This is a genomic window from Streptomyces kanamyceticus (assembly GCF_008704495.1).
Lineage (GTDB): Bacteria > Actinomycetota > Actinomycetes > Streptomycetales > Streptomycetaceae > Streptomyces > Streptomyces kanamyceticus.
The window spans coordinates 4,463,664-4,579,006 of the sequence record NZ_CP023699.1 but is presented as its reverse complement, the minus strand read 5'-3'; the positions used below and the strand labels follow the sequence as shown (position 1 = coordinate 4,579,006).

Below are 115,343 nucleotides of genomic sequence, written 5' to 3'. Positions count from 1 at the left end.
CGGCGGCGCGCGACCTGTTCGGCAACGACCCGGGGGTGGTCAGCACGTCCTGGGCGGCGGAACACGCGGGACTCCTCGCGGTGCTGTGGCCCGTGGTGCTCGTGGGGGTATTCCTGCCGTTGGCGGTGCGGAGGTTCGCGGCGCTGAGCAAGTAGACGGCGGCCTCCGTGGGCGGCGGACTTGCACCTCACGTGACGTGATGACAGAGGCTGGGACGCGTACCGAGGAAGAGAGGGCGGAAGCCATGAGCTACTCCGTGGGACAGGTCGCCGGTTTCGCCGGAGTGACGGTGCGCACGCTGCACCACTACGACGAGATCGGCCTGCTCGCCCCCGGCGAGCGAAGCCACGCGGGGCACCGGCGCTACAGCGACGACGACCTGGACCGGCTGCAGCAGATCCTGTTCTACCGGGAGCTCGGCTTCCCCCTCGACGAGGTGGCGGCCCTCCTGGACGACCCGCACACGGACCCGCGGGAACACCTGCGCCGCCAGCACGAGCTGCTGACCGCGCGGATCCACAAGCTCCAGGAGATGGCCGCCGCCGTCGAGACCGCCATGGAGGCGAAGAAGATGGGCACCAACCTCACGCCCGAGGAGAAGTTCGAGGTCTTCGGAGACCACGACCCCGACCAGTACGCGGAGGAGGTCGAGCGGCGCTGGGGCGACACGGACGCCTACAAGGAGTCGCAGCGCAAGACCGCCTCGTACACGAAGGAGGACTGGAAGCGCATCAACGGCGAGATGGACGCGGTGCACGCCCGCATCGGCGAGCTGCTCGCCCGGGGCGTCCCCGCCGACTCCGAAGAGGCGATGGACGCGGCCGAGGCGCACCGGGCTCTCATCACGTCGAGCCACTACCAGTGCTCGCACGAACTGCACACCTGTCTCGGTGAGATGTACGTCGCGGACGAGCGCTTCACCGCGTTCTACGAGGCGGTCAGGCCGGGGCTCGCGGTCTACCTGCGGGACGCGATCATCGCCAACGCGGCCCGGAACGGGTGGGTTTCCGCCGGGGCGTGACGGGACCAGGGCCGGGAAAGCGGCGGCCCGGGGGGACCCGGGTCGTGACAGGGCGGGGCGCCTGGCCGACACTGCGGGTACGCACCGTTCGCACACCCAGGAGGACCCATGTCCGGACTGCTCTCCCGCGTCAGGCGGTTCCTCCGCAGCCCCGAGGGGCAGCGGGCCGTCCGCGAGGCCCAGCGGGCCTCCCGCGACCCCAAGCGCCGCGCCCAGGCGAGGCGGCTCCTGGGGAAGCTGCGGGGCAGGCACTGAGCGCTCCGCGGGAAGTACGGTCCACGTCCGCGGGTGCCTCGTGGCTGGTCGCGCCCACGCGGCGGAGCCGCACATGTCACGGCCCCGCGCCCCTTCGGGGCACAGCCGAACCGCACCGAACTGGCCCGGACGGGCACTCCGTGCCGACCCGCCGGGTCCGTACCGAGGGGAACGGGCGGTCATTGCGCATCCTGTCGCGGTGACCGCACGCCCCTGAGGAACGGAGCCGCTCATGGCACCCCCGCGTCGCCCCGCCCGCGCATTCGCCCCCGCACTCGCCCCCGCCGGGGCCCTGCTGGCCCTCCTCACGGTGGCCGGCTGCGCCGGGAGCGGCGCGAACTTCCCCGGCTCCGCGGTGGAGGGCCCGCGCCGTGACGACAAGGCGTTCGGCTCGGCCTGCCCGGAGGTCGCGCCGGGCGCGGCGAACGCCGCCGCGCTGGGGAAGACCCCGGTCCTCGCGGCGATCGACTCGATGCCGCAGCTCTCCGGGTTCGCGGCGCTCGTGAAGGACGCCAAGGCCGAGGACATGTTCCGGTCCATGCAGAACGTGACGGTCTTCGCCCCCACGGACGCCGCCTTCGGCAAGCTGCCCGCCGAGCGCCGCAAGGCCCTCGCGCGGCCCCGCGAGGCGGGCGACACGGTGCGTTCGCTGATCGTCGCGCAGGATCTGACCAGGGAGGACCTGGTGGCGGGGCAGGCGTATCCGACGCTCAGGGACGGCGTGCGGGTGACGGCCGCCGCGGCCGTGGGCGGTGGCGTGACGGTGGACGGGGCCCGGGTGGTCTGCGGCAGCGTCACCACCAAGGACGCCAGGCTGCACCTCCTGGACGCGCTCCCCGCCGAGGGCTGACGCGGCGCGGGCGGCGGCAGGGCGCGCGGCCAGAGGGGGGCAGAGGTGTGGGCCGGGCGGATGAATTGACGTACTGACGTCATGTCGGATTGTTCGCTCGGCGACCCACCATGGCTTGCTGTGACGGAAAGTAACGATCGAGTGCGTGCGGTGACTCTCCGTCAGCGGCGTGCCCGGCCCGCCACGGAGGCATGCCCGCATGACTCACGCCCGCAGACTGCACGTTCTGGGCTTGGTGCTCGCGCTGCTCGTCGGCCTGCCTTCCTGGGCGCAGGCGGGCAGTTGGGCCGACGCGGCGGCGCGCCGCGAGGCCGCCGTCGCGGGCGAGGGCAAGTATCCGGTGGGCACCGGCGGCATGCCGCTGACGCGCGTGGCCGCGGGCGGGACGTCACGTTGGGTGATCAACCTCCCCGACCTGGCGGCGGGCGATCCGGACCTCGCGCTCACGGACCGCATCGACCACAGGTTGTCGTACGAGCCAGGATCGCTGCGCACCCCGCCGGGTGTGACCGGCCAAGTGACCTCCGGTGGACTGAGTCTGACGGGGCGTTACCCGACGGGCGTCGAAGGGCCCGCCACGGTCGCGGGAGCGCCTTTCGCGGGCGGCGCGGCGAAGGTGGCGGTCGATCCCGGCGCGTTCTACGCCGACGGGCGGGCGGACTCCCTGCACGTACGGGGCTGGCGCGCTGTGCGGGTCGACGGCGCGGCGGGTGGTTCTCGCGCGGTGACGGTGACCGTGCGGGACGCGGCGGGCAGCCCGCTGAAGGGCTTCACCAAGAGGAAGGTGAGGGACGGGCTGCTCGACCTGAGCGGGCTCGGGTATCCGGCGCACCGCGGCCAGGACACGTCGAAGGTGACGGTGGTGGCGCGCGGAGGAGCGGCGGGAGCGGCGGGAGTGCCGGGAGCGGCGGGAACGTCGGGGGCCCGCCTCGTCGTCGCGTTCTCGGGTGACGCCCCGCAGGTCTCGTACCGGGCGAAGGTGACGGGGGGCGGGGACGGGGACGAGGTCCAGGGGAGCGTGGAGACGGCCGGTGGGCGTGCGCTGCGGGCCGCGAAGGTGTGGATCGAGGCGGCGCCTGAGGCCGGGGGGAGCGCGACTCCGGAGACGGGCGGGAGCGCGGCCGCGAGGACGGGCAAGAGTCCGAAGAGTGACGGGAGTTCGGCGCTGAAGGCCGAGCTGAAGGCCGACAAGAGCGCGGCGCCGCCAGGGCCGCGGCGTGAGCGGACCGCCCCGGCGAAGGGATCTGCCTCGGCGAAGGGATCCACCTCGGCGAAGGGGCCCACCTCGGCGAAGGGACCCGCGCCGCGCACCGAGCGCCGCGGCGCCGGACGGGCGGCGGAGAACTGCACGCCCGAGCCGTGGGCGACGGACTGCCGCCGCTTCACGTACTCGGGCGCCGACGAGGCCTTCACGGTGCCGGACGGGGTGACGTCCGTGCAGGCGCGGATGTGGGGCGCGGGCGGTGGCGGCACCAAGACCTCCTACTACACCGGCCAACGGGGCGGCGGTGGCGGCGGGTTCACCCTCGGCACGCTGGCCGTCACGCCCGGCCAGGAGCTGACCATGATGGTCGGCCAGGGCGGCCAGATGGACAGCACGGCCACTCCTTACGGGTACGGGGGCCCCGGCGGCGCGGGGCGGACGGAGGCGAACGGCGCGAGCGGCGGCGGCCTGTCCGCGGTGTGGACCAGGAAGTCCGGCGAATGGGCCATGCCGCTGGTCGCGGGCGGTGGCGGCGGCGCGTCGCCCGGCGCGGACACCCAGACCCCCGTACCGGGCGGTGGCGGCGGCAACAGCGGCGGCGAGGACAACCGGCCCGCGTACTCGGGCCGCGGCGGCACCCAGACCGCGGGCGGCGCGGCCGCGACCCAGGGCGGCTGCGTCACCGCTCCGAAGGCGGGCAGGTCGCGCTGGGGAGGCGACGGCGGCTCCGCCGCGAGCAACGAGGGCGGTGGCGGTGGCGGTGGCGGGTACTTCGGTGGCGGCGGCGGCCGCTGCCAGTTGGCGTCCGGGGCCACCGATCTCAACGGCGCGGGCGGCGGGGGTTCCGGCTTCATCGGCGGCGACGGCGTCACCAACGGCCGTACGGTAGGCGGCGGTTCGAGCGCGGCCAACCAGCAGGGCGGCACGTCCGGCGGCCGTGGCGAGACGTTCTACCGCTCCGGCATCGGCGACGGGGGCGGCCCGACCAACGGCGGCAACGGCGAGATCGTCCTCCAGTGGATCACCGAGGTCGGCCTGAGCGTCACCAAGACCCCGGCGACGGGTTCGTACGTGGCGGGCGAGCCGCTCACCTACACCATCAGGATCGTCAACTCCGGTCCCGCGCCCGCGATCGGCGCCCGCGTGACCGACAGCCTGACAGGACCGCTGAAGGACTTCACCTGGAGCTGCAAGGCGGACGGCGGCGGCACCACCTCGTGCGGCACCACGACCTCGGGCACGGGGCCCATCGACCGGCTCGTCGACATCGCGCCGGGCAGAGCCGTGACGTACACCGTCACGGGGACCGTGCCCGCCGACACGACGGGACAGCTCCAGAACAGCGCGTTCGTGACCCGGCCCGCGGACACGACGGACGCCAACTGCAAGTCCTCGTGCCGCTCCGACTCCAGCCTGAACGCCGACCCCAAGGCGGGGCTGCAGCTCACCAAGGTGCTGACCACCTCGCCCGTCGTACCGGGCAAGGAGGTCACCTGGCGGGTCACACTGAAGAACACAGGACCCTCCGTGGCCCGGAACGTGGTGCTGAAGGACCGCGTTCCGACGGGCGTGACGAACGCGCGCATGAACGGCTCGTCGACCTGCACGCTCGCCGACGGCGAGTTCACCTGCACGGTCGTGGACATCCCGCCGGGCGTCAGCCGCCAGTGGGACCTGAGCGGCATCCTCGACGCGGACGCGACGGCGGCGCCGGAGAACACGGCGACGGTGACGGGCGGCCCGGACCCGAGCGCGGCCACCCGCACGGCGACGGCCTCACCGTCGACTGCCGCGCCCGAGGCGGGACTTGAGGTCACCAAGGTCCTGGTCACCTCGCCGGTCGTGCCGGGCGGGCAGATCGAGTGGCGGGTGTCCGTCAAGAACAGCGGGCCTTCGCGGGCGCGGAACGTGGTGGTCAAGGACACGGTTCCGGATGGGGTGACGGCTACGTCGATGCCGGGCTGCACGCTGGCCTCCGGCGTCTACACGTGTGCTGCCGTGGAGATCGCGGCGGGCGGTACGAAGACGTGGACGCTGAAGGGCACGCTCGACGCGGACGCGACGGCGACGCCCACGAACACGGTGAAGGTCACCGGCGGCCCCGACCCGAGCGCCTCCGAGCGCACGGCAGTCGCCTCGCCCTCCGCCTCGCCCGACGGCCGCGCCTCGCTGACCGTCACCAAGACCCTGGTCACCTCGCCGGTCGTGCCGGGCGAGGAGATCGAGTGGCGGGTGTCCGTCAAGAACGACGGGCCTTCGCGGGCGCGGAACGTGGTGGTCAAGGACACGGTTCCGGATGGTGTGACGGCTACGTCGATGGCGGGCTGCACGCTGGCCTCCGGCGTCTACACGTGTGCTGCCGTGGAGATCGCGGCGGGCGGTACGAAGACGTGGACGTTGAAGGGCACGCTCGACGCGGACGCGACGACGACGCCCACGAACACGGTGAAGGTGACGGGCGGCCCCGACCCGAGCGCCTCCGAGCGCACCGCCACCGCCTCGCCCACCTCAAGTCCCGATGCCCGCGCGGCACTTGAGATCACCAAGGTGCTCCTGACCTCGCCCGTCGTGCCCGGCGAGCAGATCCGGTGGCGGGTGACCGTCAAGAACACCGGCCCCTCCCGCGCCAGGAACGTGGTGGTCAGGGACACGGTGCCGGCGGACGTCTCCCGCCCCCGGATGCGGGCCGAGGCCGACGACACGGACTGCCCCCTCACCGGATCCACCGCCGTCTGCCCGGCCGTCGAACTGGCCCCTGGAGCCTCCGTCTCCTACCTCCTGACGGGCGTACTCGACCCGGGAGCCACCAAGACCCCGGTGAACACCGCGACCGTGACCGGCGGCCCCGACCCGAGCGCGGCCACGCGCACGGCGACGGCGTCCGCCACCGCGTCCCCCGCGGGCCGCGCCTCGCTGACCGTCACCAAGGTCCTTCTGACCTCGCCGGTGGTCGCGGGGCAGACGATCCAGTGGCGGGTGACGGTGCGGAACAGCGGGCCTTCCACGGCGCGCGACATCGTCGTACGGGACCGGATTCCCGCCTCGGTGACCGCCCCGCGCAAGATGGCCGACAGCGACGGTACGGAGTGCCCGATCACGGCGGACGAGGCGGTCTGCCCCGCCTTCGACCTGGCGGTCGGCGCGACGAAGACGTTCACCGTGACCGGCGTGCTCTCCTCGGAGGCGACGAAGACGCCGACGAACACGGTGACGGTGACCGGCGGCCCCGACCCGAGCGCGAGCGAGCACACGGCGGTCGCCTCGCCGAGCGAGTCCCTCACCCGCCGGGCCGATCTGACCCTCTCCAAGACGCTGCTGACCTCGCCCGTGGTGCCGGGCGGGCAGATCCGGTGGCGGGTCACGGTGAAGAACGACGGTCCGTCCAGGGCCCGTGAGGTGCAGGTCAACGACCCGATCCCGGACGGCGTCTCGAAGGCGTCGATGACGGCCGACGACGACGGCACGAGCTGCCCGGTCACCGCGGGCACGGCGAAGTGCCCGGAGGTCGAACTGGCCGTGGACGCCACGAAGTCGTACACCCTGACCGCGACGTTGGACGCGGACGCGACCGCGACGCCCACGAACACGGCGTTCGTGACGGGCGGGCCCGACCCGAGCACCGGGAACAACACGGCGACCGCCGTGCCGAGCCAATCTCCCGACGGCCAGGCGCGCTTGCGGCTGTCGAAGGTGCTGCTGACCTCGCCCGTGGTGCCGGGCGAGCGGATCCAGTGGCGGGTGACGGTCAAGAACGACGGCCCCTCGCGCGCCAGGAACGTGGTGGTCGAGGACCGCGTTCCTGCGTCGGTCGAGGACGCGACCCTGACGGACGACGCCAACAGCGCTGCCTGTCCCATCAGTTCGCGCACGGCCACCTGCCCCGCGATCGAGCTGGCGGTCGGCGCGTCCCGCTCGTACACCCTGAGCGGCACGCTCGCCGAGGACGCCACGAGCGTCCCCGTGAACACGGCTACAGCGACGGGCGGCCCCGACCCGGACGACGCGACGCACACCGCGACGGCCTCCCCTTCCGGCTCGCTCGACCCGCGGGCCCGCATCAGCATCTCCAAGACGCTGATCACCTCGCCCGTGGTGCCGGGCGGCGAGATCGAGTGGCGGGTGACGGTCACCAACAACGGCCCCTCCAGGGCCAGGAACCTCGTCGTACGCGACCGGATCCCGGCCGGTGTGAGCGAGCCGCGCTTCCGCGCCACCACGGACGAGGAGTGCCCGGTCACGGACGACGAGGCCGTCTGCCCGGCCTTCGACCTCGCGGTGGGCGCATCGCGGACGTTCGTCCTGACCGGAACCCTGGCGCCGGGCGAGACATCGGCACCGGAGAACACGGCGACGGTGACGGGCGGCCCCGACCCGAGCGCGGCCACGCGCACGGCGGTGGCCTCGCCCTCCACGGCGACCGGGCGCGCCTCGCTGAGTGTGACGAAGGTGTTGTTGACGTCCCCGGTGGTGCCCGGGGAGCGGATCCAGTGGAAGGTGACGGTCAAGAACGGCGGTCCTTCGAGGGCCCGGGACGTGGTCGTACGGGACCGGGTCCCCACGGACGTCAACTCCCCCTCCATGGACGGGGCGTCGGACTGCACGCTCACCTCGGGGGAATACGTCTGCGCGGCCGTGGACATCGCGCCCGGCGCATCGAAGTCGTGGACGTTGAGCGGCACGCTGGACGCGGACGCGACGGTGGCGCCGGTGAACTCGGTGACGGTGACGGGTGGTCCTGATCCGAGTGCTTCGGAGCGTACGGCGGTGGCGTCGCCGTCGGAGTCGGCGGAGCGGCGTGCTTCGTTGAGTGTGACGAAGGTGTTGTTGACGTCGCCGGTGGTGCCGGGGGAGCGGATCCAGTGGCGGGTGACGGTGAAGAACGGCGGTCCTTCGCGGGCCAGGAACGTCGTCGTGAAGGACACCGTTCCTGACGGGGTGCTGCGGCCTTCGATGACGGGTGATTCGGCCTGTACGCGGTCCGGGGCCGTGTTCACGTGTGATGCCGTGGAGATTCCGGCCGGTGGGTCGAAGTCGTGGACGTTGAGCGGGACGTTGGACGCGGATGCGACGGCGGCGCCGTCGAATTCGGTGACGGTGACGGGTGGTCCTGATCCGAGTGCTTCGGAGCGTACGGCGGTGGCGTCGCCGTCGGAGTCGGTGACCGGGCGGGCGTCGTTGAGTGTGTCCAAAGTGTTGTTGACGTCCCCGGTGGTGCCGGGCGAGCGGATCCAGTGGAAGGTGACCGTCACTAACGACGGGCCTTCGCGGGCACGGGGCGTGGTGGTGCGTGACGCCGTGCCCGACGGGGTCAGCAAGGCTTCTATGAGCGGGAGTTCGGAGTGTGCGCTCGCCTCCGGCGAGTTCACCTGCGCGGCCGTCGACATCGCGGTCGGCGCGTCGAAGTCGTGGACGCTGAGCGGCACGCTCGCCTCGTCGGCCACCAAGGCCCCGGCCAACTCGGCCACGGTGACCGGCGGCCCCGACCCGAACACGCCGACGCACACGGCCGTGGCGTCGCCCACCGGCGAGGTCTCGGGGCGCACCTCGCTCACCATCTCCAAGGTGCTCGTCACCTCGCCGGTGCTGCCCGGCGGCCGGATCGAGTGGCGGATCACGGCCAAGAACGACGGACCGTCCGACGCCCCGGTGGTCAACGTCGTGGAGAAGACGCCCGACGGCGTGACGGACGCGACGATGACCGGCGGCACCGAGCCGTGCACCGCGTTCGGCAGCAACGGCTTCCTCTGCTCGGAGAGCATCGCGGCGGGCGCCAGCGTCACCTGGACGCTGGCCGGGACCCTGGACCGCAAGGCCAAGGAGGCACCGGCGAACACCGTGACGATGATCGAGGGACCCGTCCCGCGCGACACGGTCACCGGCACCACCGCCAGCGCGAGCCCCGTCGCCGCCCAGCGCGTCGAGATCTCCAAGAAGGCCGACCACACCTCGGTCGGGGCGACCGGCACCGTGAAGTACACGGTCACCGTCGCCAACACCGGTGGCAATGACGTCACGGGCGTACGCGTCGTCGACGACCTCACCGACGTCGTCGACGACGCCGCGTACAACGAGGACGCGCGCGCGGCGAGCGGCACGACGTCCTACGCCGAACCCAGGCTGACCTGGACCGGCGACATCGCGCGCGGCGAGAGCGCGACCTTCACCTACAGCGTGACCGTGCCGGAGAAGCTGCTCGCGGGCGGCGACCGGAAGCTGGTCAACACCGTCTCCAGCGACGTTCCTGGCGGCAACTGCCCGGCAGGGTCCCCGGAGGCGGAGTGCACGGTGACGGTCGGCGTCAGCGACCTGTCCCTGAGCAAGTCGGTGAGCCCGCGCCTGCCGAAGCCGGGCGAGCAGGTCACCTACACGGTCGAGGTGCGCAACGGCGGCACCGCGCCCTACCGGGACTACACCCTCAGCGACGACCTCTCCGGAGTGCTCGACGACGCCGAGTGGAACGATGACGCGCGCGCGTCGTCGGGCCCGGCGCCGGTCCTCGACCCCGTGCGCGAGAAGCTGACGTGGACGGGCGACATCGCGGCGGGCGGCACGGTGACCCTCACGTACTCGGTCACCGCCGACCGGCTCCCGCGCGGCGACGCCCGCCTGAAGAACCGCGTCACCTCGCCCGAGCCGGGCGCCAACTGCCCGCCGGGCGCCGCGAAGCCGGGCCCCGAGTGCGGCACGGACAGCGGGCTGCCGAGGCTGCGCGTGGAGCACCACGCGGACCAGACGGCCGCCCGGCGGGGCGACCGGGTCGCGTACGTCGCCACGATCACCAACACCGGGAAGGCGGCGGCCGACAAACCCGTCTTCTTCATCGGCATCGACGACGTCGTCGACGACGCGACCCTCGTGGGTGACCCCGCCGCGGACCGGGGCACGGCACGGGTCGTCGACCGGGTGGAGCGGGCCGGGACCGGGGCCGTGCGAGCCGGGACCGGGGCCGTGCGGGCCGCCGCGCCGCACACGCACGAGAAGCTGATCCGCTGGGAGGACGGCGGCCTCGCCCCCGGCCAGAAGGCCACCGTCCGCTACTCCGCGGAGGTCAAGCGCACGGACCACGGGAACCGGATCCTGACCTCCTACCTGTGGACGCCGTTCGACCCCAGCAACTGCCCGACGGACACGCACGACCGCCAGGAGTGCCTGGTCACCACGCGCGTGTCGCTCCTCGACTTCAAGAAGTCGGTGCTCGGCGGCACGTCCCCCAAGCCGGGGGAGAAGGTGACGTACACCGTCGAGGTCACCAACAAGGGCACGGCCGCCTTCCAGGACGCGGGGTTCACCGACGACCTCTCCGGAGTGCTCGACGACGCCACGTACAACGGCGACGCGAGCGCGAGCGAGGGCCGTGTGTCCTACGCGCCGCCCGTCCTGCGCTGGACGGGCACGCTGCCCGCGGGAGGCCGGGTCACCGTCACGTACTCCTTCACGGTCAAGGCGAAGCCCGGCGACCGCACCCTGGAGAACGGCGTCGTGGCGACCGGCCCCGGCACCAACTGTCCGAAGGGCTCGACCGCCCGGGACTGCCGCGCGGGCACCGTCAAGATCACGCTCCCGCCCGAGCCGCCGGGCCCGAGCCCCAGCCCCACCACGCCGGTGCTGCCGCCCACCGGGACCGACGACCACAGCACGGCCCTCGCCATCGCGGCGGCCCTCGCGGGCCTGCTCGGCCTCGCGCTGGTCCTGCTCGCGAGGAGCCGAGGGACGGCCGTCCGCAGGGGCCGCCGCCACTAGCCTCCGTGTCCCCTGCTCCTGCTACCCCTGCTACTCCTGCGCGATCACGACCGCCGTCCCGTACGCGCAGACCTCCGCGGCCCCGTCCAGCGCCTCGGTGACGTCGAAGCGGAACATCAGGACGGCATTGGCGCCACGCGCGCGTGCCTGCTCGATGAGGCGCTCCATGGCCTGGTTGCGGGTCTCCACGAGCGTCTTGGTGAGCCCCTTGAGCTCGCCGCCGATCATGGACTTCAGACCCGCGCCGATCTGGCTGCCGAGGTGCCTGGACCGCACGGTGAGGCCGAAGACCTCACCGATCACGCGGGTCACCCGGTACCCCGGCACGTCGTTCGTGGTCACGACCAGTACGTCGGACTGGGGATTGAGGCCCCCGCCGAAATCTTCGATACCCATGGCACACAGCTTTGTCCCAGTTGTCGCACAGTGCACCCTGGGAGGGACGGTGGAACCTGGTCGAGTCACCTCACGTTGATAGCTTTGGGCGGCTGCACCCGCCGCCGCACCGCCCCCTCACCCCCAGGAGCCCGGAACCGTGACGACGCTTGCGCTCGGACCAAGCTGGCTGGATCCGGATTACCTGCTGAACCAGTTCGGTCTCTGGGGCCTGCTGGTGATCGTCTTCGCCGAGTCGGGCCTGCTGATCGGCTTCTTCCTGCCGGGCGACTCGCTGCTGTTCACCACGGGCCTGCTGATCACGACGAACAAGCTGGACACCCCGCTGTGGCTGGCCTGCCTGCTGATCTGCCTCGCCGCGATCCTCGGCGACCAGGCGGGCTACCTGTTCGGCAAGAAGGTCGGCCCCTCGCTCTTCAACCGCCCGGACTCCAAGCTCTTCAAGCAGGAGAACGTGGTCAAGGCCCACGAGTTCTTCGAGAAGTACGGCCCGAAGTCCCTGGTCCTGGCCCGCTTCGTGCCGATCGTGCGCACCTTCACGCCGATCATCGCGGGTGTCTCCGGCATGCGGTACCGCTCGTTCATCACGTTCAACGTCATCGGCGGCGTCCTGTGGGGCGCGGGCGTGACGCTGCTCGGCGCCTGGCTGGGGAACATCGAGTTCGTCCACAAGAACATCGAGGCGATCCTCATCCTGATCGTCCTCATCTCGGTGGTCCCGATCGCCATCGAGTTCCTGAGGGCACGCAGCAAGTCCAAGAAGGCGGCGGCGGCGTCGGCCGATGGCGGCCCCCAGGGCACGCCCCCGACGCAGCGCGGCAGGCACGCGAAGCGGTAGCGATTCACCTTCAGCCGGTCCGGAGGAAAATCAGCCCGTCCGGCGTTTGAGGACCGGGGGCCCGGGGGCAGCGCCCCCCCCGAAACCCCGGCCCACAGGGTCAGAACCCCCTGGTCCGCTTAGCCGCACGCCGATTCGCCGCAGAAGCGGCCCCCGGCACCTTCAGGATCAACCGCGACACCTCACTCCCCAGGTTCACGCCGATTGCGATGGCAAGCGCCGTCGCGACGGCCTTGGTGAGCGAGTTGATGCCCGTGTTGAGATCGTTCTGCGCCAGGGCGAGCAGCCCGAAGTACGTCGCGCTACCCGGCAGCAGCGGCCCGATCGCAGCCGTCACGTACGGCAGTGAGGACGCGAATCGATAGCGCGAGAAGAGCTGCCCGAACAGCCCCACGAGTCCGGCCGCGATAGCTGTCGCCGCGACCGGCGAGAGCTTGAGCGGGGTCTGCGCGAGCGCACCGAACATCACCCAGGCGATGCCGCCGTTGAGGGTCACGATCGCCACGGTGTGACGTTCCTGCTGGAGCAGGATCGCGAAGGCGAGGCTCAGCGCCATCGACGCCAGGATCTGGATGACAGGACGCGACGAGGTCACGCCGAACTTCGTCTCCGGAGTCAGGTTCGTCGCGTCCAGCATCACGCCGAGCGACAGCACGAGCAGGACGCCGCAGACGATGCCCACGATGAGGTACATGACCTCCAGGAGGCGCGCGGCGGCGGTGATGTAGTAGCCGGTCAGGCCGTCCTGCACACCGGCCACCAGGGCCCGCCCGGGGATCAGCGCGAAGAGCCCACCGGTGATGACCGCGGAGGCCATCGATGCCTCCGTATGCGTGAAGCTGAGCGCCACACCCATCAGGGCGGGCGGCATCGCGGCGCCCACGAACTGGTAGAACTCCGGCAGCCCGCGCCCCGCGCACAGCCAGGCGAGCCGGTCGCCGAGCATCGCGCCGAAAGCGGCCACTACGAAGACGAGCGCGCCACCGCCGACGAGTACGGAGGCGGACCCCGCGAGCAGCCCGCTGGCCGCCGTGAGCGCCCAGCCGGGGTAGGGGTGGCGGTTACGGCGGATGCCCGCCAGACGGCGGTAGGCCTCCTCCAGGGAGACGTCGATGTCCGGGTCGCTGATGTCGTCCACCAGGTGGAAGACGGCCGCGAGCCGCGTGTAGTCGGTGCCGCGGCGGCGCACCGTCCTGGAGGCCGTGATGGGGTCGTCGACGAGCGAGGGCTGGTGCGAGATCGACAGGAGCGTGAACGTCACGTTCGGCTCGCAGCGGTCCAGGCCGTAGGACCGGCAGACGGCGAACATGGCCGCCTCGACGTCCTCGGCGCCCTCACCGCCCGCGAGCAGCAGCTCCCCGATGCGCAGCGTCAGGTCGAGCACGCGGGGCACGGCGGGCCCGGTCTCGTCCTCCTGCTTCTGCGCGGCCTCCGGAGCGGGCCGCTCGGCGACCGGCATCCGCAGCATCGTGCGCATCTGGTCCTGCCAGGGCACCTCCTTGGTGAGCTTCACCAGGGGGATGCCCTGCGCGGGCGTGAAGGCCTGCGGAGGGTTGCGGGAGCTGTAGGTGTGCGGCGTGGTGAACGCCGACTTCTCCGTCTCCTGCGTCGTCGACGCGGGGGTGGCCAGGCCCGTGGGGATCGCGAACTCCGACGTGGTCTGCGATTCGTCATCGAGCGTCGGTGCCTGCTGCGTCACCCCGCTGGGCTGCACGAAGGCGCTGCGGGCCTCGTCCGACTGCGGTTTGCGGTCCTCGGCCTCCTGCTCGGACACTCCTTGCCTCACTTCTCGTCCGACACGTGCGCACCCTCCGTACGCCAGTATGAGCACAGATCCGTACGTCAGTATGAGCACAGAAACGCGAACGGGCCGCGCGATCCGGAAGTCGGATCACGCGGCCCGTTCGAAGCCGGTGGCGGCCGGTGGCTCAGTGGCCGCCCTGCGCCTCCGCGCGCTTGTACGACTTCTCGATCTCGGCCTCGGCGTCCGCACGGCCGACCCAGTCGGCGCCCTCGACGGACTTGCCGGGCTCCAGGTCCTTGTAGACCTCGAAGAAGTGCTGGATCTCCAGGCGGTCGAACTCGGAGACGTGGTGAATGTCGCGCAGGTGCTCCACGCGGGGGTCCGAGGCCGGGACGCAGAGCAGCTTGTCGTCGCCGCCCGCCTCGTCGGTCATCCGGAACATGCCGATCGCGCGGCACTTGATGAGGCAGCCCGGGAAGGTCGGCTCGTCCAGGATGACGAGGGCGTCCAGCGGGTCACCGTCCTCGCCGAGGGTGTTCTCGACGAATCCGTAGTCCGCGGGGTAGCTGGTCGACGTGAAGAGGCGACGGTCCAGACGGATCCGGCCGGTCTCGTGGTCCACCTCGTACTTGTTCCGCGAACCCTTCGGGATCTCGATGGTGACGTCGAACTCCACGGGTGGCTCCTCCATGATCAGCACATACTTCGGGTGATTAAGTGTCCCTCACGCAGATGTGTGATCGCGAAAGGGGCTGGACGTCGTGCCGGAGCTCAAGCCTTGGCAGCGGCCTCGGCAGCTGTGGAGACAGCTGCCCAAGCCCTCTGCCGTCAAGCTCCCCCGGGTTTCGGGGAAGCTCAAGACCTGGCAGCTCACGGCGGGTGCCGCCACCGTCGGCCTGGCGATCTCGGCCGGGGCGGTGGCCGCGGCCGGCCCTTGGGACTCCTCCGGCCAGCGTACGGCCGAGCGGGACTGGGCCGCTTCCCGGGAAGCCGGGGGTGGCGCAGATCACGGAGGTCGTACGCCCGGACGACCTCCCAGCGCGCCCTCCGTGCTCGCCGGGCTCGGCGCGCCCGCGGGGACGGCGCCCGTGCCGACGGGACGCGCCCTGGCCGACGTCCTCGACCCGATCATGAAGGATCCCGCGCTCGGCCCCGAGAAGGCGGCCGTCGTGGTGGACGCGGCCTCCGGCAAGCGCGTCTACGGCAAGGACGCGGACAAGCTCCTGACGCCCGCCTCCACGATCAAGATCGCCACGGCGGTCGCGGCGCTGGGCTCCGTGGGACCCGATCACCGCATCACCACCAAGACGGTGATCGAGACCGACGCCCCCGGCACCCCCGAGGTCGTCCTGGTCGGCGGCGGCGACCCCACGCTCACCGCCCGCAAGGACGGCCGCTACACCGACACCGCGGCGAACCTGCGCACCCTCGCCGAGGACACCGCCCGCGCCCTGAAGGCCCGCGACGTCGACGAGGTGACCCTCTCGTACGACACCTCGCTGTACTCCGGCCCTGTGCCGCACCCGATCAGCCCGAACGAGAACATCACGCCGGTCAGCCCCCTGATGGTCGACGAGGGCCGCCTCGACGACTCGTCGAGCGGCCCCGCGCCGCGCACCGAGGACCCGGCGGGCGACGCGGTGCGCAAGTTCGAGGGCTTCCTCAAGGACCACGGCATCAAGACGAAGGGGCAGCCAGGACCCTCCAAGGCGTCGGGCCGCGCCGAGTCCCTCGCCAAGACCGAGTCGCCGCCGCTGTCCTTCCTGGTCGAGCGGATGCTGACGCACAGCGACAACGACATCGCCGAGCACCTGGCACGCCAGACGGCGCTCGCCGCCAAGGAGCCCGCCAGCTTCGACGGCGCGGGCGCGGCCACCCGCGCGGCGCTAGACAAGCTCGAACTCCCCGTCGGAGACGCCGTGTTCGCCGACGGCAGCGGCCTGGACCGCGCCGACCGGGCATCGGCCCTGCTGCTCACCGAGCTCCTGGACCGCGCCGCCGACCCCGCCCGCCCCGAACTGCGCTCCGTCCTGACGGGCCTGCCCATCGCGGGCTTCACCGGCACCCTCGTCGACCGCTACCCCAAGGACTCCCCTGGCACCGGCCTGGTCCGCGCCAAGACCGGCACGCTCACCGGCGTGAACACCCTCTCCGGCACGGTCGTGGACGCCGACGGCCGCCTCCTGGTCTTCGCCTTCATGACCACGGGCACCACGGACGCGAAGGCGGCCCAGAAGGCGTTGGACAGCATGGCTTCGACGGTGGCGAACTGCGGCTGCAGGTAACGGGCCCCGTCGGGGGGGCAGGGCCCCGTTAGGGGCGCGGGGCTGTGACATGTGCGGCTCCGGGCCCCGTTAGGGGCGCGGGGAACTGCGCGCTCAGCCCCCTCCGGCCCGCGGATGAAACACCGCCGGGGCCCAGCCCCGGGGCCCCTAGGGGCACGCCCAGGGCCAAGCCCGGGTTCCAACCCCCTCCACGCCGGGGAGGGACCACGTACGGTTGACGCATGACGAGCATCGGTGGTGCCGAGATGGTCGACTGGAATCTCGCGGTGGCGACCGCGACCCGCCTGGTGCGCCCGGGCCCTGAGGTGAGCCGGGACGAGGCACGCGCCGTCGTCGCGGAGCTCCGCAGGCACGCCAAGTCCTCGGAGGAACACGTCCGTTCCTTCACGCGGATGGGCACGGAAGAGATCCACGACACCCCCGTGCTCGTCGTGGACCGCGCAGGCTGGGTCCGGGCGAACGTGGCAGGTTTCCGCGAGCTCCTCAAGCCCCTCCTGGAGAAGATGCAGGACCGGCGGGGAGCGGGCCCCGGCGGCGCCGTGCTCGGCGCGGTCGGCGGCAAGGTGACGGGCGTGGAGCTGGGCATGCTCCTGTCCTTCCTGGCCTCCCGCGTCCTCGGGCAGTACGAGACCTTCGCCCCGGCCACCCGCGAGCTCCCCGCGGGGGCGAACGGCGGCGGCAGGCTCCTGCTCGTCGCACCGAACATCGTGCACGTCGAGCGCGAACTGGACGTGAACCCCCACGACTTCAGGCTCTGGGTCTGCCTCCACGAGGAGACGCACCGCACCCAGTTCTCCGCCGTGCCCTGGCTCCGCGACCACATCGAGGGTGAGATCCAGTCGTTCCTCGGCGAGACCGAGGTCGATCCCATGACGGTCCTGGAGCGCGTCAGGGAGGCCGCCCAGTCGCTGGCTGGCGGGCGCCCCGAGGGCGAGGAGGACGACGGCGGGCGCTCCCTCGTCGAGCTGGTGCAGACCCCCGCCCAGCGCGAGATCCTCGCCCGCCTCACGGCCGTGATGTCCCTCCTGGAGGGCCACGCGGACTTCGTGATGGACGGCGTGGGACCCGCCGTGGTGCCCTCCGTCGCCGAGATCAGGGAGAAGTTCAAGGAGCGGCGGGCTCGCGGGGCGAGCCGCCTGGACCAGGCGCTGCGCAAGCTCCTCGGCCTCGACGCGAAATTGCGCCAATATCGCGACGGCGAGCGCTTTGTGCGCGCGGTCGTGGGCGAGGTCGGCATGGACGGCTTCAACCGCGTCTGGACGTCTCCGAACACGCTGCCCACCAAGGCGGAGATCGCCAAACCGGCGGACTGGGTCGCGAGGGTGCACCGTAAGGGAGAGTGAGGGACCGGATGCGGCCGATGGCAGGAGAACGCCCCCGCAATCACCCGTCCGAGGGACCGTAGGCGCTGGGTAGGCGTGCAATGCTCGGGGAACGGCTCGGCTCTGTCACCATCGACACACTCTGAGTGACCGAACTCAAGGGAAAGCAAGGTCCCCCGAGGGGCCCCGAACTCCCGAGTTGGTCCTGAGTGACTGATTCCGAGGCTCACCCCCCGAACTTCATGAAGGGAACCGGACATGGGTCCCCATCCTGCGGTCGCGGCGATACGCCTGGCGGTCCGCCGCGTACTCCACGACGTACTGACCGACGTACAGCGCAGCACCGAGAACGACCCCCCACTCGCGCGCGAGCAGGCCCAGCCGCTCGTGCTCGTCGCATGCTCCGGCGGCGCCGACTCCATGGCGCTCGCCTCCGCCCTCGCCTTCGAGGCCCCCAAGCTCGGCATCCGCGCCGGCGGCGTCACCGTCGACCACGGCCTGCAGCCGGGCTCGGACCTGCGCGCCGCCGAGGTCGTGGTGCGCATGACCGCGCTCGGCCTGACCCCGGCCGAGTCCGTCGCCGTGGACGTGGGCAGGGACGGCGGCCCCGAAGCCGCCGCCCGTGACGCCCGCTACGCAGCCCTGGATGCCGCCGCCGAACGGCATTCAGCAGCCGCCGTCCTGCTCGGGCACACCCGCGACGACCAGGCGGAGACCGTCCTGCTCGGTCTCGCCCGCGGTTCCGGGATCCGCTCCCTGTCCGGAATGGCCGCGACCTCGGGGGCCGCGGGACGTTACCGGCGCCCCTTCCTGCACATCGACCGGCAGACCGCCCGCAAGGCCTGCATGGTCCAGTCGCTGCCCGTCTGGGACGACCCGCACAACACCGACCCGGCGTACACCCGCTCCCGGCTGCGCCACGAGGGCCTGCCCGCGCTGGAGAAGGCGCTCGGCAAAGGCGTCGTCGAGGCCCTCGCCCGTACGGCGCAGTTGTCCAGGGACGATGCCGACGCGCTCGACAGCTGGGCGGCCCAGGCCGAGACGAGCGTGCGGGACGCCACGGGCCTCCTGGAGTGCGCCAAGCTCTACGCCCTGCCGCCCGCCGTGCGCCGCCGCATCGTGCGCAGGGCCGCCATCGAGGCCGGGGCGCCCGCCGGTTCGCTGTTCGCCCGGCACATCGAAGAGGTCGACCGTCTGATCACCGGCTGGCGCGGCCAGGGGGCCATCAATCTCCCGGGCAAAGTCGTGGCTCAGCGGCAGGGTGGCAGACTGGTGATCCGGCAAGGCTGACGAGAGGGCCACGTTCACCGTGGGCCCCGTGTGGCCGGTGTGACGACCGAAAGTGATGCGGGTGGACGCGAAAGACATGGGCACCGACCTTCAGTCGGTGCTCATCACCAAGGAAGAGATCGACGCGAAGCTGGCTGAGCTGGCCGCGAAGGTCGACGCGGAGTACGCGGGCAAGGACCTGCTGATCGTCGGCGTCCTCAAGGGCGCGGTGATGGTCATGGCGGACCTGGCGCGTGCGCTGTCCACCCCCGTCACGATGGACTGGATGGCCGTCTCGTCGTACGGGGCGGGCACGCAGTCCTCGGGCGTCGTCCGGATCCTCAAGGACCTGGACACCGACATCAAGGGCAAGCACGTCCTGATCGTCGAGGACATCATCGACTCCGGTCTGACGCTGTCCTGGCTGCTCTCCAACCTCGGTTCGCGGGAGCCCGCCTCCCTCGAGGTGTGCACGCTGCTGCGCAAGCCGGAGGCGGCGAAGGTCGCGATCGACGTGAAGTGGATCGGCTTCGACATCCCCAACGAGTTCGTCGTGGGATACGGCCTCGACTTCGCGGAGAAGTACCGCAACCTCCCGTTCGTCGGGACGCTCGCTCCGCACGTCTACGGAGGCTGACGCTCCGTAAGGGCGTACGCGGCGTCGGGGAACCCTCACCCGTTTCCCGCCGTTGGAGCAAGGGAAGGCGGGATTGCCAGCACTCCCGTGCGGCTTCGGGTCACAATGCTGGGGTACCGTCCGAAGAACAGTCTTTATCAAACTCACTATGGCAGGAGGGACGGGGCGTCATCGCTCCGTATGGATGGACGTGAAGCGATACTTCCGTGGGCCAGTCATGTGGATCGTGCTGGCCGTCCTTGCCGTGGTCGTGTTGATGCAGGTCGTCGGCTCGTCCGGTGGCTACAAGACGGTGGACACCGGCCAGGTCGTCCAGGCGATCAACGACAACAAGGTCGAATCAGCCAAGCTCACCACCGGTGACGAGCAGATCATCAAGGTCGAGCTCAAGGACGGCCAGAAGGTCAAGGACAGCAGCAAGATCCAGGCGAGCTACATCGGCGACCAGGGCGTCGACCTCGCCAAGTCCCTGCAGGCCAAGTACGAGAGCAAGGACATCCCGGACGGTTACACCGTCTCCCCGTCGAAGCAGAACCCGTTCGTCGGCATTCTGCTTTCGCTGCTCCCCTTCGTCCTCATCGTCGTCGTCTTCCTGTTCCTGATGAATCAGATGCAGGGCGGCGGCTCCCGGGTCATGCAGTTCGGGAAGTCCAAGGCCAAGCTGATCACCAAGGACACCCCGAAGACGACCTTCTCCGATGTGGCGGGGTCCGACGAGGCGGTCGAGGAGCTCCACGAGATCAAGGAGTTCCTCCAGGAGCCGGCGAAGTTCCAGGCGGTCGGCGCCAAGATCCCCAAGGGCGTGCTCCTCTACGGCCCGCCCGGTACGGGTAAGACGCTGCTCGCGCGCGCCGTCGCCGGTGAGGCCGGGGTGCCGTTCTACTCGATCTCCGGTTCCGACTTCGTCGAGATGTTCGTCGGTGTCGGTGCCTCCCGTGTGCGTGACCTCTTCGAGCAGGCCAAGGCGAACGCCCCGGCGATCGTCTTCGTCGACGAGATCGACGCGGTGGGTCGCCACCGCGGTGCCGGTCTCGGCGGTGGCCACGACGAGCGCGAGCAGACGCTGAACCAGCTGCTCGTCGAGATGGACGGCTTCGACGTGAAGGGCGGCGTCATCCTGATCGCCGCCACGAACCGGCCCGACATCCTCGACCCGGCGCTGCTTCGCCCGGGCCGTTTCGACCGGCAGATCGCCGTCGACCGCCCGGACATGCTGGGCCGTCTGGAGATCCTCAAGGTCCACCAGAAGGGCAAGCCGGTCGCTCCGGACGTCGACCTGGGCGCGGTCGCCAGGCGTACGCCGGGCTTCACGGGCGCCGACCTGTCGAACGTGCTGAACGAAGCGGCGCTCCTCACGGCGCGCAGCGACAAGAAGCTGATCGACAACCACTCCCTCGACGAGGCGATCGACCGCGTCGTGGCGGGCCCGCAGAAGCGGACCCGGATCATGTCCGACAAGGAAAAGAAGATCACCGCGTACCACGAGGGCGGCCACGCCCTGGTAGCGGCGGCCTCTCCGAACGCGGACCCGGTCCACAAGATCACGATCCTGTCCCGCGGCCGTGCCCTGGGTTACACCATGGTCCTGCCCGAAGAGGACAAGTACTCGACCACGCGCAACGAAATGCTCGACACGCTCGCGTACATGATGGGCGGGCGCGCGGCCGAGGAGCTCGTCTTCCACGACCCGACGACGGGCGCCGCGAACGACATCGAGAAGGCCACCAGCACGGCCCGCGCGATGGTCACGCAGTACGGCATGACCGAGCGGCTCGGCGCGATCAAGTTCGGCGGTGACAACAGCGAGCCCTTCCTCGGGCGCGAGATGGGTCACCAGCGGGACTACTCGGAAGAGGTCGCGGCGCTGGTCGACGAAGAGGTCAAGAAGCTCATCGAGACCGCGCACAACGAAGCGTGGGAGATCCTCGTCGAGAACCGCGACATCCTCGACAACATGGTTCTCCAGCTGCTCGAGAAGGAGACCCTCGGCAAGGAGCAGATCGCCGAGATCTTCGCGGGCATCGTGAAGCGCCCGGCCCGCCCGGCGTGGACCGGTTCCTCGCGGCGTACGCCCTCGACCCGCCCGCCGGTGCTCTCCCCCAGGGAGCTGTCACTGACGAACGGTGCGAACGGCGCCACCCCCGCGGTGACCGCGGGCACGGCGGACCAGCCCATCGAGGTCGTCCCGGAGGACCGTCCCGAGAGCTGATCCCGCGAGCCTCAGCAGGCCCGGAATGGATGCCGCGCCCCCCTGGTTTTAGCCTGGGGGGCGCGGCTTATTTCGTACGCCCGCAATTGGCACGCTCACTCCCGCGCACGGCAGGCGCGGGAACGTACAGGAACGAGGCACAGATGACCGACCCCGTGACGCTGGACGGCGAGGGCGCGATCGGTGAGTTCGACGAGAAGCGGGCCGAGAACGCCGTGCGAGAGCTCCTGATCGCCGTGGGGGAGGACCCCGACCGGGAGGGGCTGCGGGAGACCCCGGGGCGCGTCGCACGGGCGTACAAGGAGATATTCGCCGGTCTGTGGCAGAAGCCGGAGGACGTCCTGACGACGACGTTCGATCTCGGCCACGACGAGATGGTCCTGGTGAAGGACATCGAGGTGCAGAGTTCCTGCGAGCACCACCTGGTGCCGTTCCACGGCGTCGCCCACGTCGGCTACATCCCGTCGGCGGACGGCAAGATCACCGGTCTGTCGAAGCTGGCCAGGCTCGTGGACGTGTACGCCCGCAGGCCGCAGGTCCAGGAGCGGCTGACCACCCAGGTCGCCGACTCCCTGATGCAGATCCTGGAGCCGCGCGGCGTGATCGTGGTCGTCGAGTGCGAGCACATGTGCATGTCGATGCGCGGGGTGCGCAAGCCGGGAGCGAAGACCATCACCTCCGCGGTGCGCGGGCAGCTGCGCGATCCCGCGACGCGCAATGAGGCGATGAGCCTGATCATGGCGCGCTGAGGCGGAGCGGTTCCGGCTGATCCACTCAAATCGCCTGCCGGGGACGGCGGTTGTGGCGGAAGTGCGGGACGCGATGCCGCGTTGGCCGAAAGACTGCGTGCATGACACAGACAAGCAAGCAGTCGCTGCCCACCCGCAGGCTCGGCGGCCTTGAGGTCTCCGCGCTGGGATACGGCGCCATGGTGCTCTCCCCCGGGGTGTACGGCGAGGTCGACGACGAGCGCGGCGAGCGGGCGCTGCGGGCGGCCGTCGACGCGGGCGCCACGATCATCGACACCTCCGACGGCTACGGGGCCGACGGGCACAACGAACGGCTCGTCGGCCGCGCTCTTCGGGGGCGCCGCGACCGGGTCGCGATAGCCACCAAGTTCGGCTTCCGGCTGCCGGAGGGCGTCGAGCCGCACCCCTTCCCCATCGGGTACGCCTTCGGGGAGCTCGCGGTCAACGGCGACCCCAAGCACGTGCGCGGCTACGCGGAGGCGAGCCTGCGCGGCCTGGAGACGGACTACATCGACCTGTACTACCCGCACTTCCCCGACCCGCAGGTGCCCTTCGAGGACACTGTCGGCGCGGTCGCCGAGCTGATCGAGGCGGGGCTCGTGCGCCATCTCGGGCTCTCCAACGTGACGGCGGGACAGCTGCGGGCCGCGCACGCCGTGCACCCCGTGGCCGCGGTGCAGATCGAGTGGTCGATGTGGAAGCCCGCCGAGCCGGAACTGCTCGCCGCGGCGCGCGAGCTGGGGGTCGGGCTCGTGCCGTGGTCGCCGCTGGGCGCCGGGTTCCTGACCGGCACGGTCGGCAAGGTCGACGAGGGGGACTTCCGGCAGAACGCGCCGCGCTTCGACGCGGCGAACCTGAAGGCGAACAACGACCGCTTCGCGCCCGTGCGGGGTGTGGCGGCGGAGCTGGGCATCACCCCGGCGCAGCTGGCCCTCGCCTGGCTGCTCCACCAGGACCCGAACGTGGTGCCGATCCCCGGCAGCCGTACGCCCGCGCACATCGAGGAGAACCTCGCCGCGGCGCTGGTGGAGCTGGACGCGGAGGTGCTCACGCGGCTGGCGGGGATCCTCGGCGAGACGGAGGTCGAGGGCGGGACGCTGATGTAGGCGTCCGGGAGATCGCCTGCGGGTGCCTGTGGGCTGCTGGAGGCGCCTGTGAGGGGCGGGGAGCGCGGGTCCGGCGTTACGCCGCCGGGGCCGCCCCCGCGTCCTCGTCGTCGTCCTCAGGGAGCTTGCACACCCGCTCCATGAAGAAGGCCGCCGCTATGACGGCGATGCCCATCAGGACCGAGAGCCCGGCGTAGAGCGCCTGGTCCCGGCGCGCGGGGATGTCGAGGAACTCCAGCATGAACGCGCCCACGCCGCCGTACATCCCCGAGACGAGGGCCGCGACCAGGGCGCTCGCCTGGCCGAAGACCAGGGCGCGCGCGGCCATCATCGGGTCCACGCCCTTGGCGTCGGGGCGTCGCTCGCGCTGGGCGCGCAGCCGGGAGCGCAGCGAGAGCGCCGTCGCAAGGAGGACGACGGCGATCACCGCGAGCACGATGGGCGCGGCCAGCGGAACCCGCGGCAGCGTGCCGACGGAGTCCCACAGGCGGGCGCCCGACCAGGACAGCACTCCGGCCACGAGGAAGAGGCCGGCCAGTGTCCTGATGCGCAGTTGCTTCACGGGTGACCCTTCATCGGCTTGCTTTTCTCGACCGCCTTCTCCAACGACTACTCGGGCAGCCGGAGTTCCAGGTCGGCGCGGGGCAGGACGCCGTCGCGGCCGATGCCTGCGAGCAGCTCGGCCACCGGGCCGCGCCCCGCGACCTGGGCCTCGGGCTCCACGTCGTACCAAGGGGCGAGCACGAAGGCACGTTCATGCGCGCGCGGGTGGGGCAGCGTGAGCGTCGGGTCGTCGGAGACCACGTCGGCGTACGCCACGATGTCCACGTCGATCGTGCGGGGGCCCCAGCGCTCGTCGCGTACGCGGTGGAAGGCCTCCTCGACCGCGTGCGCGCGCTCCAGGAGGGAGGCGGGCGGCAGCGTCGTCTTCACCACGACCACCGCGTTGAAGTACGAGGGCTGGGAGCCGGGGTCGACGCCCCACGGCTCGGTCTCGTACACCGGGGAGACGGCCTTGACGCGCAGCCCCGGGGTGTCCTCCAGGGCGTCGATGGCGCCCTGGAGGGTCTCGAGGCGGTTGCCCAGGTTGCTGCCGAGGGAGATCACGGCGCGCTTGGGGTTGGACAGGGTGGTGTCCGCGGCGTCCACCTGCTCGACCACGGAGGTGGGCACCGGCTGGACGGTCGGGTCGCTCTGACCCGCTTTGAAGGGCGCAGTCATACTCGGCTCCGGGTGATGGTGACGGTCACGTCGTCGAAGGGGACGGTGATCGGGGCGTCCGGCTTGTGCACGCACACCTCGACCTCCAGGACTCCGTCGTGTTTCAGACACGTCTGGGCGATGCGCTCGGAGAGCGTCTCGATGAGGTCGACGGGCTCGCCCTCGACGACGGCCGCGACCTCCTCGGCCACGATTCCGTAGTGCACGGTCTTCGCCAGGTCGTCGTCGGCCGCGGCCGCTCGCGTGTCCAGGCCAAGCACCAGGTCCACGATGAAGGTCTGGCCTTCTTCGCGCTCCCGCGGATAGACACCGTGGTGCCCGCGGGCCTTGAGGCCGCGCAGCGCGACACGATCCACGCGAATCACTCCTGCAATCGTCGGTATCGGCAGGCCTGCACCGAGTGCGGTCGGCACACCAGCCTCGATCGAATCTACCTGCGAGCACCGACAGTGCTCGCCCGCGGGGCCCGTAGGCCGCCACGGTGGACGGGCATCGCGCCGCGATCCGGCCGCGGCGCGTGGCTGGTAGCCGCCCATACCCGGCAGCCCGTGATCCCAACCACTTCTCGGCACCTACCCACTCAGGAGGGTGTCTCGTCGCCTTCTTCGTCGTCGGTTTCGGCCAGCACGGGGGAGGCGTGGTGTGACCAGAGCTTCCAGCCGTCGGGTGTGCGCCGGAACACGTTCGTGGCGACCACGAGCTGACCCACCAGCGGGCCGAGCTCGCCGCCGCCCTCCGGGGGCGGGCCGCCGCTGAGGATGTTCTCGGTGCAGGTCACCAGGGCGGTGTCACCGGCGACGCCGACCTTGAGGTCGGTCAGGAAGAACTGGATGTACTCCGTGTTCGCCATGATCAGCGCGTACGACCTGAGGACCTCGCCGCGGCCGGTGAGCACCGGCCAGCCGGGGTGCACGCAGGAGATCGCCTCGCCGGTCGTGGCCTCGCCGCCGTCCTCGCCGTCCTCGCCGCCTTCGCCGTCCTCCGCGGAGTCCAGCCACAGGTCGGAGACCTCGTCGAAGTCGCCGCGCTCCAGTGCTTCGTAGAAGGCGGTGTTGGCGCGTTCGACCTGTTGGACGTCGGTCTGGGCCCCGGTCACTTGTGGCCGCCCGCGGCGTCCGTCACGGCCTGGGCGACGCGGACCGCGTCGGCGGTGGCCCGCACCTCGTGCACGCGGACCGCCCAGGCGCCCTGGTGGGCGGCGATGGCGGAGACCGCGGCGGTGGCGGCGTCGCGCTCGCGGGCGGGTGGCGGGGCGCCCTCGGGGCCCGCGAGGACCCGGCCGAGGAACCTCTTGCGGGAGGCGGCGACCAGGATCGGGTGGCCGAGCTCGCGGAGCCGGTCGAGGCGGGCCAGGAGCGCCAGGTCGTGCTCGGCGTCCTTGGAGAAGCCGAGGCCCGGGTCGACGACGATGCGCTCGGGGGCGATGCCGCCCTCGATGGCGGCCGCCACGCGCGCGTGGAGCTCGTCGACGACTTCGGAGACCACGTCTTCGTAGTGCGGCTCGGCGTGGATGTCGGTGAGGAAGCCCCGCCAGTGCATGACGACGAAGGGGGCTCCCGCGGCGGCGACCGCCGGGACCATGCGCGGGTCGGCGAGGCCGCCGCTGACGTCGTTGACCAGGACGGCGCCCGCCGCGAGCGCCTGCTCGGCGACGGTGGCGCGCATGGTGTCCACGGAGACCGTGACGCCCTCGGCCGCCAGGCCGCGCACCACGGGGACGACGCGCTTGAGCTCCTCGGCCTCGTCCACGCGCGGTGCGCCGGGGCGGGTGGACTCGCCGCCGACGTCGACCAGGTCGGCGCCCTGCGCGACCAGGTCGATGCCGTGCTTGACGGCGGCCGTGGTGTCGAACCAGCGGCCGCCGTCGGAGAAGGAGTCGGGCGTCACGTTCACGACCCCCATGACCGCACAGCGGTCCCACTCCGGCAGCCCCTGGACCGTTCCCCGCCCGCGCAACGTACTCATGCGTCCAGCCTAGGCCCGGACAAGGCCCGCTTACGCCGCCTGGACCTCGCGCTCGGCGGCCTGGTGCGGGCAGGGACGGCGCTGCGCGGTGCCCCTGCGCAGGAACCGGGGCAGCGCGAGGGTGACGAAGCCCTCGGCCTGCATCGCGGCGAAGCCGATGCGGGGCAGGTCCTTGCTGGAGCGGTAGACCACGAAGCGGGGCTCCCAGCGGGGGCGGAACTTCGCGTTGAACTTGTACAGGGACTCGATCTGGAACCAGCGGGACAGGAAGACGAGCAGTCCGCGCCAGGCGCGGAGCACCGGGCCCGCGCCGATCTTCTCGCCGCGGGCGAGCGCCGCGCGGAACATCGCGAAGTTGAGGGACACGCGCGCGATGCCGAGCTTCGGGGCGGCCTGGAGGGAGGCCACGATGAGCAGCTCGTTCATGCCGGGGTCGGCCGAGCGGTCGCGGCGCATCAGGTCCAGGGAGACGCCGTCCTTGCCCCAGGGGACGAAGTGGAGGACGGCCTTCAGGTCGCCGTAGGGGCCCGCTTCCTCGTCGGTCTTGTGGGCGGTCGCGATCAGACAGTCGCCGTCGCCCGGGTCGCCGATACGGCCGAGCGCCATGGAGAAGCCGCGCTCGGTGTCGGTGCCGCGCCAGTCGTCGGCGGCGCGCTGGATCCTGGCGAGTTCGTTCTCGCCGAGGTCACGGATGCGCCGTACGCGCGTCTCGTACCCATTGCGCTCGATCCGCTTGACCATCTGGCGCACGTTGCGCATCGCACGCCCGGACAGGGAGAAATCCGCGACGTCCACCACCGCCTCGTCGCCCAGTTCGAGGGCGTCGAGGCCGGTCTCGCGGGTCCAGACCTCGCCGCCCGTCTCGGAGCAGCCCATGACGGCGGGCGTCCAGGAGTGGGCCTTCGCCTCGTCCATGAAGCGCTCGATCGCGCCGGGCCAGGCCTCGACGTCGCCGATCGGGTCGCCGCTGGCGAGCATCACTCCGGAGACGACGCGGTAGGTGACGGCGGCCTTGCCGCTGGGGGAGAAGACGACGCCCTTGTCGCGGCGGAGCGCGAAGTGGCCCAGGGAGTCGCGGCCGCCGTGCTTGTCGAGCAGGGCGCGCAGCTTGGTCTCGTCGTCCTCGGTGAGGCGTGCGGCCGGGTGCTCGGGGCGGAAGGCCAGGTAGATGGTGGTGAGCGCGGTCAGCATGCCGAGTGCGCCCAGGGAGAAACCAACTGTCCAGGACGTGCGTCCGTAGTAATCGACGGGGCCTTCGAGACCGAAGAGGCCGTAGAGGACGTGCGCCAGGCGGTCGGTGATGCTCGGGTCCCCGATCACCTTCCCGGGGTGGGCGCTGACGATCACCAGACCGAGGAGGATCGACCCGGCTCCCAGGAGGACGAAGTTGGCCAGTGCCCGCCAGCGGCTGCGCGGGTCGGGCAGCGCCGTGAACTCACTCCGATGGCGCAGCAGGAGCGCCAGCAGCGCGAGCGAGATCACCACACCGATCACGGAGTGGCGGTATGTGAACTGCGCCACGGCGCCCGCGGGCAGCAGCACCACGGCGGCGCGCCAGGCCCGCCGTTTGTGGCGGCGCAGGCCGTGCGCGAGCAGGAGCAGCAAGATGCCCGAGCTGAGCGCGAGCGCGGCCGCGAAGGGGCCGAGCGCACCCGGCAGCACCTCCGCGATGGCGTGCATACGGCTGTGCCGGAAGCGCGGGAACACGCCCGCCGCCACGTTCAGCAGCCCTACGAGCAGGCATGCCCTGGCGACGAGGGTCGGCACTGCCTCCGGGCGCGGACCGCGCAGTATCCGGTGGAGCCGCCCGTCATGATGGTGGTCCCCACTGCTCGGAACCCCACCCGACATTTCCCCATCTATCCTGACAGACATCGCATCCCGTAGTTCTGCGAGAGAGCTTGAATCCGGCGCCAAAGCGGCATCCGGCACTATTGCGCCCTCTAGGACGGTCCTTCCGGGAGACGGGTTCACTCCCGACCGGAAACCCGGAGGAAAAGCTCCGGAAAGAGCCAGTAAGGCCGAGGTCCGGGTTCGGTCACGGTCCGGCAGGCCACGGCAAAGCCGGGCAACGGTAGAAAGTGCAGGCAGGAACACCCCATGGGACTCACGAGCAACAAGGTCCTGACCCTTGCGGTCTTGCTGGCCGTTCTGCTCTTCGTCGGCACTATATGGCTCTGGCCGCGCCTCGCGCGCCAGTCCTGGAAAGCCATCACCGGACGAGTGGGACTGCTGATCGCCACGCAGATCGCGATCTTCGCATCGATCGGCCTCTCCGCGAACCAGGCGTTCGGCTTCTACGCCACCTGGGCCGACCTCTTCGGCCAGGAGACGAGCCCCGGCGTGGTGGTGGACCACGACCCGGCCAAGGGCGAGGGTCCCGTCAAGGTCCTCGACACCCAGCCGGTGAACGTGCCCGGCGGCAGCAGGCCCGCCACCGGCGGCCAGATCCAGAAGGTCGACATCGGCGGCAAGGCATCGAACATAGCCAGCCCCGCCTACGTCTACCTGCCGCCCGAGTACTTCCAGCCGCAGTACAAGAACCGCAAGTTCCCCGCCTCCGTCGTCCTCACCGGCTACCCGGGCACCGCGGAAGCGCTCATCAAGGGCCTGCACTACCCGCAGACCGCCCACCGGCAGGCCGCCAGCGGCAAGATGCAGCCGATGATCCTGATCATGATGCGGCCGACCGTGGCGCCGCCCAGGGACACCGAGTGCGTGGACATCCCCGGCGGTCCGCAGACCGAGACCTTCTTCGCCAAGGACCTGCCCACCGCGATCTCGGGCCACTACAGGGTGGGCACCAAGGCCGACAACTGGGGCATCATCGGCGACTCCACCGGCGGCTACTGCGCCCTGAAGCTGGCCATGCACCACCCCGACAGGTACGCCGCGGGCGCGGGCCTTTCCGCGTACTACAAGGCGCCCATCGACGTCACCACGGGCGATCTCTTCCACGGTGACAAGGAGTTGGAGCAGCGCGCCAACCTCAACTGGTACCTGGAGCACATGCCGCCGCCCAAGACCTCCCTGCTGGTGAGCAGCAGCAAGACGGGCGAGAGCAACTACCACGACACCTTGAAGTTCATCGACAAGGTGAAGGCCCCCACGCGGATCTCGTCGATCACGCTCGACAGCGGCGGCCACAACTTCAACACCTGGCGCCGGGAGATCCCGGCGACCCTGCAGTGGATCAGCGGCCGCCTGAGCGACAACTGAGCGCTGCGCGCCGCCGGGTGAGCTCCCTCACACCTTGGTGACCGTCTCCAGCTGGACCTCGTCGCGCGCGATGGCGCGCGCGTCCGCCGCCGTGGAGCGGCGCAGCGCCTCGTGCAGCCTGGCCGGTGTGAGCACCCCGAGGAAGCGGCCCTCGCTGTCCTTGTCGATGACCGCGATCCAGCCCGCGTCGTGCTGCAGCATCGTCGCGAACGCCTGCTTGAGGCTCGCGCCGACCGGCAGCCAGGCCTCCATGCGCCGCGCGTGCTCGCGGACCGTGCCGCTCTCCACGCGCGCGTGCTCGGCGGAGATCCAGCCGTGCAGGTTGTTCTCGCCGTCCAGGACGACGGCCCAGCGGGCGTCGAGCTCTTTGGGCAGCGGGTCGTCGAGGTGCACCACGGGCGGCTGCTCCAGGTCGCCCTCCTCGATCGGGGTCACGGAGAGCCGCTTGAGGCCGCGGTCCGCGCCCACGAAGTCCGCCACGTAGTCGTTGGCGGGGGCGCCGAGGACGGTCGAGGGGGTGTCGAACTGCTCGATGCGGCCCTGCCCGTAGACGGCGATGCGGTCACCGAGGCGGACCGCCTCCTCGATGTCGTGCGTGACGAAGAGCACGGTCTTGCGCACGGCCTGCTGGAGGCGGAGGAACTCGTTCTGGAGGTGCTCGCGCACCACGGGGTCGACCGCGCCGAACGGCTCGTCCATCAGGAGCACCGGCGGATCGGCCGCCAGGGCGCGGGCCACGCCGACGCGTTGGCGCTGGCCGCCGGAGAGCTGCTCGGGGTAGCGGTCGCCGAAGACGGCGGGGTCGAGGCCGACCAGGTCGAGGAGCTCGGCGGCGCGCTCGCGGGCCTTGCCGCGCTTGACGCCCAGGAGATGGGGGACGGTCGCGGTGTTCTCCAGGACCGTCTTGTGCGGGAAGAGGCCGACCTGCTGGATGACGTAGCCGATGCGGCGCCGGAGTTGGACCGGGTCGATGTCGGATATGTCGTCGCCCTCGACGAGTATCCGGCCCTCGCTCGGCTCGATGAGCCGGTTCACCATCTTCATCGTCGTGGTCTTGCCGCAGCCCGACGGGCCGACGAGCGTGACCAGTTCACCCTCGGCGACCTCGAAGGACAGATCGTCGACGGCCGTGGTGCCGTCCGCGTACCGCTTGGTGACGTGCTCGAACCGGATCATGTTTCCCCATTGTGGCGGGCGGTGACGGGCTTTGCGTGAAGGCCGTGTTTCGGCCCTACAACGAGTCTCGGCGATTGTCAGTGCCTCGCGTTAGGGTCGCCAGACACGGGGGGACGTGTGTACGGCATACGTCCGGGGATTCGGGGGAGGTGGGGCGCGTGGCGCAGCAGAACTGTCTGGTGACGAATGACTGGATCTGCGGGGAGTATCTCCGCACCCGCAGCCAGGAATTGATCGACGCGACCCTCCAGCACGTCGGGATCACGCTCGCCTCGGTCGCGATCGGGCTCGCGATATCCCTGCCGCTCGCACTGCTCGCGCGGCGCTGGCGCTTCCTGGCGGGACCGATCCTCGGCGTGACGACCGTGCTCTACACAGTGCCTTCGCTCGCCATGTTCTCGCTGCTGCTGCCGTTCTTCGGGCTCTCCGTCTCCCTGGTCGTCACGGGCCTCGTCCTGTATTCGCTCACGGTCCTCGTGCGGAACATCCTGGCCGGTCTGCAGGCCGTGCCCGACGAGGCGCGGGACGCGGCCAAGGGCATGGGGTACGGACCGCTGCGCCTCCTGTGGGAGGTGGAGCTGCCGCTCGCGCTGCCCGCCCTGCTCGCCGGTGTCCGCATTACCACGGTCTCCACCGTCGCCCTGACCACCGTCGGCGCCATCGTGGACTACGGCGGCCTCGGCACGCTGATCCTCGACGGCCTCGACACGACCTTCAAGGCCCAGGTGCTCACCGCGTCCGTGCTCTGCGTGCTCCTCGCGATCGTCGCCGACGTGCTGCTGCTCGGCCTGCAGCGCTGGCTGACGCCGTGGACCCGCGTCCACCGAATACGCACGAGCCGTGCCGACCGCGAGGCGGCCGTGGCCAAGGTGGCTGAACCCGCATGAACGAGATCACCGGCGCGTACGACTGGCTGACCACGGGCGCCAACTGGCAGGGCGAGAAGGGGGTGTGGCACCGCCTGGCCGAGCACCTGTACTTCAGCGGGGTCACGCTCGCCGTCGCCTGCGTGATCGCGCTGCCCCTCGCGCTGTACCTCGGCCACATCGGCAAGGGCGGCGCCCTCGCGGTCAACATCTCCAACATCGGCCGCGCGGTGCCCACGCTGGCCCTCCTCATCCTGCTCACGCTCACCCCGCTCGGCGAGCACGGGGACGCGCCGACGCTGATCGCGCTGGTCCTCTTCGCGGTGCCGCCGCTGCTCACCAATGCTTACCTCGGGATGCGCGAGGTGGACCGGGCGGTGGTGGAGGCCGCGCGCGGCATGGGCATGAGCGGCGGCCAGCTGTTCGCCCGGGTCGAGCTGCCGCTGGCGTACCCGCTGATCATGACGGGCGTACGGTCCGCGGGCGTGCAGGTCGTCGCGACGGCCACGCTCGCCGCGATGGCGGGCGAGGGCGGCCTGGGCCGGATCATCACGGCCGGGTTCAACCTGCAGAACACGCCCCAAGTGGTCGCGGGCGCGCTCCTGGTGGCGCTCCTCGCGCTCCTCGTCGAGGGGGTGCTTGTCCTGGTGGGGCGGCTCTTCGACCCGCGCAGGGGGACGCGGGCGAGTGGCGAGGCCGCGCGGTGAGTCCGGCGGTTCGGTTTTCTGATTCCTTTCGAAATGGTGGTTCACCGATGAACAGCACAACGCGTCGCGCGCGACGGATGGCGGGGGCGGCCGCGGCCGTCGTGGCCCTGACCGCTGGGCTCGCCGCGTGCGGCGGGGACAGCCTGGAGAACAAGGACGGGGGATCGGACAAGGCGGGCGGTGACAAGAAGGGCTCGCTGGTGGTGGGTTCGGCGCGGTTCACCGAGCAGAAGGTGCTCGCCGAGCTCTATGTGGGTCTCCTGAAGGACGCGGGATATGACGCGCAGGTCAAGACCGTGCAGAACCGCGAGATCTACAAGCCCGAGCTGAAGAAGGGCTCGATCGACATCGCGCCCGAATACGCGGCCACGCTCGCGGAATTCCTCAACCTCGAGAAGAACGGCCCGAAGGCGAAGCCCGTCGCGTCCAGTGATGCCGACGCCACCGTGGCCGCCCTGAAGAAGCTCGCGGAGCCGCAGGGCCTGAAGGTCCTTCCGGCCGGGGACGCGGTCGACCAGAACGCGTTCGCGGTGTCGGCGGATTACGCCAAGGAGCACAAGCTCAAGACGCTTTCCGATCTCGGCAAGTCGGGCGAGAAGGTCAAGATCGCGGCGAGTGACGAATGCGAGTCCAGGCCGTTCTGCGCGCCTGGGCTCGAGAAGAAGTACGGGATCGATGTCACCGGAATCGACCCCAAGGGCGTCGGCACCACGCAGTCCAAGCAGGCCGTGAAGAACGGCACGGACCAGTTGGTGCTGACCACGACGACCGACGCGACACTGAAGAACTTCGACCTCGTGATCCTCGAGGACGACAAGAAGCTGCAGAACGCGGACAACATCCTGCCCGTGGTGAACGCCAAGGACGCGGGCGACAAGGACATAGCCACCGCGCTCGCGAAGCTGACGAAGACGCTCACGACGGACGACCTCATCGAACTCAACCGGAAGGTCGACGAGGAGCGGCAGAAGGAAGCGGATGTCGCGAAGGACTATCTGGAGTCGAAGGGGCTGATCGGGAAGTCCTGATCGGGGAGTCCTGACCGGGGAGTTCCCGAACCGGAAGTCCTGACCGGGAAGTAAGGAGCTAATCCGGAAGTCGAGGCTCCGATCTCGAAGTTGATCTTGGAATTCCGGAGAAGTTCCGCGGCCGAAGCGGAAGTTGAGCGCTGAAGCAAAGCGGGGGAGGGGCGGGGAGTTGTGGCGAGTTACGGTTGTGGCACCGGCATTTTGGTGGCCGGGGCACCAGACTTCGCCTACGCGCGGTAAGTTTCTGGCCATGCCACGTGGACGTCACCGCCATTCCCCACCCCTGCACAGGCTGCTTCCTCCCTCGACGGTTGCCGGTGTCTCCGTTCTCTGCGCCGGCGGCGCCTGGATGTTCGCGGAACCGGTCGTGCTCCGCGGGCTCGTCGCGGCCGCGGCCGCCGCTGCCGTCGTGGGCTCGGTCGTCATGCGGCGCTGGGACCAGTCGGCAGGCAAACGCGTCGCCGAACTGGGCCGGGCCCGCGCGAGCGAAGAGTGGCGTCATGAGGAACGGATAGCCGAGGCCGAGTCCGACCTCGAGGAGTCCCGCGAGCTGCGGGGCAAGCTGGAGAACAAGCTGCGCGCCAAGCGTGCCGAGCTGGCCGCGCTCCGCAACGAACACGCGGCGCTGCTGCGGCGGTACGCCACCGCGGAGACCGAGCGGGCCAGTGCCCTCGAAGGGCGCAGGCTGCTCGCCATAGAGGCGTCTTCGGCGGCGCCCGCGTTGCCGCGTGCGGGTGGTGCTGACTCCGGTGCCGAGGAGCTCGTTCCGGGTGCGGTCGATCTGGTGCCCGCGGTGCGTGCGGGGGCGCCGGGGACGGGTGGGCGTACGGAGGCCGTTCCGGCGGCGGGTGGTGCCAAGGTCGAGCGGGCCGAGCACGCTTCTGAAAAGGACTCCTCCCCGTCCGCCGTGCGGCCGGGTACGAGCCCGACTCCCTCGCTCTTCCTGCGGGCCAACGCGGCGCTCGACCGGCTGGCTCCGCGTCCGCGCGCCACCGCCGCGCCGGAATCCGCGGGGTCGGAATCCGCGGGGTCCGCCGAAGCGGAAGGCGGCGACGCGCGGGGGAAGTCCGGGGCGGCCGACGGATACGGCGGGCACGAGCGCGCGGTCGCCGTCGCGCCGCCCGTGCAGGCGCGACGTCCGGTGCCGCAGGGCGGCTTCGACTTCTTCGGTACGAAGGGGGCGGCGCCCGCCGCGCTGGAGTCGGTGCAGAACGAGGACCTGGCCGACGTGGTGGGCGAGGAGGCCCTCGCCGTCCACAAGGCCGAGGCCGAGGCGGAGTTCAAGCCCGCGCCCGAGGGTGACGCCGAGCGCGGTGTGGGTCAGGTCATCGACCTGACGGCCCATGACGAGACCGAGCAGATTGACGTGGCGGGGTTGCGGAGCGCGCTGCTGGGTTGAGCGGTTCGGGGTCGGTCCGCACCGGGGTCGCCCCGGGGGCGTGTTGGCCCGTGCCGGGCCTGGCCTCGGGCCTGGTTCGTGGGTTTGGTCGTTGTGGGGCTCTGCGGGGGCGCTGTGGCTGGTCGCGCAGTTCCCCGCGCCCCTTACGGGGCCCGTCGGTGCGGGCGCCCCTTGCGGGGCTCACCGGCCCGTGCTCTCTACGGGGCTCACCGGCACCCGCCCCTCTTGCGGGGCTCGCCGACCCCTGCGGTCCTTGTAGGGCTCACGAGCCCCGCCCTCTTGCGGGGCTCACCGGCCCGTGCTCTCTACGGGGCTCACCGGCACCCGCCCCTCTTGCGGGGCTCGCCGACCCCTGCGGTCCTTGTAGGGCTCACGAGCCCCGCCCCCTTGCGGGGCTCACCGGCCCCGGCGCCTCTTGCGGGGCTCACCGGCCCCCGCCCCTCTTGCGGGGCCCGCCCGGCCCCGCGCCCCCTACGGGCCCCCCGCCCCTACGAAGCCATCCACCGATCCGGAGTCGCTTCTCTGCGGCCCGTGCGGGAGCGGTCTGCCTGGGCGTGGAGGAGTTCTGTTGCCTCTGGGGTCGGGCGTAGGCGGGCTGTGACTGTTTTGCCCGCGCCTGTGTCCACCAGTACGTCGGCAACGCCCTTGTAGCGTTCCCAGGGGCCCTGTGAGAGCCGCACGCTCTGCACCTTCGCGTGGGGGACCAGTGAGAGGCGGCGCTTGAGCAGGCCGTGGCGGGCGGCGAAGACCGCGTCGGTGACGGCCACTCCGTACCCCTTCCACCACAGCGGCAGGCACCACGCCGCGCGCGCGGGCGGACGGCTCAGCTCGTCGGGCTCCGGCACCCGGACGCCCGGCAGGATCCGCCCGATCACCGACTCCGCGAGCTCCCGGGGGGCGACCGGCACCAGGACGCTGTTGTCCGAGCCCGCCACGTCGAGTTCCACGCGCACCCAGCCGAACCGCCGCCACAGCAGCGGCTGCACGATGTGCACCGTCTGCACGCGTCCCGGCGGCACCGTCTCGTGCGCCTTGTCGAGCAGCCCGTGGTCGATGCGCAGGCCGTCCGGGGACTCGCCCACCGTCCAGTCGTACTCCCCGATGAAGCGGCCCGCGCTGCTCGCGAACGCGCCGCCCAGCATGGGCAGTCCGGTCGCGAGGACCGTCCACAGGTTGTGCGTCGCGTACCAGAGGAAGGACGGCACGACGATCGCGGCGACGAGCATCACCCAGGGGGCGCCGGTCAGCAGCAGCGAGATCGCGAGCATCCGCGGCTGCACGTGCAGCAGGCCGCGCACCGGGGCCTCGCCGACCTCGCGGGCCTCCTCGGGGGCGAATCCGGCGGCGCGCGCGAGGAGTTCGGCCCGCAGCTCGGTGGCCTCCTTCTCGCCGAGGTACGCCAGTTCGTCCTTGTCCTCCGTGCCGACGACGTCCAGCTTGAGCTTGGCGACGCCCGCGACGCGGGCGAGCAGCGGCCGCGTCACGTCGACGGCCTGGAGCCGGTCGAGCCGGATGTGGGCGGTGCGCCGGAAGAGCAGCCCGGTGCGGATGCGCAGCTCGGTGTCGGTGACCGCGAAGTGCGTGACCCACCAGCTCAGGACGCCGTAGACGGAGCCGCCGACGAGAACGACGGCGAGGCCCGCGAGCAGTTGCAGCACGGGGAGTTCGGTGACCCGCTGCTGGGTGCCGCTCGGGTCGTGGACCGCCCAGCCGACCACGACGGCGAACGGCGCCCACGCGCGGCGCAGCGGCGTGACGGGGTGCAGCCGCCGCTCCCGCACCGCTTCGGCGGCCGCGGGGCGCTCCTCGTCCGTCGCCTGGCGCACCTCGTTCACAGCCCCGCCGATCGGGCCTCGCCGAGCTCGGTGAGCCGGTCGCGCAGCCGCTCGGCCTCCTCGGGCAGCAGACCGGGGATGCGCGCGTCGGTGGCGGCCGCCGCCGTGTGCAGCTGCACGCCCGCGAGGCCGAAGTACCGCTCCACGGGGCCCGACGTCACCTCGACGAGCTGCATGCGGCCGTACGGCACGATGGTCTCCTCGCGCCACAGCACGCCCCGGCTGATCAGCAGGTCGTCGGCGCGCTCGGCATAGCGCCACGAGCGCCAGTTCCGCCCCAGCATCGGCCAGCCCCACACCACGAGGGCGAGCGGCAGCAGCGCGAAGAGCGCCCAGACCGGGCCCGCGAACAGCCCGAGCAGCACGCCGAGCGCGATCGCCATCGGCACGAGCCAGACCACCAGCAGGAGCCGTCGCATCTTCAGCAGCCCCCGCGGCAGCCCGGTCCACACCGGCTCCGCCCGCGTCTGTGCCGGTCCTGCGGGCCCCACCATCCCCGTTTCCATGCCTCAAGCGTACGTACGGCCGCTGACAGCCGCGTACGACGAAGGGGCCGCCGCGTACGACGAAGGGGCCGCCGCGTACGCGAGCGCGTGCGAGAGACTGTGCGCATGAGTCCCACGACGGAGACCACCACGGAGACCACGCTCGGCATCGGCGGCGCGGCGGAGAGCACCGACATGGTGCTCAACATCGGCCCCCAGCACCCGTCCACGCACGGTGTGCTGCGGCTGCGCCTCGTCCTTGACGGCGAGCGCATCCAGCACGCGGAGCCGGTCATCGGCTACATGCACCGCGGTGCGGAGAAGCTCTTCGAGGCCAGGGACTACCGGCAGATCGTGATGCTGGCCAACCGCCACGACTGGCTGTCGGCGTTCTCGAACGAGCTGGGCGTCGTGCTCGCGGTCGAGCGGATGCTCGGCATGGAGGTGCCCGAGCGCGCGGTCTGGACGCGCACGCTGCTCGCCGAGCTGAACCGGGTGCTCAACCACCTGATGTTCCTCGGCTCCTACCCCCTCGAACTGGGCGGGATCACTCCGGTGTTCCACGCGTTCCGCGAGCGCGAGGAGCTCCAGAACGTGATGGAGGAGGTCTCCGGCGGCCGCATGCACTACATGTTCAACCGCGTCGGCGGCCTCAAGGAGGACCTGCCCGCGGGTTGGACCACCCGCGCGCGCGAAGCCGTCGCGTCGGTGCGCTCGCGCATGGACGTGTACGACCGTCTGGTGCTCGGCAACGAGATCTTCCGCGGCCGCACGCGCGGCGTCGGCGTCCTCACGCCCGAGGCGGTGCACGCCTACGGAGTGAGCGGTCCCATCGCGCGTGCCTCCGGAGTCGACTTCGACCTGCGCCGCGACGAGCCCTACCTCGCGTACGGCGAACTCCAGGACACCCTGAAGGTCGTCACGCGGCAGGAGGGCGACTGTCTGGCCCGCTTCGAGTGCCTCCTGGAGCAGACCCACGTCGCCTTGGACCTCGCGGACGCCTGCCTGGACCGGCTCTTCGACCTGCCGCAGGGCCCGATCAACCAGCGCCTGCCGAAGGTCCTCAAGGCCCCCGAGGGCCACACGTACGCGTGGACCGAGAATCCGCTCGGGATCAACGGCTACTACCTGGTCAGCAAGGGCGAGAAGACCCCGTACCGGCTGAAGCTGCGCTCCGCCTCGTACAACAACATCCAGGCCCTGGCCGAACTGCTCCCCGGCCAGCTGGTCGCGGACATGGTGGCGATCCTGGGATCACTCTTCTTCGTGGTCGGCGACATCGACAAGTAGGGGCGCGTCCGGAGGCAGGTCCACGGGCTGCACCAGCCATCCGAAGTCCCCGAGTCCGCCGGACGCGGTCAGTTCCGCCGCCTCTCCCGCGCGCGTGAGGGCCCTTACGTAGGCCGCGGGGTCGCTGGAGGCCAGGGACAGCGGCGGGCGGGCGCCGCTCACGCCCAGCGCGCCGAGCGCCGCCCGCTGGGTGAGCGGCGCGGCCCCGTCGAGCGCGCACGCGTCCAGCGCCACATGGGCGGTGATGTCGCAGGAGCCGTCCGGCACGGGTGTCGTCCCGCGGCCCGCGGCGAAGCCCGTGAGGGTCCCGAACGGCGGGCGTGCCGCGCGCTGGTGGGCGTAGTCCACGGCCACCGCGACACCGCGCGCGAGGGTCGCCACGGCGGCCGCCCACGCCCGGTCCCTGGGGAGGCCGATCTCCGCGCGAAGCCCGGGCTCGGGCGCCAGCGGCCACCAGCGCGCGAGCCACTCGGCGTCCGCCCCTTCGACGGGCCCGCCCAGCGTCTCGCGGCCCTCGGTGTCGACCAGGACGCGGCGCACCGTGCCGTCGGCGGCCACCTCGACGACGTCCAAGGGGACGTTGTCCAGCCACTCGTTGGCGAAGAGCAGTCCGGTGACGCCGCCCGGGGGAGCGGCCCGCCACTCGATGCGCGGGTCGAGTCCGGCGGGACGCTCCGCGCGCTCCACCGCGTACGCACGCACGCGTGCCGCCACATCGGCGGGCAGCGCGGCGATGACGCCCTCGGTCAGCTCGCCGCGGCCCGCGCCCATGTCGACGAACGCCAACTCGTCCGGGTGGTCGAGCGCGTCGTCCACGCGGCGCAGGAGCAGTGCCACCGCGCCCGCGTAGAGGGGCGAGGCGTGCACGGACGTACGGAAGTGACCCGCGGGCCCCTCGGGGCTCCGATAGAAGCCCTCAGGGCCGTACAGGGCGGTTTCCGTGGCCGTGCGCCAGCCGCCTCGCCGTGCCGTCGGCTCGGGTTCTTTGTCGTTCGTCACATCCCGCAGGCTAAGCGGGCCTCCACCTTGGGGAGTACACGCGCTCGATACGGATCGGACCTTCGGTTGACCCCGGGGTGCCGTGGGCCTGCCTACGCTGGGTTACGTGCAGCGCCTCTACGACTTCCTCCGCAGACACCCCGTGTGGGTCGACGGCTTCTGGGGTCTCGTTCTGTTCGGGATCTCCGGGATCAGTCTGCTCTACATGGTCGAGGGCAGCGGGCGGGCCGAGCCGAACATCGCGGCGATCCCCGTGTGCGTCGGCCTGTCCCTGGTGGTCGCGCTGCGCCGACGGGCGACCGAGCAGATGCTGGTGCTCGCGGCGGTGATCGGCACCGCCCAGCTGATCTTCGACGTCGAGACGCTGCCCGCGAACTTCGCGATGCTCGTGATCATCTACACGGCGGCGGCCGACGGCGAGAAGTGGGCCTCCCGGTTCGCGCTGATCGGCGGCCTGTGCGCGGCGCCGCTGTCGATGATGCGCTGGCCCACGGAGAACATAAGCGCCTTCGGGCACATCCTGTTCACGATGTTCCAGATCGTGCCGTTCGCGCTCGCCTGGGTGCTCGGCGACTCCATCCGCACCCGCCGGGCCTACCTCGCCCAGCTGGAGGAGCGCGCCGACCGCCTGGAGAAGGAGCGCGAGGCGCAGTCCAAGGTCGCGGTGGCGGCCGAGCGGGCCAGGATCGCCCGCGAGCTGCACGACGTCGTCGCGCACAACGTCTCGGTGATGGTGGTGCAGGCCGACGGCGCCGCGTACGTCATGGACACCGCGCCCGACCAGGCGAGGAAGGCCCTGGAGACCATCTCAGGAACCGGCCGCCAGGCCCTCGCCGAGATGCGCCGCCTGCTGGGCGTGCTGCGCACCGGGGAGCACGAGGAGAGCGGCGAGTACGTCCCGCAGCCCGACGTCGAGCAGCTCGACGAGCTCATCGAACAGGTGCGCACGGCGGGCCTGCCCGTCGACTTCAAGGTCGAGGGCACCCCGCGCCCGCTGCCCAGCGGCGTGGAGCTCACCGCGTACCGCATCGTGCAGGAGGCGCTCACCAACACCCGCAAGCACGGCGGCGAGAACGCCGGTGCGAGCGTGCGCCTCGTCTACTTCGACGACGGCCTCGGGCTGCTCGTCGAGGACGACGGCAAGGGCGCCCCGCACGAGCTGTACGAGGACGGCGGCGCCGACGGCAGCGGGCACGGCCTGATCGGCATGCGCGAGCGCGTCGGTATGGTCGGCGGCACGCTGGACGCGGGACCGCGGCCCGGCGGGGGCTTCCGCATCAGCGCCCTGCTGCCGCTCAAGCCCGCACATTGATGACCGCCGATGACACCTGTCACCGGCCCGCTCCCCGAAGGGACCCCCCTTGATGTCGATCCGCGTGATGCTCGTCGACGACCAGGTGCTGCTGCGCACCGGGTTCCGGATGGTGCTCGACGCCCAGCCGGACATGGAGGTCGTCGCGGAGGCGGGCGACGGTGTCGAGGCGCTCGAAGTGCTGCGCGCGACCAAGGTCGACGTGGTCCTGATGGACGTACGCATGCCGAAGCTCGACGGCGTGGAGGCCACCCGGCGCATCTGCCAGGGCCCCAACCCGCCGAAGGTGCTGATCCTGACCACCTTCGACCTGGACGAGTACGCCTTCTCCGGGCTGAAGGCCGGTGCGTCCGGCTTCATGCTCAAGGACGTGCCTCCGGGGGAGCTGCTCACCGCGATCCGCTCGGTGCACAGCGGTGACGCGGTGGTCGCGCCGTCCACGACGCGGCGCCTGCTCGACCGCTTCGCGCCGATGCTGCCGAACGCCGGGGGGCAGCCCCAGCACAAGCAGCTCGAACGCCTGACGGGGCGCGAGCGCGAGGTGATGATCCTGGTCGCGCAGGGCCTGTCGAACGGCGAGATCGCGGGGCGTCTCGTCCTCTCGGAGGCGACCGTGAAGACGCACGTCGGCCGGATCCTGACGAAGCTGGACCTGCGCGACCGCGTGCAGGTGGTCGTCCTCGCGTACGAGACGGGGCTGGTGCGCGCCGGGGGCACGGCCTAAGGCCTGTCCGGACAGGCCTTGGGGCCCGCCCGGCGTCGCGCCGGACGGGCCCTACGGAGACGGTGGTTCAGCTCGCGCACAGGGCCTTGTCCACGACGCGGTCCACGTGCTTCATGACGTTCGCGTCGGACGGCTGGGTGGTCACCGCGACGTTGGCGGCGCGGCCGTCCTCGGTGGCGCCGCCGCGGGTCTCGTATCCGGTCATGCTGCCGCCGTGGCCCCAGTAGACGCCGCCGCAGGACAGCGGCTTGCTGACGAGCCCGAGGCCGTAGCGCGCGCCGGGGCCGAAGTACTCGGCGGAGACGGTGGTCCGCATCTGGGCGAGCTGGGCGTCCGAGAGGAGGCTGCCGTCCAGGATCGCGGCGGCGAACCGGTTCAGGTCGGAGTTGGTGGAGACCATCTGGCCCGCCGACCAGCCCCAGGAGGGGTCGAATTCGGTCACGTCGAGCGGGGCGCCCGAGGCGTCCTTGTCGTAGCCCTTGGGGTGGGCCTCCCGGATCTTCGTCTCACCGGGCGCGGGGAAGTAGGTGTGGCGCAGCCCGAGGGGCTTGATGACGCGCCGCCCGATCTCGTGGGCGACGCTGTGCTTGGTGACCTTCTCGATGAGGAGTCCGGCCAGCACGTAGTTCGTGTTGCTGTACTCCCACTTCTTCCCCGGGTCGAAGTCCTTCTTGTGCTGGAGGGCGCGGTCGAGGAGCTCGCGCGGGGTGTAGGAACGGGGCTCGGGGTCGAGGTACTTGACGTAGTTGGGCAGTCCGCTGGTGTGCTGCAGGAGGTGGCGGATGGTGATGTTATGCCCGTCGATGCCCTCCCCGCGCACGAGGCCCGGCAGATAGTCCTCGATCGGGGCGTCGAGGCGGACCTTCCCCTCGTCGACCAGCTGCAGCACGACCACCGAGGTGAACGTCTTGGTGTTGCTGCCGATCCGCACCTGACCGTCCTTCGGCACCTTCGCACCGGTGGCCAGGTCGCCGACGCCCGCGGTGTACGTACGGGTGTGGCCCTTGTCGTCCTTGACGCTCGCGAGCGCGGCGGGCACGCCGTCCTGGCGCACCAGGGAGTTCAGGCCCTCCTTGACGCTGTCCGGGCGGTGGGCGGCGGATGCCGCGGGCTGTCCCAGGACGCCGATCGCCACGACGCCGACGGCCAGCGCGGTGGCGGCCCGCACGGTGCCGCGCCGGGCACCCCGTCGCCGCCCGGTGGAAAGGGACCTCTGCCATACCTGCTCACGCACGAGCAACTCCTACGGAAATATCGGGAAACCAGCGGCGTCTGCCTGGCTCCAGCATTTCCGTCGGCGATCACCCGGGGCGATCCTGCTGACCGCCGGGTTCCGGGTGGGGCTAACCCCCGGTACTTCCGTAACCCCCGGTACTCCGGTACCTAGCTCCGGTACCGAACTCCCGTACCTAGCGCAGGACGCCCTCGATGAAGTCGCTGCCGAGGCGGGACACCACGCTGATGTCCAACTGGTGCTGCACATAGCGCCCGCGGCGGCGCGTGCTGACCAGGTCCGCCTTCTTCAGGACGCTCAGGTGCCGGGATATCTCCGGAGCCGTCATGCCGTGCGCGTCGGCCAGCTCGCTCGTGGTGTACGCCCCGCGCGCGAGGTGGCGGCACAGGCGCATCCGCACCGGGTGGGCGAGCGCGGCCATGCGGCGGGTCAGCTGCTCCACGGAGGGCGGCGAGGTGAGGCCGGGGGAGCTGATGGGGTACGTGATCGAGGCCTGCCAGCCCTTGCGGTGCAGCACCCACAGGTGCGGCCAGCCGAGGCTGGTCGGGACGATCACCAGGCCTCCCTGGCCCGTGGTGGTGCGGCCCACGCTGATCTTGTCGACGGTGATCAGCCGCCCGCTCTCGTCCAGGGACACCGATCCGGACATGGCCCGCAGCGCCTCCGGAAGGCCCTTGCGCCGCAGCAGCTCGGTCTTGTGCCGGGCGTCCGCGGCCAGTTGATGACTCACCCGGGCCCAGGTGTCGGCGAAGAAGGCCTCCTCGCAGTCCTCCAGAAGCGTGCGGAACCACGCGCGGACGATCGGCGGATCGTCGAGCAGCCGCTTGGTGAAGCGCATCTGGAGCGGGCCGCGGGCGGCGGCCAGGTCAAGGGCGCGCTGCCGCACGGCGGGGTCGGACAGGAGATTGCGGTCCGGCTCCGCGTACGTCGACTGGCAGGTGAACTCCAGGGCCGCGTCCACGAACTGCTCGTCGGACAGCTTGTCCAGCTGGTCGAGCTCCTCGGCGAGCGTGGCTCCGGGCAGCCCGTTCTGCCCGGGGAGTCCCGCGAACGGCGTGAACACGTCCGAGAACGTCGTGCGCCACAGGAAGTCGGCCTCGCACATGCGGTCCGCCAGGCACGGGTCGAGGCGCGTGGAGACGGCTGTCGCCCAGCCCTGGAGCCCCGGGTGGTGACCCGGCTCGGACAGCGCGTGCAGCGCCATGCCGAGCTCGGCCAGGGGCGAGGGCACGACATGGATCCGCTCCAGGGGAAGCCCGGTGATGTCGATGCTCACGCTCATGACCCCATGGTGCACCGCGCCACTGACAGCGCCGCCGTCGATTGACGAGCGCCGTCAATCGACGCGACGGGGGAGGGGGCGCGGGAGCAGGCTGTGGTCATCGGACGGAGCGCGCCAGCGTCGCCGCGGCCCGTCCCGCTCCACCCCTTCCTCACTTCCCCGCGCGTTCCTCGTTCCCCTGCGCCTTCCCCACCCCTCACCCCTCACCCCGTTCCGGCTCCGCTCCGGCACCTGGGGCCAATGAACCCTTCAGTGTCCGTTAAGTACCATTTATTACGAGAGGCGATCCATCATGAGCGTCACCCAGCAGTACCTGCTCGACACCTACCGAGCCGCCCAGCACGGCGAGCCGATGCCGCCCGCACCCGGGCAGCACGACTGGCAGGCCGTCCGCGAGGTCCGCGACTACGGCCGCTTCCGCGCCGTCGTCCAGGAGCGCCCCGCCCGCGGCAGACTGCGCGCCGCCCTGGCCCGGTTCGTCCACGGCGACCGGCTCAGGCAGCGATACGCCGCACGAACTCCGCGACCGCTTCCTTGACGTCGTCGGCCGTCCACTCCAGGCCCGCCTCGGCCACGGTGACCTCCGTGACCGAGAGGCCGGGCGGCCCGTCCGCGAACCAGCGCCCGAAGAGCAGGGTCTTGGTCTCCTCCGCCTGACCGACCGAAGCCTCGTTCAGCACCTCCGGCGCGTACGGCAGCCAGACCTGGAACTGATGCGTGTGCGGCGGGTCGGGGTGCACGCGCGACCACGGCACCACGCTCTCCGCGAGACCCTCGCGCAGCGCCTCGGCGACCACGCGCGCGTGGGTGACGTACTCGGGCAGCCGGGGCAGCGTGCGCCGCAGGCCGAGGAGCGCGGAGACGGCCGTCGGGAACTGCTGGAAGAGCAGGCCCCCGTAGCGGTGGCGCCACACCCTCGCCTCGTCGACGAGCGTGCGCGGACCGGCGAGCGCGGCGCCGCTCAGCCCTCCCAGGGACTTGTAGAACGACACGTACACGCTGTCCGCGAGCCCGGCGATCTCCGCGAGGGAACGGTCGAAGTGCGTCGCGCACTCCCACAGGCGGGCCCCGTCGAAGTGCACGACCGCGTCCCGTTCGCGGGCCGCCGCCACGACCTCCGTCAGCTCCTGCCAGGTCGGCAGGACGAAACCGGCGTCCCGGAGCGGCAGTTCGAGCATCAGCGTCCCGAACGGCTCCCCGTGGTCGCGCACTTCGTCCGCCGTCGGCAGCCGGGGGTCGTGCGTCGGATGCACCGTGCGCAGCCCGCTCACCGTGGGGAAGGCGCCCCCTTCGTGGAGCTCGGGGTGCGACAAGGGGTGCAGGGCGACGGTGGCGTTCCCGGTGCGCCCGGCCCAGCAGCGCAGGGCGACCTGCTGCGCCATCGTGCCGGTCGGGAAGAAGGCGACGGCCTCCTTGCCGAGCAGAGCGGCGACCTCCTCCTCCAGGGTGGCCACGACGCCGTCTCCGTAGACGTCCGTGGGGTCGTCGGGCCCCGTCACCTCGGAGGCCGCGGCCGCCAGGTCCGAGAGGCGCTCGGTGAGGGAGGGGTCCAGGGGCGAGCGGTGCAGGGCCCGGGCGGCGCCCAGCGCGGCGGTACGACGCCGGGCGCGCTGGTCCCGCTCCTGCTCCTGCTCTTGCTCCTGTTCCTGTTCCTGTTCCTGGTCCGGCAGGCTCTGCTCAGGGTCCTCGGAGTGCTCTGGTTCCGCGTCGTTCGCAGTCATTCCCCGAGCATGGCCCGTCCGCTGCCGCCGGTCACATGAATAACCACAGCCTGTGGACAGCGGAAGGCACCGCGCCAAGCAATAGCGTTAGCATGACGAGAAATCGTCCGGTACCCCGAGCGGACTGGAACGGAAGGCGTCATCGCGTGAACGCATCGCATCAGCCAGACCCGCGGGACCGTCCCGCGAGGCTCACCGTCGGCGTCGTGGGAGCGGGCCGCGTGGGCCCCGCGCTCGCCGCGTCGCTGCAGCTCGCGGGGCACCGTCCGGTGGCCGCTTCCGGGGTGTCCGACACCTCCGTACGGCGCGCCGCCGCCCTGCTGCCCGACGTCCCCCTGGTACCGCCCGCCGAGGTGCTCAAGAGGGCCGACCTGGTGCTCCTGACCGTCCCTGACGACGCCCTGCCCGGCCTCGTCGAGGGCCTCGCGGAGACCGGGGCCGTGCGTCCGGGCCAGCTGCTCGTGCACACCTCGGGCAGGTACGGCACCAAGGTCCTCGAACCCGCGCTGCGGGCGGGCGCCCTGCCGCTCGCGCTGCATCCCGCCATGACCTTCACCGGCACCGCCGTCGACGTACAGCGCCTGGCCGGGTGCTCCTTCGGCGTGACCGCGCCCGAGGAGCTGCGGCTCGCCGCAGAGGCCCTGGTCATCGAGATGGGCGGCGAGCCCGAGTGGATCGCCGAGGAGAGCCGCCCGCTCTACCACGCGGCCCTCGCCCTCGGTGCGAACCACCTGGTCACGCTGGTCGCCGAGTCCATGGAGCTGCTCCGCGACGCGGGCGTGGCCGCCCCCGACCGGATGCTCGGCCCGCTGCTCGGCGCCGCCCTCGACAACGCCCTGCGCTCCGGCGACGCCGCGCTCACCGGACCCGTCGCGCGCGGGGACGCGGGCACGGTCGCCGCGCACGTCGCCGAGCTGCGCAAGCACGCCCCGCAGACCGTCGCCGGATATCTGGCGATGGCCCGCGCCACCGCCGACCGCGCCCTCGCACACGGCCTGCTCAAGCCGGAGCTCGCCGAGGACCTCCTCGGCGTACTCGCGAACGGAGCGGGCGGGGCCAACGGCTCCGAAGGGGGAAACCGATGAGCACCACCCTCCTGCACACCGCCGAGTCCTTGCGCACGCGCGCGCGTGCGGGACGCCGGGCCGTCGTCATGACCATGGGCGCCCTGCACGACGGGCACGCCTCGCTGATCCGCGCCGCCCGCCGTGTCGCGGGCCCCGAGGGCGAGGTCGTCGTCACGGTCTTCGTGAACCCCCTCCAGTTCGGCGCGGGCGAGGACCTCGACCGCTACCCGCGCACCCTCGAAGCCGACCTCAAGATCGCCGAGCAGGCGGGCGCGGACGCCGTGTTCGCCCCTGCCGTGGACGAGGTCTACCCGGGCGGCGAGCCCCAGGTCCGCATCGGCGCGGGCCCCATGGGCACGGTCCTCGAAGGCGCCACGCGCCCCGGCCACTTCGACGGCATGCTCACCGTCGTCGCCAAGCTGCTGCACCTCACCCGGCCCGACGCGGCACTGTTCGGGCAGAAGGACGCCCAGCAGCTCGCCCTGATCCGCCGCATGGTGCGCGACCTGAACTTCGACGTGGAGATCGTCGGCGTCCCCACCGTCCGCGAGGACGACGGCCTGGCGCTCTCCAGCCGCAACCGCTACCTGGCCCCCGACGAGCGCCGCACCGCGCTCGCCCTCTCCCAGGCACTCTTCGCGGGCCGTGACCGGCATGCCGCGCAGGAGGCCCTGCGCGCGCGTGCCGCCACCGCGCCCGCCACGCACGCGCGTGCCGTCGCCCTGAGCGCCATCGGCGAGTCCCGCGCCGCCGCCGACGCCCACGCGCTGGCCCGGTCGGGGGCGCCCGCCGCGACCGGCGGGCCCGCGGCCGTCCTCGCCGCGGCCCGGCAGGTCCTCGACGAGGCCGCCCGGCTGCGGCCCCCGCTGCGCCTCGACTACGTGGCGCTCGTCGACCCCGCCGACTTCACCGACGTACGTCCGGGGCACAGCGGTGACGCCGTCCTCGCCGTGGCCGCCAGGGTCGGCTCCACGCGACTGATCGACAACATCCCGCTGACCTTCGGAGCCACCGTATGAGCGCGAATGGAGCCACCGTATGAGTGCCACCGGAATACGGCTGCACGCCCCCGCCCCCGGCTGGTCCATCGAAGCCGACGTCGTGGTCGTCGGCTCCGGAGTGGCCGGTCTCACCACGGCCCTGCGCTGCTCGGCCGCCGGTCTGAAGACGGTCGTGGTGACCAAGGCCCGCCTGGACGACGGCTCCACGCGCTGGGCCCAGGGCGGCGTCGCCGCGGCGCTCGGCGAGGGCGACACCCCCGAACAGCACCTGGACGACACGCTCGTGGCGGGCGCGGGCCTGTGCGACGAGGAGGCCGTGCGCACCCTCGTCACCGAGGGCCCCGACGCCGTGCGCCGCCTCATCGAGACCGGCGCCCACTTCGACAAGGGCCCCGAGGGCGCCATCGCGCTGGGCCGCGAGGGCGGCCACCACCGCCGCCGCATCGCGCACGCGGGCGGCGACGCGACCGGCGCCGAGATCTCCCGCGCCCTCGTCGAAGCGGTCCGCGCCCAGGGCGTACCGACCGTGGAGAACGCCCTGGCGCTCGACCTCCTCACGGACGCCGAAGGCCGCACCGCCGGTGTCTCCCTGCACGTCATGGGCGAGGGTCAGCACGACGGCGTGGGCGCCGTGCACGCCCCCGCGGTGGTCCTCGCCACCGGCGGCATCGGCCAGGTCTTCTCGGCGACCACCAACCCGTCCGTCGCCACCGGCGACGGCGTCGCGCTCGCGCTGCGCGCCGGAGCCGAGGTCTCCGACCTGGAGTTCGTGCAGTTCCACCCCACGGTGCTCTTCCTCGGCGCCGACGCGGAGGGCCAGCAGCCGCTGGTCTCCGAAGCGGTCCGCGGCGAGGGCGCGCACCTGGTGGACGCCGACGGCGTGCGCTTCATGGTCGGCCAGCACGAGCTCGCCGAGCTCGCGCCCCGGGACGTCGTCGCCAAGGGCATCACGCGCCGCATGCAGGAACAGGGCGCCGAGAACATGTACTTGGACGCCAGGCACTTCGGCGCCGACATGTGGGAGAACCGCTTCCCGACGATCCTCGCCGCCTGCCGCGCGCACGGCATCGACCCGGTGACCGAGCCCATCCCGATCGCCCCCGCCGCGCACCACGCCTCCGGCGGCGTCCGCACCGACCCGCACGGCCGCACCACCGTCCCCGGCCTGTACGCCTGCGGCGAGGTGGCCTGCACCGGCGTGCACGGCGCCAACCGTCTGGCCTCCAACTCGCTTCTGGAGGGCCTGGTCTACGCCGAGCGCATCGCCGCCGACATCGCGGCGCGGCACGCGGAGAACGCCCTTCACGCGCGCGTGCCCGCCCCCGTGACCCGGCCGCGGACGCCCGCCCACCCCCTGCTGCCGCCCGAGGCGCGCTTCGCCATCCAGCGCGTCATGACCGAGGGCGCCGGAGTGCTGCGCTCCGGGGCGTCCCTCACCGAGGCGGCGGCCCGCCTCGCCCGCATCCACGCCGAGGCCGCGGGCGCGCTCGCCGACGACGGCAAGACCGCCGAGCCCGGCGTCGACACCTGGGAGGCCACCAACCTCCTGTGCGTCGCCCGCGTCCTGGTCGCCGCCGCCCAGCGCCGCGAGGAGACCCGGGGCTGCCACTGGCGCGAGGACCACGCCGACCGCGACGACGCGGCCTGGCGGCGCCACATCGTCGTACGCCTGAATCCGGACAGGACGCTGGCGGCCCACACGACAGCGACCCCCGACTTCCCGCCGACAAGCCCTAGTCCCAGCCCCAGCCCCATCCCCAGCCCCAGTCCCCAGGAGCAGTGACCGTGAGCACCCCCGACGACCTCCCCCTCGCCCCGACCGGCGGCGGCTGCGGCGATGCCTGCGGCTGCGGCGGTGACGACGCGTACGACCCCATGGAGTGCGGTCTCGACCCCGCCCTTGCCCAGCTCCTGACCGAGGCGGGCCTCGACCCCGTGCAGGTCGAGGACATCGCGCACATGGCGATCGAGGAGGACCTGGCGGGCGGCGTGGACGTCACCACGGTCGCCACCATCCCCGAGGACGCCGTCGCCACCGCCGACTTCGCCGCGCGCGAGGCGGGCACCGTCGCGGGCCTGCGCGTCGCCGAAGCCGTCTTCTCCGTAGTGTGCGAGGACGAGTTCGAGGTCGAGCGGCACGTCGAGGACGGCGACCGCGTCGAGGCGGGCACCGTGCTGCTCAGCGTCACCACCCGCACCCGCGACCTGCTCACCGCCGAGCGCAGCGCGCTCAACATCCTGTGCCGCCTCTCCGGCATCGCGACCGCCACGCGCGCGTGGGCGGACGCCCTGGAGGGCACCAAGTCGCAGGTGCGCGACACCCGCAAGACGACGCCCGGCTACCGCGCCCTGGAGAAGTACGCGGTGCGCATGGGCGGCGGCGTGAACCACCGCATGTCGCTCTCCGACGCGGCCCTGGTCAAGGACAACCACGTGGTCGCGGCCGGTGGCGTCGCGCAGGCGTTCAAGGCCGTGCGCGAGCAGTTCCCCGGCCTGGCCATCGAGGTGGAGGTCGACACCCTCCACCAGCTGCGCGAAGTGCTCGACGCGGGCGCCGACCTGATCCTCCTGGACAACTTCACGCCGGGCGAGACCGCGGAGGCCGTGGCCCTCGTGGGCGGCCGCGCCTTCCTGGAGTCCTCGGGCCGCCTCACCCGGGAGAACGCGCGCGCGTACGCGGAGACGGGCGTCGACTACCTCTCGGTGGGCGCGCTCACCCACTCGTCGCCGATCCTGGACATCGGTCTCGACCTGCGGGAAGCGGTGCGGGACTGATGCTGCTCACGATCGACGTAGGCAATACGCACACCGTCCTCGGCCTCTTCGACGGCGAGGACATCGTCGAGCACTGGCGCATCTCCACCGACGCCCGCCGCACCGCCGACGAACTGGCCGTGCTCCTCAACGGATTGATGGGCATGCACCCGCTGCTCGGCGAGGAGCTGGGCGACGGCATCGACGGCATCGCGATCTGCTCCACCGTCCCCTCGGTCCTGCACGAGCTGCGCGAGGTCACCAGGCGCTACTACGGAGACGTGCCCGCCGTGCTCGTCGAGCCGGGCATCAAGACCGGCGTCCCGATCCTCATGGACAACCCCAAGGAGGTCGGCGCCGACCGCATCATCAACGCGGTCGCGGCGGTCGAGCTCTACGGAGGCCCGGCGATCGTCGTCGACTTCGGCACGGCGACGACCTTCGACGCGGTCTCCGCGCGCGGGGAGTACGCCGGTGGCGTGATCGCCCCCGGCATCGAGATCTCCGTCGAGGCCCTCGGCGTGCGCGGCGCCCAGCTCCGTAAGATCGAGCTGGCCAGGCCGCGCAGCGTCATCGGCAAGAACACCGTGGAGGCCATGCAGGCGGGCATCCTGTACGGCTTCGCGGGCCAGGTCGACGGCGTCGTGAACCGCATGGCGCGCGAACTGGCGGGCCCTGGCGGCGACCCCGAGGACGTGACGGTGATCGCCACGGGCGGCCTCGCCCCGATGGTGCTCGGCGAGGCGGCGGTCATCGACGAGCACGAGCCGTGGCTGACGCTGATCGGACTCCGGCTCGTCTACGAACGGAACGTGGCCCGGGGCTGAACCCGCACCTGCCGCCGGGGCGAAAGGGCGCGTACGCGCCGAAAGACGCCCGAGGCCGGACGGCGCGAACCAGCCGCCGCGGAGTGCGCGCAGGTCGAACGGCTTGCGCACACAACCCTCGTACCTTTACAAGAGTCTGCGCAGGGACGGGACTTGAGTGGGTTCGGACGGGCTGGGGCGAATGAAGCGTAAGGGACGATTGTGGGCTGCCGTGGCGGTCTTGGCGCTGGCGATACCGGCGACCGCCCCGACAGCGGTCGCCGCGCCCGCCGCCGGGGCCCACGAGCCGCACCCCGCCGCCGCGGCCCACGACCGGCACTCCGCCGCCCGCACCGCCGCCCAGGCCCCAGAAGCCCCCTCCGAGCCCTCGGAAGACCCCTCCGAGCCCCCTGAGGACCCCGCCCAGGTCTGGTCCAGGATCTCGGTCCCCCATCTGTCCCTGCCGCGCTCCGGCGAAGCCGTCGCCGTCGACCCCATGATCGAGTTCTACGACGGCGCCAAGTCCCTGCCGGGCCCCCGCGAGGTGCGGCTCGTCATCGACACGAGCGGACTGCGGGGCGTCGCCACCGTGAAGGTCACCGACGGCCTCTGCGCGGCCGAAGGGCCGGTCATCACCTGCGGGTTCGAGAAGTACCTGAGGGGACCCGACAAGCCGATCTCGGTCACCGCCGTCGAAGGCGTCGCGGCGGGCACCTCCGCGACCATCCGCTACGAAGTGACCGGCGAGCGCCTCACCGGCGCGAGGACCACCTCCCGCGTCTCCCTCGGCACGCCCCGGCTCGAAGTCGCCCAACTCCCCGACAAGGAGGGCCTGAAGACAGGCCAGGGCATCGAGGTCCCCGTCGTCCTGCGCAACACCGGCGACCGGGTGACCGAGCGGATCGCCGTCAAGGCCGCGGGCGACTCCGGCATACGACTCGCGCAGCGGCACAGCAACTGCCGCTACCGGCAAGGCGATTACGGCGACCACATCGCGGCAGCGACCTGTTACTTCGACCGGCCCCTCGCCCCCGGCGAGAGGGTCGCCCTCGCCTCGCCGCTGCCCGGTTCGCTCACCGACGACGCCTTCCACACCCAGGTCACGTACTCGGCGGAGGCCGTCCCCGGGGACCAGGACACCACCCAGGGCGGCACCGCGGGAAGCGGCCCCGAGCTGACCCTCGTCCCGGCACCGGGCCAGGGCACCGGCTTCGCCACCGAGCGCCTGGTGCGGTTCGTGGCGAAGAACTCGGCGGACATCCGCGCGATCGGCGACACCCTGAAGCCCGGCAAGAAGGGCACGACCCGAGAGCTCACCTTCGGTCTGCACAACGAAGGCCCCGCGCTGGTCGCCCGGCCCCTGCGCGAACCGGCCGTCTACGTAGAGGTGACCCTGCCCAAGGGCGTGGTGGCGAGCACCGTGCGCGTCGACGAGGAACCGGACGAGAACGCGGACGGCAACTGCTTCACCTACGAGGACGGGAAACGGAAGCCCTTCGCGCCGGGCCACCGCCGCTATCTGTGCCCCGACGCGGGAGTGGAGGCCCCCGGCAGCGGCCAGTCCTATTCCTTCGAAGTCCGCTACTCCGAAGACGTCGCCGCGGCGGAGGGCACCGTCCGGGTGCGCTCCGGAGACACCGACCGCCCCGGAGACGGCGGTTTCGACCTCAACGATCCGGACCCGGCCAACGACGAGGCGTCGATCGTCGTCGGCAAGAAGGCCGCAGGGGCCACGGGAGCCGCGCGGGCCGCGGACGCGCGCCCCATGGCGGAGGCGGGCGCCGGTGTCCTCCCGTGGATCGCGGCCGCGGCCGCCGCGCTGCTCGGCGTCGGAGCGGTCGTCTTCGCCCTGGTCCGTCGCCGCGCCGAGTGACCGCCCGTCGAGTGACCGCCGTCGAGTGACCGCTCGCCGGGTGACCGCCGCCGCGCCATGAAGTGGCGTTAAGCGGATTTTGTCCGTTCCGTGCGTATCGTCGTCCCATGCCCACGCCCTATGGATCCCGCGGCGGCATGGCCTTCAGTGCGGAGGAACTGCGTGTGCTCCGCCGCGCCCTGGCCCTCGCCCTGCACCCCAGCCCCACCAGCGACGAGGACGTCCAGGACTGTCTTCGCCTCGCCGAATCGGTCGACGAGGCCGTACGCGAGGGAGCCAGACTCCGCGCGTTCCTGGTGGCCGACCTCGCCCGCTACCGGGCGGCCCTGCCCGGCACCGCATCCGGCTACCTCGGCCTCCTGGCCGACGCACTCGGCGCCGGGTACCAGCCGGGCGCCGACGACCTCGCCGCGCTGCGCGCACTGCGCGGCAACGCCGTCGCGGCCGCGCTGCTCGACCGGTGCCGGATCCTCGCCGAACAGGCCGTGCGGGCCAGACTCGCGGGCCGCGCCGTCCCGGCCCCCGCCCGCGCCCTCGTTCCCGCGTCGCGCACCAGGCTGCTCGCGCTGCCCGGCGGTCTCGACGCGGCGGACGAACCGGCCGCGCCGAAGCCCGGAACGCCCGGCGCGCCGTCCGAACGCCCGGCCGCCCCGGAACCGCCCCGCCCGGTCCCCACCCCCGCCGAGGTCTTCCCGCCCAAGCGCCGCCCCGAGACCCCCGCGGACCCGCCGCACCAGCTCGTCGCGGGCTAGCTACTCTGGGGGGCATGGACTACGTTTCCGCGCTCGTGCCCCCCGTAGTGATGGCTGTGTTCTTCACCGGTCTCATCGTGACGATCGTGAAGACCCAGGGCGGTGCCAACAAGGCGAAGGAGGACGCGGCAGCCGACGCCATCGTCGCCCGCGCCGAATCCGTCCGTCAGTCTCCCGAGGCCGGCGGCGCCTGATCCGAATCTCATCGCACTTATTGGTGCCGGGTATCCTCGGTATCCCCGGCGTGACCTGCAAAGGTCACCCGGTGTGCCCGGGCGCGCACTACGGCGTACGACTCAAGCGTTTTAGAGTCGTACGCCCTTTTTGTTGCAGAAATTAGGGGTACGCCACGTCCCTCACGCATCACGCCAATAGTGACGTCTCCCACTATTGTTCTGCTGTGCCTCGCCCATTGGGAGAACTCGAAGACTCAGTCATGACGCGGGTGTGGAAGTGGAACCGCCCGGTCACGGTTCGAGAAGTCCTGGAAGACCTTCAGCAGGAACGGTCCATCGCGTACACGACCGTGATGACCGTTTTGGACAATCTCCATCAGAAGGGCTGGGTGCGTCGCGAAGCGGAAGGCCGCGCCTATCGATATGAGGCGGTGTCCACTCGTGCCGCCTACGCTGCCGCACTGATGAACGAAGCGTGGTCGCGCAGTGACAACCCCGCAGCCGCACTCGTCGCCTTCTTCGGCATGATGTCGCCAGAACAGCGGGAAGCCCTGAGTGATGCCATGCGTATCGTCCAAGGCCCGGAGAACCCCGGCTCCCCCGAGCGTGGCGCAGAGCGATAGCGTCCGGTCATGGCAGCAGAGGTACCCGAACTCAGCGAACTCAGTGCAAAAGCGGTCTCCCTCCGCAGGGCGCGAACCGCCGATGTCCCGGCCGTCCGCCGGCTCCTCGACTCCTACGTCGGCGAGCGCATCCTCCTGGACAAAGCGACGGTGACGCTTTACGAGGACATCCAGGAGTTCTGGGTGGCGGAACGCGACGACAACGCGGAGGTGGTCGGCTGCGGCGCTCTGCACGTGATGTGGGAAGACCTCGCGGAAGTGCGCACGCTCGCGGTGAACCCGGAGGTCAAGGGAGCCGGGGTGGGACATCAGTTGCTCGGGAAGTTGCTGCAGACCGCCCGCTGGCTCGGTGTGCGCAAGGTTTTCTGTCTCACCTTCGAAGTCCAGTTCTTCGCCAAGCACGGGTTCGTGGAGATCGGCGAGACTCCGGTCGACGGAGATGTCTACAGCGAGCTCCTGCGTTCCTATGACGAGGGGGTCGCGGAGTTCCTCGGCCTCGAACGAGTGAAACCGAACACCTTGGGCAACAGCCGGATGCTTCTGCATCTGTGATCGCCACCGTGGTATTCCGGACGGCCTCCTGCCCAGGTGGCCTATGTCCGAAACGCGTATGTTTCCAGGCTTCTCGCGGTGCCCGGTCTCTCCCAGGGGTTTGTGTTTTCCCAGCAAAAGCGGTTTGCTTTCCGACGTACTGCAGTACTGCATATAACAGGGGCCGGTGAATCGGCGGCGCACGTCGTGCGAGACGGCCTCGTAGTTATCGATGAAAGGAAATCCGGTGGCACAGAAGGTTCAGGTCCTTCTTGTCGATGACCTCGACGGTGGCGAGGCGGACGAGACCGTGACGTTTGCGTTGGACGGCAAGTCCTACGAGATCGACCTCACCACTGCCAACGCGGACAAGCTCCGTGGGGCTCTTGAGGACTTCGTCAAGGCCGGTCGGCGTACTGGTGGCCGTGGTTCCAGCGGTCGTGGCAAGGCTCGTGCCGCTGCCGCGAGCGGTGGTCAGGACACCGCGGCGATTCGCGCCTGGGCAAAGGACAACGGTTTCGAGGTCAATGACCGCGGCCGCGTTCCCGCGTCCATTCGTGAGGCCTACGAGAAGGCCAACGGCTGACGGCTGCGACGCCGCAACCGGACCCGGTGGCACTGCGTTGCCGCCGTGTCCACAAGTCGTACGAGATCGGAGCCCACGGCGGGGTCGCTGTGGGGCATCGTCCCGCCTCCCCCCACAGTGGGCAGGGACGGAAGTGCCGGCAGCGTCGGCTCCACCTCGCGCCCGGGCTCCGGGGGTCGCAGCCAGACGGCGGCACCCCGCGAGCCGGACCACCCCGGGGGAGTGGGCGCATCGATCCGCCCACCGGCCCCCACCGCGGTGAGACCCAGGGGAATGTCTCCCCATTCGAGCCAGTCGAGCAGCCCCGGCAGCTCGTCCGCGCCTCCCACCGTCACCAGGAGACGCATCGTTTCCCCGCGCAGGGCCACCGGAGCCTTCGGGCCGAGGTGGCGCAGGGCCGCGAAACCGGCCTCCGCCGGCAGTTCGAGGACGTCGAAGCGCAGGCCCGTGAGCAGTCGCACCGGACCCGGTTCCGGCGCGGTCGCCCAGCCGAGTTCGTTCTCGTACCACTGCCGCACCGGGTCGCTCTGCTCGACCGGCGTGCGGGGCTGGGGAACCGTGGGAGCCATATCCGAGCAACAGCCGGAAGACCGCGGGGGTTACGCAGGGTCTCCGGTCGATTGCGTACCGTGTCCGGAAATGGGGCGCAACGGCGTGCTCGGCAGCGCAAGGGTGTTCGCCCGTAGCTGAGGGAACCGGCGCGCGCCGCATGGAGTGTCAGTCCTTACGGGTAAGACATCCCTAGTGGGGAGGGGCGACACGCGGGCTTCGGCGTCTCACGTTCGCCATCGGCGTAGTGATGGTGAGGGTAACTGCTTGGCCTGCGGGAACATCGTCTCGCACCATCGGGTTGGAGCAGTTGTCGGCGTTCGGGGTCAGGAGATCCTCCGAGATGGTGTCCGGGTGTCGGCAGTTGGAATGAGCGGTCCCCGCTTGCGGGACTAAGCTGCGGAAGGACAGGGAGGGGACCGACCCCTCTACTGCCTGACCGCTCTGAGGAGCGATTAACGATGTTCGAGAGGTTCACCGACCGCGCGCGGCGGGTTGTCGTCCTGGCTCAGGAAGAAGCCCGGATGCTCAACCACAACTACATCGGCACCGAGCACATCCTCCTGGGCTTGATCCATGAGGGCGAGGGTGTCGCCGCTAAGGCCCTGGAGAGCCTCGGGATTTCGCTCGAGGCGGTCCGCCAGCAGGTGGAGGAGATCATCGGGCAGGGCCAGCAGGCTCCGTCCGGGCACATTCCCTTCACCCCCCGTGCCAAGAAGGTCCTGGAGCTCTCGCTCCGCGAGGCCCTTCAGCTGGGCCACAACTACATCGGCACGGAGCACATCCTGCTCGGCCTGATCCGCGAGGGCGAGGGCGTCGCCGCCCAGGTCCTGGTCAAGCTGGGCGCCGACCTCAACCGGGTGCGGCAGCAGGTCATCCAGCTGCTCTCCGGTTACCAGGGCAAGGAGACCGCCACCGCAGGCGGTCCTGCGGAGGGCACGCCCTCCACGTCCCTGGTCCTCGACCAGTTCGGCAGGAACCTCACCCAGGCGGCCCGCGAATCCAAGCTCGACCCGGTCATCGGGCGCGAGAAGGAGATCGAGCGGGTCATGCAGGTGCTGTCCCGCCGCACGAAGAACAACCCGGTCCTGATCGGTGAGCCCGGCGTCGGCAAGACCGCCGTCGTCGAGGGCCTCGCGCAGGCCATCGTCAAGGGCGAGGTGCCCGAGACCCTCAAGGACAAGCACCTCTACACCCTCGACCTGGGTGCCCTGGTCGCAGGTTCGCGCTACCGCGGTGACTTCGAGGAGCGCCTGAAGAAGGTCCTCAAGGAGATCCGCACCCGCGGCGACATCATCCTGTTCATCGACGAGCTGCACACGCTCGTGGGTGCGGGTGCCGCCGAGGGCGCCATCGACGCGGCTTCCATCCTGAAGCCGATGCTGGCCCGCGGTGAGCTGCAGACCATCGGTGCCACCACGCTCGACGAGTACCGCAAGCACCTGGAGAAGGACGCCGCTCTCGAGCGCCGCTTCCAGCCCATCCAGGTCGCGGAGCCGTCGCTGCCGCACACCATCGAGATCCTCAAGGGCCTCCGCGACCGGTACGAGGCGCACCACCGCGTCTCGATCACGGACGAGGCCCTCGTCCAGGCCGCGACCCTCGCCGACCGGTACATCTCGGACCGCTTCCTGCCGGACAAGGCGATCGACCTGATCGACGAGGCCGGTTCCCGGATGCGCATCCGCCGGATGACCGCGCCGCCGGACCTCCGCGAGTTCGACGAGAAGATCGCGGGCGTGCGCCGCGACAAGGAGTCGGCGATCGACTCCCAGGACTTCGAGAAGGCAGCCTCTCTCCGCGACAAGGAGAAGCAGCTGCTCGCCGCGAAGGCCAAGCGCGAGAAGGAGTGGAAGGCCGGCGACATGGACGTCGTCGCCGAGGTCGACGGCGAGCTGATCGCCGAGGTCCTCGCGACCGCCACCGGCATCCCGGTCTTCAAGCTGACGGAGGAGGAGTCCTCCCGTCTGCTGCGCATGGAGGACGAGCTCCACAAGCGCGTCATCGGCCAGAAGGACGCCGTCAAGGCGCTCTCGAAGGCGATCCGGCGTACGCGAGCGGGTCTGAAGGACCCGAAGCGTCCCGGCGGTTCGTTCATCTTCGCGGGCCCGTCCGGTGTCGGTAAGACCGAGCTGTCCAAGGCGCTCGCCGAATTCCTCTTCGGTGACGAGGACGCGCTGATCTCCCTCGACATGTCGGAGTTCAGCGAGAAGCACACGGTCTCGCGCCTCTTCGGCTCGCCCCCCGGATACGTGGGCTACGAAGAGGGCGGTCAGCTGACCGAGAAGGTCCGTCGCAAGCCGTTCTCCGTCGTCCTCTTCGACGAGGTCGAAAAGGCCCACCCGGACATCTTCAACTCGCTCCTGCAGATCCTGGAGGACGGTCGCCTGACCGACTCCCAGGGCCGCGTCGTGGACTTCAAGAACACGGTCATCATCATGACGACCAACCTTGGTACCCGCGACATCTCGAAGGGCTTCAACCTGGGCTTCGCGGCCCAGGGCGACTCGAAGTCCAACTACGAGCGGATGAAGAACAAGGTCAGCGACGAGCTGAAGCAGCACTTCCGCCCGGAGTTCCTGAACCGCGTCGACGACGTCGTCGTCTTCCCGCAGCTGACCCAGGACGACATCCTCCAGATCGTCGACCTGATGATCACCAAGGTGGACGAGCGCCTCAAGGACCGGGACATGGGCATCGAGCTCTCCCAGCCCGCGAAGGAGCTGCTCGCGAAGAAGGGTTACGACCCGGTGCTCGGCGCGCGTCCGCTGCGGCGCACGATCCAGCGCGAGGTCGAGGACACCCTCTCCGAGAAGATCCTCTTCGGCGAGCTCCGCCCCGGCCACATCGTGGTCGTCGACGTGGAGGGCGAGGGCGAGACCGCCACGTTCACCTTCCGCGGCGAGGAGAAGGCGGCGCTGCCGGACGTCCCGCCGATCGAGTCGGCCGCCGGTGGCGGCGCGGGCCCGAACCTGAGCAAGGAGGCGTGACGCCCACCCAGGGCTGAACGCTCGAAGGGGCTGCCCCGGACCGTTTCGTACGGTCTGGGGCAGCCCCTTTTTCCGTCCGCTGAGATCGGGTCAATAGCGGTTCGCCCAGAGGCGGTTGGACCGGCTCAGTCCTTGGCGGTGCCGTAGAGATGTACGTCGATGTGAGCGGGCAGGGCGGCCAGGCCGGTGGCCGTGGCGGGGGCCTGTAGCTCCGTCAGGCTCGGGTGGTGGGCCAGGGCGGAGACGTCGATGGGGGCGTTCCGGTCCGGGCTGCCCTCGGGACGGTTCTGCAGGAACAGGTGCTTGAGTCCCGGTGCGACCGTGCGGAGGCGGGGGGCCACGTCCGCCCAGGAGGCGTCGGGAGTGAGCTGCAGGTTCACCAGACCGGGCAGAGCAAGGCCCGGCGGGATGATCATGAGGGAGTGCGACGGCAGGTGCAGGGCGGTGAGGCCCGGCAGGGTCGCGAACACCTCCCAGTCCCTCGCGGTCAGCGGATCGTCGACGCTGAAGGTCATCCGCGCCAGCTTCGGCCATCGGCTCGCGCGCGGCAGGTCGGTCAGAGCGGCGCGGGAGTCCACGAGCCCGAGGAACGTCAAGGGGGCCTCGGCGGGGAACGGCGCCAGGCTCCACGGCTCCTGCGCGCCGACGACGCTGAGTCCGTCCAGGCGGCCCAGGGCGGCCAGCGCCTCGGCGGTCAGGAGGCCCGGCGGGAACCTGTTGAGCAGCAGGAAGGTGGGCTCGCAGGCCGCTATGAAGCGGGAAGCGACGTCGGGGCTGACCCCCGGTCTGATGTCCAGCCTCTCCGGGTACAGGCCGAGCCGTTCGAGCTCGGTCACCTGTTCGTCGGTGCGGAGCGTGAAGTGGATTCCGTGGCCGTCCAGCCGGGCGATGACCTGCTCCGCGTACGGACGGCAGGCGTGGCGGTGCCATCCCCACATCAGCTGGCTGCGGACGCCGAGCCCGCCGTGCCGGGTGAACCGGGCGAGGAAGGGGATCGTCGCGTCCGAGTCCACGTGCGTCGCGGTGACGGCCACCTGCTGGGCCTCGTCGTCGGAGAGGCCGTCGGGCCCTGGCAGCAGGTCGAGAACCATGGCCCCGACCTTCGCCAGCGCCCGCGCGTCCTCCGCGTTCCGTGGCGGAATCAGCGCCGCCGTACGCCGCTCCACCTCCTCCCGTACCGCGGGGGCCAGCTCCGCCGCGTGTTCCAGGCAGGCGGCCGCCAGGAGATGGATCCGCTTGCGGGCCCCGTCCTGCGGGTGCCGGTCCCCGTGCGTGAGCAGGTCGCTCAGGATCTCCGCCCGTTCGCGCGGCCGCGCCTGCGCCACCGCCATGCGGATGACGTCCTCCCACTGGTCGTCCGCCGCATGCCCGACCAGGACCCCGAAGTCGCCCGCGTCGACCGCGGCCCGCGCGCCCAGGAAGTCCTGGAACGTGCGGTGGACGAAGTCGACGGTGTCGGGGCCCGGCTCGCGCAGGAGGCCGCTGCGGTGCAGGAAGTGGGTGTAGACGGCCCCTGCGTCGCCGAGCCCGGCCAGCTCCGGCACCGCGGGGAGCGCCTCCGCGATGATGGACTCCGCCCGCGAACGGTCCATTTCCGTACGGCCGTTGCGGATCAGCCAGTACGCGAGCCGCTGCAGGAGCTGCACCTGCGGCTCCTCCCGCAACTCCGGCACCGCCATGTGGCGTTCGCGGTCCCTGCGGACCAGCAGCATGGACAGGGCCGCGGTGTAGAGGTCCTTGCGGCCCATCGGCAGGAAGCCCCGCCGGTCCCGGTGGAGGGCGCAGATCAGGCCGCACATGAGGGGGTTGGTGGCGAGGAGGCCCAGGTCCGGCTTGGACCGCACGGCTTCCAGGAGCTGACTCTCGTACGCGACGAGTTCGGCGTCCTCCTCCGGGACGCCGGTGGTCGCCGCGGTGTGCCAGCGCTCGATGAACGCCGTCACCTCCGCCTCTCCCATCGGGGAGAGCGTCAGCTCGGTGAAGCCCTCCTCGGTGAGCCAGTTCGCGCGTACGGCCGACGGGCGCGACGTCACCAGCCAGCGGTTGCCGGGGAACGCGTCGATCAGGTCGCTCAGCCAGGCCCGGGTCCGGTCGCGCTCGGCGTCCGGGATCTCGTCGATGCCGTCGATCAGGACCAGGGCGCGGCCCGCCGTCAGGACGCGCGCCTCCCACCCGTGGGGCTGGGTGCCCGCGAGCGGGCAGCCCACCGAGGCGAGGAAGTCCGGGGGCGCGGGCAGCCGTTCGCCGTGGCGGGTGAGGGTGCGCAGGGGGAGTACGTAGGGGACGCGGTCGTCCAGGTACGCCATGGTGGGGTGCGTCGCCTCGGTCGGGTACGTCGACATGGCCGGGTCCGCCCCGGTGGGGTCCGGTCCCGCCGCGTCCCTGCGGGTCGCGCTCACCGCGAGCCACTGCACGAGCGTGGTCTTGCCGGAGCCCGCCTCGCCCCGCAGGAGGACCCGGTCGTGGGTGGCGAGGGCCTGGTCGGCGGGGAGCGGGGGCGTGTGCTCGACGGCCTCCACCTCCAGCGCGCGGAGCTTCGCCTCCGACAGGTAGTGGACCGTCTCCACGCGTCCGGGCGGCTCCGCCTCCAGCGACATGTAGGCCGCGTCCAGCGGCCACTTCCCCGGGGAGCCCGACAGGTCGATGCCGAAGATCGTCAGCTTGGCGTGCTTCTTCGCGACGTACGCGAGGTAGCGCCGCTCGAAGGCGAGGTCCTGCGCCCCGGCGAGGGGCCTGCGGGCGATCAGCTCGTCGACCTTCGCGATCAGCTCGTCCTGGCCCCGGCTCTGCGCGACCAGCGTCGCCGCGACGAACGTGGAGCGCTGCGTGAAGAACTGCAGGATGTGCAGGCACGCCCACTCGGTGACCGAGTGGAGGTAGAGGGCGGCGTCCTGGGAAAGGCCGGAGGCGAGGGGCGGCCCGCTGCCCGCCGCGCCGCGCGTGAGTTCGCGGGCCAGCTCCCGGTGGCCGAGGCGGACGGCCTGGACGTCGTCCATGTCGAGGTCCCCGAGCGAGAGCAGCACCCGGGTCAGGGCGTCGGTGACGGCCAGTGCCTCGTCCGGCGGGAAGGTGCGCTCGCCGGGGGCGGCCAGGGACGCCGCCACCAGACGCTCCGCGAGGCGCCGCACGTCCCGCCTGCCCAGGGTGCGCCGCTCCCCCTTGAACGACACCAGGGAGGACAGCCGTACCGGCTTCGCCACCAGGCCCGCGCCGGGGCCCTCCCGTACGAACAGCCTTTTGACCAGGGGGGCGACGGCACTCGACGCCAGGCGGGTGCCGATGAGCGCGGGATCCATGGGCGCGAGCGTAGTGGGGGTCACATTCGCGGCGGGGTGGATCTCGGCGGCCGGTGACATGGCGCACAGGCTTTTCGTCCGGTACTAGGCGGAATAGTGGATGCGGATGGATCGCCGGTCGGGACCTTCGGCCCGCGACCTCCGGGACCTTGGACGCGTTCGGCCGCGGTGGGTGCGGCCCTGGTGGGCGTGCGGGTCGGGAGCGGCTCCGATGTGCGGCTAAACCCGCGCGAGGGGAAGAAACCCCGTTACCGGGCTGTGGGGCAATTGTCCGGATTTGATGGTGTCAAGCGGGCTAAATCCTCGCCACTCGCTACGGCTTTGAGTAGTAGATGGGCGTTTTGGGCGGTGGTGAGGGTGGGGGTTACCAAGGGATGACCGACCCGGCGAAGCGCGGTCGGCGGGTGATCCGCCCGCCCCGCCTGCCGGGTCCGTTCATGCCCCCTCGGTCGTCGCGCCAGGCGTCACCACAGTCGTCATCGCAGTCGTCACCGCAGTCGTCACACCCCGGAGGACATCCCCATGTCGCAGCGCACCAAGTCCCACCATCCCCGCCCGTCGATGCTCCGTACGCGGGCGGCCGTCGTCGCCGCGGGCATCGGGGCGTCGGCGGTTCTCGGGGCCGGGGTCTCGGTCGCCGCGGACGGCGCCAAGAGCGGTGGCGCGCTGCCCGGTGTCGCCGTGAACTCCCTCCAGGCGCAGGCCGCCGCCCAGGCCAAGGCCGCCGACAAGGCGCGGCAGGACGTGGCGAAGAAGGCCGCCGACGCCCAGCGCGCCGCGGCCGCGCGGGCCGCCGCGTGGATCGACCCGGTCAAGAACTACACGCTCTCCGCGAGCTTCGGCCTCGGCGGCAGCATGTGGTCCCACAAGCACTCCGGCCAGGACTTCGCCGTGCCGGTCGGCACCCCGGTCGCGTCCGTGCACGGCGGCACCGTCGTGAAGGCGGGCCCCAACGGCGCCGGTGACGGCCCCGCGTACGGCAACGCCGTCGTGGTGAAGCACAGCGACGGCACGTACTCCCAGTACGCGCACCTCTCGCAGGTCGACGTCCGGGTGGGTCAGACGGTCGGCACCGGCCAGCGCATCGCCCTCTCCGGCAACACCGGCAACTCCAGCGGTCCGCACCTGCACTTCGAGATCCGTACGACCCCGAACTACGGCTCGGCCGTCGACCCCGTCGCCTTCCTGCGCTCGTCGGGCGTGAAGGTCTGACCCCACGCGCGCCCCACCGCGCCCCACCGCGCTCCGGGCGGCTCAGCCGCCCGTGTGTGCCCGCGTCACCAGATCGATGGCGACCTCCAGGATGGCCTCGCGCTTCTCCTTGGGGTCGCCTTCGGCGTCCTTGAGCACGAACATTCCGGCGTGCATGGTGAACAGCGCGCTGAAGCACCGCACCTGGTCGGCCATCGGGGCGTTCGGGTCCTTGAGGATCTCGTGCAGCCCGAGCATCCGGTCCTTGAAGCTCTCGCCGGACTTCAGGTCGCGCATCGCCGCCTGGTTCTCCTGCATGAAGCGGAAGAGCGGTGCCGCGTTGATCAGGATGGCGCTGTAGCGGGTAAGTACTTCCTTCTTGGTCTCCAGGGAGACCGGCTGAGGCTGTGCGTGACCCCATTCGATCAGCTCGTCGATCGGCCCCGTGAGGTCGTCGAAGATGCTGGTCAGGATGTCTTCCTTGGTCTTGAAGTGGTAGTAGAGCGCCGCCTTGGTGACGTCCAGCTTCTCGGAGATCTCGCGCAGGGACGTCTTCTCGTAGCCCTGCTCGGCGAAGAGTGCGAGGGCCACGTCCTGGATGCGCTGGCGGGTGTCGCCGCGCCGCTGCTGCTTGCCTGTGCCCATCGGGGTGCTCCTCGACTCCACTCATCACTCACGCTGTCGCAACTCACGCCGTTCACGTCGTCGTACGTGAAACTTACTTGACGCCCGGCTAGTTAAGGGTCTACCTTCCCCAGTGTAGTCAACTTGCCGGGCGGCAAGTAAGTAGTGGTAGGGCGACAACCGGGGAGTGGTGAGTATGTCGGGGACACCTAAAGCGTCACTGGAGCAGTTGGAGAAACCGGAGAAGGCGGGCGCGGTGAAGGCCGCGGGGGAGACCGGGCCGCAGCCGCGCAGTGTGCGCGTCGTCCTGATGGCCCTGATGATCACCATGTTGCTCGCGATGCTCGACAACATGATCGTGAGCCCCGCGATGCCGACGATCGTCGGCGACCTCGGCGGCATGGAGCACCTGTCGTGGGTGGTCACCGCCTACACGCTGGCGACCGCGGCCTCGACCCCCATCTGGGGCAAGCTCGGCGACATGTACGGGCGCAAGGGCGTCTTCCTCACCTCCATCGTGATCTTCCTGGCCGGGTCCGTGCTCAGCGGCATGGCACAGGACATGGGACAGCTCATCGGCTTCCGCGCGATCCAGGGGCTCGGCGCGGGCGGCCTGATGGTCGGCGTCATGGCGATCATCGGTGACCTGGTGCCGCCGCGGGACCGCGGCAAGTACATGGGCATGATGACCGGCGTCATGGCGGTCGCGATGATCGGAGGCCCGCTGGTCGGCGGCACCATCACCGACCACCTCGGCTGGCGCTGGGCCTTCTACATCAACCTGCCGCTCGGCGCCGTCGCGCTCGCCATGGTGACCGCCGTCCTGCACCTGCCGAAGAAGAAGGCACAGGGGCGCATCGACTATCTGGGCGCGGCCCTGCTGACCGTCGGCATCAGCGCACTCGTGCTCGTCACCACCTGGGGCGGTTCCGAGTACGCCTGGGGCTCTGCCGTGATCATGGAGCTCATCGGCATCGGCGTCGCCTCGCTCCTCGGCTTCCTCTTCGTACAGAAGAGGGCCGCCGAGCCGATCATGCCGCTGCACATCTTCCGCAGCCGCAACTTCTCGCTGATGGCCGTGATCGGCTTCATCACCGGCTTCGTGATGTTCGGCGCGATGCTCTTCCTGCCGCTCTACCAGCAGTCGGTGCAGGGCGCTTCGGCCACCAACTCCGGGCTGCTGCTGCTTCCGCTGCTGCTCGCGATGATGGCCGTCTCGATGGTCGCGGGCCGGGTCACCACCGCCACCGGCAAGTACAAGGTCTTCCCGATCGTCGGCACCGTACTGATGGTCATCGGGTTCTTCCTGCTCGCCCAGATGGACACGGAGACCACGCGGTTCACCTCGGGCCTCTACATGGCCGTGCTGGGCGCGGGCATGGGCTTCCTGATGCAGATCACCATGCTGGTCGCGCAGAACAGCGTCGAGATGAAGGACATGGGCGTCGCCTCGTCCTCGGCCACGCTCTTCCGTACGCTCGGCTCCTCCTTCGGCGTCGCGATCATGGGTGCGCTCTTCAACAACCGCGTCCATGACGTGATGGCCGAGCGCGCCGGGTCGCTCGGCAGCAAGGCCACCGAGGCGACCGCCCAGCCGACCGCGGAGCAGCTGGCGAAGCTGCCCGAGATGGTCAGGGACGCCTACCAGCACGCGGTGACGGCCGGTGTCCACTCGGCCTTCCTGCTCGGCGCCGCGCTCGGTGTCGCCGCGCTGATCGTCTCCTTCTTCGTGAAGGAGACGCCGCTGAGGGGCTCGGGCCCCGCGGACAAGAAGCCCGTCGGGGGCGCGGACGGGGACTCCGCGCAGGTGGTCAGGGAGCCGGTTGCAGAGGCCGTCTGATCCCGCAGGACCGCCCTCCCCGGCGGAGAACGGCCCCCGGTGCTTCGCGCACCGGGGGCCGTTCTCCTGCCAGAGGTCTCCTGTCAGGGGCGGGTGTCCGCCAGGCTCAGAGACCGTCCGGCGACTTCACAGGGTGTCCGGCAGCTGCAGCATCGGGAAGCTGCCCGTGTTCGTCGGCGCGTGCTCCGGCAGCCACAGGACGGCGACCGCGCCCTCGGCGGGCTCGTCGGGAGAGACGCCCGCGGGGCGTACGTTGCGGAAGGTCAGCCGCGCCCCGAGCACCCGCGCCTGACCCGCCGCGATCGTCAGACCCAGACCGTGGCCGTGTCCCGCCCGGTCCGTGCTGCCCGTGCGGAAGCGGCTCGGGCCCTCGTCCAGGAGCGCCTCGGGGAAGCCGGGCCCGTGATCACGCACCCGGACCACCCGGCCCTCGACGCTGACCTCGATGGGCGGCTTGCCGTGCTTGGCGGCGTTGGCGACGAGGTTGCCGAGGATGCGCTCCAGGCGGCGCGGGTCGGTGGTGACCTCCGACTCGTGCACGACCGTCACGGACACCTCGGTGCTGAGGAGCGCCATCCGCCGGGACACGAACTCGCCGAGGGTGATGTCCTGCAGTTCGGCGCGCTCGGCCGCCGAGTCGAGGCGGGCCACCTCAAGGACGTCCTCGACGAGCGTGCGCATCGCCTGCGCGCGGTCCTTGACCAGCTCGCTGGGCCGTCCGGGCGGCAGCAGCTCGGCCGCCGTGAGCAGCCCGGTCACCGGCGTACGCAGCTCGTGCGCGATGTCCGCGGTGACCCTGCGCTCGGCCTCCAGGCGCTGCTTGAGCGCGTCGGCCATGGCGTCCACGGCGGACGCGAGGTCGTCGGTCTCGTCCTTGACCACGCCGCCGATGGAGTCGCGGACGCTCACGTCCGTCTGTCCCTGGGCGACCTCGCTCGCCGCCGTCGCCGCCTTGCGCAGCCGCCGCGACAGCTGCCCGCCGATCAGCACGCCGAGCGCGCAGCCGCCGAAGACGACCGCGATCGACCCGATGACCAGGGCCTGGTCGAGGTCCTTCATGACGGTGGCGCTGCGGTCGGTGAAGCGGGAGTGCAGCGAGAGGACGTGCCCGTCGGCCAGCGGCACGGCCGCCCAGATGTCGGGCGTGCCGTCGGGCTTCTCCTCGACGAACGTGGCGCGCCGTCCCTTGAGGACCTTCTGCCGCAGCTCCTGGGGCAGCTCGGGGTCGTCGACCTTCGTGCCGAACTGGAGGGTCTGGCGCTGGGACGCGGAGTACAGGCGCAGCGCGAACTGGATGCGCTCGTCCTGCACGTCGCGCGCGTTGTCGAGCATCGAGACGCGCGCCGCGTTGTGCACGACCAGGCTCAGCGCGACCGCGACGAGCGCCCCGACCAGCGCGATCGCCGCGCTGATCTTCCAGCGCACGCCGGTGCGCAGACCGGTCCTGAACATCCCGCGGACACGGTCGGCCGCCCGGTGGCCCCTGTTCATATGTGTCCCCCGAGTACCCCGAGCCGCCCGCGTCCCCGCGGCACGCCGTCCTTCATGCGTCCGTTCACGCCGTCACGTGTCCGTTCACGCCTTGAGCTTGTAGCCGAAGCCGCGGACCGTCTCGATGCGGTCCTGCCCGACCTTCGTACGCAGTCGCTGCACATGGACGTCGACGACGCGGGTGTCGCCGCCCCAGCCGTAGTCCCACACGCGCTCAAGGAGCTTGTCGCGGGACAGGACGGTGCCCGGTGCGGACGAGAACTCCAGGAGCAGGCGCATCTCGGTCGGCGTCAGGGCCACGGGCGCGCCGTCCTTGCGCACCTCCATGCCCTCCGTGTCGATCTCCAGATCGCCGAAGTGCAGCACGCCGCCGTCGGCCCCGGCGTCCTGCGCCGAGGCGGGCGCCGCGGAGCCGTGCCCGCCCGCGTGCCCGAAGCGGCGCAGCACCGCGCGGATGCGGGCGACCAGGACGGCTCCGTCGAACGGTTTGGTCACGTAGTCGTCGGCGCCCGCCTCAAGACCGAGCACCACGTCGATGGAGTCGGCGCGCGCCGACAGCATGATCACCGGAACCGTGGACTCCTCGCGGATCCTGCGGCACAGCGAGACGCCGTCCATGCCGGGCACCATCACGTCGAGCAGCGCGATGTCCGGCTGGTCGGCGCGGAACGCCTCAAGGCCCGAGAGGCCGTCGGGCATGGCGGTCACCGCGAAGCCGTCCCGCTCAAGGGCGAGCTGGGTGGCCTCGCGGATGACGTCGTCGTCCTCGACGAACAGGACGTGGGTCTGTTCTGCCATCGGAAGTCTCAGTCCTTCTCAGTACGTGCTCGGTGCGTCTCGTGGGGGTCGGGCGGGGTGGTCGGCGGCGGCCGGTCCGCGGCGGGTCAGCCCGCGTCCGATGGTGCGGCCGACTCGCCGCCCACCGCGTTGTTGAAGTCGCTGCGGGTGCGCTCCGTCTCGACGAAGTGGTTCGACGACCAGTGGTACGTGATCACTTCCTCGCCCGACGGATAGGCCACCGAGTCGCCCTTCTCGTACATCTGCTTGGTCACGACCAGGTCGCCCCTGTCGATCTCGGCGTAGACGGACGCGGGCTCCTCGGCACTGAAGACATTCTCGTACTTATCGCCTTCGGCGCGATACACGTAGCTGCCGATCCCGACGGCGTCCGCGCAGGTCTGCACGTTCACCACGACATCGGACGCGGTGCCTCCGGTCACGTTCCCGTACGTCACGTCGATCGGGTACGAGTCCCCGGCGCACGGCTTCAGGTCCCGCTTGATCGCCGTGCTCACCTTCGGGTCGTCCTTGACGAGCCGGACCGCGTCGATCTTCCTCGTGGGCACCGACGCCGAAGGCGCGGGCGAGGGCGAGGCGGAGACCACGGGTTCGCTGCGCGCGGGTCCCTCGTCGCGCGCGCCCGCGCCGCCCGTCGAGCAGGCGGCGAGGGAAAGGCCGAGGGCGGCGAGCACGGTCACCACCGTGCTCGCCGCCTTTACGCTTCGTCTGGCCTCAGGGCCTAGGCCGCGCAACGCTCCCGCTCCTCACGTTCGAACGCGCGGGCATCCAGGTCACGGCTCTCCAGCTCCTGGCGGAGCCGGGCGAGTGCCCGGTGCAGCGTGCTCTTGACCGTTCCGGCCGACATGCCGAGCGCGGCGGCCGTCTCCTCTGTGGACATCTGCTCCCAGTGTCGCAGCACGACCACGCTGCGCTGCTTGGGTGCGAGAACCTTCATGATGTCCATCAGCAGGGCGCGGTCGGCGTGCTGCTCCGTGGAGTCTTCCACGGACGCGTCGGGGAGCTGCTCGGTGGGCACCTCTTCGAGCTTGCGGGCGCGCCACCACTCCGTACGGGTGTTGATCATGACGCGCCGGAGGTAGGCGTCCGCCAGCCGCTTGTCGGCTATGCCGTCCCAGCGGCCGTACGTCCGTACGAGCGCGGTCTGCAGCAGGTCCTGCGCGTCCACGGGGTCCGGAACCAGGCGCCGGGCACTGCGCAGCAGGGCGTCCTGCCGAGTGCGGACGTACTCTTCGAACTCGAGCACCTCGCCGTGCGCCATATCCAACCGCCTCCGTTCCGTCCCCAAATGCGTGACCGCGGCCCTTGCCGAGCGGCACGTCCATGAAGCTACGGAGGCGTTGTCACGAGGTTGTGCGGAGCAGCCAGCGGCGGGCGCACGGCTGGGCGTAGGTTGTGTAACAGATGTAGGGCGAACATAAAGATCGCCATAAAACCGCAGGTGAGAAGCGGTCTATGGGCGTTACACGGACCTTTTGGCAGTTATGCGGTTATGAGGTCATGGCACGGGGTCATGACATGAGGTCATGGGGGTCGGTCACGTGAGCGGCAGCCGGTAGTGCCCGTCCGCCAACGGCTCCACGAGCCCGTCGGCGACCAGACCGTCGAGCGCGCGGGCCCGCTGCACCGGCTCCTCCCACACCCGGTCGAGCGCGGCCTGCGGCACCGGGGCGACGGCCTCGCGCAGCACGGCGAGCAGTTTGCCGCGCACCTGGCGGTCCGTCCCCGCGTACGTCTGGCCGCGGCGTGCCGGGCCCTCGTGCGCGGGCTTGCCCGCCGCACGCCAGGCGCACTGCCCGGCGATCGGGCACTTCGCGCAGTTCTCGTTCCGCGCGGTGCAGACCAGGGCGCCGAGCTCCATGGAGGCGGCGGCCCAGCGCGACGCGGTCCGCTCCTCCTCGGGCAGCAGGGCGCGGGCCAGCTTGCGCTCGGCGGCGGTGGTGGCGTTCGGCGGGTACTGCACACCGGCCACGGCGCGCGCGAAGACCCTCCGCACGTTCGTGTCGAGCACGGCGTGCCGCTGGCCGTACGCGAAGGAGGCCACGGCGGCCGCCGTGTACTCCCCGATGCCCGGCAGCGCGAGCAGCTGGGAGTGGTGCGCGGGGACGTCGCCGCCGTGCCGCTCCGTTATGGCGGTGGCCGCGCCGTGCAGCCGCAGGGCGCGGCGCGGATAGCCGAGCCTTCCCCAGGCGCGGACGGCCTCGCCCGGCGCCTCCTTGGCGAGGTCGGCGGGGCGCGGCCAGCGGGCGAGCCACTGCTCGTACACGGGCAGGACCCGGCTGACGGGCGTCTGCTGGAGCATGAACTCACTGACCATCACGCCCCACGGCCCGGCGTCCGGGCGGCGCCACGGCAGATCGCGGGCGTGCGCGTCGAACCAGGCGATGACGGGGGTGTGCAGGGTCTCACCGGAGGCGGCGACTTCGGCGGCTTCGGCAGCCTCGGCGGCGTCGGGTGCGGTCGGCGTGGGCTTCGTGGGCGCAGTCATGGCAGACCCGATCCTGCCACGGGGGTGGCGGCGGACGACACAACCGCGCGGCTCGGGCGGGGGGGTTTCGCGCGACCCCGCCCTGAGGGCCGCGTCGCCGAGCCACCCCTGACGATCGGCAGGGGTGCGCGGGTGCGGGGGGACAGTAGCGTCGGGGGAGCGAAGAGGGGAGCCAGGAAGGGGTGCGAAGACGGGAGCCAAGAAGGGGAGCGAAGAAGGGGTGCGAAGACGGGAGCCAAGAAGGGGTGCGAAGAAAGGGGAGTGAACGGGGGAGTGAAGAGACGTACCGGGGACGCGCTCCTCGCCGTGGCCCTCGCCGTGCCGGTCGTGTCCGTGGACCGGCTCGGCCTCAACGAGCCGAGCACGCTCCCCCGGCAGCTGTGCGCGCTCGCCGTCGTCGGGTGCGCCGTCGCCGTGCGCAGGAGAGGGCCGCTGCTCGCGTTCCTCCTCGCCGCGGCCCTCGGGCTCGGCACCGCCTCCTCCCTCTTCACGCTCTCCTACGGACCCGCCTTCGCCGTCCTCGCGCTCCTCCTCGGCCGCCGCGCGGACCGCGCCCGCCCCGCCCTGATCGCCTTCGGGGCCATCGCGGTCGTCGGTACGGCCAAGATCGCCGTACGGGACGTGGACCCCGTCGTGGAGTGGCTCGTCCTGATGGGCACGCTCGTCTTCGGCGCGCTCTTCCCCTGGCTCGCGGGCCGCTACTGGCGCCAGGCGCGCGAACTGGCCGCCGCGGGCTGGTCGAGGGCCGACCAGCTGGAGCGCGAGCAGCGCATCGTCGCCGACCGCGCGCGACTGCGCGAACGGGCCCGCATCGCCCAGGACATGCACGACTCGCTGGGCCACGAACTGAGCCTGATCGCCGTCCGCGCGGGCGCCCTCCAGGTCGCCCCCGGCCTGGCGCGGGAGCACCGCGACGCGGTCGCCGAGCTCCGCGCCGCCGCGTCCGACGCCACCGGCAGGCTGCACAAGATCATCGGCGTACTCCGCGACGAGGGCGACGAGCAGGCCCCGCTCGCCCCCGCGGGCGAGAGCGTCACCGCGCTGGTCGAGCGCGCGGCGGAGTCCGGCCTTGAGATCACGTACGTCCCCGGCGACCGCGATGGCCGCGATGGCGAGCAGGGCGAGCAGGGTGAGGCGCGCGGCCGGGAGTTGACCGGGCGCACCGTGTACCGCGTCGTCCAGGAGGCCCTGACCAACGCGGCCAAGCACGCGCCGGGCGCCCACGTCACCGTCGAGATCGCGCGCGACGCCGCCACGACGACGGTCACCGTCACCAACGGCCGCCCCGACGAGGCGGTTTCACCGTCCTTCCGCACCCCGCTGCCCGGGCTGTCCGGCGGCGGCTCGGGCCTGCGCGGCCTGCGCGCCCGCGTCACCGACCTCGGCGGCACCCTGGACGCGGGCCCGCACGACCACGGATTCCGCCTCACCGCGCGCCTCCCGGCCGGCGGCACCGACCCCGTGGCCGCGCACCCCGAGGCCCGCCTCACCCACGCGCGCCGCCGCACCCTGCTGGCCTTCGGCGCCGCCGTGGCGACCGGGGTGCTGCTCGTCGGCGGGACCTTCGCCTGGTACGCGTACTCGCGTACGCACTCGGTCCTCGACCCCGCCGACTACGCCCGCCTTCGCGTCGGCGAGAGCCGTGCGGAGGCGGCCGGGGTGCTGCCGGACAGGACCGTCTCCGACCCGCCCCTGGAACGCGCGCCGAGCCCGCCGCCCGAGGGCGCCGAGTGCCTCTACTACCGGGCGGACGGCAGACTCTTCACCGCCGTACGACACTTCAGGATCTGCTTCGGCGGGGACGGCGGACGCCTCGTGGACAAGGCCGTGATCCCCACGGCGAGCGACTGGGACGAGTTCCGAGAGGAAGACGAGTTCCGAGAGGAAGAGGAGGAAGAGAAGGAATGGGTGCGGTGAACGGGGTGATCCGGGTCCTGCTGGCCGACGACGAAGCCATGATCCGTGCGGGCGTGCGCGCGATTCTCGCCGCGGGCCAGGACATCGAGGTCGTCGCGGAGGCCGCCGAAGGACGCGAGGCCGTCTCGCTCGCGCAGGCCCACCGACCGGACGTGGCGCTGCTCGACATCCGCATGCCGCGCCTCGACGGGCTCGCCGCGGGCGAGGAAATCGTCCGTACGGTGCCGGGGACGGCGGTCGCCATGCTGACGACCTTCTCCGAGGACGCCTATGTGGCACGGGCGTTGAGCGGCGGAGCCACCGGTTTCCTGCTGAAGTCCGGCGATCCGCACGAACTCATCGCGGGCGTACGGGCGGTGGCGGACGGCGCCGCCTTCCTCTCGCCCAAGGTCGCGCGGCACGTCATCGACGGCTACGGAGCGCGGCGCGTGGGCCGCGGGGCCACCGCGAGGACCCGCGTCGGCGCTCTCACCCCGCGCGAACGCGAGGTGCTCGGCCTGGTCGGCGCGGGCCTGTCCAACCCGGAGATCGCGGCCCGGCTGCACCTCGTGGAGGGCACCGTCAAGGCGCATGTGAGCGCGGTCCTCGACCGGTTGGAGGTCAAGAACCGCGTCCAGGCGGCGATCGTGGCGTACGAAGCGGGGCTCGTCCCCGACGCGGACTGAGCCCTGCCGGGCCGGTCAGCTGTTGTGCTGGTGGGGGTCGTGGCGCGGGTCGTGACGGGGGTCGTGACGCGGCAGGGCCATGGTCGGGTTGTCGGCCGGGGGAGTCCAGGCGGCGGGCTGCTGGTGCTGGTGCTGGTGCTGGTGCTGGTGCTGCTGGTTCTGGTTCTGGTGTGAGTACTGGTTCTGCGGGTCCTGGTACGGCTGCTGAGGGGCGTGCGGGGGCGTGCCCGGGGCGCCCGTGCCGTGCCGTCCGCGCCGCGCCGTCGTGTCGTACGCCGCGGGACCAGGCCCCGCGAACCAGCGCACGATCCCCGTGGACGAGCCGCGCATGGCGTCGAAGAGCCGGGCCGTGGGGCGCGTACAGATCCGTACGAGCAGGAACGCGATGAGCGCGCCGAGCACCAGACCGACCGCGACGTCGTGGGGGTAGTGCACGCCGACGAAGACCCGCGAGAACGCCATGAGCACGGCCATCGGGACCGTCAGCGCGGCGATGCGCGGCCAGGCGAGCGCGAGACCGATGGCGGCGGCGCCCGCGATCGTCGAGTGGTTGCTCGGGAAGGACCAGTCGCCGTGCGGCGGGCACTCCACGAGCGGGGTCAGCGCGCCCGAGACCGCCCGGCAGGGCCGCTCCTCGTCGATCACCGACTTGAACAACTCGCTGCACACGTACGCCACCGCGGTGACCAGCGGAGCGAGCACCGCGACCGCCACGGCGCGGGAGTCCCCGCTCCTGGCGCGCCACCAGGCGACGATGAAGAGCACGCCGAAGAGCAGCAGTCCGAGCTCCGTCCACACCTCCGCCAGGTGCTGGAACCACGAGGGCGTGTCGTGGGCGAACTCGGTGATATCGCGGTAGAGATCGTCGGTCATGGTGTCCATGATTACGGACGGTACGGAGTGCGGCCGAATCGTCACATCTGGCGATCGACCCGTCACGCACCCTGACGATCGACAGGGTTCAGGACCGTACGCAGGGGTGTAAGGGGCGGATCCGGGATGATGATCCGCAAACTTTGTCGCTCAGGGCGGCGGGTGGGGCAGGAGAAGTGCCGGATCTCTCGTAAGGTTTGGGCGTGGGATCTCTGCGCAATCCGGTCGGGCCGCTTCCCTCCACCATCTACTGGCGTCGGAGGGCCGTTCTGCTGTCCTTGCTCGGACTGCTGGTGCTCCTTGTCGTCTGGGTCGTCGTCTCCGGCGGCGGGGGCGGGAAGAACAGTGCCGACGGCCCCGGCGGCAACGGACCCGCCACTTCCATCACTCCCGGACCCTCCGAGTCCGGGCCCGCGATCAGTGAACACCCGGGCGGGCGGGACGAGTCGAGCGAGGGCTCGGGGTCGTCAGGTTCGGGCTCGGGGTCGGACTCCGGGTCCGGGTCGGGTGGCGGCTCGGGCGGGTCCGAAGGCTCGGGCTCCGGCGGTGGCGGCGGATCCGACGACGGCGCCAAGGGCGGTGGCGGCTCGGGCGACCGGCTGCCCGCAGGGTCGAGCCTGCCGAACTGCGCCAGTGGCGACGTGAAGTTGAAGGTGCGCAGCGTCCAGAACACGTACGAGATCGGCGAGAAGCCGAAGTTCGAGCTGATCGCCGACAACAGCGGCAGCAAGGCCTGCAAGCTCGACCTCGGCGGCAAGGGCACGGTGCTGACGATCACTCAGGCCGACGGCGACAAGGACTTCTGGTCCTCCGAGGACTGCCCGGCCGGTGGCGGCAGCCTGCTGCTCCGGGTCCCGGCGGACGGCCGCGTCACGCACGCGGTCGAATGGGACCGGCGGGCCAGCGAGCCCCAGTGCGCGACGCCTGCGGCGGGCACGGCGGCTCCGGGCACGTACCTCGTCGAGGCGAAGGCACCGGGCCTGGGCGCGGCACGGGCGTCGTTCGTCCTGGAGAAGGACTAGTCCCCGCGGGGCTTGAGCGGATTCCTCTCCCCCGGGGCGGGGGTGAACGCCTTTCCGCGCTCCGCGCGGGTTTTCCCGCCCGCCCACCCGTTGCTCCGTACCGGAAGGGCGATGGGTGGGGCCGGGCCTGTTGCCCCGTCAGGTGGGCGCCTCGCCGGGTCGCGTGCGGTGCTCAAGCCTCCCCCCCGCCGAGCGCGCGCCTGATCGGTCCGCCGGATGGGCAGGGAAGGGTGGGCGGGTGGGGAGAACCGCCGCGAAGCGGCTGGAGTTGTGGTGGCGGAGTGGGAGGGTCCCGGCACGGGCCGGACAAGCCCCGTGAGGGAGCCACGCCACCCGGCGCCAAGGGAGCAGCCGCTTCGGCGCCGAAGACAGGGGCCACGGGGACCCACCCCGTACCCCGTCAGCGCCGGAGGCTAGACGTAGCGCTCCAGGATGGACGATTCCGCGAGGCGCGACAGGCCCTCGCGGACGCTGCGGGCGCGGGCCTCGCCGACCCCGTCCACCGTCTGGAGATCGTCCACGCTCGCGGCGAGCAGCTTCTGCAGGCCGCCGAAGTGCTCCACGAGGCGGTCGATGATGGCCCCGGGCAGCCGCGGCACCTTGGCGAGCAGGCGGAAGCCCCGCGGGGAGACCGCGGAGTCCAGCGCCTCGGGGGAGCCCGTGTAGCCCAACGCCCGTGCCACCGTGGGCAGTTCGAGCAGCTCGGCGTGGGTGAGGGAGTCCAGCTCGGCGAGCGCCTCGTCGACCGTGCGCGAGCGCTTGGCGGTGGGCTCGGGCACGTAGTCCCTGACGACCAGCTCGCGCTCGGGCTCCACGCCCGCGATCAGCTCGTCCAACTGGAGGGTGAGCAGGCGGCCGTCGGTGCCGAGCTCCACCACGTACTCGGCGATCTCCGTGGCGATGCGGCGGACCATCTCCAGGCGCTGGGCGACCGCCGTGACGTCCCGCACGGTCACCAAGTCCTCGATCTCCAGGGCGGAGAGCGTGCCCGCGACCTCGTCGAGACGGAGCTTGTACCGCTCAAGGGTGGCGAGCGCCTGGTTGGCGCGGGAGAGGATCGCCGCCGAGTCTTCAAGGACACGGCGCTGACCGTCCACGTACAGCGCGATCAGGCGCATCGACTGGGACACCGAGACGACGGGGAAGCCGACCTGCTTGCTCACCCGGTCCGCCGTGCGGTGCCGCGTGCCCGTCTCCTCCGTGGGGATCGTCGGGTCCGGCACCAACTGCACGCCGGCGCGCAGGATCTTGGTGATGTCCTTGTCGAGGACGATGCCGCCGTCGAGCTTGCACAGTTCGCGCAGGCGCGTCGCCGTGAACTCGACGTCCAGGATGAAGCCGCCCGTACACATCGACTCGACGGTCTTGTCCCAGCCGAGGACGATCAAGCCGCCGGTGTTGCCGCGGAGGATGCGCTCCAGGCCGTCACGCAGTGCCTGGCCGGGCGCGACAGCGCTCAGGGAGGCGCGCATCAGCCCATCGGCACCGGAGCTGCCGCCGGGCTTGCCGGGGTTCGCTGCCCGGTCGTTGGCTGCCACTGCACTCCCTCGGTCGCAGGTTGTCCACGTCTCTGCCGCGCACGTGCCGCGTACGGAGCGCACGCTGTGCTTCGCACGGTTGGGCGAGACCAGGGCAAAGTCTACCGGCGCTCTTCCTCCTCCCGTGGGGCCTCTCGGCGACGGGACCTCGGAAGGACACGCAGCGCGTCCCCCATGTCGGCGACTTCGATGACCTTCATACCGGCGGGGATCTTCCCGGGATCGGCGGGTACGAGGGCGTGGGTGAAGCCCAGGCGGTGCGCCTCGGCCAGCCTGCGCTGGACGCCCGTGACCCGTCTGACCTCGCCCGCCAGGCCCACTTCTCCGATCGCGACGAGATTCTTGGGGAGCGGGGTGTCGCTCGCGGCGCTGGCCAGGGCGAGCGCGACGGCGAGGTCGGCCGCGGGTTCGGTGAGCCGCACGCCGCCGACCGTCGCGCTGTAGATGTCCCGCTTGCCGAGTGCGGTGATCCGGCCGCGCTGCTCCAGGACGGCCAGCATCATCGAGACGCGGGAGGTCTCAAGGCCTGAGGTGGTGCGGCGGGGGCTGGGGATCTGCGAGTCGACCGTGAGCGCCTGGACCTCGGCGACCAGGGGGCGGCGGCCCTCCAGGGTGACGGTCAGGCAGGTGCCGGGGACGGGCTCGGCGCGGCGGGTGAGGAAGAGGCCGCTGGGGTCGGCGAGACCGGTGATGCCCTCGTCGTGCAACTCGAAGCAGCCGACCTCGTCCGTCGTCCCGTACCGGTTCTTGACGCCTCGGACCAGGCGCAGGCGCGCGTGCCGGTCGCCCTCGAACTGCAGGACCACGTCGACGAGGTGCTCCAGGAGGCGGGGGCCCGCGATCGCGCCGTCCTTGGTGACGTGGCCGACCAGGAGCGTGGACATGCCGCGCTCCTTGGAGGCCCGGATCAGCGCGCCCGCGACCTCTCTGACCTGGGCCATGCCGCCGGGCGCGCCGTCGATCTCGGGCGAGGCGACGGTCTGGACCGAGTCGAGGACGAGGAGGGATGGCTTGACGGCGTCGAGGTGGCCGAGGACGGCGGCCAGATCGGTCTCGGCGGCCAGGAACAGATGGTCGTCGATGGCCCCGATGCGGTCGGCGCGCAGCCTGACCTGGCTCGCCGACTCCTCGCCCGTCACATAGAGGGTGCGGTGCTCGTCGCTCGCCGCCTTCGCCGCGACGTCCAGGAGCAGCGTGGACTTGCCGACGCCGGGCTCGCCCGCGAGCAGCACCACGGCGCCGGGGACCAGACCGCCGCCGAGCACCCGGTCCAGCTCGGGCACGCCGGTGGTGCGCGCGGTGGCCTGACGGCCGTCGACCTCGCCGATGGGGACGGCGGAGGAGGTGACGCGGCCGGGGGCGGTGGTGCGGACGGCGGGCGCGCCGTACTCCTCGACCGTGCCCCAGGCCTGGCATTCGGGGCAGCGGCCGAGCCACTTGGCCGTCTGCCAGCCGCACTCCGTGCAGCGGTAGGACGGGCGTTGCTTCCCGGTGTTCCCGGATTTCGTGCGGGCAGCCATGGTCGAAACCGTAGCCGAGCCCACTGACAACGCGGTCCGCCGCCGATCCGCCCGCCGGTCCGCCCGACTCTTTGCTCGCCCCGCGTACGAGCCAAGGCCACGGAATGAAGGGTTCCTGTCCCCTTTTGAGGGATCTGTTCACCCGTAAGGATTAAATGTGCTCAAGAGGGCGGAAGGGGCCTGCATCATCCGCCTAACTTCGCACGGGTGATGAGCAGTAGGTCGGAAACCCCCGCGAACGCAACCGGCGCACACCGGGCGCACCGAGACGCGCGCAAGCGCGTGGTGCCCCGGCCGGCGCCCCGCACGACTCCGCCCGCGCGCTACGAGCCGTGTCTGGACGGCCTGTTCACGTACTGCCTCTCGGTCCTGTGCGACCACGACGCGGCGACCGCGGCCCTGGGGGACGCGCTGCACCTCGCCGAGCGCAGGGGCTCGCGCGGTCCCGACGCCGACAGCGAGCTGCGGGCCTGGCTCTACGCGCTCGCGCGCTGGGTCTGTCTGCGCAGGCTCGCCGAAGCCAAGCGGAAACGCCAGGGCGTGCACGCGGCGGGAGCGGGCACATCGCGCACCGGCGCGCCAGGATCCGCCGCCACCACCGATCCACGCGCCCCCAAGTCCTCCGAAGCGACCACGTCCTCCGAAGCAACCACTTTGTCGGAAGACGCCGAACGGCACCGCCGCCGCGAACTCGCCCAGCTGGCCTGGCCGGAGGCCGCGGGCACGACGCCCGAGCAGCGCGAGGCGCTGGAGCTGGCCGTGCGCCACCAGCTCGCCCCCGCCGAGGTCGCCGCCGTCCTCGGCCTGGCGGCGGCGGAGGCCCGCGACCTCCTTGCGTCCGCCGCCTGCGAGGTGGAGCGCACCCGTGCCGCGCTCGCCGTCGTGGAGACCGGCAGCTGCCCCATCGTCGCCCGCCTCACCGGCGACAACCAACTGCTGCTGGGCACGGCCCTGCGCCGCGAGCTCGTCCGGCACGTCGACGACTGCCCGCGCTGCCGCCGCACCGCCGAGCGCGCCGGAGCGGGCACCTGGCCCGGCACCGCCGTCACCCCGGCCGCCCTCCCCGTCGTCGAGGCCCCGCGACCGGCCCTGCACATGGCGATGGCGCACGTCCCACGCGCGCGTGGCGGCGCTCCGCGCTACGACCGGCGCGGATTCCCGATGGACCCCAAGGACCACGCCGCGCGCCGCGACCGGCTGCGCGCGCGTGCCGTCACCACGACCGTGGTGGCCACCGTCGTGGCCGCCCCGGTGCTCGCCCTGTGGGCCGCCTATCGGGGAGCGCCGCTGACCGGCGAGGGCCATGACGGCCGCTCGGTCACCGCGAGCGAGGCGGACGACCGCGACGGGCTCGGCGGCGAGCGCGCCCGCGGCTACGAGAACGCGGGCAACGCCCGTACGGGCCCCGACTCCCGCTTCACCGCGGGCAGCCGCTCGCCCGACGTCTCCGTGGAGGTCATCAGCGGCGGCGGCGCGCCCTCGCGTTCGTCGACGGGGCCAGGGCGGCTCACCGTGGAGGCCCAGCCGAGCGGCGACACGACCCTCATCACCCTGACGGCGTCCGGGGGTTCACCGGTGCGGTGGTCGGCGAGCGAGGGTGCGTCGTGGCTCTATCTGAGCCGGTCGTCGGGAACCCTCGCGCCGGGGGAGTCGTTCACGATCCAGGTGTACGTCGATCATGACCGCGAGCCGTCGGGGCACTGGCGTGCGCGGGTGTCCATCGCGCCCTCGGGCGCGGTCATCTCCATCGACGGGTTCGGGGACGGGGGGCTGCCGCCCAGCCATCCGGGGCCTCGGCCCACGCCCACGCATACGCCCAGTGGTCCGGGGCCTTCCGACCCTGGGCCCGATCCGACGCCGAGTCCCTCTGACCCGACGCCGACGCCGACGCCTTCGGACCCTGACCCGACGCCCACCCCGTCGGACCCGGGGCCTTCCGACTCGTCTCCGCCGCCGGGGGACGGCGGGGAGCCGAGCCCGAGCTGAGCGCTCCGCTGTGGTGGGGTGGGATTTCGACCGCGGGCCCGTCGTGGCTGGTCGCGCAGTTCCCCGCGCCCCTTACGGGGCCCCTCCGCGCGCCTGGATCCGCGCCGCTTACGGGGCCCCTCCTACCGCTTCGGGTCCGCCGGGTGTGGGGCAAGCAGCGGGAGTTGGGAAGCCAGGCGCTCCTCGCAGAGTTCCACCAGGCGGTCGTAGCCCTTCTTGCCCATCAGTTCGATCAGCTCCGGGCGGTAGGAGACGTACACCGGGTCGCCCGCGCCGTGCGCCGACGTCGCCGACGTGCACCACCAGTGCAGGTCGTGGCCGCCGGGACCCCAGCCCCGCCGGTCGTACTCGCCGATCGACACCTGGAGCACCCGCGTGTCGTCGGGCCGGTCGATCCAGTCGTACGTCCGGCGCACCGGCAGCTGCCAGCAGACGTCCGGCTTCGTCTCCAGGGGCTCACGGTCCTCCCGCAGCGCCAGGATGTGCAGCGAGCAGCCCGCGCCGCCCGCGAAACCGGGGCGGTTCTGGAAGATGCACGAGCCCTGGTACGGACGGGTCTGGCGGTCGCCGTCCTCGTCCGTGGAGACCCAGCCGCTCTCCCTGCCGACGTCGTGGTGCTGCCAGATGTCGGGCGTGAGCCGCTCGACGAACCCGGCGACCCGCTTCTCGTCGTCATCGTCCGAGAAGTGGGCACCAAGCGTGCAGCAGCCGTCGTCGGCACGGCCCGCCTGGATGCCCTGGCAGCCGCTTCCGAAGATGCAGGTCCAGCGAGAGGTCAGCCAGGTCAGATCGCACCGGAAGACCTGCTCGTCGTCCGCGGGATCAGGAAACTCCACCCAGGCCCTGGCGAAGTCCAGACCCTTCTCGTCCGGCTTCTTCGACTTCTTCTGCTCGGGCGACTTCGTCGACGGCTTCCCCGACTTCGATTTGTCGGTCTTCGCCTTTTTCGTCTTTGGCACGTCTCCAGGGTATGCGCGTGCGGGACCGCCCGAAGACCGCCGGGGGCCCCATGCGGCGTAGCGTTCCGTATATGAGACTCGGTGTCCTCGACGTGGGCTCGAACACGGTGCATCTGCTCGTGGTCGACGCCCACCCCGGCGCGCGCCCGCTGCCCGCGCATTCGCACAAGGCGGATCTGCGCCTCGCCCAACTCCTCGACCCGGCGGGCGCGATCGGCGCGGACGGCGTCGACCGGCTCGTCGCCACCGTGCGCGAGGCGGTGGAGGCCGCCGAGGACAAGGGCGTCGAGGAGGTCCTTCCGTTCGCCACCTCCGCGGTGCGCGAGGCCACCAACGCGGACGAGGTGCTCGCCAGGGTCAGGGACGAGACCGGCGTCGACCTGAAGGTCCTGTCCGGCGAGGAGGAGGCCAAGCTGACCTTCCTTGCCGTCCGGCGCTGGTTCGGCTGGTCCGCGGGCAAGCTGCTCGTCCTCGACATCGGCGGCGGCTCCCTGGAGATCGCGTACGGCATCGACGAGGAGCCCGACGCCGCGGTCAGCCTGCCGCTCGGCGCAGGGCGGCTCACCGCCGCCTGGTTCCAGCAGGACCCGCCCGACCCCTCCGACGTGAAGGCGCTGCGGCGGCACGCGCGTGCCCAGATCGCCCGCACCGTGGGGGAGTTCACCCGGTTCGGCAACCCCGACCACGTGGTGGCGACGTCGAAGACGTTCAAGCAGCTCGCCCGGCTGGCAGGCGCGGCCCGCTCGGCGGAGGGCCTCTACGTACAGCGGGAGCTGAAGCGGAAGTCGCTGGAGGACTGGGTGCCGCAGCTCGCCGCGATGACCGAGCAGGAGCGTGCGGAGCTGCCCGGCGTCTCCGACGGCCGGGCCGGGCAGCTGCTCGCCGGGGCGCTCGTCGCGGAGGGAGCCATGGACCTCTTCGGCGTGGAGACCCTGGAGATCTGCCCGTGGGCGCTGCGCGAGGGCGTGATCCTGCGCAGGCTGGACCACCTTCCGACGTCGTGAGGGAGCCCGCATGAGGCCACCTCCCCGGCGCCGATCCCCGGCCCGTACGCTGTCCCTCGTGGCAGAACCAGTGGTGCGCATCCCGGATGCGAAGGTCGCCCTGTCGACGGCCTCGGTCTATCCGGAGTCGACGGCGACGGCCTTCGAGATAGCGGCACGCCTGGGCTACGACGGCGTCGAGGTCATGGTCTGGACCGACCCGGTCAGCCAGGACATCGAGGCCCTGCGCCGCCTGAGCGACTACCACCGCATCCCGATCCTGGCCGTCCACGCGCCGTGTCTGCTGATCACCCAGCGCGTCTGGTCCACCGACCCCTGGGTGAAGCTGCAGCGCGCGAAGGCCGCCGCCGAGAAGCTCGACGCGTCGACGGTGGTCGTCCACCCGCCCTTCCGCTGGCAGCGGCAGTACGCGCGCGACTTCGTCGAGGGCATCTGGCGGATGGCGGACGAGACCGACGTGCGCTTCGCCGTCGAAAACATGTACCCGTGGCGGTACAAGGACCGCGAGATGCTCGCGTACGCCCCGGACTGGGACGTCACCAAGGACGACTACCGGCACTTCACCGTCGACCTCTCGCACACCGCGACGGCCCGTACGGACGCGATGGACATGATCGACCGCATGGGCGACCGGCTCGGCCACATCCACCTCGCCGACGGCAAGGGCTCCGCCAAGGACGAGCACCTCGTCCCCGGGCGCGGCACGCAGCCGTGCGCCGAGCTCCTGGAGCGCCTGGCCACGACCGGCTTCGACGGGCACGTCGTCATCGAGGTCAACACGCGGCGCGCGATGTCCAGCGCCGAACGCGAGGCCGATCTCGCCGAGGCGCTCGCCTTCACCAGGCTGCATCTGGCGTCGGCGGTGCGGGTGCCCCGCTCGTGAGCACCGCCCGTGGCAGAGGGCGGCCTTCCCGTACGCAGTCGGAGACCGGACCCGCGACGCGCGACCGGATCCTGGCGGCGGCGCGCGGCGAATTCTCCGAGCACGGGTACGAGAAGACGTCCGTGCGCGGCATCGCCAAGGCCGCCGGGGTGGACCCGGCTCTCGTGCACCACTACTTCGGCACGAAGGAACAGGTCTTCGAGGCGGCCATCACCGTCGCCTTCGCGCCCGCCCTCGAAGCGCCCGCCGCGATCGAGGAAGGCCCGCTCGACGGGGTCGGCGAGCGCCTGACCCGCTTCGTCTTCGGAGTCTGGGAGAACCCCGCGACGCGCGCCCCGCTCCTTGCCATCGTGCGTTCCGCGATGAACAACGACACCGCGGCCGCGGTCTTCCGGCGCCTGATCGCCGCCCAGCTCCTGAGCCGCATCGCGGGCCGCCTGGACCTGCCGGACGCCGAGCTGCGGGCCGAGCTCGCGGCCGCGCAGCTGGTGGGCGTCGCCATGCTGCGGTACGTGATCAAGGTCGAGCCGCTGGCCTCGGCGGACGTGGAACAGATCGTGGCGCGGGTCGCGCCGGTGGTGCAGGGACATCTGACCGGTCCCTGAGGTCTACGGATCCGGCGGTCGCTCATCGAGACAGTCGTCCCGACGGTCGCTCATCGAGACGGTCGTCCCGGCATCCGGACAGCCTGTCCAGATCGTGGAGCGGCGGCGTACGCTCGGCACCAAGTCATATCTGCCTCGAAGGTCCCGCCCGGGGCCCCTGAAGGAGCGAGCGACGATGCCCGAGCTGAGGTCCCGCACAGTCACCCACGGCCGCAACATGGCGGGCGCCCGCGCCCTTATGCGCGCCTCCGGTGTACCCGGCGCGGACATCGGACGGAAGCCCATCATCGCCGTCGCCAACTCCTTCACGGAGTTCGTGCCCGGCCACACCCACCTGCAGCCCGTCGGCCGCATCGTCTCCGACGCGATCCGCGAGGCCGGTGGCATCCCGCGCGAGTTCAACACCATCGCGGTGGACGACGGCATCGCGATGGGCCACGGCGGCATGCTGTACTCCCTGCCGTCCCGCGACCTGATCGCCGACTCGGTCGAGTACATGGTCGAGGCGCACTGCGCGGACGCCCTGATCTGCATCTCCAACTGCGACAAGATCACGCCCGGCATGCTGATGGCGGCCCTGCGCCTCAACATCCCGACGGTCTTCGTCTCCGGCGGTCCGATGGAGGCGGGCAAGGCCACCCTCGTCGACGGCACGGTCCGCAAGCTCGACCTGGTCAACGCGATCAGCGACGCGGTCGACGAGAGCGTCTCGGACGAGGACATCCTCCGTATCGAGGAGAACGCCTGTCCGACCTGCGGCTCCTGTTCCGGCATGTTCACCGCCAACTCGATGAACTGCCTGACCGAGGCCATCGGCCTCTCGCTGCCGGGCAACGGCTCGGTCCTCGCCACGCACACGGCCCGCAAGGAGCTGTACGAGCGGGCGGGGCGGACGGTCGTCGACATCACCAAGCGCTACTACGACGGCGACGACGCCTCCGTCCTGCCCCGCAGCATCGCCACCCACGCCGCCTTCGAGAACGCCATGGCCCTCGACATCGCCATGGGCGGCTCCACCAACACGATCCTGCACCTGCTCGCCGCCGCCCGTGAGGCCGAGGTCGACTACGACCTGACCGACATCGACGCCGTCTCGCGCCGCGTCCCCTGCCTGGCCAAGGTCGCCCCGAACGCCGCGCCCACCACGACGTACTACATGGAGGACGTGCACCGCGCGGGCGGCATCCCCGCGCTCCTCGGCGAGCTGTACCGGGGCGGGCTGCTCAACGAGGACGTGCACACCGTCCACTCGCCCTCCATCAAGGAGTGGCTCGACGCCTGGGACATCCGCTCCGGCGCCACCTCCGCCGAGGCCGTCGAGCTGTGGCACGCGGCGCCCGGATGCCGGCGCTCCGCCGAGGCGTTCTCGCAGTCCGAGCGCTGGGACACCCTCGACACGGACGCCGCGAACGGCTGCATCCGCGACGTCGCCCACGCCTACTCCAAGGACGGCGGCCTCGGCGTCCTCAAGGGGAACATCGCGGTGGACGGCTGCGTGGTGAAGACCGCGGGCGTCGACGAGTCGATCTGGACGTTCGAGGGCCCCGCGGTCGTCTGCGACTCGCAGGAAGAGGCCGTCGAGAAGATCCTCAACAAGGTCATCAAGCACGGCGACGTGGTCGTCATCCGCTACGAGGGCCCCAAGGGCGGCCCCGGCATGCAGGAGATGCTCTACCCGACCTCCTTCCTCAAGGGCCGCGGCCTCGGCAAGACCTGTGCGCTGATCACCGACGGCCGCTTCTCCGGCGGTACGTCCGGCCTGTCGATCGGCCACGCGTCGCCCGAGGCGGCGTCCGGCGGCACGATCGCCCTCGTCGAGGACGGCGACCGGATCCGCATCGACATCCCCCAGCGTTCGATCGAACTCCTGGTGCCGGAGGCGGAGCTGACCGCCCGCCGCGAGGCCCTGGGCGGGGTGTACGCGCCCAAGTCGCGCGAGCGCAAGGTCTCCGCGGCGCTGCGCGCGTACGCGGCGATGGCGACGAGCGCCGACAAGGGCGCGGTCAGGGACGTGTCGAAGCTCGGCTGAGCTTTCCCCGAGCCGGGCTGAACCTTCCCGGAAACCTTTCGGGGCGCGGGCGCGTCCTTGGTGTGAGGAGCATGCCGAGGGCGGCCCGCGTCGCCCGTCAACGGGGGAGAGCACTGTGAGCGAGAACGTCATAGCGCCAGAAGCGATGGATGAGGCGGGCGAGGCCGTCGAGGCCGGCGCCGCGAGGAGCTACCCGGTCGTCGCGGACGTCAACGTCCGGTCAGGACCCGGCACGTCGTACGGCAACGTCGGCCGCCTGCGCGCGGGCAGCCGCGTCACCATCCAGTGCCAGAAGCCGGGCGAGACGGTCACGGGCCCGACCGGCACGTCGAAGATCTGGGACCGGATCGGCAGCGGCCGCTACGTCTCGGACACGTACATCCGCACGGGCAGCAACGGGTACGTGGCGCCGCGCTGCTGATCGGCGCGACTGTGCGACAGCCGTCGGAGTCCGGGAGTTCAGCCGGACTTCGGCGGCTTCGTCGTGTCGAAGGAGAACACGGTGTTCTCGGCGGCCGCCACGAACACCACGCGCCCCGCGACGACCAGTCGGGGGCTGGCGTTCGTCTCGCCCGCCAGCCCCTCGGCCCGCGGATTCGTCGTCCACAGCGGCGCACCCCCGCGCGCCGGGAGCGCGACGACCCGGCCGCTGGCGGAGCTGAAGTAGAGCGTGCCGTCGTCGCCGCCGACCGGCCCCGAGACGCCCTCCACACCCGTCTGCCGCGACCACTTCTTCCGTCCCGTCGCCGGGTCGAAGGCCGTGACGAGCCCGGTCTGCCCGCTCACGAAGACGCTGCCGTCCGCCATCCCGGGCGTCCCCGCGTACGTCTTCGGCAGCCGCGAGTACGTGACCTTGTGCGAGTCCCGGCCGACCCGCAGCACCCCGTCGTAGCCGACGGACACCAGCCGCTTCTCGTCCCTGTGCAGGAGTACGAGGCCGTCCTCGTCGGTGCCGACGGGCTGGGCCGGGCCCTTGAGGGCGATGGACCTGCCGAGCGTTCCGGAGTCGAGGTCGACCACGTGCAGCGTGGGGTGGCGCACATCGGTCGCCGACACCTCGGTGGTCGGCGCGCACATCGCGTAGAGGCGGGCCCCGGAGGGCACCGGGGAGCACTGCGTGCCCGCGGGGAACGGCTGCCGCCAGGCGACCGCGCCGCTGTGCGCGCTCCGAGCCTCCAGGCGGGTGTTCGACGCGTCGACCGTCACGACCGTCGAGCCGACGACGACGGCGTCCTGCGTACGCCCGGTCACCGCCGTCGACTGGGCGCCCGACGGCACCGACCACAGCTCCTTGCCCTTGTCCGCGTCGATGGCGACCACCTCGGTGGCCGGATCGCCCGGCGCGTCCTCGGCCGCGAAGCGGTAGCCGAGCACCGTGTCGTCGGTGGCGCCCACCAGATGCATGCCCTGGACCGGCACGCCCGGACTCTTCTCCGTCCAGACGCGCGAGCCGTCGGACGCGCGCAGCCGGGCCGCGACGACCCCGCCGCCCCCGCAGTACACCGCGTCGCCGCGGGTCAGGCAGCGCAGCTCGTCGGGGATGTCGGGGCGGCCGCCGAGCACGGTCTTCTTCCACGGCTCGAACCGGTGCGGCAGCGCGGCCGAGCCGGTCGCCGCGACGTTGCCGCCCTCGCCGCCCGTGCCGCCGGGCTCGTCGGACGAGCCGGTGCGCATCAGCGTGGCCCCGCCCGCGATCGCGGCCACGGCGACCGCGGCGGCGAGCACGGGGCGCCAGCGGCGGCGCAGGTGGCGGCCGATGAGGGTGCCGGTGTGCGGGTGCCCGTCCGTCTCGGCGGGCCCCGGCGGGGCGCCGGGGGACGGGGTGTCGTCCGCCGACAGGTGGTGCTGGGTGTCCGTCTCGCGGGTGGGGCAGCCGCCGCCCGCCCCGGCGGGACCGCCGAGGTCGGAGGGCAGGTCCCGCAGCCGTACGAGGAGTTCGTCGGCGGAAGGGCGGTTCTCGGGATCCTTGGAGAGGCACGGCTCGACCACCGACCGCAGCACGGTCGGCACCGCACCCAACGACGGGGCCTCGTGCACCACTTGATACGCCGTCATATAGGGGCTGTCCGCGTCGAAAGGGCCTTGCCCCGTCGCCGCGTACACCAGCAGCGTGCCCAGTGAGAAGACGTCGGAGCGCGGCCCGACCCCGCGCGGTGCCTGCAGCTGCTCCGGCGACATGAAGGGCGGTGTGCCTATCACCCGCCCCGTCATCGTCAGCGTCTGCTGGTCCGTCGCGCGCGAGATGCCGAAGTCGATGACCCGCGGGCCCTCGGGGGACAGCACCACGTTGGACGGCTTGAGGTCGCGGTGCACGACCCCGGCGCGGTGGATGTCCCGCAGCGCCTCGGTCAGGCCTATGGCCAGGGTGCGCAGCTCGGCGCCGCCGATCGGGCCGTGCTTCGCGATGCGCTGGGCGAGCGTGTGGCCCTCGATGAACGCGGTGGCCATCCACGGGTGCTCGGCCTCGTGATCGGCGTCGATCACGGCCGCGGTGAAGGCGCCGCTGACCCGGCGGGCCGCCGCGACCTCCTGCCGGAAGCGGATCCGGAACTCCTCGTCGTCCGCGAACTGCTGGTGGATCAGCTTGATCGCGACGGGCCGTCCCGACGCCGTACGCCCGAGGAAGACCGTGCCCATGCCGCCCGACCCGAGCCGGGCCTCCAGCGGATAGCCGCCGATCTCCTCCGGGTCTCCTCCACGGAGCGACACGCGCACCAACCTCCCCCGTGTTCTCGCGTCAGGACTTGCTGTCTTCTCGCCTCAGGCTTCTCGCCTCAGGATTTACGCCGCCCAAACTAGCGGCCCTGCCGTGTGCTCTTGCAAGGCGGGGGACGAATAGGGCGAGCCTCGACCTCACTACGCTTCGCCCCTCGCCACCCCGCACCGCACACCCCCTCACCTCGCCGCCCTCCGCCGACCGAGGTGCGCGCCGGGCGATAATCAAACAGTGAGCGAAGAATCCGGCACCCCAGACCACCCCACCGGCACCACCCCCGGTCCGCGGCCCGAGCCCATCCGCTTCTTCGGGACGACCTGGGTCGCCCACGACAACGGCTACGCCGCCCGCCGCGCCGGTGTCGCCGTCGGCTCGCTGCTGCTCGCGGCCGCGGGCTGCTTCGTGCTCCGCTTCGCCTACGAGGGGCTGGCCATCGCGGACGTGGGCAAGTTCGTGAACCTGCTCGTCGTCGTGATGTTCGCGATCTGCAGCGCGCTCGCCTTCCGCCGCACCTGGGAGGGGTACGCGCGGCGCCACGACCCGGCGTCGGTCGCCTCGATGCGCGGCCTGATGACGATCGGCTTCATCGGCGGCCTGCTCGCCTACTTCTTCCGGTCCCTGAAGGAGGCCCCGGGCGAGGAGCTGCACCGCAAGGAGTACGAGACGGCGCGCGCCCAGTACGAGAAGCGCACGTCCCGCCGGACGGGCAACCCGTCCCGCAAGAAACGCAAGGGCTGAAGCGGCGCAAGGACTGAAGCGACGCAAGGGCTGAAGCGGCGCAAGGACTGAAGCGACGGCAAAGGGCTGGATCATCCGGTCTCAACGGCGTGAGGATGCCCCCATGACGTCCGCCCCCTCCCACCGCGCCCACTCCTTCAACGCGGCCGCCGCCCAGTACGCGGCGAACCGCCCCTCCTATCCGCCCGCCCTCCTCGACTCCGTCGAACGCCTGACGGGGCGGCGCCTCGCGGGCGCGCGCGTCGTGGACGTCGGCGCGGGCACCGGCATCGCCACCGCCCTGCTCGTCGAGCGCGGCGCGGACGTCGTCGCGGTCGAGCCCGGCGACGGCATGGCGGAACAGTTCCGCCGCACGCTGGCGCACGTCCCCGTCGTACGCGGCGACGGCAACGCGCTGCCGCTCGCGGACGGCACCGCCGACCTGATCACCTACGCCCAGGCCTGGCACTGGACCGATCAGGAACGCTCCGTTCCCGAGGCCCTGCGCGTGCTGCGGCCCGGCGGCGCCCTCGCCCTGTGGTGGAACATCACGGACCCCGACACGCCCTGGCTCGCCGCGCAGAGCGCCCGCATCGCCCGCCACCTCGGCATGGACGACGGCGCACGGCACACCGCCGACCGCACCAGGCACAGCGTCGGCGCCCTGACGACCGCGCTGGACTTCCGCCGCGACCAGGTGCGCTGGAGCCGCCGCGTCCCCCTCGACACCCACCTCGCCAACATCGGGACGCACTCGGCGTTCCTGGTCATCGGCGCGGAGCGCACGGCCGAATTCGTCGCCCAGGAGCGCGCCGAGCTGCTCAAGGTCTTCCCGGACGGGGTCGTCGAGGAGAGTTACGTGGTGGACCTGTTGGTCGCGATCCGGCCCGCATCGGACGCGACACCCGATACCGGTACGGGTACCGGGTCGGATACCGGTTCCGCGTCCTGATCACACCCGGCCTCCCGCCCTGCTTCCGGCACGCGAAACCGTCCCCGCCGCGCCGACCAGCTCTCCAGCGCGGCGGCGCAGGCCAGGTCGACATGGCGTAGCCCTTCGAGATCGAGCCGTACGGGACGGTCGGCAGGCAGCGCCTCCAGCGCGTCGAGCAGCTTCGGCAGCCGCAGGAACGTGGCGTTGCCGATCACCCGTACGGTCAGTCCCGCCGCGCCACGGTCCTCGGTCTCCACATGCACATGGCTCACGTCCCACGCCGTCTTGCCGACCGCGACCGCGAGCCCGATCAGGACCCCCTTGAACAGATCCGCCGCCACGATCGACCCGGCGGTCACCGCGAGCACCAGCGCCTCACCACGATGCTCACGCCACAGCGGCCCCAGCTCCCGTACGGCAACGAGCTTGCACCCCGCGTGCACGAGCAGCCCGGCCAGCGCCGCCACCGGGATCAGCCCGAGGGCGGCGGGCAGCGCGGCCGCGAAGAGCAGCAGCCACACGCCGTGCAGGATCCGCGACGCCTTGGTCCTGGCCCCGGCCCGTACGTTCGCGGCGCTGCGCACGATCACGGCGGTCAGCGGCAACGCGCCGAGCATCCCGCAGACGGTGTTCCCCGCGCCTTGCGCGATCAGCTCCTTGTCGTAGTCCGTGCGCCGCCCCTGGTGCAGCCGGTCCACCGCCGCCGCGCTGAACAGCGACTCGGCGGACGCGATCAGCGCGAACGCGAGCACGGTCCCGATCACGCCCACTTCCGTGAGGCGCGCGAACTCGTCCGTGCCCGGCGCCCGGACGGCATCCAGCAGGCCCCGCACCTCGATCCTGCGCACGGGCAGCCGGAGCAGCGCCGTGGCCGCGGCGGCCAGGGCGACGGCGACCAGGGGAGCGGGCAGGATCCGCGCGGCGGCGCGCCAGCGCGGCCACAGCACCAGCACCAGGACCGTGCCCGCGCCCAGGGCGAGCGCGGCGGGCTCGGCGGCGCCCGCGAGGCCCGCGAACCCGGTGATCTTCCCGCCAGGATCGGCCGGCGCGGTCAGGTCCCCCATCACGTACAGCTGCCCGGCGATCAGTACGAGCCCGATCCCCGCGAGCATGCCCTGCACCACGGCGGCGGAGACGGCCCGGAACCACCGCCCGAGCCGCAGCGCGCCCATCGCGATCTGCAGCAGTCCGGCGGCGAGCACGAGCACACCGAGCGCGCGGGGCCCATAGGTGTGCACGGCCTCGTACACCAGCACGGTCAGACCGGCGGCGGGCCCGCTGACCTGCAAGCTGCTGCCCGGCAGCGCACCGGCGACGAGCCCGCCGACGATGCCGGTCACGATGCCGAGCTCGGCGGGCACACCGGACGCCACGGCGACGCCCACGCAGAGGGGGAGCGCGACGAGGAAGACGACGAGAGAGGCGGCGAGATCGGCCCGCGAGGGGCGACGGGAGGGGGATGAGGGTGTGAGGGGCGAGGGTGTGAGAGGCGAGGGTGAGGGAGACAAGGGGGCACCTCCGGGGCGGTACGCGTGGAGAACGAACGCGTACGGGAGATGCGTGGGCGTCGAGCGCCGGGGCGGGGGAGGCCCGTGGCACTGAAACCCATTGTCACGTAAGGGAGTTGATCGCGCGGCGGCCCGGAGTTACGGGTGCGTGAACCCGGAGGCGTTGGGGGCGCGCGGCCTGGGCGTGGGTGCGTGACGCGGGTGCGCGGCGCGGGTGTGCGGCGCCTTGACGGGTCCGGGGACGCGGAGGATTATTCATCACATGGTGAATAACAAGAGCCCCGCCGTCCTGGCCGCGGGACTGACCGTCATCCGGGGCCCCCGCACCGTCCTGCGCGGCCTCGACTTCACCGTCCCGCGCGGCCAGATCACCGGCCTCCTCGGGCCTTCCGGCTGCGGCAAGTCCACCCTCATGCGCTCGGTCGTCGGCACCCAGGCCAAGGTCACAGGACGCCTGGAGGTCCTCGGCCACCCGGCGGGCGCCCCCGCCCTGCGCTCCCGCATCGGCTACGTCACCCAGGACCCGTCCGTCTACGACGACCTGACCGTCCGCCAGAACCTGGACTACTTCGCGGCCGTCCTCGACCCGGGCAGGGGCGCCACCGAACGCCGCCGCGAACACGTCACCCGCGCCATCGACGACGTCGACCTCACCTCGCACGCCGACTCCCTCGCCGGAAACCTCTCCGGCGGCCAGCGCAGCCGCGTCTCCCTCGCCGTCGCCCTCATCGGAGCCCCCGAACTCCTCGTGCTCGACGAGCCGACCGTCGGCCTCGACCCCGTGCTCCGCCGCGACCTGTGGAACCTCTTCCACGCCATCGCCGCCGACCGTGGCGCCACCATCCTCGTCTCCTCCCACGTCATGGACGAGGCGGAGCGCTGCCACCGGCTCCTCCTCATGCGCGAGGGCGAGATCCTCGCCGACGACACCCCCGACGCACTCCGCACCCGCACCCACGCCGAGACGGTCGAAGCCGCCTTCCTCCACCTCGTGGACCAGGCCGCAACCCACCCCGAGAACCAACACCCCGTAGCCAACACCCAGCGCTGATCTGAAGACCCGGCCCCCGGAGCACCCGATGAACGCCTACCGCACCTTCGCCACCGCCGCCCGCGTACTGCGCCAGCTCCGCCACGACCCGCGCTCCATCGCCCTGATGATCCTCGTCCCGTGCGTGATGCTGCTGCTCCTGCGCTACGTCTTCGACGGCAGCCCCGCGACCTTCGACTCGATCGGCGCCTCGCTCCTCGGCATCTTCCCGCTCATCACGATGTTCCTGGTCACCTCGATCGCCACCCTGCGCGAACGCACCTCGGGCACCCTCGAACGCCTCCTCGCCATGCCGCTCGCCAAGGGCGACCTCATCGCCGGTTACGCCCTCGCCTTCGGCGTCCTCGCGATCGTCCAGTCGGCGCTCGCCACGGGCCTCGCCCTCTGGGCCCTCGGCCTCGACGTCACCGGATCGGCCTGGCTGCTGCTCCTGGTCGCCCTGCTCGACGCCCTGCTCGGCACCGCGCTCGGCCTCTTCGTCTCGGCCTTCGCCGCCTCCGAGTTCCAGGCCGTCCAGTTCATGCCGGCGGTGATCTTCCCCCAGCTCCTGCTCTGCGGCCTGTTCGCCCAGCGCTCCACCATGCAGCCGGTCCTGGAATGGGCCTCCAACGTCCTTCCCATGTCGTACGCCGTCGACGGCATGAACGAAGTCCTCCACCACCCCTCCGTCACCGGCGCCTTCGTCCGCGACGCCGTCATCGTCGCCGCCTGCGCCGTCCTGGTCCTCGGTCTCGGCGCGGCCACCCTCCGCCGCCGCACCGCCTGACCCGTCCGCCTGCCGGACGCGCCCGCCCCCGCCACCGGCCCAATGCGAGGATGGCCACCGGACGACGCAACCCCGGAGGCCCCCGCTCATGAGCCGCACCACGAGCCAGAAAGTCGCAGTCCTCGGCACCGGCAAGATCGGCGAGGCCCTGCTCAGCGGCATGATCCGCGGCGGCTGGGCCCCCGCCGACCTCCTGGTCACCACCCGCCGCCAGGAACGCGCCGACGAGCTCCGCACCCGCTACGGCGTCACCCCCGTCAGCAACGCCGACGCCGCCAAGCAGGCCGACACCCTGATCCTCGCCTGCAAGCCGCAGGACATGGCCAAGCTCCTCGACGAACTCGCCCCGCACGTCACCGCCGAGCGCCTCGTCATCAGCGCCGCCGCGGGCATCACCACCGCCTTCATCGAAGAGCGGCTGGCCGAGAAGACCCCGGTCGTCCGCGTCATGCCCAACACCCCCGTACTCGTCGACGAGGGCATGTCCGTCATCTCCGCGGGCAGCCACGCGACCGGCGACGCACTGGCGCACGCGGAGGACATCTTCGGCGCCGTCGGCAAGACGCTGAGGGTCCCCGAGACCCAGCAGGACGCCTGCACCGCCCTGTCCGGCTCGGGCCCCGCCTACTTCTACTTCCTGGTCGAAGCCATGACCGACGCGGGCATCCTCCTCGGCCTCCCCCGCGACAAGGCCCACGACCTGATCGTCCAGGCCGCCGTCGGCGCCTCCGTCATGCTCCGCGACAGCGGCGAGCACCCGGTGAAGCTCCGCGAGAACGTCACCTCTCCCGCGGGCACGACGATCAACGCCATCCGCGAACTCGAGAACCACGGAGTGCGCGCCGCCCTCATCGCAGCCCTCGAAGCGGCCCGCGACCGCAGCAGGGAACTGGCGTCCGGCAACAACGCATGACCTGACAGGGCCGGTACGCCGTGGCGGACCGGCCCGCCCTTCACCGCGCCGCGGCCAGGATCTCCTCCGTGGAGACGACCGCGGCGAAGCGGCCGCCATGGAGCGAGACCGCCGTGGCCCGCGCCAGCTCATCCGCGTCGAGGCGCCAGCCGAACGGCCCCACCAGGTCGAACGTGTGCGTGGCATCCAGCGGACACAGCACCTCGTACCCCAGATTCCCTCCCATCCGAGCCGTCGTCTCCACGCACATGTTGGTCTGGATCCCGGTCACCACGAACTGCGAGATCCCCGCCTCCTTGAACCACGCGTCCAGATCCGGCGTCCCGTAGAAGGCCGAGTTCACGGTCTTGGTCACGAGCAGCTCGGTCCCGGCCCCCTTCCCGCGCCGCTGCTCGACGTACTCCTTGAAGTCGTTGCCCACGTACCCCGGCCGCAACGGCGACACCGGCTTCGACGCGTCGTGACGGACGAACACGACCGGCCGCCCCGTCGCCTGCCAGGTGTCGATCAGCGAGGCGATGTTGTCATCGGCCCCGGGGTTGTTCCTCGGTCCCCAGAACTCCTCCTCCTCGAATCCCTTCTGTACGTCGATCACGACCAGCGCTGCGTTCTCTGCGATCTCCATGCCCACGATGCTGCCGCTCCCGCACCCTCCGCCCCAGAGGTCCGAAAGCCAGCGACCGATGGTTTACTGCCACCCGTGCCCCAACGCATCGCCCTCCTCGCCTTCCCCGGCATCCGTGCCTTCGACGTCTCCGTCATCACGGAGGTCTGGGGCACCGACCGCACGGAACGGGGCGTGCCCGCCTTCGACCTCCGCCGCGTCGCCGCCGACCCCGCGCCCGTACCGATCAGGGGCGGCCTCACCCTCACCCCCGACCGCGGCCTCACCTGGCTGAACCGGCTGACCGGCACGGACCTGATCGTCGTCCCCGGCCTGGACGACCATCTGACATCCGCCCCGGAACCCGTACTGGACGCCCTGCGCAGCGCCCACGCACGCGGCACCACCATCGCGGCACTCTGCGGCGGCGCCTTCGCCCTGGCCCAGGCCGGACTTCTGGACGGCCGTCGCGCGATCACCCACTGGGGCCTCGTCGACCTGTTCCGCGCGCACTACCCCCTTGTCTCCGTCGAACCCGACGCCCTCTTCATCGAGGACGGCAACATCTGGACCGCGGCAGGCACCGCCGCGGGCATCGACCTGTGCCTGCACCTGGTCCGCACCGCACACGGCTCGGAAGCCGCCGCGACCGTCGCCCGCTCGATGGTCACCGCGCCCTTCCGCACCGGCACCCAGGCCCAGTTCATCGAGCACCCCACCCCGCGCGCCGACCGCGACGCCGATGCCCTCGCCTCCGTACGCGAATACGCCCTCCGTCACCTCCACGAACCGCTCACCGTCACCGACCTCGCCACCCGCGCGGGCATGTCGGCGCGCTCCTTCGCCCGCCACTTCACGGCGGCGACCGGCACGACCCCGCTCCGCTGGCTCCTGGACCAGCGCATCGCGGCCGCGCAGAAACTCCTCGAACGCACCGACCTGCCCATGCCGGAGGTGGCCCGCCGCGCGGGCTTCGGCAGCGAAGTCACGATGCGCCAGCACTTCGCATCGCGCCTCACCACCAGCCCGCGCGCCTACCGCGCCTCGTTCACCGGCGGCAGCAGCCCGATCGCCCGATAGGCGCGGTCCACCGTCGGCCGGGACATCTCTCTGGCCCGCTCGGCCCCCTGCCGCAGCACCTCCTCTACATACGCGGGATCAGCCACCAGCTCCTTGTGCCTCTCCTGCACGGGCCTGAGCAGCTCCACCACGGCCTCGGCGGTGTCCTTTTTCAGTGCGCCGTACGACTCATATACACCGCTCAAGGCTTCTGGGTTCCCACCTTCGCAAGCGGCCAGGATCTCCAGCAGATTCGTGACGCCCGGCTTGGACTCCCGGTCGTAGGCGACCTCGGTGCCGCTGTCCGTGACGGCCCGCAGGATCTTCTTGCGCACCACGTCGGGCTCGTCGAGGAGATAGACGATCCCGGCACCGGCCTCGTGGGACTTGCCCATCTTCGACGCCGGGTCCTGGAGGTCCATGACCCGCGCCGCCACCTCGGGCGGCGTGGCCCGCGGCACGACGAACGTCTGTCCGTACCGCTGGTTGAACCGCACCGCGAGATCCCGGGTGAGCTCCACGTGCTGGGTCTGGTCGTCCCCGACCGGCACCTCGTCCGCGCCGTACGCCAGGATGTCCGCCGCCATCAGTACGGGATAGGTGAGCAGGGACAGCCGCACGCTCCCGCCGCGGCTCCGCTCCCGCGCCGACTTCTCCTTGTACTGGATCATCCGGCGCATCTCGCCGTCCGTGGCCACGCACTCCAGCAGATAGGAGAGCCGGGCGTGCTCGTCGACGTGGCTCTGTACGAACACGGTGGCGAGGCCGGGATCGATCCCCGACGCGAGCAGCAGCGTCGCCGCCTGCCGACTGAGCCTGCGCACCCGGCCAGGATCGTGCTCTACCGTCAGTGCGTGCAGGTCGACCACGCTGAACAGGGCGTCGGCCTGGTGCTGATCGACCTCAGCCCACCGCCGGACGGCTCCCAGGTAGTTCCCCAGGGTCAGGTGCCCCGTGGGCTTGATCCCGCTGAAGATCCGCTTCATCTCTCCGCCTCCTGGTCAGGACCGCCTGCCCGACGACCGGGCTCCGGGTCCTCCAGGGGGAGAAACGAGAACGGCCGCCGAAGCGGCGGCCGTCATGCGCATGCGTGGGTCCGGCCGCCGTCAGGCGGCCCACCACAGTTGGGTGCACGCATGCGTTGTCATGCGGCCCAGGGTAGTCCTCCAGGGGCCCCTCCGTCCTGGAGTTGACACTCCCCGGGCCGGTACGTAGTGTTCTCCGAGTTGCCCGACGTGAGCGTCGACCACTTGGTCGGTCCCCGGGCGGCCATTCCGCAAGAACCATTCAAGCGATCGACGTCGTGTTCCCTCATGGGATCCGTCTTCGGATTGTTTTCATGCGTATTTGCGAAATGAGGAATCCGCGTTCGAGAGGACGCCCCCGATTAGGTCGGGAGCCAGGATTCCGCTAAAGTCTCACTCGTCGGAACGGCCCAACAGCCGCAAAGACAGCCCCACTTCGACTGGGAGTCAGGCCCGAAAGGATCTGATAGAGTCGGAACCGCCGGAAAGGGAAACGCGAAAGCCGAAAGGCCGGAGCGGGAACCGGAAAGGCACCGAGGAAGTCGGACACGAAAGAGTCTGATAGAGTCGGAAACGTAAGAACAAAAGAAACACCGAAGGGAAGCGCCCGGAGGAAAGCCCGAGAGGGTGAGTACAAAGGAAGCGTCCGTTCCTTGAGAACTCAACAGCGTGCCAAAAGTCAACGCCAGATATGTTGATACCCCGACTCACTTCGGTGAGTTGAGGTTCCTTTGAAGAAGTCCTGTACGGCCTCGGTCGTGCAGGCAGCACAGCGAGGACGCTGTGAACCGGGAGATTATTCCTCTCCTTGGTTCCGCTCTCGTGTGTGTCGTCCCGATTACGGGAAAACATTCACGGAGAGTTTGATCCTGGCTCAGGACGAACGCTGGCGGCGTGCTTAACACATGCAAGTCGAACGATGAAGCCCTTCGGGGTGGATTAGTGGCGAACGGGTGAGTAACACGTGGGCAATCTGCCCTTCACTCTGGGACAAGCCCTGGAAACGGGGTCTAATACCGGATAACACCTTCTCTCGCATGGGAGAGGGTTGAAAGCTCCGGCGGTGAAGGATGAGCCCGCGGCCTATCAGCTTGTTGGTGAGGTAGAAGCTCACCAAGGCGACGACGGGTAGCCGGCCTGAGAGGGCGACCGGCCACACTGGGACTGAGACACGGCCCAGACTCCTACGGGAGGCAGCAGTGGGGAATATTGCACAATGGGCGAAAGCCTGATGCAGCGACGCCGCGTGAGGGATGACGGCCTTCGGGTTGTAAACCTCTTTCAGCAGGGAAGAAGCGAAAGTGACGGTACCTGCAGAAGAAGCGCCGGCTAACTACGTGCCAGCAGCCGCGGTAATACGTAGGGCGCAAGCGTTGTCCGGAATTATTGGGCGTAAAGAGCTCGTAGGCGGCTTGTCACGTCGGTTGTGAAAGCCCGGGGCTTAACCCCGGGTCTGCAGTCGATACGGGCAGGCTAGAGTGTGGTAGGGGAGATCGGAATTCCTGGTGTAGCGGTGAAATGCGCAGATATCAGGAGGAACACCGGTGGCGAAGGCGGATCTCTGGGCCATTACTGACGCTGAGGAGCGAAAGCGTGGGGAGCGAACAGGATTAGATACCCTGGTAGTCCACGCCGTAAACGGTGGGAACTAGGTGTTGGCGACATTCCACGTCGTCGGTGCCGCAGCTAACGCATTAAGTTCCCCGCCTGGGGAGTACGGCCGCAAGGCTAAAACTCAAAGGAATTGACGGGGGCCCGCACAAGCAGCGGAGCATGTGGCTTAATTCGACGCAACGCGAAGAACCTTACCAAGGCTTGACATATACCGGAAAGCATCAGAGATGGTGCCCCCCTTGTGGTCGGTATACAGGTGGTGCATGGCTGTCGTCAGCTCGTGTCGTGAGATGTTGGGTTAAGTCCCGCAACGAGCGCAACCCTTGTTCTGTGTTGCCAGCATGCCCTTCGGGGTGATGGGGACTCACAGGAGACTGCCGGGGTCAACTCGGAGGAAGGTGGGGACGACGTCAAGTCATCATGCCCCTTATGTCTTGGGCTGCACACGTGCTACAATGGCAGGTACAATGAGCTGCGAAGCCGCGAGGCGGAGCGAATCTCAAAAAGCCTGTCTCAGTTCGGATTGGGGTCTGCAACTCGACCCCATGAAGTCGGAGTTGCTAGTAATCGCAGATCAGCATTGCTGCGGTGAATACGTTCCCGGGCCTTGTACACACCGCCCGTCACGTCACGAAAGTCGGTAACACCCGAAGCCGGTGGCCCAACCCCTTGTGGGAGGGAGCTGTCGAAGGTGGGACTGGCGATTGGGACGAAGTCGTAACAAGGTAGCCGTACCGGAAGGTGCGGCTGGATCACCTCCTTTCTAAGGAGCACTTCTTACCAACCTCTGGTTGGTCAGAGGCCAGTTCATCAGCGAACGTCTGATGCTGGTTGCTCATGGGTGGAACGTTGACTACTCGGCACGATCGGTTGGCTTCACTAGTACTGCTTCGGCGTGGAACGTGAAGGTTGATGGGTCGGGTCGGGCACGCTGTTGGGTATCTGAAGGTACGGCCGGTTTTCGGCTGCCTTCAGTGCCGACCCCAGTGCACTCGAATCTGCTGGTTCGGGGTGATGGGTGGTTGGTCGTTGTTTGAGAACTGCACAGTGGACGCGAGCATCTGTGGCCAAGTTTTTAAGGGCGCACGGTGGATGCCTTGGCACCAGGAACCGATGAAGGACGTGGGAGGCCACGATAGTCCCCGGGGAGTCGTCAACCAGGCTTTGATCCGGGGGTTTCCGAATGGGGAAACCCGGCAGTCGTCATGGGCTGTCACCCGCTGCTGAACACATAGGCAGTGTGGAGGGAACGCGGGGAAGTGAAACATCTCAGTACCCGCAGGAAGAGAAAACAACCGTGATTCCGGGAGTAGTGGCGAGCGAAACCGGATGAGGCCAAACCGTATGCGTGTGATACCCGGCAGGGGTTGCGCATACGGGGTTGTGGGATCTCTCTTTTACAGTCTGCCGGCTGTGAGACGAGTCAGAAACCGTTGATGTAGACGAAGGACATGCGAAAGGTCCGGCGTAGAGGGTAAGACCCCCGTAGTCGAAACATCAGCGGCTCGTTTGAGAGACACCCAAGTAGCACGGGGCCCGAGAAATCCCGTGTGAATCTGGCGGGACCACCCGTTAAGCCTAAATATTCCCTGGTGACCGATAGCGGATAGTACCGTGAGGGAATGGTGAAAAGTACCGCGGGAGCGGAGTGAAATAGTACCTGAAACCGTGTGCCTACAAGCCGTGGGAGCGTCGGACATCAAGCTTGCTTGGTGTCTCGTGACTGCGTGCCTTTTGAAGAATGAGCCTGCGAGTTTGCGGTGTGTTGCGAGGTTAACCCGTGTGGGGAAGCCGTAGCGAAAGCGAGTCCGAATAGGGCGATTTAGTAGCGCGCTCAAGACCCGAAGCGGAGTGATCTAGCCATGGGCAGGTTGAAGCGGCTGTAAGAGGTCGTGGAGGACCGAACCCACCAGGGTTGAAAACCTGGGGGATGACCTGTGGTTAGGGGTGAAAGGCCAATCAAACTCCGTGATAGCTGGTTCTCCCCGAAATGCATTTAGGTGCAGCGTCGTGTGTTTCTTGCCGGAGGTAGAGCACTGGATAGGCGATGGGCCCTACCGGGTTACTGACCTTAGCCAAACTCCGAATGCCGGTAAGTGAGAGCGCGGCAGTGAGACTGTGGGGGATAAGCTCCATGGTCGAGAGGGAAACAGCCCAGAGCATCGACTAAGGCCCCTAAGCGTACGCTAAGTGGGAAAGGATGTGGAGTCGCACAGACAACCAGGAGGTTGGCTTAGAAGCAGCCACCCTTGAAAGAGTGCGTAATAGCTCACTGGTCTAGTGATTCCGCGCCGACAATGTAGCGGGGCTCAAGCGTACCGCCGAAGTCGTGTCATTCATACAATAGGGCCAACGCCTGTATGGATGGGTAGGGGAGCGTCGTGTGCCGGGTGAAGCTGCAGCGGAAGCTAGTGGTGGACGGTTCACGAGTGAGAATGCAGGCATGAGTAGCGATACATACGTGAGAAACGTGTGCGCCGATTGACTAAGGGTTCCTGGGTCAAGCTGATCTGCCCAGGGTAAGTCGGGACCTAAGGCGAGGCCGACAGGCGTAGTCGATGGATAACCGGTTGATATTCCGGTACCCGCTGTGAAGCGTCAAACATCGAATCAGGCGATGCTAAGTCCGTGAAGCCGTCCCGATCTCTTCGGAGTTGAGGGAAGTGGTGGAGCCGACGGACCAGACTTGTAGTAGGTGAGTGATGGGGTGACGCAGGAAGGTAGTCCAGCCCGGGCGATGGTTGTCCCGGGGTAAGGGTGTAGGACGTGAGGTAGGCAAATCCGCCTTGCATGAAGTCTGAGACCTGATGCCGAGCCGATTGTGGTGAAGTGGATGATCCTATGCTGTCGAGAAAAGCCTCTAGCGAGTTTCATGGCGGCCCGTACCCTAAACCGACTCAGGTAGTCAGGTAGAGAATACCGAGGCGTTCGGGTGAACTATGGTTAAGGAACTCGGCAAAATGCCCCCGTAACTTCGGGAGAAGGGGGGCCATCACCGGTGATGACATTTACTGTCTGAGCTGGGGGTGGCCGCAGAGACCAGCGAGAAGCGACTGTTTACTAAAAACACAGGTCCGTGCGAAGCCGTAAGGCGATGTATACGGACTGACGCCTGCCCGGTGCTGGAACGTTAAGGGGACCGGTTAGTGCGCTTTCGGGCGTGCGAAGCTGAGAACTTAAGCGCCAGTAAACGGCGGTGGTAACTATAACCATCCTAAGGTAGCGAAATTCCTTGTCGGGTAAGTTCCGACCTGCACGAATGGCGTAACGACTTCTCGACTGTCTCAACCATAGGCCCGGTGAAATTGCACTACGAGTAAAGATGCTCGTTTCGCGCAGAAGGACGGAAAGACCCCGGGACCTTTACTACAGTTTGATATTGGTGTTCGGTTCGGCTTGTGTAGGATAGGTGGGAGACTTTGAAGCGGGCACGCCAGTGTTCGTGGAGTCAACGTTGAAATACCACTCTGGTCGTGCTGGATGTCTAACCTCGGTCCGTGATCCGGATCAGGGACAGTGTCTGATGGGTAGTTTAACTGGGGCGGTTGCCTCCCAAAGAGTAACGGAGGCGCCCAAAGGTTCCCTCAGCCTGGTTGGTAATCAGGTGTTGAGTGTAAGTGCACAAGGGAGCTTGACTGTGAGACCGACGGGTCGAGCAGGGACGAAAGTCGGGACTAGTGATCCGGCGGTGGCTTGTGGAAGCGCCGTCGCTCAACGGATAAAAGGTACCCCGGGGATAACAGGCTGATCTTCCCCAAGAGTCCATATCGACGGGATGGTTTGGCACCTCGATGTCGGCTCGTCGCATCCTGGGGCTGGAGTCGGTCCCAAGGGTTGGGCTGTTCGCCCATTAAAGCGGTACGCGAGCTGGGTTTAGAACGTCGTGAGACAGTTCGGTCCCTATCCTCTGTGCGCGTAGGAATATTGAGAAGGGCTGTCCCTAGTACGAGAGGACCGGGACGGACGAACCTCTGGTGTGCCAGTTGTCCTGCCAAGGGCATGGCTGGTTGGCTACGTTCGGAAAGGATAACCGCTGAAAGCATCTAAGCGGGAAGCCTGCTTCGAGATGAGTATTCCCACCCCCTTTGAGGGGTTAAGGCTCCCAGTAGACGACTGGGTTGATAGGCCAGATCTGGAAGCCCGGTAACGGGTGGAGGTGACTGGTACTAATAGGCCGAGGGCTTGTCCTCAGTTGCTCGCGTCCACTGTGTTGGTTCTGAAACCACGAACAACCCCGCATAAGGTCACATGCGGTGCGGTTGTCAGTTTCATAGTGTTTCGGTGGTCATAGCATGAGGGAAACGCCCGGTTACATTCCGAACCCGGAAGCTAAGCCTCATAGCGCCGATGGTACTGCAGGGGGGACCCTGTGGGAGAGTAGGACGCCGCCGAACTCATTGTAGAGAAAACCCCCGCACCATTCGGTGCGGGGGTTTTCTGCGTTCCAGGCCAATTTCCGGACCAATTTCCGAAGAGTTCGGAAGGCTTAGGGTCGTCGTATGCGATACGACCTGGTCATCTTCGACAATGACGGCGTCCTCGTGGACAGTGAGCCGCTCTCCAACACGATCCTCGCCGGTTATCTGACCGAGCTCGGGCACCCCACGTCGTACGAAGACTCCTTGCGCGACTACATGGGCGCTGCCGTGCATCGCGTACACGATCTGATCCTCGAGCGGAGTGGGGAGCGGCTGCCCGCGGACTTCGACGAGGTCTTTCACGGGCGGGTGTTCGCCGCCTTCGAGCGGGAGCTGACGCCCGTGGACGGGGCCCTGGAGGTCCTTGAGAAGCTCAGCGCCGACGGGGTGGCCTACTGTCTTGCCTCCTCCGGGAGTCACGAGCGGATTCGGGTCGGGCATCGGAAGACCGGGCTCGACACGTATTTCGACGAGCGGCGGGTCTTCAGCTCGCAGGACGTGGGGCGGGGGAAGCCCGCGCCGGATCTCTTCCTGCACGCGGCCGAGCGCATGGGCGTGGCGCCCGGGAGGTGTGTGGTCGTGGAGGACAGTCCGCTGGGTGTGCAGGCGGCCGTGGCGGCCGGGATGGATGTCTACGGGTTCACCGCTATGACGCCCGCCGAGCGGCTCGGCGGGGCCACCGAACTCTTCGGAGACCTGCGGGAGTTGGCTGACCTGCTGCGATGACGCGGGTGTGACAGGGCACGCGGGGCCTGGCTGACATTTGTCACTGCCAGCTCCGGACGATCGTTTCTGTCGGGGGACAGGGGCCGAAGGCGAAGCTGTGTGTGTCGCGAAGGAAGTCGCGAACGAACGGGACGCACACAGCTACGACGGAGGAACGCGATCATGAGCCAGCTCGCTACCGAGGCCCCTGCCAAGGTCATCCCGGCCGCCACCGCCACCACCCCCGTCGCCGCAGGTGCGGAAGCCCGCAAGGCGCGGATCGAGTCGCTGAAGCCGCTGGTCCTTGACGCGATCGTGCCCACCGCCTCGTACTACCTGCTCAGCAAGGGCTTCGGGATGGGGACCATGGCGGCGCTGGCCTGGAGCAGTGTCGTGCCGGCCGGGCGGACGGTGTGGGGTCTTGTGAAGGACCGGCGGGTCAACGGGCTCGCCGCGCTGATCCTGACCGCCAACGTCGTGGGGCTGCTGCTGAGCCTCATCGCCGGTGATCCGCGGCTCATGCTGGCCAAGGACAGCGGGATCACCGGGACGGTCGGGCTCGCCGTGCTCGTGTCGGTGTTCGCGGGGCGGCCGCTGATGACCGCGGGGCTCAAGCCGTGGGTGACCAAGGGGAACGCGGCCCGGATCGCGGCCTGGGAGCGGCTGAGCGCGCGGCGCGGGCGGTTCGCGCGGCTGGAGCGGACGTTCTCCGTCGTGTGGGGCGTGGGGCTCTTCGGGGAGGCCGTGGCGCGGATCGTGGGGGCGTACACGCTGCCCGTGGACACCATGGTGGCGATGGGCGGGGTGATCGCCGCGGTGACGATCACGCTGACCATCGTGGTCAGTGGCCGACTGGCCGTCGGACCCATGGAGCAGCTGGTCGAGGCGGATGTCGAGAGCGCGCACGGTGTTCAGGGGCGCTGAAATTGGTTGAGTGATCCACCTACCCACGGGTAGGCCGGGGCCCTACGCTCTGCAGCCATGACAGATGTGCTGCGGCGCGGCAGGGCCTCGCTGGCGTTCGGCTTCCTGGTGCAGGGAGTGACCTTTGCCCTGCTGGTGACGCGGATTCCGGCGATCCAGGACCGGTACGGGATATCCGACGGGCTGCTGCCGGTCTTCCTCGCCGCGGTCCCGGTGCTGGCGGGCGTCGCGAGCGTATGCACGGAACAGCTGGTGAAGCGGGTGCCGCCCAGTGTGGTGCTGAGGTGGTCGCAGCCCGTCGTGTTGCTTGCGCTGCTGGGGGTCGGTGCCGGGGACGCCATGTGGCACGTGGCCGTGGCGCTCGGGGCGTTCGGGCTTTCGGTGGGTGCGCTCGATGCGTCCATGAACATGCTCGGGGTGAGTCTGCAGCGGGCGTACGGGCGGAGCATCATGCTCGGTTTCCACGCCGCGTACAGCCTCGGCGGGATCGCGGGGGCCTCGCTCGCGTGGGCGGGGGCGCACTGGGACCTGTCGCTCTTCGTGTCCTATCTGCCGGTCGTCGTGGTGTTGCTGCCCGCGGCGCTGGTCGGCAGCCGGTGGTACGTCGATGCCGGGGCGCGAGACGCGGACGGTGACGCCCCGGCGGGCGCGGGCAAGGGCGGGCCTGTTGTCTTCAAGCTGCTGCTGCCGCTGTGCCTCGTCATGAGCTTCGCGTACATCGGGGATTCGACGGTCTCCAACTGGAGTGCGAAGTACTTGCAGGACGTGCTCGGGAGCTCGGAGGAGCTTTCGACCGTTCCGTACAACGTCTACATGGTGATGACGCTGGTGGGGCGGGGGCTCGGGGACCTGGGGGTGCGGCGGTTCGGGGCCGTGGCGGTGGTGCGGGCGGGGTCCGTGGTGGCCGCCCTTGGGTTCGCGGTCGTGGCGGTGGCGCCCGGGCCGTGGGTGGGGATCGCGGGGTTCACGGTCCTCGGGCTCGGGCTCTGTGTGATCGTGCCGCAGACCTTCGCCGCGGCGGGGCGGCTCTTCCCGGGGGCTTCGGACTCGGCGGTCGCGCGGCTGAACGTCTTCAACTACGTGGGTTTCCTGATCGGTTCACCGTTGGTGGGCGGGCTCGGGGACGCGTGGAACTACCGGGGGGCCATGCTCGTTCCCATGGTGTTGGTGCTCGTGACCTTGTTGTACGCCCGCTCCTTCGCCCCGGAAGCGGACCGATACGGTGACGGGCATGAGCGGCCGCGCACAGCTGATGTGGGACGAAGCAGTAACGGGCTATGACTTCGGCCCGGGTCACCCCATGGACCCGGTGAGACTCGCGCTGACCCGAAGTCTCGTCGGTGCCTTCGGGCTCGACCAGGAGCTGGACGTGGTCGCGGCCAAGCGTGCCGGTGATTCGACGCTGCGGCTCGTGCATCGCGAGGACTATGTGGACGCGGTCAAGGCCGCGTCCGCCGACCCCGAGTCCGCGCTCGGGGAGTACGGCCTCGGTACGGAGGACGATCCGGCCTTCGCCGGGATGCACGAGGCCTCCGCGCTGATCGCCGGGCAGTCGGTGGGAGCGGCCGAGGCGGTGTGGCGCGGCGAGGCCCTGCACGCGGTGAACTTCGCGGGCGGGCTGCACCACGCCATGCCCGGGGCCGCGTCGGGCTTCTGCGTCTACAACGACGCCGCGCTGGCCATCGCCAGGCTGCTCGAACTGGGCGCGGAGCGTGTGGCGTACGTGGATGTGGACGTGCATCACGGTGACGGGGTGCAGGCGGCGTTCTGGGAGGACCCCCGGGTGCTGACCGTCTCCCTGCACGAGCATCCGCGGACGCTCTTCCCCGGGACCGGGTGGCCCGAGGAGACGGGCGCGGGGTCCGTCGCGGAGGGTTCGGCGGTCAATGTCGCGCTGCCCGCGGGGACCGGGGACGCGGGCTGGGTGCGGGCGTTCCACGCCGTGGTGCCCGAGCTGCTCGCGGAGTTCCGGCCACAGGTCCTGGTGACGCAGCACGGGGCCGACACGCACTTCGAGGATCCGCTCGCCCACCTCGCCGTATCGCTGGACGCGCAGCGGGCCGTGCAGGTCGCCTGTCACGAGCTGGCCCATGAGTACGCCGAGGGGCGGTGGGTCGCGCTCGGGGGCGGGGGGTACGCCGTGGTGGACGTGGTGCCGCGGTCGTGGGCGCATCTGGTCGGCATCGCCGCGGGGCGGCCGGTCGAGCCCACGGCGATGATTCCCGAGAGCTGGCGGCAGGAAGTGTATGCGCGGACGCGGCAGTTGGGGCCGGGGCGGATGACGGATGGGCGGTGGCCGGTGGGCTGGAAGGGGTGGGAGTCGGGTTATGACCCCGCCGACCGTCTTGATCAGGCCGTGCTTGCGGCTCGGCGGGCCGTGTTTCCTCTGCGAGGGCTGCTGGCTTGACGCTTGGGTCGGTGCCGGGGTGCTCGGCGATCCTGGGGCTCCGCCCCAGACCCCGCTCCTCAAACGCCGGAGGGGCTGAATTACCTCCGCGACGGAGGGGCTGATGACTGCACGCCCGAAGGGCTGGGACAGCGTGCCGCATTGTGGTCCTGTTAGCCCAACTGTGGGGGTTTTTCGGGGTTTTTCGGGTTGCGAGGGTCGTGATGCAGCAGCATCGGCTGCGTGTTGAGCACCGGAGCGCTGCGGGCGCATCTGTTGGCGGCTCGGTTGGCCGGGCCTGTGGCCACCTCGCGGGAAGAGAGTCTGCGGAGCTATCGGCTCTTCGCGGCGCGGGACCCCCGGATACTCCTCGGGCTCGACCCCGAGTGGTGTTGGGGGCCCGGTGATCTGTTGCGGCTGATGGCCGACAAGTGCGGGGTCTCGGCGGACCCGCGGCACACTACGGGAGCCGATGTCATCGATCCCGAGCGGACGTTGACGGCGCTCGACGCCTTCTCCGAGCGGCTCGCGGACGCGGCGCGGCGGCGGCTCCCCGTGCTCTTCGGGACCGGTCATCCGCACCGACTCCTCGGGTTCTACGCCGCGTTGGCGGACGCGTTGTCGGCGGCGGGATGCACCGTCCTCACCCCCGCGCAGGGCAACAGTGTCGACATAACGACCCGGTTTGGCCTACGCACGTACAACCTTGACTACGTACAAGGAGTCGCGCTGGTGCGCGAACCCGGCGTGCGTCCCGCCGGGAGTGGCACCGGCGCACACACCCACTCACCACTCCCGGTTCGAGCGGTCCTGGACGCCGCTGCGGAGGCCGGCGGACCGCTTCCCGAGCTGGTCGTCGGGGACCACGGATGGGTCTGCGGAGCAGGTCAGCTGGGGTTTGAGGCGATCGGTCTGGCGGATACGGACGATCCCGCGCTGTTCGTCGGAGAGGCCGAGGGGCAGGTGTCCGTCGTCGTTCCGCTTGATGACGCTGTGCGGTCTGATTACTACCGACCGCTTACTCGCTATGTACTCAATCGAGCGTGTCTGTCACAGTAGGCGGCCGATCGCTACTCCTCTTCCCCACTCGCATCATCCGCCCCTAGTCTGGGGAGTGAGCGCGCAGAGACGAAGAGTCACCGGAAGGGGAAGCCGGTGCCCGTCATGTGCGGAAGGTTCAGGTGGGGTGTCATGGCTGCAGAGCAGAGGCCGCTGAACGAGGTTCAGTTTCTGACCGTGGCGGAAGTCGCCTCGGTGATGCGAGTGTCCAAGATGACCGTGTACCGGCTGGTGCACAGCGGTCATCTGCCCGCCATCCGGGTCGGAAGGTCCTTCCGGGTTCCGGAGCAGGCGGTTCACGAGTACCTCCGCGAGTCGTATGTGGGGGTCGAGGCAGGTTGAGCGCAGGGGCCTTCGGGCCCCTCGCCGCAAGGGTCCAGCAGGGGCCATCGGACCTCGATTACGTCCCTCACGCGGGGGCGGGTAGGCTAGGCCGACGTAGGTCGTGTGGGCCCAGTCTGCTGCCCCGCACTTAGTGAAGAGAAGTGAGCGAGGGTAGTCGTGGGCTCTGTTATCAAGAAGCGGCGTAAGCGGATGGCCAAGAAGAAGCACCGCAAGCTGCTGAAGCGCACTCGCGTTCAGCGTCGCAACAAGAAGTAAGCGGCCGCTGTAACAGCGTGTTTCGAAGCCCTCCCGCCGTTCGGCGGGAGGGCTTCGCTGTTTTTCAGGGCATGCGGCGGGTACCCGGGCAACTTGGTCCGTACGTTCACCTGTGTCCGTCGTCACTTCCCGCAGCGCACAGTCATCACAGCGCAACATCCACCCGCTAGCGTGGGCCGTGACACACGTGGGGTTGGGGAAAGGCAGGCGCTGATCTTGGGCAAGGTCGTGCTCGTGACCGGAGTGGCCCGGCAGCTGGGCGGACGGTTCGTCCGGCGCGTCCAGCGAGATCCCGAGGTCGACCGGGTGATCGCCGTCGACGCGGTCCCGCCCGAGCACCATCTGGGCGGCGCCGACTTCGTCCAGGCCGACATCAGGCAGCCCGCGATCGCCAAGGTGCTCGCCGAGTACGCCGTGAACACGGTCGTGCACATGGACGTGACGGCCACCGCGATAGGCAGGGGCGGCCGGGGCACGGTCAAGGAGACCAACGTCATCGGCACCATGCAGCTGCTCGGCGCCTGCCAGAAGTCGCCGACCGTGCAGCGGCTCGTGGTGAAGTCGAGCACCAGCGTGTACGGCTCGGCGCCGCGCGACCCCGCCGTCTTCACGGAGACCACGCCCCCCAAGTCCCTGCCCAGCGGCGGCTTCGCCAAGGACACCGTCGAGGTCGAGGGCTATGTGCGCGGCTTCGCGCGGCGCCGTCCCGACGTCGCGGTGTGCGTGCTGCGCTTCGCGAACATCCTCGGGCCCGCCGCGGAGTCCCCGCTCGCCGAGTACTTCTCGCTGCCGGTCCTGCCGACCGTGTTCGGCTACGACCCGCGCCTCCAGTTCGTCCACGAGGACGACGCGATCGAGGTGCTCCGCCTCGCCTCGCACGAACCGCGGCGCGCCACGCTCAACAGCGGCACGTTCAACATCGCGGGCGACGGCCAGCTGCTGCTCTCGCAGTGCTCGCGGCGGCTTGGCCGCCCCACGGTCCCGCTGTTCCTGCCGGCCGTCACCTGGGTCGGCTCCGCGCTGCGCACGCTGAGCATGACGGACTTCTCGCCGGAGCAGATCAGGCTGCTCACCCACGGCAGGGTCGTGGCCACCCGGCAGATGCGCGAGACACTGGGGTTCAGGCCGAAGTACACGACCGCGGAGACCTTCGCGGACTTCGTACGCAGCCGGGGTCCCGGACTCCTGCCGCCCAGTGCCCTCGCGGGGGCAGTCGACCGGATCGCCGCGCTGCCCCTCGCGGGCGGCCACCAGAGCGCCAACTGAGGAGAGCGTCAACGATGGCGGACGCCAAGGTCATTCCGTTCGACGACGACCGTTCGCGCGGGAGTGCGCAGCGCTCCGCGCGCCGCAGGTCAGCGCCCCGGCGCGCGGGCGATCCCGTGGCGGTGAGCGAGGTCAAGGCGCTGCCCGGACAGCAGGACGGGCAGCAGGACGACGGACCGCTGGACGGGCAGGCCGATACGGAGCGGGCGGTGCGGGGGCCGGGCGGGGCCGTGCCGGGGCCGCGCCGCGGCGGGTGGGACCGGCGGATCGCGGGCGGGCTCTCGTTCCTGCGCAGGCGGCTCACCGGGGAGTACGAGGTCGATGACTTCGGCTACGACGAGGAGCTCACCGACCAGGTCCTGATGTCCCTGCTCAGGCCCTTCTACGAGAAGTACTTCCGGGTCGAGGTGAAGGGCATCGAGAACATCCCCGCCGACGGCGGGGCGCTGATCGTCGCCAACCACTCGGGGACGCTGCCGCTCGACGGCCTGATGATGCAGGTCGCCGTGCACGACAACCATCCCCAGGAACGGCATCTGCGGCTGCTCGCCGCCGACCTCGTCTTCATGCTGCCGGTGGTCAACGAGCTCGCCCGCAAGGCGGGGCACACCCTGGCCTGCGCGGAGGACGCGGAGCGGCTCCTGGAGCGGGGCGAGCTCGTCGGGGTGATGCCGGAGGGCTTCAAGGGCATCGGGAAGCCGTTCAGCGAGCGGTACAAGCTGCAGCGGTTCGGGCGCGGCGGCTTCGTCTCGACGGCGCTGCGCACGGGGTCGCCGATCGTGCCGTGCTCGATCGTCGGGGCGGAGGAGATCTACCCGATGATCGGCAACGCGAAGACCCTGGCGCGGGTGCTCGGGTTCCCGTACTTCCCGATCACGCCCACGTTCCCGTGGCTCGGTCCGCTGGGCGCGGTGCCGCTGCCGACGAAGTGGACGATCCAGTTCGGGGAGCCGATCCCGACGGACGGATATCCGCCGGAGGCGGCGGAGGACCCGATGCTGATGTTCAACCTGACCGATCAGGTGCGCGAGCAGATCCAGCACTCGCTGTACAAGCTGCTGGTGCAGCGGCGTTCGGTGTTCTTCTAGCCGCGACAAATAGCCACGGCGTACAGAGACGGCATACGTCGATGGGGCGCTCTCCCACGGGGGAGAGCGCCCCATCGACGTACGGAAAACCGCCGCGCGCTACTTCACGTCCTCGCTGTCGATGCCCAGCTCCGGCAGCAGGCCGGGCAGGACCGGGGGCAGCGTGACGTCCGGCTTGGCCGTGGAGCTGTCCTTGCCGGGCTTGCTCCCGCCGTCGGAGGAGGGGGGCGGGGTGGACTTCTTCTCGGACGGCGGGTCGAGCAGGCCGCCCGCGCCGCCGAGCAGGCCCTCGCTCTGGCTCTTCGACTCGGCGGGCTTCGGCTTGCTGTCGTGCTCCGCGCTGCCGCGGTGCCTGCCGGTGCCCTCGGCGCCCTGGGAGGGGTGCCGCTCGCGGCCTTCGTCGCCCTGGGAGCTCCGGGGCGCCCGGCCGGGCGCCCCGCCCTTCGCAGGAGGCCGTGGCAGCAGGCTGCGCAGCGGGTCGACCTCTTGGTCTATGGCGTCGAAGACGGAGTTGACCTCTTCGCCCACGTCGCCCAGCTGGACCGGGAGGCGGCCCTGGAGGTCGCTCCAGCTCTCGCGGTGCGACTGCGAGAACGAGGAGAGTGCCTGGATGGGGCCGAGCGAGCCGTCGCGTTGGTACGCCTCGTGGAGCAGGCGGTGGCCCTCGGTGGCGTCGTACCTCATGCCGGAGAGGGCGCGCCTGATCTCGCCGAGCGACTCGTGGTCGAGGGCGCCCGCGCGGCCGCGCTCCATGAGTCTGCGGGCCTCGTTCAGCCGGGTCGACGCCTGGTCGAGGTAGATCTGCCCTCGGTCGGAGTCGCCGTCGGCCATGCCGAGCTTGAGGTCTTCCATGCCGCGCTTGAGGCCGTACAACGAGTCGCCGGGGAGGGCGTCGGAGCTGGCGGCTGCTACGCCGCTGAACGCTCCTGCCGCGACGCCGACGGTGAGGCCGCCCGCCGCGATGCCCTTGGACAGGCGGGATCGTGGCCGCAGCTTCCGCAGGGAGGCTCGGTGGGCTCCCTTGCGGGAGCGCTGTTCGGGAACCGCGGGGGTGGCACCCTCCAGGAACATGGCCTCCATCGCGGCGACCAGCTGTGCGCGCTGGACCACCTTGACCTCGGGGTCGAGCTGAGGCTTGGGCAGCTCGTCGAGGGCATCGGCCACGGCCAGCATGCGGCCGTGCGCGGCTGGTTCGGGTGGGCCGGGGTCTGTGGTGGATTCTTCGGACTGCTCGGCCGCCGGGTCCTGGTCGGAATGCTCCTCCAGGGCCTGGGCGAAGGCGTTCGCCCGCCGGTGGGCCGATACGTTCGCGATCACTGGCGGCACCTCCTCTCGTCATGACGGTCGACTCCCCAGGGGGTCCTGAGGGTTGCATCTCCTGACCACATGCACACGATCGAGTGAGCAGAGGTAGCCAGAGAGCGACCACAGGGAGCCTGCATCCCGCACAACGAGCGTCTCGGCACTTGGGTTACGGACGAAAGATGATCGGACCGCGAAGAATCGAGGAAGGGCCGTGGCGGCCATCTGGCCGCCACGGATGGTGAGTTGGGCATTACGGAGCGCTAGCGCGCGTCGTCCGGGAGGAGACGGGCCAGGGTGCGCACCGCGCGGTACTGGAGGGTCTTGATCGCGCCCTCGTTCTTGCCCATGGCCCGCGCGGTCTCCGCGACGGAGAGGCCCTGGAGGAAGCGCAGGGTGACGCACTCCTGCTGCTGGGGGTTGAGTCGGCGCACGGCTTCGAGGAGTGCCGCGTTCGAGAGGGACTCCAGGACGGAGTCCTCGGGGCTGCGCTCGACCTCGTTGGCGTCGAGCATCTCGCCGGTGGTCACTTCGAGGCGGAAGCGGCTCGATTTGAAGTGGTCGGCGACCAGGTTGCGGGCGATCGTGACCAGCCAGGCGCCGAAGTCGCGGCCCTGCCAGGTGAAGGTGCCGATGCGGCGCAGGGCGCGCAGAAAGGTCTCACTGGTGAGGTCCTCGGCGGTCGCCTTGCCGCCCACGCGGTAGTAGATGTAGCGGTAGACCGTGTCGCTGTACTGGTCGTAGAGGCGGCCGAACGCGTCGGACTCGCCGGCCTGGGCGCGTTCGACGAGGTCCATCATGCGGGCGCTGTCGCTGTCCGCTGCGGGACGGCGAGGTGCGGGGGTAGAGGCGGTGGCGGCAGAGCCGGAACGGGCCCGTCTGCTGACTGCCGCACCGCCGTCCGCCAGGACATAGCAGGGCCCGGCGGGTGCGGGGACGGCGAAGGCGGGGACGGCGGGGACGGCGTACGCGGTGGGGACGAAGCCGCGCAAGCGGTCGATGACCGTTGCGCGCAGCGTAGCCAGGCCCGAGGCGTCAACCCCGACGTGTGGGTACACGGGACTCCCAGAGGCAGAGCTTCCATCACGTGCAGTGCGGGACCGTTCACCCTTCGTAGCGATGTGTGCGGTCCCGTTATGCGTCTGAGGAGAATAACGCTTCGTACAGGCAGCGCTACACCCAGTTGCTCAAATCATCGATTACGTCGCTTCTGTTACGGATCGGAGCCTGATCAAGTACCAGAGAGTGAGCGTTTGTTGATCGGATTAGTTCACATTCCGTCACCGCGCAGGGCGTCTTGTGGCCGAGTTCAACCAACGGGACTGGCGGGAGACGGGGCGGGGTAGGACCGAGGGAATGCGCGCTGCGCAGTGACTTCCGGGTGCGCTCGACCACGTTCAGTGGCGGCGGTTCATGGCGTTCGGTGGCCGCGGCGGTGCGGTGGTGGTGCGGGGGCGTTCAGTGGCGGCGGCGGTGCAGGGCGATCGCGGCGGCCGCGCCGCCCGCGAGGGCGCCGACGCCCGCGGCGGCCGGGATGCCGACCTTCGCTGCCTTGCGGCCCGTGCGGTAGTCGCGCAGCCGCCAGTCCCGCTCGCGGGCGTGCTTGCGCAGCTTGGCGTCGGGGTTGATCGCGTACGGGTGCCCGACCAGCGAGAGCATCGGGATGTCGTTGTGCGAGTCGCTGTACGCGGCGCAGCGGGCCAGGTCCAGGCCCTCGGCGGCGGACAGGGCGCGGACGGCCTCCGCCTTGGCGGGGCCGTGCAGGGGTTCGCCGACGAGCTTGCCGGTGTAGACGCCGCCGATGGACTCGGCGACGGTGCCGAGGGCGCCGGTCAGGCCGAGGCGGCGGGCGATGACCGTGGCGATCTCCACCGGGGCGGCGGTGACCAGCCAGACCTTCTGGCCCGCGTCGAGGTGGGCCTGGGCGAGGGCGCGGGTGCCCGGCCAGATGCGCTCGGCCATGTACTCGTCGTAGATCTCCTCGCCGATGGACATCAGCTCGGCGACGCGATGGCCCTTGACGATGGACAGGGCGCTGTCGCGGGCGTCCTGCATGTGCTCGGGGTCCTCGACGCCCGCGAGCCTGAACCAGGCCTGCTGCCAGGCGAACCGGAACAGCTCCTGGCGCTCGAAGAACTTCCGCTTGTACAGGCCGCGGCCGAA

The 115,343-nt window shown here is 70.6% G+C and carries 94 protein-coding genes, 3 rRNA genes and 1 pseudogene (2 of these 98 cut by a window edge); 63 read left to right on the top strand and 35 right to left on the bottom strand.

Annotated elements, in window-relative coordinates; genetic code table 11:
* The 5 genes from CP970_RS19120 to CP970_RS19105 form a co-directional block, all read left to right on the top strand.
* A protein-coding gene (locus tag CP970_RS19120; protein WP_055551482.1) for an ABC transporter permease crosses the window boundary here: on the top strand, positions 1-155 show its final stretch. Its footprint begins 625 nt before the window's first position; only the last 155 of its 780 coding nucleotides appear in the window; the start codon falls outside the window, past its left edge; the stop codon is at positions 153-155.
* An 89-nt stretch (positions 156-244) separates the two neighbouring features.
* On the top strand, positions 245-1,021 hold the full coding sequence (locus CP970_RS19115; RefSeq protein ID WP_055551485.1) for a MerR family transcriptional regulator: 777 nt from the start codon (positions 245-247) through the stop codon (positions 1,019-1,021).
* 108 nt (positions 1,022-1,129) lie between these two features.
* Positions 1,130-1,276, top strand: coding sequence for a hypothetical protein (locus CP970_RS44220; RefSeq protein ID WP_169801258.1), 147 nt, complete (start codon positions 1,130-1,132; stop codon positions 1,274-1,276).
* A 232-nt stretch (positions 1,277-1,508) separates the two neighbouring features.
* Positions 1,509-2,126: a fasciclin domain-containing protein gene (locus CP970_RS19110; RefSeq protein ID WP_150493586.1), complete on the top strand. Its 618-nt coding sequence runs from the start codon at positions 1,509-1,511 to the stop codon at positions 2,124-2,126.
* Positions 2,127-2,325: 199 nt separating this feature from the next.
* Complete coding sequence (locus tag CP970_RS19105) at positions 2,326-11,070, top strand: DUF7927 domain-containing protein (protein ID WP_055549844.1); 8,745 nt, start codon at positions 2,326-2,328, stop codon at positions 11,068-11,070.
* 30 nt (positions 11,071-11,100) lie between these two features.
* Here the strand turns inward: CP970_RS19105 and CP970_RS19100 are convergent, their stop codons facing one another.
* The gene (locus CP970_RS19100) at positions 11,101-11,466 is read right to left on the bottom strand and encodes a YbjQ family protein (RefSeq protein WP_055549841.1); all 366 of its coding nucleotides are present in this window, start codon (positions 11,464-11,466) and stop codon (positions 11,101-11,103) included.
* Positions 11,467-11,605: 139 nt separating this feature from the next.
* On the opposite strand from CP970_RS19100, the gene CP970_RS19095 reads away from it, so the two are divergent.
* Positions 11,606-12,304 (top strand): DedA family protein, encoded by a 699-nt coding sequence (locus CP970_RS19095; protein WP_055549839.1) that lies wholly within the window; start codon positions 11,606-11,608, stop codon positions 12,302-12,304.
* Between the two features lie 100 nt (positions 12,305-12,404).
* Here the strand turns inward: CP970_RS19095 and CP970_RS19090 are convergent, their stop codons facing one another.
* Together CP970_RS19090 and CP970_RS19085 are read right to left on the bottom strand one after the other, a co-directional pair.
* Positions 12,405-14,078: a threonine/serine exporter family protein gene (locus CP970_RS19090; RefSeq protein ID WP_055549837.1), complete on the bottom strand. Its 1,674-nt coding sequence runs from the start codon at positions 14,076-14,078 to the stop codon at positions 12,405-12,407.
* 154 nt (positions 14,079-14,232) lie between these two features.
* The gene (locus CP970_RS19085; RefSeq protein ID WP_055549835.1) at positions 14,233-14,724 is read right to left on the bottom strand and encodes an inorganic diphosphatase; all 492 of its coding nucleotides are present in this window, start codon (positions 14,722-14,724) and stop codon (positions 14,233-14,235) included.
* Between the two features lie 85 nt (positions 14,725-14,809).
* Here CP970_RS19085 and dacB point away from each other — a divergent pair, with 85 nt between their 5' ends.
* The 7 genes from dacB to CP970_RS19050 all read left to right on the top strand — a co-directional run bounded on the left by dacB (position 14,810) and on the right by CP970_RS19050 (position 23,625).
* Positions 14,810-16,333, top strand: coding sequence for a D-alanyl-D-alanine carboxypeptidase/D-alanyl-D-alanine endopeptidase (gene dacB, locus CP970_RS19080; protein ID WP_079043668.1), 1,524 nt, complete (start codon positions 14,810-14,812; stop codon positions 16,331-16,333).
* A 221-nt stretch (positions 16,334-16,554) separates the two neighbouring features.
* Positions 16,555-17,676, top strand: a complete 1,122-nt coding sequence (locus CP970_RS19075) for a zinc-dependent metalloprotease (protein WP_055549833.1) — start codon at positions 16,555-16,557, stop codon at positions 17,674-17,676.
* Positions 17,677-17,913: 237 nt separating this feature from the next.
* Positions 17,914-18,945: a tRNA lysidine(34) synthetase TilS gene (gene tilS / locus CP970_RS19070; protein ID WP_055549831.1), complete on the top strand. Its 1,032-nt coding sequence runs from the start codon at positions 17,914-17,916 to the stop codon at positions 18,943-18,945.
* A 55-nt stretch (positions 18,946-19,000) separates the two neighbouring features.
* A complete protein-coding gene (gene hpt / locus CP970_RS19065) occupies positions 19,001-19,561 on the top strand; it encodes a hypoxanthine phosphoribosyltransferase (RefSeq protein WP_055549829.1) in 561 nt (186 codons plus the stop codon).
* A gap of 184 nt (positions 19,562-19,745) precedes the next feature.
* A complete protein-coding gene (ftsH, locus tag CP970_RS19060) occupies positions 19,746-21,770 on the top strand; it encodes an ATP-dependent zinc metalloprotease FtsH (protein ID WP_055549827.1) in 2,025 nt (674 codons plus the stop codon).
* Between the two features lie 143 nt (positions 21,771-21,913).
* A complete protein-coding gene (folE, locus tag CP970_RS19055) occupies positions 21,914-22,519 on the top strand; it encodes a GTP cyclohydrolase I FolE (protein ID WP_055549825.1) in 606 nt (201 codons plus the stop codon).
* Between the two features lie 101 nt (positions 22,520-22,620).
* A complete protein-coding gene (locus CP970_RS19050; protein ID WP_055549823.1) occupies positions 22,621-23,625 on the top strand; it encodes an aldo/keto reductase in 1,005 nt (334 codons plus the stop codon).
* Between the two features lie 76 nt (positions 23,626-23,701).
* Here the strand turns inward: CP970_RS19050 and CP970_RS19045 are convergent, their stop codons facing one another.
* The 6 genes from CP970_RS19045 to CP970_RS19020 form a co-directional block, all read right to left on the bottom strand.
* Positions 23,702-24,187 carry a DUF3180 domain-containing protein gene (locus CP970_RS19045; protein ID WP_055549821.1) on the bottom strand — a complete coding sequence of 162 codons (486 nt, stop codon included), beginning with the start codon at positions 24,185-24,187 and terminating at the stop codon, positions 23,702-23,704.
* Between the two features lie 47 nt (positions 24,188-24,234).
* Positions 24,235-24,846 (bottom strand): 2-amino-4-hydroxy-6-hydroxymethyldihydropteridine diphosphokinase, encoded by a 612-nt coding sequence (folK, locus tag CP970_RS19040; protein ID WP_055549820.1) that lies wholly within the window; start codon positions 24,844-24,846, stop codon positions 24,235-24,237.
* Positions 24,843-25,202 (bottom strand): dihydroneopterin aldolase, encoded by a 360-nt coding sequence (folB, locus tag CP970_RS19035; protein WP_055549818.1) that lies wholly within the window; start codon positions 25,200-25,202, stop codon positions 24,843-24,845. Before folB ends, folK begins: the two co-directional genes overlap by 4 nt.
* Positions 25,203-25,426: 224 nt before the next feature.
* Complete coding sequence (locus CP970_RS19030; protein ID WP_055549816.1) at positions 25,427-25,942, bottom strand: nuclear transport factor 2 family protein; 516 nt, start codon at positions 25,940-25,942, stop codon at positions 25,427-25,429.
* Positions 25,939-26,811, bottom strand: coding sequence for a dihydropteroate synthase (gene folP, locus CP970_RS19025; RefSeq protein WP_079043667.1), 873 nt, complete (start codon positions 26,809-26,811; stop codon positions 25,939-25,941). The genes CP970_RS19030 and folP overlap by 4 nt, the downstream gene beginning before the upstream one ends.
* Before the next feature lie 30 nt (positions 26,812-26,841).
* Entirely contained in the window at positions 26,842-28,662 is a 1,821-nt protein-coding gene (locus CP970_RS19020; RefSeq protein ID WP_055549812.1) for a phosphatidylglycerol lysyltransferase domain-containing protein, read from the bottom strand.
* Between the two features lie 249 nt (positions 28,663-28,911).
* On the opposite strand from CP970_RS19020, the gene CP970_RS19015 reads away from it, so the two are divergent.
* Positions 28,912-30,030, top strand: coding sequence for an alpha/beta hydrolase (locus CP970_RS19015; RefSeq protein WP_055549809.1), 1,119 nt, complete (start codon positions 28,912-28,914; stop codon positions 30,028-30,030).
* A 27-nt stretch (positions 30,031-30,057) separates the two neighbouring features.
* Here the strand turns inward: CP970_RS19015 and CP970_RS19010 are convergent, their stop codons facing one another.
* The gene (locus CP970_RS19010) at positions 30,058-31,206 is read right to left on the bottom strand and encodes an ABC transporter ATP-binding protein (RefSeq protein ID WP_055549807.1); all 1,149 of its coding nucleotides are present in this window, start codon (positions 31,204-31,206) and stop codon (positions 30,058-30,060) included.
* A 158-nt stretch (positions 31,207-31,364) separates the two neighbouring features.
* Between CP970_RS19010 and CP970_RS19005 the strand changes: the two genes are divergently transcribed.
* The 4 genes from CP970_RS19005 (at position 31,365) to CP970_RS18990 (ending at position 35,206) form a co-directional block, all read left to right on the top strand.
* Positions 31,365-32,093, top strand: coding sequence for an ABC transporter permease (locus CP970_RS19005; protein WP_055549805.1), 729 nt, complete (start codon positions 31,365-31,367; stop codon positions 32,091-32,093).
* Complete coding sequence (locus tag CP970_RS19000; protein ID WP_055549803.1) at positions 32,090-32,779, top strand: ABC transporter permease; 690 nt, start codon at positions 32,090-32,092, stop codon at positions 32,777-32,779. The genes CP970_RS19005 and CP970_RS19000 overlap by 4 nt, the downstream gene beginning before the upstream one ends.
* Positions 32,780-32,826: 47 nt before the next feature.
* Complete coding sequence (locus CP970_RS18995; protein WP_055549801.1) at positions 32,827-33,807, top strand: ABC transporter substrate-binding protein; 981 nt, start codon at positions 32,827-32,829, stop codon at positions 33,805-33,807.
* A gap of 250 nt (positions 33,808-34,057) precedes the next feature.
* Positions 34,058-35,206: a hypothetical protein gene (locus tag CP970_RS18990; RefSeq protein WP_079043666.1), complete on the top strand. Its 1,149-nt coding sequence runs from the start codon at positions 34,058-34,060 to the stop codon at positions 35,204-35,206.
* Positions 35,207-35,694: 488 nt separating this feature from the next.
* Here CP970_RS18990 and CP970_RS18985 read toward each other — a convergent pair whose 3' ends face one another.
* Complete coding sequence (locus CP970_RS18985; protein WP_150493584.1) at positions 35,695-37,041, bottom strand: PH domain-containing protein; 1,347 nt, start codon at positions 37,039-37,041, stop codon at positions 35,695-35,697.
* The gene (locus CP970_RS18980; RefSeq protein ID WP_055552314.1) at positions 37,038-37,547 is read right to left on the bottom strand and encodes a PH domain-containing protein; all 510 of its coding nucleotides are present in this window, start codon (positions 37,545-37,547) and stop codon (positions 37,038-37,040) included. Before CP970_RS18980 ends, CP970_RS18985 begins: the two co-directional genes overlap by 4 nt.
* A gap of 105 nt (positions 37,548-37,652) precedes the next feature.
* Here CP970_RS18980 and CP970_RS18975 point away from each other — a divergent pair, with 105 nt between their 5' ends.
* Positions 37,653-38,816 carry an NADH-quinone oxidoreductase subunit D gene (locus CP970_RS18975; protein WP_055552316.1) on the top strand — a complete coding sequence of 388 codons (1,164 nt, stop codon included), beginning with the start codon at positions 37,653-37,655 and terminating at the stop codon, positions 38,814-38,816.
* Here the strand turns inward: CP970_RS18975 and CP970_RS18970 are convergent.
* Positions 38,781-39,815 (bottom strand): SAM-dependent methyltransferase, encoded by a 1,035-nt coding sequence (locus CP970_RS18970; protein ID WP_055552317.1) that lies wholly within the window; start codon positions 39,813-39,815, stop codon positions 38,781-38,783. The genes CP970_RS18975 and CP970_RS18970 overlap by 36 nt on opposite strands.
* Positions 39,816-39,921: 106 nt before the next feature.
* Between CP970_RS18970 and CP970_RS18965 the strand changes: the two genes are divergently transcribed.
* Together CP970_RS18965 and CP970_RS18960 are read left to right on the top strand one after the other, a co-directional pair.
* Positions 39,922-41,127 carry a sensor histidine kinase gene (locus tag CP970_RS18965; RefSeq protein WP_055552325.1) on the top strand — a complete coding sequence of 402 codons (1,206 nt, stop codon included), beginning with the start codon at positions 39,922-39,924 and terminating at the stop codon, positions 41,125-41,127.
* Positions 41,128-41,179: 52 nt separating this feature from the next.
* Entirely contained in the window at positions 41,180-41,851 is a 672-nt protein-coding gene (locus tag CP970_RS18960; RefSeq protein WP_055552319.1) for a response regulator transcription factor, read from the top strand.
* A gap of 67 nt (positions 41,852-41,918) precedes the next feature.
* On the opposite strand, the gene CP970_RS18955 is transcribed toward CP970_RS18960, so the two are convergent.
* Both CP970_RS18955 and CP970_RS18950 read right to left on the bottom strand, forming a co-directional pair.
* Positions 41,919-43,085: a serine hydrolase domain-containing protein gene (locus CP970_RS18955; RefSeq protein WP_398655369.1), complete on the bottom strand. Its 1,167-nt coding sequence runs from the start codon at positions 43,083-43,085 to the stop codon at positions 41,919-41,921.
* Between the two features lie 175 nt (positions 43,086-43,260).
* Positions 43,261-44,367: a DUF5937 family protein gene (locus CP970_RS18950; RefSeq protein ID WP_055552323.1), complete on the bottom strand. Its 1,107-nt coding sequence runs from the start codon at positions 44,365-44,367 to the stop codon at positions 43,261-43,263.
* A gap of 292 nt (positions 44,368-44,659) precedes the next feature.
* Between CP970_RS18950 and CP970_RS18945 the strand changes: the two genes are divergently transcribed.
* Positions 44,660-44,905, top strand: a complete 246-nt coding sequence (locus CP970_RS18945; RefSeq protein WP_055556293.1) for a hypothetical protein — start codon at positions 44,660-44,662, stop codon at positions 44,903-44,905.
* Here CP970_RS18945 and CP970_RS18940 read toward each other — a convergent pair.
* On the bottom strand, positions 44,862-46,088 hold the full coding sequence (locus tag CP970_RS18940) for a threonine aldolase family protein (protein ID WP_079044040.1): 1,227 nt from the start codon (positions 46,086-46,088) through the stop codon (positions 44,862-44,864). The two genes, CP970_RS18945 and CP970_RS18940, sit on opposite strands and share 44 nt — an antisense overlap.
* Before the next feature lie 92 nt (positions 46,089-46,180).
* On the opposite strand from CP970_RS18940, the gene CP970_RS18935 reads away from it, so the two are divergent.
* From CP970_RS18935 to CP970_RS18885, 11 genes are all read left to right on the top strand, one after another.
* Positions 46,181-47,173, top strand: a complete 993-nt coding sequence (locus CP970_RS18935; protein WP_398655366.1) for a Rossmann-like and DUF2520 domain-containing protein — start codon at positions 46,181-46,183, stop codon at positions 47,171-47,173.
* A complete protein-coding gene (panC, locus tag CP970_RS18930; RefSeq protein ID WP_055556289.1) occupies positions 47,170-48,174 on the top strand; it encodes a pantoate--beta-alanine ligase in 1,005 nt (334 codons plus the stop codon). Before CP970_RS18935 ends, panC begins: the two co-directional genes overlap by 4 nt.
* A gap of 19 nt (positions 48,175-48,193) precedes the next feature.
* Positions 48,194-49,939 carry an L-aspartate oxidase gene (locus tag CP970_RS18925; protein WP_150493583.1) on the top strand — a complete coding sequence of 582 codons (1,746 nt, stop codon included), beginning with the start codon at positions 48,194-48,196 and terminating at the stop codon, positions 49,937-49,939.
* Positions 49,940-49,941: 2 nt separating this feature from the next.
* A complete protein-coding gene (gene nadC / locus CP970_RS18920; protein WP_055557181.1) occupies positions 49,942-50,931 on the top strand; it encodes a carboxylating nicotinate-nucleotide diphosphorylase in 990 nt (329 codons plus the stop codon).
* Positions 50,931-51,737, top strand: coding sequence for a type III pantothenate kinase (locus CP970_RS18915; RefSeq protein WP_150493581.1), 807 nt, complete (start codon positions 50,931-50,933; stop codon positions 51,735-51,737). Before nadC ends, CP970_RS18915 begins: the two co-directional genes overlap by 1 nt.
* Before the next feature lie 211 nt (positions 51,738-51,948).
* Complete coding sequence (locus tag CP970_RS18910) at positions 51,949-53,589, top strand: hypothetical protein (protein WP_150493579.1); 1,641 nt, start codon at positions 51,949-51,951, stop codon at positions 53,587-53,589.
* 137 nt (positions 53,590-53,726) lie between these two features.
* Positions 53,727-54,341 carry a hypothetical protein gene (locus tag CP970_RS18905; protein ID WP_150494818.1) on the top strand — a complete coding sequence of 205 codons (615 nt, stop codon included), beginning with the start codon at positions 53,727-53,729 and terminating at the stop codon, positions 54,339-54,341.
* A 14-nt stretch (positions 54,342-54,355) separates the two neighbouring features.
* Positions 54,356-54,535, top strand: a complete 180-nt coding sequence (locus CP970_RS18900; protein WP_055552601.1) for a hypothetical protein — start codon at positions 54,356-54,358, stop codon at positions 54,533-54,535.
* A 218-nt stretch (positions 54,536-54,753) separates the two neighbouring features.
* Positions 54,754-55,140, top strand: a complete 387-nt coding sequence (locus CP970_RS18895; protein ID WP_079043824.1) for a BlaI/MecI/CopY family transcriptional regulator — start codon at positions 54,754-54,756, stop codon at positions 55,138-55,140.
* Between the two features lie 9 nt (positions 55,141-55,149).
* Positions 55,150-55,692, top strand: a complete 543-nt coding sequence (locus CP970_RS18890) for an amino-acid N-acetyltransferase (protein ID WP_055552600.1) — start codon at positions 55,150-55,152, stop codon at positions 55,690-55,692.
* A gap of 226 nt (positions 55,693-55,918) precedes the next feature.
* Complete coding sequence (locus CP970_RS18885; protein WP_055552598.1) at positions 55,919-56,257, top strand: histone-like nucleoid-structuring protein Lsr2; 339 nt, start codon at positions 55,919-55,921, stop codon at positions 56,255-56,257.
* Here CP970_RS18885 and CP970_RS18880 read toward each other — a convergent pair.
* Complete coding sequence (locus CP970_RS18880; protein WP_055552596.1) at positions 56,236-56,826, bottom strand: SCO3374 family protein; 591 nt, start codon at positions 56,824-56,826, stop codon at positions 56,236-56,238. The genes CP970_RS18885 and CP970_RS18880 overlap by 22 nt on opposite strands.
* A 441-nt stretch (positions 56,827-57,267) precedes the next feature.
* Here CP970_RS18880 and CP970_RS18870 point away from each other — a divergent pair, with 441 nt between their 5' ends.
* On the top strand, positions 57,268-59,796 hold the full coding sequence (locus CP970_RS18870) for an ATP-dependent Clp protease ATP-binding subunit (protein WP_055552594.1): 2,529 nt from the start codon (positions 57,268-57,270) through the stop codon (positions 59,794-59,796).
* A 125-nt stretch (positions 59,797-59,921) separates the two neighbouring features.
* On the opposite strand, the gene CP970_RS18865 is transcribed toward CP970_RS18870, so the two are convergent.
* Positions 59,922-63,092: an NACHT domain-containing protein gene (locus CP970_RS18865; protein ID WP_055552592.1), complete on the bottom strand. Its 3,171-nt coding sequence runs from the start codon at positions 63,090-63,092 to the stop codon at positions 59,922-59,924.
* Positions 63,093-63,614: 522 nt separating this feature from the next.
* On the opposite strand from CP970_RS18865, the gene CP970_RS18860 reads away from it, so the two are divergent.
* Positions 63,615-64,304 carry a M23 family metallopeptidase gene (locus tag CP970_RS18860; protein WP_055552590.1) on the top strand — a complete coding sequence of 230 codons (690 nt, stop codon included), beginning with the start codon at positions 63,615-63,617 and terminating at the stop codon, positions 64,302-64,304.
* A gap of 42 nt (positions 64,305-64,346) precedes the next feature.
* On the opposite strand, the gene CP970_RS18855 is transcribed toward CP970_RS18860, so the two are convergent.
* Positions 64,347-64,928 (bottom strand): TetR/AcrR family transcriptional regulator, encoded by a 582-nt coding sequence (locus CP970_RS18855; protein ID WP_055552588.1) that lies wholly within the window; start codon positions 64,926-64,928, stop codon positions 64,347-64,349.
* Between the two features lie 175 nt (positions 64,929-65,103).
* Between CP970_RS18855 and CP970_RS18850 the strand changes: the two genes are divergently transcribed.
* A complete protein-coding gene (locus CP970_RS18850; protein ID WP_079043823.1) occupies positions 65,104-66,747 on the top strand; it encodes an MDR family MFS transporter in 1,644 nt (547 codons plus the stop codon).
* A gap of 126 nt (positions 66,748-66,873) precedes the next feature.
* Here the strand turns inward: CP970_RS18850 and cseC are convergent, their stop codons facing one another.
* From cseC to CP970_RS18825, 5 genes are all read right to left on the bottom strand, one after another.
* Complete coding sequence (cseC, locus tag CP970_RS18845) at positions 66,874-68,238, bottom strand: two-component system sensor histidine kinase CseC (RefSeq protein WP_079043822.1); 1,365 nt, start codon at positions 68,236-68,238, stop codon at positions 66,874-66,876.
* 84 nt (positions 68,239-68,322) lie between these two features.
* Complete coding sequence (gene cseB, locus CP970_RS18840) at positions 68,323-69,036, bottom strand: two-component system response regulator CseB (RefSeq protein ID WP_055552583.1); 714 nt, start codon at positions 69,034-69,036, stop codon at positions 68,323-68,325.
* 86 nt (positions 69,037-69,122) lie between these two features.
* Complete coding sequence (locus CP970_RS18835; RefSeq protein ID WP_398655358.1) at positions 69,123-69,719, bottom strand: hypothetical protein; 597 nt, start codon at positions 69,717-69,719, stop codon at positions 69,123-69,125.
* 38 nt (positions 69,720-69,757) lie between these two features.
* The gene (locus CP970_RS18830; protein ID WP_055552579.1) at positions 69,758-70,297 is read right to left on the bottom strand and encodes a SigE family RNA polymerase sigma factor; all 540 of its coding nucleotides are present in this window, start codon (positions 70,295-70,297) and stop codon (positions 69,758-69,760) included.
* A gap of 276 nt (positions 70,298-70,573) precedes the next feature.
* Positions 70,574-71,524, bottom strand: coding sequence for an HhH-GPD family protein (locus tag CP970_RS18825; RefSeq protein ID WP_055552577.1), 951 nt, complete (start codon positions 71,522-71,524; stop codon positions 70,574-70,576).
* 273 nt (positions 71,525-71,797) lie between these two features.
* Here CP970_RS18825 and CP970_RS18820 point away from each other — a divergent pair, with 273 nt between their 5' ends.
* Both CP970_RS18820 and CP970_RS18815 read left to right on the top strand, forming a co-directional pair.
* Entirely contained in the window at positions 71,798-73,441 is a 1,644-nt protein-coding gene (locus tag CP970_RS18820; protein ID WP_055556198.1) for a sensor histidine kinase, read from the top strand.
* 5 nt (positions 73,442-73,446) lie between these two features.
* On the top strand, positions 73,447-74,106 hold the full coding sequence (locus tag CP970_RS18815) for a response regulator transcription factor (RefSeq protein WP_055556200.1): 660 nt from the start codon (positions 73,447-73,449) through the stop codon (positions 74,104-74,106).
* Between the two features lie 282 nt (positions 74,107-74,388).
* On the opposite strand, the pseudogene CP970_RS18810 reads toward CP970_RS18815, so the two are convergent.
* Positions 74,389-74,988: pseudogene (locus CP970_RS18810) on the bottom strand (phosphatase PAP2 family protein); the annotation flags it as partial.
* Between the two features lie 194 nt (positions 74,989-75,182).
* Between CP970_RS18810 and CP970_RS18805 the strand changes: the two are divergent.
* Entirely contained in the window at positions 75,183-76,001 is an 819-nt protein-coding gene (locus CP970_RS18805; RefSeq protein WP_150493577.1) for a hypothetical protein, read from the top strand.
* Between the two features lie 413 nt (positions 76,002-76,414).
* Here CP970_RS18805 and disA read toward each other — a convergent pair whose 3' ends face one another.
* Positions 76,415-77,539 carry a DNA integrity scanning diadenylate cyclase DisA gene (gene disA, locus CP970_RS18800; RefSeq protein WP_055547974.1) on the bottom strand — a complete coding sequence of 375 codons (1,125 nt, stop codon included), beginning with the start codon at positions 77,537-77,539 and terminating at the stop codon, positions 76,415-76,417.
* Positions 77,540-77,640: 101 nt separating this feature from the next.
* Entirely contained in the window at positions 77,641-79,059 is a 1,419-nt protein-coding gene (radA, locus tag CP970_RS18795; protein WP_055547976.1) for a DNA repair protein RadA, read from the bottom strand.
* Between the two features lie 210 nt (positions 79,060-79,269).
* On the opposite strand from radA, the gene CP970_RS18790 reads away from it, so the two are divergent.
* Positions 79,270-81,045 carry a BACON domain-containing protein gene (locus CP970_RS18790; RefSeq protein ID WP_224058517.1) on the top strand — a complete coding sequence of 592 codons (1,776 nt, stop codon included), beginning with the start codon at positions 79,270-79,272 and terminating at the stop codon, positions 81,043-81,045.
* 122 nt (positions 81,046-81,167) lie between these two features.
* On the opposite strand, the gene CP970_RS18785 is transcribed toward CP970_RS18790, so the two are convergent.
* Complete coding sequence (locus CP970_RS18785) at positions 81,168-82,004, bottom strand: hypothetical protein (protein ID WP_055547980.1); 837 nt, start codon at positions 82,002-82,004, stop codon at positions 81,168-81,170.
* 71 nt (positions 82,005-82,075) lie between these two features.
* Between CP970_RS18785 and CP970_RS18780 the strand changes: the two genes are divergently transcribed.
* The 5 genes from CP970_RS18780 to CP970_RS18760 all read left to right on the top strand — a co-directional run bounded on the left by CP970_RS18780 (position 82,076) and on the right by CP970_RS18760 (position 86,946).
* Positions 82,076-83,008, top strand: a complete 933-nt coding sequence (locus CP970_RS18780) for a Ppx/GppA phosphatase family protein (protein WP_055547981.1) — start codon at positions 82,076-82,078, stop codon at positions 83,006-83,008.
* A gap of 58 nt (positions 83,009-83,066) precedes the next feature.
* The gene (locus tag CP970_RS18775; protein ID WP_055547984.1) at positions 83,067-83,891 is read left to right on the top strand and encodes a sugar phosphate isomerase/epimerase family protein; all 825 of its coding nucleotides are present in this window, start codon (positions 83,067-83,069) and stop codon (positions 83,889-83,891) included.
* Positions 83,888-84,496: a TetR/AcrR family transcriptional regulator gene (locus tag CP970_RS18770; RefSeq protein ID WP_055547986.1), complete on the top strand. Its 609-nt coding sequence runs from the start codon at positions 83,888-83,890 to the stop codon at positions 84,494-84,496. The genes CP970_RS18775 and CP970_RS18770 overlap by 4 nt, the downstream gene beginning before the upstream one ends.
* Before the next feature lie 175 nt (positions 84,497-84,671).
* On the top strand, positions 84,672-86,525 hold the full coding sequence (ilvD, locus tag CP970_RS18765) for a dihydroxy-acid dehydratase (protein ID WP_055547988.1): 1,854 nt from the start codon (positions 84,672-84,674) through the stop codon (positions 86,523-86,525).
* Positions 86,526-86,670: 145 nt separating this feature from the next.
* Positions 86,671-86,946, top strand: coding sequence for an SH3 domain-containing protein (locus tag CP970_RS18760; protein ID WP_055547990.1), 276 nt, complete (start codon positions 86,671-86,673; stop codon positions 86,944-86,946).
* Positions 86,947-86,984: 38 nt separating this feature from the next.
* Here CP970_RS18760 and CP970_RS18755 read toward each other — a convergent pair whose 3' ends face one another.
* The gene (locus CP970_RS18755; protein ID WP_055548007.1) at positions 86,985-89,234 is read right to left on the bottom strand and encodes a protein kinase domain-containing protein; all 2,250 of its coding nucleotides are present in this window, start codon (positions 89,232-89,234) and stop codon (positions 86,985-86,987) included.
* 238 nt (positions 89,235-89,472) lie between these two features.
* Between CP970_RS18755 and CP970_RS18750 the strand changes: the two genes are divergently transcribed.
* Both CP970_RS18750 and CP970_RS18745 read left to right on the top strand, forming a co-directional pair.
* On the top strand, positions 89,473-89,979 hold the full coding sequence (locus tag CP970_RS18750; protein WP_055547992.1) for a hypothetical protein: 507 nt from the start codon (positions 89,473-89,475) through the stop codon (positions 89,977-89,979).
* Between the two features lie 103 nt (positions 89,980-90,082).
* Entirely contained in the window at positions 90,083-90,910 is an 828-nt protein-coding gene (locus CP970_RS18745) for a class I SAM-dependent methyltransferase (RefSeq protein ID WP_055547994.1), read from the top strand.
* Here CP970_RS18745 and CP970_RS18740 read toward each other — a convergent pair.
* Positions 90,814-92,400, bottom strand: coding sequence for a SulP family inorganic anion transporter (locus tag CP970_RS18740; protein ID WP_055547995.1), 1,587 nt, complete (start codon positions 92,398-92,400; stop codon positions 90,814-90,816). The two genes, CP970_RS18745 and CP970_RS18740, sit on opposite strands and share 97 nt — an antisense overlap.
* Before the next feature lie 262 nt (positions 92,401-92,662).
* On the opposite strand from CP970_RS18740, the gene CP970_RS18735 reads away from it, so the two are divergent.
* The 3 genes from CP970_RS18735 (at position 92,663) to proC (ending at position 95,130) form a co-directional block, all read left to right on the top strand.
* Positions 92,663-93,451 (top strand): ABC transporter ATP-binding protein, encoded by a 789-nt coding sequence (locus CP970_RS18735; RefSeq protein WP_055547997.1) that lies wholly within the window; start codon positions 92,663-92,665, stop codon positions 93,449-93,451.
* A 28-nt stretch (positions 93,452-93,479) separates the two neighbouring features.
* Entirely contained in the window at positions 93,480-94,217 is a 738-nt protein-coding gene (locus tag CP970_RS18730; protein ID WP_055547999.1) for an ABC transporter permease, read from the top strand.
* Positions 94,218-94,305: 88 nt separating this feature from the next.
* Positions 94,306-95,130 carry a pyrroline-5-carboxylate reductase gene (proC, locus tag CP970_RS18725; protein WP_055548001.1) on the top strand — a complete coding sequence of 275 codons (825 nt, stop codon included), beginning with the start codon at positions 94,306-94,308 and terminating at the stop codon, positions 95,128-95,130.
* 40 nt (positions 95,131-95,170) lie between these two features.
* Here the strand turns inward: proC and CP970_RS18720 are convergent, their stop codons facing one another.
* Entirely contained in the window at positions 95,171-95,755 is a 585-nt protein-coding gene (locus CP970_RS18720; protein ID WP_055548003.1) for a cysteine hydrolase family protein, read from the bottom strand.
* Between the two features lie 66 nt (positions 95,756-95,821).
* On the opposite strand from CP970_RS18720, the gene CP970_RS18715 reads away from it, so the two are divergent.
* Positions 95,822-96,814: a GlxA family transcriptional regulator gene (locus tag CP970_RS18715; RefSeq protein ID WP_055548009.1), complete on the top strand. Its 993-nt coding sequence runs from the start codon at positions 95,822-95,824 to the stop codon at positions 96,812-96,814.
* Here the strand turns inward: CP970_RS18715 and trpS are convergent.
* The gene (gene trpS, locus CP970_RS18710) at positions 96,769-97,779 is read right to left on the bottom strand and encodes a tryptophan--tRNA ligase (RefSeq protein WP_055548005.1); all 1,011 of its coding nucleotides are present in this window, start codon (positions 97,777-97,779) and stop codon (positions 96,769-96,771) included. The genes CP970_RS18715 and trpS overlap by 46 nt on opposite strands.
* 890 nt (positions 97,780-98,669) lie before the next feature.
* Here trpS and CP970_RS18700 point away from each other — a divergent pair.
* The 12 genes from CP970_RS18700 (at position 98,670) to CP970_RS18645 (ending at position 111,878) form a co-directional block, all read left to right on the top strand.
* Positions 98,670-100,195 (top strand): 16S ribosomal RNA (locus tag CP970_RS18700).
* 302 nt (positions 100,196-100,497) lie between these two features.
* Positions 100,498-103,622, top strand: a 23S ribosomal RNA gene (locus CP970_RS18695).
* 87 nt (positions 103,623-103,709) lie between these two features.
* Positions 103,710-103,826, top strand: a 5S ribosomal RNA gene (rrf, locus tag CP970_RS18690).
* Together the 16S, 23S and 5S rRNA genes form the textbook arrangement of a ribosomal RNA operon.
* Before the next feature lie 105 nt (positions 103,827-103,931).
* Complete coding sequence (locus CP970_RS18685; protein ID WP_055555653.1) at positions 103,932-104,576, top strand: HAD family hydrolase; 645 nt, start codon at positions 103,932-103,934, stop codon at positions 104,574-104,576.
* A 162-nt stretch (positions 104,577-104,738) separates the two neighbouring features.
* Entirely contained in the window at positions 104,739-105,479 is a 741-nt protein-coding gene (locus CP970_RS18680; RefSeq protein ID WP_224058513.1) for a VC0807 family protein, read from the top strand.
* A gap of 57 nt (positions 105,480-105,536) precedes the next feature.
* Complete coding sequence (locus CP970_RS18675; RefSeq protein ID WP_150493575.1) at positions 105,537-106,760, top strand: MFS transporter; 1,224 nt, start codon at positions 105,537-105,539, stop codon at positions 106,758-106,760.
* Complete coding sequence (locus CP970_RS18670; protein ID WP_055556706.1) at positions 106,711-107,886, top strand: acetoin utilization protein AcuC; 1,176 nt, start codon at positions 106,711-106,713, stop codon at positions 107,884-107,886. Before CP970_RS18675 ends, CP970_RS18670 begins: the two co-directional genes overlap by 50 nt.
* 222 nt (positions 107,887-108,108) lie before the next feature.
* Positions 108,109-108,924 (top strand): phosphatase, encoded by an 816-nt coding sequence (locus CP970_RS18665; RefSeq protein WP_055556699.1) that lies wholly within the window; start codon positions 108,109-108,111, stop codon positions 108,922-108,924.
* 132 nt (positions 108,925-109,056) lie between these two features.
* A complete protein-coding gene (locus tag CP970_RS18660) occupies positions 109,057-109,266 on the top strand; it encodes a helix-turn-helix domain-containing protein (RefSeq protein WP_157877867.1) in 210 nt (69 codons plus the stop codon).
* 159 nt (positions 109,267-109,425) lie between these two features.
* Entirely contained in the window at positions 109,426-109,524 is a 99-nt protein-coding gene (locus CP970_RS18655; RefSeq protein WP_003948845.1) for a 30S ribosomal protein bS22, read from the top strand.
* A 216-nt stretch (positions 109,525-109,740) separates the two neighbouring features.
* Positions 109,741-110,790 carry an NAD-dependent epimerase/dehydratase family protein gene (locus CP970_RS18650; protein WP_055556694.1) on the top strand — a complete coding sequence of 350 codons (1,050 nt, stop codon included), beginning with the start codon at positions 109,741-109,743 and terminating at the stop codon, positions 110,788-110,790.
* A 14-nt stretch (positions 110,791-110,804) separates the two neighbouring features.
* Complete coding sequence (locus CP970_RS18645) at positions 110,805-111,878, top strand: lysophospholipid acyltransferase family protein (protein ID WP_150493573.1); 1,074 nt, start codon at positions 110,805-110,807, stop codon at positions 111,876-111,878.
* Positions 111,879-111,977: 99 nt separating this feature from the next.
* On the opposite strand, the gene CP970_RS18640 is transcribed toward CP970_RS18645, so the two are convergent.
* The 3 genes from CP970_RS18640 to CP970_RS18630 all read right to left on the bottom strand — a co-directional run.
* Complete coding sequence (locus CP970_RS18640) at positions 111,978-113,195, bottom strand: DUF5667 domain-containing protein (RefSeq protein ID WP_150493571.1); 1,218 nt, start codon at positions 113,193-113,195, stop codon at positions 111,978-111,980.
* Positions 113,196-113,443: 248 nt separating this feature from the next.
* Complete coding sequence (locus tag CP970_RS18635) at positions 113,444-114,238, bottom strand: ECF subfamily RNA polymerase sigma factor, BldN family (RefSeq protein ID WP_055549425.1); 795 nt, start codon at positions 114,236-114,238, stop codon at positions 113,444-113,446.
* Positions 114,239-114,638: 400 nt separating this feature from the next.
* Positions 114,639-115,343 carry the 3' portion of an HAD family hydrolase gene (locus CP970_RS18630; RefSeq protein WP_055549423.1) on the bottom strand. It continues 255 nt past the right edge of the window, so the window shows 705 of its 960 coding nt (coding positions 256-960); its start codon lies beyond the right edge, outside the window; it ends in the stop codon at positions 114,639-114,641.

Excerpts from the sequence above, each read along its gene's own strand:
- CP970_RS18975 (WP_055552316.1), top strand. The coding sequence starts at position 37,653 with ATGAGTCCCACGACGGAGACCACCACGGAGACCACGCTCGGCATCGGC.
- folE (WP_055549825.1), top strand. The coding sequence starts at position 21,914 with ATGACCGACCCCGTGACGCTGGACGGCGAGGGCGCGATCGGTGAGTTC.
- CP970_RS18865 (WP_055552592.1), bottom strand. The coding sequence starts at position 63,092 with ATGGATCCCGCGCTCATCGGCACCCGCCTGGCGTCGAGTGCCGTCGCC.
- CP970_RS19105 (WP_055549844.1), top strand. The coding sequence starts at position 2,326 with ATGACTCACGCCCGCAGACTGCACGTTCTGGGCTTGGTGCTCGCGCTG.
- CP970_RS18935 (WP_398655366.1), top strand. The coding sequence starts at position 46,181 with ATGACGAGAAATCGTCCGGTACCCCGAGCGGACTGGAACGGAAGGCGT.
- CP970_RS18900 (WP_055552601.1), top strand. The coding sequence starts at position 54,356 with ATGGACTACGTTTCCGCGCTCGTGCCCCCCGTAGTGATGGCTGTGTTC.
- cseC (WP_079043822.1), bottom strand. The coding sequence starts at position 68,238 with ATGAACAGGGGCCACCGGGCGGCCGACCGTGTCCGCGGGATGTTCAGG.
- CP970_RS18870 (WP_055552594.1), top strand. The coding sequence starts at position 57,268 with ATGTTCGAGAGGTTCACCGACCGCGCGCGGCGGGTTGTCGTCCTGGCT.
- CP970_RS19020 (WP_055549812.1), bottom strand. The coding sequence starts at position 28,662 with ATGTCGGGTGGGGTTCCGAGCAGTGGGGACCACCATCATGACGGGCGG.
- CP970_RS18730 (WP_055547999.1), top strand. The coding sequence starts at position 93,480 with ATGAACGCCTACCGCACCTTCGCCACCGCCGCCCGCGTACTGCGCCAG.
- CP970_RS18675 (WP_150493575.1), top strand. The coding sequence starts at position 105,537 with ATGACAGATGTGCTGCGGCGCGGCAGGGCCTCGCTGGCGTTCGGCTTC.
- CP970_RS19010 (WP_055549807.1), bottom strand. The coding sequence starts at position 31,206 with ATGATCCGGTTCGAGCACGTCACCAAGCGGTACGCGGACGGCACCACG.
- CP970_RS18825 (WP_055552577.1), bottom strand. The coding sequence starts at position 71,524 with ATGACTGCGCCCACGAAGCCCACGCCGACCGCACCCGACGCCGCCGAG.
- CP970_RS18790 (WP_224058517.1), top strand. The coding sequence starts at position 79,270 with ATGAGCAGTAGGTCGGAAACCCCCGCGAACGCAACCGGCGCACACCGG.
- CP970_RS18745 (WP_055547994.1), top strand. The coding sequence starts at position 90,083 with ATGACGTCCGCCCCCTCCCACCGCGCCCACTCCTTCAACGCGGCCGCC.
- CP970_RS18760 (WP_055547990.1), top strand. The coding sequence starts at position 86,671 with ATGGATGAGGCGGGCGAGGCCGTCGAGGCCGGCGCCGCGAGGAGCTAC.
- CP970_RS18905 (WP_150494818.1), top strand. The coding sequence starts at position 53,727 with ATGGCCTTCAGTGCGGAGGAACTGCGTGTGCTCCGCCGCGCCCTGGCC.
- CP970_RS18830 (WP_055552579.1), bottom strand. The coding sequence starts at position 70,297 with ATGGCGCACGGCGAGGTGCTCGAGTTCGAAGAGTACGTCCGCACTCGG.
- CP970_RS18645 (WP_150493573.1), top strand. The coding sequence starts at position 110,805 with ATGGCGGACGCCAAGGTCATTCCGTTCGACGACGACCGTTCGCGCGGG.
- CP970_RS18850 (WP_079043823.1), top strand. The coding sequence starts at position 65,104 with ATGTCGGGGACACCTAAAGCGTCACTGGAGCAGTTGGAGAAACCGGAG.
- CP970_RS18925 (WP_150493583.1), top strand. The coding sequence starts at position 48,194 with ATGAGTGCCACCGGAATACGGCTGCACGCCCCCGCCCCCGGCTGGTCC.
- folK (WP_055549820.1), bottom strand. The coding sequence starts at position 24,846 with ATGACTGCGCCCTTCAAAGCGGGTCAGAGCGACCCGACCGTCCAGCCG.
- CP970_RS18890 (WP_055552600.1), top strand. The coding sequence starts at position 55,150 with ATGGCAGCAGAGGTACCCGAACTCAGCGAACTCAGTGCAAAAGCGGTC.
- trpS (WP_055548005.1), bottom strand. The coding sequence starts at position 97,779 with ATGAAGCGGATCTTCAGCGGGATCAAGCCCACGGGGCACCTGACCCTG.
- CP970_RS18950 (WP_055552323.1), bottom strand. The coding sequence starts at position 44,367 with ATGAGCGTGAGCATCGACATCACCGGGCTTCCCCTGGAGCGGATCCAT.
- CP970_RS18990 (WP_079043666.1), top strand. The coding sequence starts at position 34,058 with ATGCCACGTGGACGTCACCGCCATTCCCCACCCCTGCACAGGCTGCTT.
- CP970_RS18660 (WP_157877867.1), top strand. The coding sequence starts at position 109,057 with ATGGCTGCAGAGCAGAGGCCGCTGAACGAGGTTCAGTTTCTGACCGTG.
- CP970_RS19050 (WP_055549823.1), top strand. The coding sequence starts at position 22,621 with ATGACACAGACAAGCAAGCAGTCGCTGCCCACCCGCAGGCTCGGCGGC.
- proC (WP_055548001.1), top strand. The coding sequence starts at position 94,306 with ATGAGCCGCACCACGAGCCAGAAAGTCGCAGTCCTCGGCACCGGCAAG.
- CP970_RS19110 (WP_150493586.1), top strand. The coding sequence starts at position 1,509 with ATGGCACCCCCGCGTCGCCCCGCCCGCGCATTCGCCCCCGCACTCGCC.
- CP970_RS18915 (WP_150493581.1), top strand. The coding sequence starts at position 50,931 with ATGCTGCTCACGATCGACGTAGGCAATACGCACACCGTCCTCGGCCTC.
- CP970_RS18960 (WP_055552319.1), top strand. The coding sequence starts at position 41,180 with ATGTCGATCCGCGTGATGCTCGTCGACGACCAGGTGCTGCTGCGCACC.
- CP970_RS19075 (WP_055549833.1), top strand. The coding sequence starts at position 16,555 with ATGACGAGCATCGGTGGTGCCGAGATGGTCGACTGGAATCTCGCGGTG.
- radA (WP_055547976.1), bottom strand. The coding sequence starts at position 79,059 with ATGGCTGCCCGCACGAAATCCGGGAACACCGGGAAGCAACGCCCGTCC.
- CP970_RS44220 (WP_169801258.1), top strand. The coding sequence starts at position 1,130 with ATGTCCGGACTGCTCTCCCGCGTCAGGCGGTTCCTCCGCAGCCCCGAG.
- CP970_RS19100 (WP_055549841.1), bottom strand. The coding sequence starts at position 11,466 with ATGGGTATCGAAGATTTCGGCGGGGGCCTCAATCCCCAGTCCGACGTA.
- cseB (WP_055552583.1), bottom strand. The coding sequence starts at position 69,036 with ATGGCAGAACAGACCCACGTCCTGTTCGTCGAGGACGACGACGTCATC.
- tilS (WP_055549831.1), top strand. The coding sequence starts at position 17,914 with ATGGGTCCCCATCCTGCGGTCGCGGCGATACGCCTGGCGGTCCGCCGC.
- CP970_RS18685 (WP_055555653.1), top strand. The coding sequence starts at position 103,932 with ATGCGATACGACCTGGTCATCTTCGACAATGACGGCGTCCTCGTGGAC.
- CP970_RS18860 (WP_055552590.1), top strand. The coding sequence starts at position 63,615 with ATGTCGCAGCGCACCAAGTCCCACCATCCCCGCCCGTCGATGCTCCGT.
- CP970_RS18680 (WP_224058513.1), top strand. The coding sequence starts at position 104,739 with ATGAGCCAGCTCGCTACCGAGGCCCCTGCCAAGGTCATCCCGGCCGCC.
- CP970_RS18855 (WP_055552588.1), bottom strand. The coding sequence starts at position 64,928 with ATGGGCACAGGCAAGCAGCAGCGGCGCGGCGACACCCGCCAGCGCATC.
- CP970_RS18940 (WP_079044040.1), bottom strand. The coding sequence starts at position 46,088 with ATGACTGCGAACGACGCGGAACCAGAGCACTCCGAGGACCCTGAGCAG.
- CP970_RS19015 (WP_055549809.1), top strand. The coding sequence starts at position 28,912 with ATGGGACTCACGAGCAACAAGGTCCTGACCCTTGCGGTCTTGCTGGCC.
- ftsH (WP_055549827.1), top strand. The coding sequence starts at position 19,746 with ATGGACGTGAAGCGATACTTCCGTGGGCCAGTCATGTGGATCGTGCTG.
- CP970_RS19115 (WP_055551485.1), top strand. The coding sequence starts at position 245 with ATGAGCTACTCCGTGGGACAGGTCGCCGGTTTCGCCGGAGTGACGGTG.
- CP970_RS18995 (WP_055549801.1), top strand. The coding sequence starts at position 32,827 with ATGAACAGCACAACGCGTCGCGCGCGACGGATGGCGGGGGCGGCCGCG.
- CP970_RS18880 (WP_055552596.1), bottom strand. The coding sequence starts at position 56,826 with ATGGCTCCCACGGTTCCCCAGCCCCGCACGCCGGTCGAGCAGAGCGAC.
- CP970_RS18670 (WP_055556706.1), top strand. The coding sequence starts at position 106,711 with ATGAGCGGCCGCGCACAGCTGATGTGGGACGAAGCAGTAACGGGCTAT.
- CP970_RS19000 (WP_055549803.1), top strand. The coding sequence starts at position 32,090 with ATGAACGAGATCACCGGCGCGTACGACTGGCTGACCACGGGCGCCAAC.
- CP970_RS18735 (WP_055547997.1), top strand. The coding sequence starts at position 92,663 with ATGGTGAATAACAAGAGCCCCGCCGTCCTGGCCGCGGGACTGACCGTC.
- CP970_RS18720 (WP_055548003.1), bottom strand. The coding sequence starts at position 95,755 with ATGGAGATCGCAGAGAACGCAGCGCTGGTCGTGATCGACGTACAGAAG.
- ilvD (WP_055547988.1), top strand. The coding sequence starts at position 84,672 with ATGCCCGAGCTGAGGTCCCGCACAGTCACCCACGGCCGCAACATGGCG.
- CP970_RS18980 (WP_055552314.1), bottom strand. The coding sequence starts at position 37,547 with ATGGAAACGGGGATGGTGGGGCCCGCAGGACCGGCACAGACGCGGGCG.
- hpt (WP_055549829.1), top strand. The coding sequence starts at position 19,001 with ATGCGGGTGGACGCGAAAGACATGGGCACCGACCTTCAGTCGGTGCTC.
- CP970_RS18780 (WP_055547981.1), top strand. The coding sequence starts at position 82,076 with ATGAGACTCGGTGTCCTCGACGTGGGCTCGAACACGGTGCATCTGCTC.
- panC (WP_055556289.1), top strand. The coding sequence starts at position 47,170 with ATGAGCACCACCCTCCTGCACACCGCCGAGTCCTTGCGCACGCGCGCG.
- folP (WP_079043667.1), bottom strand. The coding sequence starts at position 26,811 with ATGAGTACGTTGCGCGGGCGGGGAACGGTCCAGGGGCTGCCGGAGTGG.
- CP970_RS18945 (WP_055556293.1), top strand. The coding sequence starts at position 44,660 with ATGAGCGTCACCCAGCAGTACCTGCTCGACACCTACCGAGCCGCCCAG.